This window comes from Aeromicrobium tamlense (assembly GCF_013408555.1).
GTDB lineage: Bacteria > Actinomycetota > Actinomycetes > Propionibacteriales > Nocardioidaceae > Aeromicrobium > Aeromicrobium tamlense.
Map to the genome: position 1 here is coordinate 1,174,233 of NZ_JACBZN010000001.1, position 109,966 is coordinate 1,284,198.

Consider the following 109,966-nt stretch of genomic DNA (forward strand, 5'->3'; position numbering starts at 1 on the left):
GCCGAGCTGCTGACCGAGCAGGGCCTCACGCCCGATCAGGCCGAGGCGTGCCTGGCGCTGGCCGAGATCGTCACCACCGACACGTCGTTCGTGCAGCGCGTGCGCGACCTCGGCGTCGAGCACCCGATGCTCGACGAGGGGCTCACCGAGCTCGAGGCCGTGGTCGCGGGCTGCGCCACCGTCGAGGGCGTCACCGTCACGGCCGACCTGCGCATCGCGCGCGGCCTCGACTACTACACCGGCACCGTGTTCGAGACCCGCGTGGCCGAGCACCCGGCGCTGGGCTCGATCTGCTCGGGCGGCCGCTACGACCAGCTGGCCAGCGACGGCAAGCGCACGTACCCCGGCGTCGGCCTGTCGATCGGCGTCTCGCGCCTGCTGTCCACGCTCACGACGAGCGGCATCACGTCCTCGCGCTCGGTGCCGTCGGCGGTCCTCGTGGCCGTCAACGACGAGGACTCCCGACCCGGCAGCGATGCGATCGCGCAGCGCCTGCGCGCCCGCGGCATCGCGTGCGAGGTGGCCCCGGCCGCCCAGAAGTTCGGCAAGCAGATCCGCTTCGCCGAGCGCCGCGGCATCCCGTTCGTCTGGTTCGTCACCGAGGATGGCGACCAGGTGAAGGACATCCGAACCGGTGAGCAGGTGTCGGCCGATCCCGACGCCTGGACGCCCCCCGAGACCGACCTGCGACCGCAGGTGACCCACAAGGAGACGACAGCGTGATCCGCACCCATGACGCCGGAACCCTGACGGCCGCGAACATCGGCGAGAGCGTCACGCTCGCCGGGTGGGTCGCCCGTCGCCGCGACCACGGCGGCGTCGCCTTCATCGACCTGCGCGAGGCCAGTGGCGTCGCCCAGGTCGTCGTCCGCGAGGACGTCGCCCACCAGCTGCGCAGCGAGTTCTGCCTCAAGGTCACCGGCACGGTCCAGCGCCGTCCCGAGGGCAACGAGAACCCCGCGATCGCCACGGGCGAGATCGAGGTCATCGCCGACGACGTCGAGATCCTGTCGCGCTCCGAGCCGCTGCCGTTCCCGATCGACGAGCACGTGGAAGTGGGCGAGGAGGCGCGGCTCAAGCATCGCTACCTCGACCTGCGCCGGCCCGCCCCGGCCCACGCGATGCGGCTGCGCTCGAAGGTCAACACGGCCGCCCGCGCCGTGCTGGAGCGCCACGACTTCGTCGAGGTCGAGACGCCCACGCTGACCCGCTCCACACCCGAGGGCGCGCGCGACTTCCTCGTTCCGGCGCGCCTGCGTCCCGGCTCCTGGTACGCGCTGCCCCAGAGCCCCCAGCTGTTCAAGCAGCTGCTCATGGTGGGCGGGCTCGAGCGGTACTACCAGATCGCGCGCTGCTACCGCGACGAGGACTTCCGCGCCGACCGCCAGCCCGAGTTCACCCAGCTGGACATCGAGATGAGCTTCGTCGACCCCGACGACGTCATGGCGCTGGCCGAGGAGATCTACGTCGCGCTGTGGAAGCTGATCGACGTCGACCTGCCGACGCCGTTCCCGCGGATCACGTACGCCGACGCGATGAGCAAGTACGGCTCGGACAAGCCCGACCTGCGCTTCAACCTCGAGCTCGTCGAGCTGACCGACTACTTCAAGGACACGCCGTTCCGCGTCTTCCAGGCGCCGTACGTCGGCGCGGTCGTGCACCCGGGCGGCGCCTCGCAGGCCCGCCGCACGCTCGACGGCTGGCAGGAGTGGGCCAAGCAGCGCGGCGCCCGCGGGCTCGCCTACGTGCTGGTCCAGGAGGACGGCACGCTCGGCGGACCGGTGGCCAAGAACCTGTCCGAGACCGAGCGCGAGGGCCTCGTCGAGGCCGTCGGTGCGAAGCCCGGCGACGCGGTCTACTTCTCGGCAGGCCCGGTCAAGAGCTCGCGCCAGCTGCTCGGTGCCGCGCGCATCGAGATCGCGAAGCGCGAGAACCTCATCGACGAGTCGGCGTGGGCCTTCGCGTTCGTCGTCGACTGGCCGATGTTCGAGGCCGTCAGCGAGCTCGACTCCGGCGACGTCGCCGTCGGTGGCGGCGAGTGGACCGCGGTGCACCACGCGTTCACCGCGCCCCAGGACCCGGAGACACTGGCCACGCCGGGCGACTCGCTCGCGCAGGCCTACGACATCGTCTGCAACGGCAACGAGGTCGGCGGCGGCTCGATCCGCATCCACCGCGAGGACGTCCAGAAGCGCGTCTTCGAGATCATGGGCATCGGCGCCGAGGAGGCCCAGGAGAAGTTCGGCTTCCTGCTGGAGGCGTTCAAGTACGGCGCCCCGCCGCACGGCGGCATCGCGTTCGGCTGGGACCGCACGGTCGCGCTGCTCGCCGGGGCCGACTCGATCCGTGAGGTCATCGCGTTCCCGAAGTCCGGCGGCGGCTACGACCCGCTGACCGCGGCGCCCGCGCCGATCACGCCCGAGCAGCGTGCCGAGGCCGGTGTCGACGCCGAGCCCGAGGCGGACGACGAGAACGCCGACGAGGCGTGAGCTCCGTCGGCGAGAAGGCCACCTACGTCGAGTACCTGGCCCAGTACCGCCAGACGCTGCTGCGCAAGTGCGAGGACCTCTCGCCCGAGCAGCTCGCGCTGCGCAGCGTGCCGCCCAGCACGCTGTCGCTGCTCGGCCTCGTCCGTCACATGGCGTACGTCGAGCACACCTGGTTCGTGCGCGTCGGTCAGCAGTCGTCGGAGGCACCGCTGTTCCTGAAGGAGCAGGACAGCGACGCGGACTTCAACGACGCGGTCGGCACGCAGGAGTGCGTCGACGAGGCCTTCGCCGCGCTGCGCACCCAGGTGGAGCGGGCCGAGCAGTGGCTCGATGGCATCGACGAGGCCGACTTCGGCCGCGAGCTGCCCCATCACCGCTCCGGCACGGTCGAGATCCGCGACCTGCTGGTCCACATGATCGAGGAGTACGCGCGCCACTGCGGTCACGCCGACCTGCTGCGCGAGTGCATCGACGGTCGCACGGGAGAGTAGGCGCCACGCGGGAGTGACGCCGTAGGCTCGTGGGGTGACCGACGGACTCTTCGACCTTCCCGAGGCGCCCGACACGAGCCGGCGCGACTCCAGCGGCACGCTCGCCGGCAACGCCCACTCCAGCGCGCCGCTCGCGGTGCGGATGCGGCCGCAGTCGCTGGACGAGCTGGTGGGCCAGCAGCACCTTCTCGCGCCGGGCTCGCCGCTGCGCCGGATGATCGAGGGCAGCGCTCCGCTGACCGTGCTGCTGTGGGGGCCTCCCGGCACCGGCAAGACCACGCTCGCCAGCCTCATCAGCCACCAGACCGATCGACGCTTCGTGGAGGTCTCGGCGGTCAGCGCCGGCGTGAAGGAGGTCCGCGAGGTCATCGCGGGCGCCCGTCAGGCGCTGTCGCGCGGCAAGGAGACCGTCCTCTTCGTCGACGAGGTCCACCGCTTCAGCAAGGCCCAGCAGGACGCGCTGCTTCCCGGGGTCGAGAACCGCTGGGTCAGCCTCGTCGCGGCCACCACCGAGAACCCGCACTTCAGCGTCATCTCGCCGCTGCTGAGCCGCTCGCTGCTGCTCACCCTCCAGCCGCTGACCGACGACGACATCACGGTGCTGGTGGACCGCGCGATCGAGGACGAGCGCGGCTACGGCGGCGCGATCTCGATCAGCCAGGAGGCGCGGGAGCACCTCGTACGGCTGGCCGGCGGCGACGGCCGCCGCGTGCTGACCTACCTCGAGGCCGCGGCCGGTGCCGCCGCCGACCAGGGCCACGAGGAGATCACCCTCGACGACGCCGCGCTCGCGGTGGACAAGGCCGCCGTCCGCTACGACCGCCAGGGCGACCAGCACTACGACGTGACGAGCGCATTCATCAAGTCGATCCGCGGCTCCGACGTGGACGCCGCGCTGCACTACCTGGCGCGGATGATCGAGGCGGGGGAGGACCCGCGGTTCATCGCCCGCCGCCTGATGATCCATGCCAGCGAGGACATCGGCATGGCCGACCCCACCGCGCTGCCGCTGGCCACCGCGACGGCGCAGGCGGTCGCGATGATCGGCTTCCCCGAGGCCCGCATCCCGCTCGCGCAGGCCGTGATCCACCTGGCCACGGCGCCGAAGTCGAACTCGGTCATCCGCGCGATCGACGCGGCGATGGCCGACGTGCGGGCCGGCAAGGTGGGCGCCGTCCCGCCCGCACTGCGCGACGCGCACTACTCCGGCGCCAAGAAGCTGGGCCACGGGCACGACTACGTCTACGCCCACGACGACCCGCGCGGCGTCGTGTCGCAGCAGTACGCGCCCGACGACGTCGACGGCTCCGACTACTACCGGCCGGGGCCCCACGGCGCGGAAGGAGCGATCGCGGAGCGGCTCGCCCGAATCCGCGCGATCGTCCGAGACCGGTAACCTCGTTCCCATGTCCGTGCAGCTCGCGATGCTCGTCGCCACCGCCGTCCTGGCGGTCGTCGCGGTGGCCGCGGCCGTGGTCGCGGTGCGCGCGCTGCGCCAGGCGAAGGCGCTGGCCGACCGAGAGCCGGCGAGCGTGGGCGAGCCGGTGAGCACGGTGCTCGAGCCGGTCCTGGTGACCGAGCCCAAGGGCGAGGGCGAGCGCGAGCCGGAGCTCGAGGTCGTGCGCGTCGTCGAGGGCCGCGTGATCGTGCAGCCCACCCACGACCAGGTCGTGTCGGCGTCGATGACGCGTCCTGCCGTCCGGCTGAACATCGTCGCGGCGGGCGTCGCGCACGCGCTGCGTCCCGAGAGCCGCGACCGGATCCTGGGCCTCATGCGCCGTGAGTACCGCGCCCGGAAGCGAGCTCGTCAGCGGGCCGCCCGTGCGGCGGCCCGCGCCACCAACGGACCGCCCCCACCGCCCGGCGGCCGGGGCTGGGTGGGCTCATGAGCGCCCGCCTCGCCTGGTTCGTCGCCGGCGCCGCGGCGGGCGTCTACTCCAGCGTCAAGGCCAAGCGGGCGGCCTACCGGCTGTCCATGCCCGGCCTGATCGACCAGGCGGCCGCGCTCGGCTCCGGCGTCCGTGCCTTCCGTGCCGAGATGGCCGAGGGCATGTCCGCCCAGGAGCAGCACCTGCGCCAGCACCTGCTCGACCACGAACCCCGGCTCGCCCTGACCGAGCCCACCGAACCCTCCGAACCTAAGGACCCCCACTGATGGAGACCGCTGAGATCCGGCGCCGATTCCTGAACCACTTCGAGAACGCCGGCCACACGGTCGTGCCCTCGGCGCCGCTGCTGTTCGACGACCCGAACCTGCTGTTCGTCAACGCCGGCATGGTGCCGTTCAAGCCGTACTTCCTCGGCCAGGAGACGCCGCCGTTCGACCGCGCCACGAGCGTGCAGAAGTGCGTGCGCACCCTCGACATCGAGGAGGTCGGCAAGACCACCCGCCACGGCACGTTCTTCCAGATGAACGGCAACTTCAGCTTCGGCGACTACTTCAAGGAAGGCGCCATCACGCTCGCGTGGGAGCTGATCACGAAGTCGGTCGACGACGGGGGCCTGGGCTTCGACCCGGAGAAGATCTGGGTCACGGTCCTGCACACCGACACCGAGGCGCGCGAGATCTGGAAGAGGGTCGCGGGCCTGCCCGACGAGCGCATCCAGAACCGCGGCCTGCTGGACAACTACTGGCACATGGGCGTCGAGGGACCGGGCGGCCCCTGCTCGGAGATCTACGTCGACCGCGGCCCCGAGTACGGCCCCGACGGCGGCCCCGAGGCCGACGAGGACCGCTTCCTGGAGATCTGGAACCTGGTCTTCATGCAGGAGGAGATCACCAACGTCACCGCGAAGGACCAGTTCGACGTCCTCCAGCCGCTGCCGAAGCAGAACATCGACACCGGCATGGGGCTGGAGCGCGTCGCGTACCTGCTGCAGGGCAAGGAGAACCTCTACGAGATCGACGAGGTCTTCCCGGTCATCGAGCGTGCCTCCGAGCTCACGGGCCGCACGTACGGCGCCGACCACACCGACGACGTGCGCTTCCGTGTGGTCGCCGACCACGTCCGCAGCAGCCTCATGCTGATCGGCGACGGCGTCACGCCCGGCAACGAGAGCCGCGGCTACGTGCTGCGCCGGCTCCTGCGCCGCGCGGTCCGCTCGATGCGCCTGCTCGGCTACGAGGACCCCGCGCTGCCCCAACTGCTCCCGGTGAGCATGGAGCGGATGAAGGCCTCCTACCCCGAGCTGGAGACCGACTTCGCGCGCATCAGCCAGATCGCGTACGCCGAGGAGGAGGCGTTCCGCCAGACCCTCGGCAAGGGCACGCAGATCTTCGACGTCGCCGCGGGCGAGACGAAGAGGTCCGGCGGCACGGTGCTGGGCGGCCAGCAGGCGTTCCAGCTGCACGACACGTACGGCTTCCCGATCGACCTGACCCTGGAGATGGCCGAGGAGCAGGGCCTCTCGGTCGACCAGGAGGGCTTCCGCTCGCTCATGGCCGAGCAGAAGGCGCGCGCGAAGGCGGACGCGAAGTCCAAGAAGGGCCTGCACGCCGACACCACGGTCTACCGCGAGACGATCGACGCGTTCGGCCCCACCGACTGGGTCGCGTACACGAACCTCATCACCGAGTCGAAGGTGCTGGCGCTGCTGTCCGGCGGCCAGTCGGTGCCGGTGCTGTCCGAGGGCCAGGTCGGCGAGGTCGTGCTCGACCGCACCGGCTTCTACGCCGAGTCCGGTGGCCAGAACGCCGACGCCGGCGTGCTGCGCTGGGACGGCGGCCGGGCCGAGGTGCTCGACGTCCAGCGCCCGATCCGTGGCCTCGTCGTGCACCAGGTGCGCGTGGTCGAGGGCGAGCTGACCACGGGCTTCGAACTGTCGGCCGAGGTCGACCACGAGTGGCGCGTGGGCGCCCGCCAGGCGCACTCGGGCACGCACGTCGTGCACGCGGCGCTGCGCGAGGTGCTCGGCCCCACGGCCCTGCAGTCCGGCTCGTACAACCGGCCGGGCTACCTGCGCCTCGACTTCGGCTGGGGCAGCGCGCTCGATCCCGAGCAGTTCCACCAGGTCGAGCAGGTCTCCAACCGGGCGCTGCGCGAGGACCTGCAGGTCTCGCAGCACTGGATGACGCTGCCCGAGGCGAAGGAGTTCGGCGCGCTCGCGCTGTTCGGTGAGACGTACGGCGAGGAGGTCCGCGTCATCGAGATCGGCGGCCCCTGGTCGCGCGAGCTCTGCGGCGGCACGCATGTCGAGCGCTCCAGCCAGATCGGCACCGTCGTGCTGACCTCGGACACCTCGGTGGGTGCCGGCAACCGCCGCATCGAGGCGCTCACCGGCATCGAGGGCTTCCAGTACCTCGCCCGCGAGCGCGACCTCGTGCTGCAGCTGACCGACGTGCTGAAGGCCAAGCCCGAGGACCTGCCGCACCGCGTGCAGGACCTCGTCTCGCGCCTGAAGGGCACCGAGAAGGAGCTCGAGAAGATCCGCACCGCGCAGCTCCAGGGCGCGGCGGGCGACGTGGCCAAGGCCGCCGAGGACATCGACGGCGTCGCGTTCGTCGGCCACCGTGCCGAGGGCGTCGGCGGCGGCGACGTGCGTCAGCTGGCGCTGGACATCCGTGGCCGCATCACGGATCGTCCCGCGGTCGTCGTGGTGATCGGCACGGCCGGTGACAAGCCGTCCGCCGTCGTCGCGCTCAACCCCGCGGCGATCGACCGCGGCCTGTCGGCGCAGCAGCTCATCGCGACGGTGGGCGAGCGGATCGGCGGTCGCGGTGGCGGCAAGGCCGACGTCGCCCAGGGCGGCGGCACCGACCTGGCCGGCATCGATCCCGCGTTCGCGGCCGTCCGGGACGCCCTGCGCGGATGATCGGGCACCGATGACCTGGCGCAGGGGCCGCCGGCTCGGCGTCGACGTCGGCGACGCCCGGATCGGGGTCGCGTCGTGCGACCCCGACGGGCTGATCGCCACGCCGATCGAGACGGTGCCCGCCGGACCGGCGGCGATCGGCCGTCTCGTCGCCCTCGCCGACGAGTACGAGGCGCTCGAGGTCGTCGTCGGGCTGCCTCTGGGCCTGTCCGGTCGCGAGGGGCCCGCCGCGGTCAAGGTGCGGGCCTTCGCGGCGGCACTCGCCACCGCGCTTCCGCGGGTTTCGGTACGGTTGATCGATGAACGACTCTCGACGGTGGCGGGCCAGGCCCAGCTGCACGCGAGTGGACGCACGACGAAATCGTCACGATCGGTCATCGACCAGGCAGCAGCCGTGGTGATTCTGCAGTCGGCCATCGACGCCGAGAAGATGCGCGGAACCGCGCCCGGCGAGCTGGTCGTGACGACGGAAGGAAACGACGCATGAGCGAGAGTGACGGCGGTCTGGAGATCCTGACCGGCGAGGAGGAGCCGAGACGCGCGCGTCCCGGCTCGCGTCGCAGGGAGGAGCCCCCGAAGAAGAAGTCGGGGATCAAGAACGTGATCGCCCTGCTCGCGGTCATCGCCATCCTCATCGGCGGGTACGTCGTCGTCACCAACGTCATGGACCGCATGGGCGGCGCCGAGGACTACTCGGGCCAGGGCACCGGCACGGCCGAGGTCACGATCCCGTCCGGCGCGAACGGCGTCCAGATCGCCCGCCTGCTCGCCGAGCAGGACGTCGTGAAGTCGTCCGAGGCGTTCTACCAGCTCAGCCTCACCGACGCGCGCGCCCAGAAGATCCAGCCGGGCACCTACACGCTGCGCCAGCAGATGTCGGCCGAGGCCGCGCTGACCGCGCTCGTCGACCCGTCGGCGCGCGTCCAGGCCAAGTTCACCGTGCCCGAGGGCGCCCGCGTGGGCCAGATCGTCGAGATCATCTCGAAGAACACCGAGCTGGAGGCCAAGGACCTCGAGGCGGCGCTCGACGACCCGTCGACGATCGGCCTGCCCGACTACGCGAACGGCAACCCCGAGGGCTACCTCTACCCCGAGACGTACTTCGTCGAGCCGGGCGACGACGCGAAGGCCGTGCTGACGCGCATGGTCCAGCAGACGCTCAAGGTCGCGAAGGACCTCGACATCGGCTCGCGCGCGCCCGCGCTCGGCCTCAACGGCGAAGAGGTCCTGACCGTCGCCAGCATCCTGGAGTACGAGGGCCAGAAGCCCGAGGACTACGCCAAGATCGCGCGCGTGCTCTACAACCGCATCGACCAGGGCATGCCCCTGCAGCTCGACTCCACCGTCTCGTACGTGAGCGAGCGCAAGGGCGACGTCTGGACCACGGCCGAGGAGCGCGCCAACCCGTCGCTCTACAACACGTACCAGCACGCGGGCCTGCCCCCGGGCCCGATCGGCTCGCCCGGCCAGGCCTCGATCGAGGCGGCGCTGAACCCGGCGGACGGCGACTGGCTGTACTTCTTCGCCAAGAAGGACGGCTCGGTCGTCTACAACCAGGACTTCGGCAAGCACACCTCGGACTGCCAGGCCGAGTACGGCGCCGGTTCGTGCGGCGGCTGACATGAGGTGTGCCGTCCTCGGCTCGCCGATCGCGCACTCCCTGTCACCGGCGATGCACCGCGCGGCCTACCGGGTGCTCGGCCTCGACTGGAGCTACGGCGCGTTCGACGTGCAGGAGGGTGAGCTCACCGAGTTCGTCTCGGAGCACCGTGACGGCTGGCGGGGCTACTCCGTCACCGCACCGCTCAAGCGCGAGGCCGCCGCGCTCGCGGCGCGCCGCGACGCCGTCGTCGAGGCGCTCGGCGTGGCGAACACGCTCGTGGCGGTCGACGGTGGCTGGGCCGCGTCGAACACCGACGTGCCCGGGGCGGCCAACGCCCTCCGCGAGGTCGGTGTCGGGTCGCTCGCGTCCGTGCGCATCGTCGGCGCGGGCGCGACGGCCGCCTCGGTCGCGCTCTCGTGCTCCCGGCTGGGAGCGCGCGAGGTCGAGCTGCGCGTTCGCGACACCGCGCGCGCCGCGGCCACGGCGAGCGTGATCGAGTCGCTGGGACTCGCGGTGTCGGTCGTGCCGCTGCACGTCGACGTGCTCGAGTCGGTCGACCTGTTGGTCTCCACGGTGCCCGGCGACGCCCTCGCGGGTCGCGAGCACGCGTTCATCGGCTCGGCCGCCGCGGTGTTCGACGTCGTCTACGACCCGTGGCCCACGGGCCTCATGCGCTCGGCCCAGGCCGAGGGCCTCCCGCTCGCCACCGGACTCGACCTGCTGGCTCACCAGGCGGTGCTCCAGGTCGACCTCATGACCGGGCGCACGGTCGAGCCGGGCGTCCTGGTGACGGCGGCCATGGAGGCGCTCGCCAGCCGTTAGGGTGCACCTCGTGCCCCTTCCCGTCGCCTCGGTCGTCGCGATCCTGCTGGCCGGACTGCTGGCCGCGCTCTCGCCCCGGATGCTGGCCCGGCTGCCCGAGCCGACCGGGGAGCCGGAGCCGGACATGCCGCCGAAGATCCCGTACGCCGAGCTCGCCGGCGCGCGCTGGCTCGGCCTGTGGCTCGCGCTGCCCGCGATGGTCCTCGCCGGGGTCGCCGCCGCGACGATCAGCGAGCCCGCGCTGCTGCCCGTGTGGGTGCCCATCGCCGCCGCGACGCCCGTGCTGGCGTGGGTGGACTGGAAGGTCCACCTCCTGCCGTACCTGATCGTCGCGCCGCTGTACGTCGTCACGTGGCTCCTGACCGGCCTCGGGGCGTTGCTGATGCGCGACGCCTCGGTGCTGCTGGGGGCGCTCATCGGCAACGTGCTGGTGTTCGGCTTCTACTTCGTCCTCGCCCTGATCGGGCCGATGGGCTACGGCGACGTGCGGCTGTCGGCGGTGGTGGGCGTGGGCCTCGGTCCGCTGGGTCTCGTGGCCACGTACTACGGCGTGTTCTTCGGTCTGTGCATCGGCGCCGTCGTCGGGCTGGTGCTCGTCCGCGGACGCCTCGGCCGGAACATCCCGATCGCGTTCGGTCCGTACCTGCTGCTCGGTGCGTTCGCCGCGGTGTGGGTCTGAGAGAATCGCCCCATGCTTCGTTGGTTGACCGCCGGTGAGTCACACGGCCCCGCACTCGTCGCGACCCTCGACGGCCTCCCGGCCGGTGTGGAGGTCACGAGCAAGGAGATCCAGGCGGCCCTCGCGCGCCGCCGCCTCGGCTACGGCCGCGGCGCCCGGATGGCCTTCGAGGCCGACGAGCTCGAGATCATCGGCGGCATCCGCCACGGGCGCACGCTCGGCAGCCCGATCGCGATGCGGATCGGCAACAGCGAGTGGCCCAAGTGGGAGCAGGTCATGGCGGCCGACCCGGTCGACCCCGAGACCCTCGCCGGTCTCAAGCGCAACGCCCCGCTGACGCGTCCGCGCCCCGGCCACGCCGACCTCGCGGGCATGCAGAAGTTCGACTTCGACGAGGCCCGCCCGATCCTCGAGCGCGCGAGCGCCCGCGAGACCGCGGCCCGCGTCGCGCTCGGCGAGATCGCCGCGCAGTTCATCGCGCAGACCACCGGCGCCCGCATCGTCAGCCACGTCGTCGAGCTGGGCACCGTGAAGGCGCCCGCCGGTGTGCTGCCGGGCCACGCCGACGTCGAGCGCCTCGACGCCGACCCGCTGCGCTGCTTCGACCCCGCCACGTCCGAGCTGATGGTGGCCGAGGTCGACGCCGCCCACAAGGACGGCGACACCCTCGGCGGCGTCGTCGAGGTCATCGTCGAGGGCCTGCCGCCGGGACTCGGCTCGCACACGCAGTGGGACCGCCGTCTCGACAGCCGCCTCGCGGCCGCGCTCATGGGCATCCAGGCCATCAAGGGCGTCGAGCTCGGCGACGGCTTCGAGCTGGCGCGCACGCGCGGCTCGCTGGCCCACGACGAGATCGTGCCGACGCCCGAGGGCATCCGGCGTGTCTCCGGCCGTGCCGGCGGCACCGAGGGCGGCATGACCACCGGTGAGCTGCTGCGCGTCCGCGCCGCGATGAAGCCCATCGCCACCGTCCCGCGTGCGCTGCGCACCGTCGACGTGCAGACCGGCGAGGAGACGCGAGCCCACCACCAGCGCTCCGACGTGTGCGCGGTCCCGGCCGCCGGCATCGTCGCCGAGGCCATGGTCGCGCTCGTCGTCGCCGACGCGCTGCTGGAGAAGTTCGGCGGCGACTCCGTCGGCGAGACCAGCCGCAACGTGCGCTCCTACCTCGACAACCTGAGCCACCGGTGACCGGCACCCGCCCGGTCGTCGTGGTCGTCGGTCCGCCCGGCGCCGGGAAGACCACGGTGGCCGGACTGCTGGCGGATCGACTCGGGGTGCAGGTCCGCGACACCGACCAGGACGTCGAGGCCGCCGAGGGCGAGAGCGTGCAGGACATCTTCGTCGGCCGTGGCGAGCCCGTCTTCCGCCGGCTCGAGGCCGCCGCGGTGGCCGAGGCGCTGCGCACGCACGACGGCGTGCTCGCACTGGGTGGGGGAGCGGTCATGGACGACGGCACCCGCGCGCTGCTGGCCGACCACGTCGTGGCCCACCTCGACGTGGGTCTGGCGCAGGCCGCCGCCCGCGTCGGCATGAACTCCGGCCGCCCGCTGCTGCTGGGCAACATCCGCGGGCAGCTCAAGGCCCTCATGGACTCGCGCCGCCCGCTCTACAACGAGGTCGCGACGTTCACCGTGGACACGAACGACCTCTCGCCCGACCAGGTCGTCGACCGCGTCCTCGCGGAGCTGGGCCGATGACCCGCCGCGTCGCGGTCGAGACCTCCCAGCCCTACGAGGTCGTGGTCGGGCACCACGTCATGGCCGAGCTCGAGACGCTCGTGCCCGACGACGCGCTGCGCGTCGCGATCGTCCACGCCGGACCCGTCGCCGGCGTCGCCGAGGGTCTCGCGCAGCACCTGCCCGGCCGCGAGGTGCTGCTGATCGAGGCGCCCGACGGCGAGCAGGCCAAGACCGTCGAGTTCCTGGCGCACTGCTGGGACCAGCTGGGCCTGCGGGGCTTCACCCGCTCCGACCTCGTGATCGGCGTCGGGGGAGGAGCCACCACCGACCTCGCCGGGTTCGTCGCGGCCAGCTGGCTGCGCGGCGTCCGGTTCGTCACGGTCCCCACGACCGTGCTCGGCATGGTCGACGCGGCCGTCGGCGGCAAGACCGGCATCAACGTCGCCGCCGGCAAGAACCTCGTGGGCGCGTTCCACGAGCCGATCGGCGTGCTGTGCGACCTCGCCACGCTCGCGGAGCTGCCCGAGCGTGAGCTGCGCGGGGGACTGGCCGAGGTCGTGAAGTGCGGCTTCATCGCCGACCCGTCCATCCTCACCGACGTCGAGGCCTCGCCCGAGCGGGCGCTCGACCCCACCGACGACCTCCTCGCCGACCTCGTCACCCGCGGCATCGCCGTGAAGGCGCGCACCGTCGCCGCCGACCTTCACGAGCGCGGCGCCGACGGCTCGATCGGCCGCGAGGCGCTCAACTACGGCCACACGCTCGGCCACGCGATCGAGCGGCACGAGCGGTACACCCTGCGCCACGGCGAGGCGATCAGCGTGGGCATGGTGTTCGTGGCCGAGCTCGCCCACCGCACCGGCCTGGTCGACGACGCGCTGCTGGCCCGTCACCGTGACACGCTGGGTCTCGTGGGCCTGCCGACCAGCTACGACGGAGCGACGTTCGAGGAGCTGCTCGCCGGGATGCGCCTCGACAAGAAGACGCGCGGCGACCAGCTGCGGTTCGTCGTGCTCGACGGCCTCGCGAGCCCGCGCATCCTCGCCGGTCCCGACGAGGACGTGCTCCGCGCCAGCTGGGAGGCCGTCCGTGGCTGACCCGAGCCGGCTCGAGCGCCTCCGCGGCCTGCTGGCCGAGGGCGGCCATGCCGCGATGTACGTCTCCGACCTGGTCAACCTGCGCTACCTGACCGGCTTCACGGGGTCGAACGGCGCCGCGCTGGTGCCCACCGAGGGCGAGCCGCTGTTCCTCACCGACGGGCGCTACCGCGACCAGGCCGCGGCCGAGCTCGACGCCGCCGGACTGGGGGACGTCGAGATCGTCATCACGCGCGACCTGATCGGGGTGGCCGCGGGCCGCGCACCGGCCGACCTCGTCGCCGAGACCCACCTGCTCGACGTCGACTCGTGGCAGCGGCTCGACCGTCCCGAGGCCTCCGGTCGGCTCGTGGAGCGGCTGCGCGAGGTCAAGGACGAGACCGAGGTCGCCGCGCTGCGTCGGGCCTGTGAGATCTCCTGCGAGGCACTCGAGGCCCTGCTGGTCGGTCCGCTCGTCGGCCGCACCGAGCGCGAGGTGGCCCGCGACCTCGAGTGGCGCATGCTCGAGCTCGGCGCCGAGGACAAGGCGTTCGACACGATCCTGGCCTCCGGCGAGCACACCGCGATCCCGCACCACTCGCCGACCGACCGTGAGCTGCGCGCCGGCGACCTGCTCAAGATCGACTTCGGCGCGCGGTTCGACGGCTACCACGCCGACTGCACCCGCACGGTCGTCCTCGGCCCCGCCGCCGACTGGCAGCGCGAGATCCACGCCGCCGTGCGCGAGTCCCAGGCGGCGGGTCTCGACCGCCTGCGACCGGACGTCCCGGTGGCCGACGCGAACACCGCGGCACGCGCGTCGCTGGAGGCCTCGGGCTGGATCGACGCCTTCACGACCGGTCTGGGCCACGGCGTCGGGCTGCAGATCCACGAGGACCCGTTCATCGGCTCCGCGCACCCCGGTAGACTGGTCAGCCGCACCGTCCTGACGATGGAGCCGGGGATCTACCTTCCGGGCCGTGGGGGCGTGCGCATCGAGGACACCGTCCTCGTCACCGACCCCGACCACGGCGGTGAGCCCGACGTGCTCACCGACCTCACCAAGGAACTCCTGGAGATCGACTGATGGCAACCACGAACGACCTCAAGAACGGCATGGTTCTCAAGATCGACGGAAAGCTGTTGGCCGTCACCGAGTTCCAGCACGTCAAGCCGGGCAAGGGCCCCGCCTTCGTCCGTACGAAGCTCAAGGACGTCGAGTCCGGCAAGACCCTCGACAAGACCTTCAACGCCGGCACCAAGGTCGAGACGGCCACGGTCGACAAGCGCGACATGCAGTACCTGTACAACGACGGCACCAACTACGTGTTCATGGACATCTCCACGTACGACCAGATCGAGGTCACGCCCGAGTCGATGGGCACCACGGTCGACTACCTGCTGGAGAACCAGAACGCCGTCGTCGCCACCAACGAGGGCCGCGTGCTCTACGTCGAGCTGCCGGCCTCGGTCGAGCTCGTCATCGAGCACACCGACCCGGGCCTGCAGGGCGACCGCTCCAGCGGCGGCACCAAGCCCGCCCGCCTGGAGACCGGCAAGGAGATCCAGGTGCCGCTGTTCATCGACTCCGGCGAGAAGGTCAAGGTCGACACGCGCGACGGCAGCTACCTCGGTCGTGTGAAGGCCTGATGGCTGCACGCACCAAGTACCGCAAGCGGGCCCTGGACATCCTCTTCGAGTCCGAGTCCCGCGGCCTGGCGGCCGACGGCACGCTGGCCGACCGCCTCGAGGTCAACGACCCGCCGGTGAATCCGTACACGGTCGGGCTCGTCGAGGGCGTCGCCGCGCACGCCGCGCAGATCGACGCCCTCCTCGAGGAGCACTCGCACGCGTGGTCGCTCGACCGGATGCCGGCCGTCGACCGCAACCTGCTGCGGATCGGCGTCTACGAGATCCTGTGGGCCGAGGACGTGCCCGATCCGGTGGCGATCAGCGAGGCCGTCGAGCTGGCCCGCGAGCTGTCCACCGACGAGTCGCCGAAGTTCATCAACGGCCTGCTGTCGAAGGTCGCCGAAGTGAAGCCGCAGGCGCTGCGCGCGGCCGAGCAGGCCTCAGCCGAAGAGCCCGTCGCCGACGGAGCCGCCGGGCCTGATGCCGCGGGGGATCGCGAAGACGGCTGAGCCGATGTGGCGGATGTACTCGTTGAGTGCATCCGTCGCGAGCGACCGCTGGATGTCGATGAACTGCTGCGGCGAGCGTCCGTAGGCCAGGAAGAACAGTCCCGCATTGAGCTGTCCGAGGTCGTTGTTGCCCTCGACGTAGTTGTAGCCGCGCCGCAGCAGGCGCGCCCCGCCGTTCTGGTCGGGGTGCGCCAGGCGCATGTGCGCGGTCATCGGGATCGCCGGACCGCCAGCCTGCGTGGAGACCACGTCGAAGTCGGGGTCGGTGAACTCGCGGCCGCCCGACAGGGGCGCGCCCTCGCCCTTGTCGCGACCGATGATCGCCTCCTGCTCCTCCAGCCGGACGCGGTCCCACGACTCGATGAGCATCGCGATCTTGCGGGCCACGAGGAACGAGCCGCCCGCCATCCACGGCTGGTCGGAGCCGTCGGACCACACCCACCGCTCGAGGTCGGCGGTGTCGGTGCCGAACACGTTCGCGGTGCCGTCCTTGAACCCGAAGAGGTTGCGCGGGGTGGCCTGCGCCTTCGTCGTGGTGGACGTGCGCCCGTAGCCCAGCTGGGTCCAGCGCACCTGCGCCCGTCCGAACGCGATGCGCGAGAGGTTGCGGATCGCGTGCACGGCGACCTGCGGGTCCTCGGCGCACGCCTGGATGCACAGGTCGCCGCCGCTGTAGCGGTCCTCCAGCAGGTCGAACGCGAACGACGGCAGCTCGACGAGCTCGCGCGGGCGCCGGTCGGCGAGACCGAAGCGGTCGTCGAAGAGACTGGGGCCGAAGCCGAACGTCACGGTCAGGGCGTGGGCCGAGAGGCCGAGCGCCTCGCCGGTGTCGTCCGGCGGCTTGTAGGGGCCACCGCCGGTGGCGCCCTCGGCCGTGACCTCCTCGCCGCGCGTCATCCGCGCGGCCGCGTCGGTCCAGTCGGCCAGCAGCGACCTCACGTCGTCGCGGTCGGCGGTGGACGTCAGGTCGAACGACGCGAAGTACAGGTGCTGCTGCACGGGCGTGGTGATGCCGGCCTGGTGCGGGCCGTGGAACGGCACCACACGGTCCTCGGTGGCCGGCGCGTCGTCGCGGGTGGCGCCGGCGGCGAACCCGCCGGTGACGCCCACGGCGCCCGCGGCGCCGATCAGCCCGAGGGCCGACCGGCGCGACAGCCGCGAGCCGGTCATGACGAGGAGACCCCGAGGACGGTGTGCGTGAGCTGCGACAGCGGCTCGCTCAGGGCGTTGAGCTGCGCGCCGAGCTCGTTGCGCTGCGGCTGCTCCACGGTGTCGTACGAGACGAAGCCCTTGTCGTAGTCGCCGTGCGTCTCGAGCAGCGCGAACATCGAGCCGAACTGCTCGTCGAGGTCGGTGACCAGCTGGGCACCGTCCTCGCCCTTGCTCTCGGCGATGTCGCGCACGGACGTGTAGGCCACCTTGGCGCCCTCGACGTTGGCGTAGAAGTCGTAGAGGTCGGTGTGACTGAACTCGTCCTCCTCGCCCGGGAGCTTGCCGTCGGGCGCGGCGACCTCGTCGAGCAGGCCGATGGCGCCGTTCGTGATGTCGCCGATCGAGAGCACGAAGTCGTCGGAGTGGACCTTGTCGTACAGCGCCTGGATGTCGGTGACGAGCTGCTCACCGAGCTCCTTCCGCGCGGCCGCGTCCAGCGGGGCGATCTTCTCGTCGGGGTAGTTCTTGCGAGCCTCGTCGAGCCACAGGTCCATCTCGATCCGGTGGAAGCCGGTGAACGGCAGGCCCTCGGCCTCGGCGCCGGGCTTGCGGTAGTCGATCTTCGGGTCGAGGTCGCCGAACTGCTCGGCCGTGGGCTCGATCCGCTCGTAGTTGATGCGGGTGATCGGGAAGAGCTCGCGCGCCTTCGCGTCGTCGCCGGAGGCGTAGGCGGCCACGAACTGCTCGACGTTGCCGACGAGCTCGCCGACCTGGTCCTTGGTGTACGCGGTGTAGGAGTCGACGGCCGCGTCGATGGCCTCCTGCTCGCCCTCGTCCACCGCGACGTCGTCGCCGGTGACCGTGAAGGCCGCGTTCCCGACGCCGTCGCCGACCATGCCGGGCTTGCACTCGGTGAAGTAGTCGCCGGGCTGCGCCTGCACCGTGAGGTTGCGCGAGGTGCCCGGGGCGATGTTCTCGACCTCGCCGATGATCCGCAGCTTGTCGCTGTCGAGCAGGTAGAACTCCGTGATCTTGTCGCCGTCGTTCGTCACCTCGAACGTGATGGTGCCGCTGGCGGCCTTCGCCGCCGAGACCTCGCAGCCATCGGCGGTGCTGGAGACCTCGATCGCGGCGTCGCCGGACTCGGAGTTCTTGACGCAGGCGCTCAGGCCGAGCGTCGCGGTGAGGGCGACGGCTAGCACGGTGGAGCGGGAGCGACGGTTCATGCACGGGTTCCTTCGTTCGAGGCGGCGCGGGCCGCACGGCGGGGTCGACCGACGACCCGCGCGTACGCGGTGCCGACGACGACGAGGTAGATCGCCCAGACGGCGATCTCGAGCTGGGTCATGTCCGGGGAGAACCCCACCGTGCCCTTGAGGAGGGCAGCGGGCAGACCCGTGGGGTCGATGGTGTCGCTGAGCTGGAACGCCCAGCCGGTGGTGCCGGTCCACGGACCGGGAAGCACCCCGGCCTCCTGGAGGTCGTGCACGCCGTAGGCGAGGATGCCGGCGGCGACGACGATCAGCAGTGCGCCGGTCCAGGTGAAGAACGTCCCGAGGTTGATCCGCACGATGCCGCGGTAGATCAGCCAGCCGATCGCCACGGCGGCGAGCAGGCCGAGGACGGCCCCGATCCAGGCCAGGGGAGCGTCACCGCTGGACCGGACGGCGCTCCAGAGGAACAGCGCGGTCTCCAGTCCCTCGCGGGCGACGGCGACGAAGCCGATCGCGACCAGTCCCCATCCGGGACCGTCGAGGCGCGCGTCGACCTGGTGCTCGAGCTCGCTCTTGAGACCGCGGGCCGTGCGGGCCATCCAGAAGATCATCCAGGTGACGAGCCCGACGGCGAGGATCGACAGGGTGCCGCCGATGATCTCCTGCGCCTCGAAGCTCAGCCCGTAGGTCCCGAAGGTCAGCAGGGCGCCGAGGCCGAGCGACAGCGCGACCGCGATCGCCACGCCGGCCCAGATGCGGGGCACCACGTCGTCGCGCCCGATCTTGCGGACGTAGGCGATGAGGATGCCGACGACGAGCGAGGCCTCGAGGCCCTCGCGCAGGCCGATCAGGAACGTTCCGAGCATGACTCACCTTCGGTTTCGTGCAGCCCGGCTTAGGGCAGCCTCAGCAAAGGTACTCCCATCCGCGCTCACCCTCGACGCACCCCGGGTGTAGCAAGGGTCACAGGACTCGGTAGCGCTCGTGGCGGCTCAGGGGCGCGTCGAGGTGGCGGTCGTGGAAGTGACCGTGGGACTTCATGTTGTGGTGTTTTCGACAGAGGCAGCGGAGGTTGGTTCCGCTGGTGGATCCGCCGGAGTCGTAGGCCTTCGCGTGGTCGAGGTCGGTCTCGTGGACGGGGGCTCGGCAGCCGGCGACTCGACAGGTGCCGTCGCGCCAGTGCAGTGCTTGGCGGAGTGATTCGGGTGGTCGGTAGGTGAGGACTTGGGTGTCGAGGACGTGTCCGAGGGGGTCGAGGACCAGCCGTCGGAGCACGGCGTGCTCGGAGGTGGCGAGCTCGCGGACCCATGCGGCGCCGACGGGCTCGCCGTCGAGGGTGAGGCCGGGGCCGTTGGTGTAGCCGAGCAGGTCGGTGGCGCTGATGCTGATGGCGATCTCGGCACGGAGGTCGCCGACGGTCCCGGTGTTGGAGGTCAGCCAGTCGGCGACGAGGTCGGCCTGCTTCTGGTCGCGGGTGCGGCGGTCGCGCTCACCCGTGACGGGGTCGATCGTCGGGATCGCGCGGGCGGCCTTGCGCAGCCGTTCGCCGATCGCGATCGCCAGCCCGGTGGGCAGCAGCGCGTTGAACCACGACGTGCCGTCGTCGTTGTGGGTGATCGAGACGCGTCGCTGCTCGACCGCACGGTCGGCCTCGGCCTGCGTCTCCTCGGGCTCGAGCCGTGCCCGCAGCCGACGCAGCCACGACCGCAGCTCGGCCAGCGTGTGAGTAGCCGCGTACTCCGGAGCCGAGTGCTCCAGCGCCGCCCACGCCTCACGCGTCTGGAGCCGCTCGGCCGTCGAGGCGATCGCGGACGTGCGGTCGGCGTCGATGTCACCGGACCGGAACGACTCCCACACCCCCGGCGCCCGCGTCTGCAGCGTGTCGGCCTCGTGGACCATGCCCCACACCTGGTGCTCGGTGGTCCGCAGCGCTCGCGCCAGGTCGAGTGTGACCTCACGCCGGGCCAGATCCTTCGACAGCGGGATGTCATCGACGCGGTCGATCTCGGCCACCCGCATCGCATGGTGGGAGACCACGAACTCCCACTCCTCGAACTCCGCGATCGCACGTGCGCGACGCACCGCGTCACCCGTGACCACCGCTCGGCTCAAGTCCATGAAGCCCAACCTAGTGGGTGCCACCGACAGATTCCGAACGTGAGGTCGAAGCGTCAGCTGGAGGCAGCCTCGGCGAGGGCGGCCACCGCGGCGCCAACGGCCCCAGGGTCGATCAGCTGGTGCAGGTGGGAGCCGTCGAGGCGCCGGACGGGCCAACCCGACGCGGCAGCGAGCTCGTACTCATCCGCGTAGGTGTCGCCGAAGGCGAGGTAGGCGGCCGGTCGCTCGGTCCAACGCTCGGGCACGGGGACGGTGCGCGTGAAGTAGGCGAGCGGCACCCGCGGCTGCTCGCGCTCGACGGCGGCTCGCGTGCCCGGGTCGGGGAAGAGGTGGTCGACGGCGGGCCACCACTGGGTCCAGGGCGGCAGCGTGCCGTCGGGGTCCTCGAGGTCGCGCAGGAAGCCGAGGAACGCCTGAGGGGCGAGCCGGGCCTCGGTCGCCGTGGGCTCGGGCAGTGCCGCGTCGACGTAGACGGTGCCCGTGACGGACAGGACGGTGCCCAGGTGTGCCGCGTACAGCCCCGCATTGCTGTGCGGGACGAGGACGACCGACCGGTCGCCGGCGGCCGCCCTCACGGACTCGACCACGCCCTCCGGCGTGCGCGGCCCGGACCCGAGGTCGACCGTGCTCGCCTCGTGCCCCTGCGCGAACAGCCAGTCCTCGACCGGTCGCCACGTGGCCGGGCCGAGCAGCGGACTGGGGACGAGCAGGAACACCGGGCTCACCGCCGCCGGGCGGGTGTCCTCGGCGGCAGCTCGTGGAGCCGGACGTCGCGCAGGGTCCCCGCGTCGGCGACCGCGGTCATGTACGTGCAGAACGGCTGGCGCCGGCGGTCGGTGGGGGACCCCGGGTTGAGCAGGCGCAGTCCCGACGCCGTCGTGGTGTCCCACGGGATGTGGCTGTGCCCGAAGACCAGCACGTCGGCGTCGGGGTACTCGGCACTGCAGCGCGCCTCGCGGCCCTTCGCGTCGCCGGTCTCGTGGACGACCGCGAACCGCATGCCCTCGATCTCGGAGTGGGCGACGAGCGGCAGCCGCTCGCGCAGGACGCCGTGGTCGTTGTTGCCGTACACCGCGAGCAGCCGCGCGGACCGGGCCTCGAGGGCGTCCAAGGTGTCCACGTCGACCCAGTCGCCCGCGTGAACGACGACGTCCGCCTCGTCGACGGCGGCCCAGACCTCGTCCGGCAGGTCCTTCGCGCGCTTGGGCAGGTGGGTGTCAGCGAGCAGGAGGAGTCGGGTGGCCATGGGGACAGTCAACCGTCTCACTCAGTCGAGCGCCGCCTCGATCTCGCGGCGGGCCGCGTCGTCGTAGCCGACCAGGAGGACGTGCTCGACGCCGAACGTGCCCGCGTGCACCGCACGGACGGCCGCTGCGACCGAGTCGGCCTTCGACCACCCGTAGACGCCGGCCCCGATGAGCGGGAACGCGACCTCACGGGCGCCGAGATCGTCGGCGACCTCCAGCGAGCGCCGGTAGCAGGACTCGAGCAGGGCGACGTCGGTCTGACCGGCATGGCGGTTCGGCCCGACGGTGTGGATGATCCAGCGCGCGGGCAGGTCACCCGCAGTGGTCCAGCCGGCGTCACCGGTCGCGAGACCAACGGGGAACCGGGCGACGCAGTCGGCCAGCACGGCGGGGCCGCCCGCGGCGTGGATCGCGCCGTCGACGCCGCCACCGCCGCGCATGGCGTTGTTCGCGGCGTTGACGATCGCGTCGACCTCCAGCGTCGTGATGTCGGCATGGATCGCGCTGAGCCGGGTCATGTGCCGATCGTAGGTCGAGAGCGCAGGAATAGCCCGACGCCGGAACGCCTTGAACCACCCGTGGACGCGAAGTGGACGACGCCCCTGCTGACCGCGGTCGCACCCGTCGCGTGGGGATCGACGTACTACGTCACCGGCGCCTTCCTCCCGCCCGATCGTCCGCTGTTCGGGGCCCTGATGCGGGCGCTCCCGGTCGGGCTGCTGCTGCTCGCGCTGCGGCCGACCCTGCCCAGCGGCTCGTGGTGGTGGCGCGCCCTGCTGCTCGGCACGCTCAACATCGGCGCGTTCTTCGCCCTGATCTTCGTGGCGGCCTACCGGCTGCCCAGCGGGCTGGCGGCGACGCTGACGGCCACGGCGCCCATCGCGATGATGCTCGTGGCGTGGCTGCTGATCGCCGAGCGCCCACGGCTCGCCTCGCTCGGTGCGGCCGTCCTCGGCATCGCCGGGGTCGCCCTGCTCGTCCTGAGGGCCGGCTTCGCGGTCGACATGGTCGGGGTCGCCGCCTCGCTCGGCGCCGTGGTGATGTCGTCGTTCGGCTACGTGCTGCTCAAGCGGTGGACCGCCCCGGTCGACCTGCTCACCCTCACGGCCTGGCAGCTCGTCGCCGGCGGCCTGCTCCTGCTGCCCGTCGCGCTCGTCGTGGAGGGGCCGCCGCCCGCGCTGGACGCGCCGGCCGTGCTGGGCTTCCTCTACATCGGCCTCGTGGCCACGGGCCTGGCGAACTACCTGTGGTTCCGGGGCCTGCAGCGGATGCCGGCCGCGTCGGTGTCGCTCATCGGCCTGCTGAACCCGGTGGCCGGCACGGTGCTGGGCGTGGCCCTGGCGCACGAGATCTTCGGCCCCGTGCAGGCGATCGGCATGCTGCTGGTGCTGGCGGGCGTGCTGCTGGGCCAGGCGCCCGTGCAGGACGCGCTCGGACGCCTGCTGCGGCGCCGCGAGCGGGTGCCGGTGCGCTGACTCACTCCTCGCGTTCGACCCAGGCCTGGTTGCCGGGCTCGATCACCTCGAGCTCGACCGTGCCGAAGTCGCCGAGGACGAACGTGACCGGCTCGTCGCGGTCGACGCCCTCGGGCAGGTCGAACGTCGACGTGGTCGGCACGTAGTCCATCGTCGCCGGGCGGCCCTCGACCGCGCTCACCTGCACCGTGACGGTCTGGCCCTCGGCACTGGCCTGGCGGACGATCGCGGGATTCGTGCTGCTGCCGTACGTCACCACGTGGATGCGTCCCTCCTCGCCGACGACGACGCCCGCGGGGGAGTCGAGTCGCTCCTCGACGCCGGACGGCACGCCGCGGCTCGGGGCCGGCGTCGCCGACGTCGGCGAGTCGGAGCCGGGGGAGTCGTCCTCGCCACCGCACGCCGTGAGGGCGAGGGCCACCACCGCCAGCACCGCGACTCGGGACAGGATGCGCATGGCGGCTCCTCGATCAGACCGGCAGCAGGCGGGTGACGAAGTGCGTCAGCTGATCGACGTTCGCGCACTCGTGCATGGGGACGATCTCAGCGTAGGCCAGCGCCTCGGAGTCGCCCAGACCCCACCGCGTGTGGTGCTCGGGATTGAGCCAGTAAGTCCGTCGCGACCGCATCGCGATCTCGTGCAGGGCGTCGAAGCGCGGGTTCTGGTTGTTGTTGCGCGCATCGCCCAGGATCAGCACCGCGGTGCGCGGGCCGACCGCGTCGAGGAAGAACTCCTGGAAGTCCAGGAAGGCTTCGCCGTAGTCGCTGCTCGTGTGCCACTTCGTGATCTTCGCCTCGGCGCGGATGCGCGGCTCGATCTCGGCGCCACCGGAGACCGCGCCGTCGCGGACGATCTCGGTGACCTCGGCCATGGCGTTGACGAAGGCGAAGACGCGGACCTTGCTGAACTGCGCGCTCAGTGCCTGCGTCAGCAGCATCGTGAAGTTGGAGAAGCCCGCGACCGAGCCCGAGACGTCGCACAGCAGGACGAGCTCGGGGCGGCTGGGACGCGGCTTCTCGAACACGGGTCGCATCGGGACGCCGCCGGTGCCCATCGCGCGGCGCAGCGTGCGGCGCATGTCGATCTTCCCGCGGCGGCGACGCCGGCGACGGGCGGACAGGCGCGTGGCCAGCACGCGCGCGAGGGGCTGCACCGAGCGGCGCAGCTCCTCGAGCTGCTGGCGGTTCGCGCTGAGGAAGTCCACGCGGTCGCGTGACGAGCGCACGGCGTGGCGGGCGACGAGCTCGCGGCCACGCAGCTCGGCGGAGCGACGCCGGGCCTCGGCCTGCACCATCTCGCGGAAGGCCTCGACGCCCTGACGGACCTCGTCGCGGGCGAGGCGGTCGGTGAACTGCGTGCCGAGGCCCTGCCCGCCCTGGCCCGAACCGCCACCGGGACGCATCGCCATGGCGGCGGCGATGAGCGTCTGGGGCTGGAGCCGGTCGATGGTCTGGTAGGCCGACCAGCCGGCGGTCTCGGTGCCGGGCTGGCCCACCTCGCCGAGCACGTCGACGGCGATCTCCGCGATCTGAGCCAGCGTGCGCGGGTCGCGGTCGAGCAGCGCCATGAGCAGCAGCTCGCGGATCTGCTGGACGTCGAGGTCCTCGTCGGCGTCGCGGGCGGCCTCGGGACGGCCCACGCCGATCGGGAAGAACAGGTCGAAGGTCTGGTCGAAGACGTCGCGCTGACCGCCGCGGCGCACGAGCGCAGCGGCGAGGCCCTCGCGGAGCAGATCGCGGTCGTCGAGGCCCAGCACGCGCATGACGTCGGCCGCGTCGATCGTCTCGCTGGGCCCGGCGTTGACGCCCTTGACGCGCAGCGCCTCGACGAACTCGACCAGCCGGGTGGCGACCTGGGTGCTCATGAGAGAACGGCGTCCAGGTCCAGCTTCGCGCGGGCCTTGTCGATGTCGTCGTTGTGCTTGAGCACGACGCCGAGGCTCTCCGAGACGACCTCGGAGGTCAGGGTGTCGGCGCCGAGGGCCACGAGGGTGCGCGCCCAGTCGAGCGTCTCGGAGACCGAGGGGGCCTTGCGCAGCGGCATCGCGCGCAGGGCGTTGACGACGCGGACCACCGAGTCGGCGAGCGCCTGGTCGAGGTCGGGCACCTTCAGGGCGACGATGTCGCGCTCCAGGTCGGCCGAGGGGAACTCGATGTGCAGGAACAGGCAGCGGCGGCGCAGCGCCTCGCTCAGCTCGCGGGTCGCGTTCGAGGTCAGCACCACGAAGGGGCGCTGGGTCGCCGTCACGGTGCCGAGCTCGGGGATCGTGATCTGGAAGTCGCCCAGGACCTCCAGCAGCAGACCCTCGATCTCGACGTCGGCCTTGTCGGTCTCGTCGATGAGCAGCACCGTGGGGCCCTCGTTGCGGATCGCCGAGAGCAGCGGGCGCGGCAGCAGGAACTCCTCGGAGAAGATGTCCGACTTCGCCTCGCTCCACGTCTCGTCCTGTCCGGCCGAGATGCGCAGCAGCTGCTTCGCGTGGTTCCACTCGTAGATCGCGCGCGACTCGTCGACGCCCTCGTAGCACTGGAGGCGGACGAGCTCGGCGCCGCAGGCCTGGGCGACCGCGCGCGAGAGCTCGGTCTTGCCGACGCCGGCGGGGCCCTCGACGAGCAGCGGCTTGCCCAGCTCGCTGGCGAGGAAGACGGTGGTGGCGACGGCGTCCGAGGCCAGGTAGCCGGCCGTGGCCAGGCGCGCCTTGACGTCGGCGACCGAGGAGAACGGCATGGTGCCCTTGTTGAACATGGATTCAACTCTACGCTGTCCGTATGGCCAGGACGGTAGTGAGGTACACGTCACACCACGACGTCGAGTCGGCGTTCGCTCGGGTGACCGATTGGGAGCGCCACCGCGTGCCCCTCACGACGATCACCACGCGGCCCGACGGCTTCACCGCCCGGACCGCGATCGGACCCGTCGGCTTCGACGACCCGATGGACGTGACGGCGTGGGAGCCGCCGCGCCGCGTCGACCTCGTGAAGCGGGGACGCGTCGTCCGGGGGAGGGCCTCGATCACCGTCGAGCCGCACGGCACGGGGTCGGTCGTCACGTGGGACGAGGACGTGAGCGTCATCGGCGTGCCGCGCCTCCTCGACCCGGTCACCCGGCGGCTGCTGGGCCTGATGGTCTCGACGGTCCTGCGGCGTCTGCTGGCCTGACTAGGCTGGACGCATGTCCGCCGCCGAGAACGAGGTCGTTGACCTCTGCCGTGACCTGATCCGGATCGACACGTCCAACTACGGTGACTCCTCGGGCCCGGGCGAGCGCGCCGCCGCCGAGTACGTCGCCGCCAGCCTCGCCGAGGTCGGCATCGAGTCGACCATCCTCGAGTCGGAGTCCGGACGCGCCTCGGTGCTGGCGCGGTGGGGCGACCAGACCTCCTCGCGCCCCGGGCTCGTGGTCCACGGCCACCTCGACGTGGTGCCGGCGCAGGCGTCGGACTGGTCGGTCGACCCGTTCGCCGCCGAGATCGTCGACGACTACGTCGTGGGCCGCGGCGCCGTGGACATGAAGGACTTCGACGCGATCCTGCTGGCCGTGGTGCGCGAGCGCCAGCGTGCCGGCCGCATCCCCGCCCGCCCGATCCTGCTGGTCTTCACGGCCGACGAGGAGGCCGGCGGACAGCTCGGCGCCCACTGGCTCGTGGCCGAGCACCCCGAGTGGTTCGAGGGCTGCACCGAGGCCGTCGGCGAGGTCGGCGGCTTCTCCACCGAGGTCGCCGGCAAGCGCCTCTACCTGCTGGAGTCGGGGGAGAAGGGCATCGCCTGGCTGCGCCTCACCGCCACCGGCACGGCCGGCCACGGCTCGATGGCCAACCCCGACAACGCGATCACCCACCTCGCCCGGGCGCTCGTCCGCATCGGCGAGCACGAGTGGCCCCTCGAGCCCGGCCCCTCGATGCGGCTGCTGCTGGACAAGGTGCGCGAGCTGAGCGGCACCGAGGGCACGCCCGACGAGCTCCTCGAGCACTTCGGCCCCGCCGTGCGGATGATCGGCTCCGGCCTGCGGAACTCGACCAACACGACGATGGCGCAGGCCGGGTACAAGCACAACGTCGTGCCGGGGGAGGCCGTCGCCTACGTCGACGGACGTCCGCTGCCCGGACACCACGAGACGTTCGTGTCGCGCGTGCAGGACATCGTCGGCGAGGGCGTCCGGGTCGAGCCGTACCACCAGGACATCCCGCTCGAGTACGGCTTCGAGGGCGACCTCGTCGACGCGATGACCGTGTCGCTGCTCAAGCACGACCCCGAGGCGCACGTCGCGCCCTTCCTCATGTCCGGTGGCACCGACGCGAAGGCGTGGCACAAGCTCGGCATGACGTCGTACGGGTTCGTGCCGCTGCGGCTCCCTGCCGACCTCGACTTCACCGCCCTGTTCCACGGCGTCGACGAGCGCGTGCCGGTCGACGCGCTGCAGTTCGGCACCCGGGTCTTCGACGAGTTCCTCGATCTGGCCTGACCCCGCATACCTCCGCAGGGGTGGGGTACTCCCTCGACGCAAGAGTCACAGTCGATCGAGTGGAGGTGGCCACCATGGCCCGAAAGTTGACGTTCCTCGTAGGTGCCGCGGCCGGATACGTCCTGGGCACGCGCTCGGGACGAGAGCGGTACGACCAGATCGTCCAGAAGGCGCAGAGCCTGTGGAAGGACCCGCGGGTCCAGGACGTGGCCGACAAGGCGCAGCACGCCGCCCAGGAGCACGTGCCGGGAATGGGCGGGAGCGACTCGGGCAGCGGCTCGAGCTCCGGCAGCAGCGGGTCCGGCTTCGGCGGCTCGGGCTCCGGCTCCGGCAGCACCGGGTCCAGCACCGGCGGCAGCAGCTTCGGCTCCGGCGCCGGCTCGACTCCGGGCGGCACCGGTACCTCCGGCACGGGCGGCTCGGGCACGACCGGCGGCGGGACCGGAGCCGGTGGGCGATGAGTCACCACGAGCCCGGTGGTGAGGCCTCGACGGGCGAGCTCATCTCGCGCCTGACCGACGATCTCAAGACGCTCGTCCGGGACGAGATGCGCCTCGCCCAGATCGAGGTCTCGAGCAAGGCCAAGCGGGCCGGCGTCGGCGCCGGCATCATCGGCGCCGGCGGCCTGATCGCGCTGTACGGCCTCGGCGCGCTGATCGCCGCGATCATCGCGGCACTGTCGCTCGCCATGGACGTCTGGATCGCCGCCCTGATCGTCGCGGTGGTGCTGTTCGTCATCGCCGGCGTCGCCGCCCTCATGGGCAAGAACCGCGTGCAGGAGGCCGGCGCCCCCGTGCCCCAGGCGACGGTGGAGAGCGTCAAGGCCGACGTCGACGCCGTCCGTCACGCCCGCGATCACTGAACCGGAGGAACCCATGACCGAACCCCACGAATCCGAAGTGCTGCGCGAGGACGTCGAGCGCACCCGTGAGCAGCTCGCCGACACCGTCGACGAGCTGGCCGCGAAGTTCGACGTCAAGTCCAGGGCGAAGGAGTCCGCGCACGAGTTCACCGAGTCCGCGAAGACGCAGGTCGTCGACTCCGACGGCAAGCCGCGCCCGGAGGTGCTGGCACTCGCCGGCGGCCTCCTGTCGCTGTACCTCGCGAGCCTGGTGCTCCGCTCGCTGCGCCGGCGCCGCTGATGGCATCCGAACCCGGTCAGGCGCACGGCCCCGACTCGCCGAAGGAGCTCAAGAAGCGGCCGTGGATGTACGTGTTCCGCAAGACCGCTCGGGAGTTCTCCGAGGACCAGGGGACCGACCTGGCGGCCGCGCTGACGTACTACTCGGTGCTGGCCCTGTTCCCCGGTCTGCTGGCCGTGCTGTCGCTCGTCGGCCTGACGGGCCGCAGCGCGGACACGGTCGACGCGATGCTCCAGGTGCTGCGAGACGTCGGGGCCTCCGGCGCCGCGGAGACGCTGGAGCCGACGCTGCGCCAGCTGGGTGAGAACCAGAACTCGGGTCTCGGGTTCGTCATCGGCCTCGCAGCGGCGCTGTGGTCGGCCTCGGCCTACGTCAACGCGTTCTCGCGGGGCATGAACCGCATCTACGAGATCGACGAGGGACGTCCGTTCTGGAAGCTTCGCCCGGTCATGCTGGTGCTGACGCTGGTGACGGTCCTGCTCACCGCGCTCGTGGGGCTGAGTCTCGTGCTCACCGGTCCCGCCGCGGAGGCGGTCGGCAACGCCCTCGGGATCGGCGAGACCGCCGTGACGGTCTGGAACATCGCCAAGTGGCCCGTGATGCTGTGCGTCGTGGTGCTCATCGTGGCGCTGCTCTACTACGTCACGCCGAACGTCAAGCAGCCCCGGTTCCGCTGGATCAGCGTGGGCGCCGTGGTCGCGATCGTGACGTGGCTGATCGCGTCGGCGCTGTTCGGCCTCTACGTGGCCAACTTCTCGAACTATGACCGCACGTACGGCTCCCTGGCCGGCGTCATCGTGTTCCTGCTGTGGCTGTGGATCACGAACCTCGCGCTGATCTTCGGCGCCGAGCTCGACGCCGAGCTCGAGCGGGGTCGTGAGCTGCAGGCCGGGCTGCCGGCCGAGGAGGAGATCCAGCTGCCTCCGCGCGACACCACGAAGATCGAGAAGGACCGCAAGAAGTACGAGGAGGACGTCCGTCGGGCCCGTGCGCTGCGGCGCAGCCGCGGCGAGACGGACGACGCCTGACCGTCAGACGGTGGCGCGCATCCGGATGACCTTGCGCCGCAGCCGCACCGTGCGGTGACCGGTGGGATCCTTGCGCAGGCGGTCGAGCTCCCAGCCCTGGAACTCGGCCGCCTGTGTCAGCCACTGGCACACGGCGTTGCGCGACTTGGTGCGCGAGATGGCGACGTCCCAGAACTCGTACTCGATCATCGGACTCCTTCGGACACGTCGCTCAGCGCGGCGACGATCTCGTGGGGCAGGTCGAGCAGCTCGGAGCCGAGGGACTCCTGGAGCTGGGCGGTGGTGCGGGCGCCGACGATCGCGGCGCCGACGTGCGGCTGGTCGCGCAGCCAGGCCAGCGCGACGTGGGAGATCGGCACGCCGAGTCCCTCGGCGGCTGCCGCGAGGGCATCGACCACACGGGCCTTGGACGGGGTCAGGTGAGGGGCGACGAACGCCTCCCAGCGGGCATCGGCCGCCCGCGAGTCGGAAGGGACGCCGCCGCGGTACTTCCCGGTGAGGACGCCGCGGCCCAGCGGCGACCAGGCGAGGAGGCTCAGGCCCGCGTGCTGCGCGGCCGGGACGACCTCGATCTCGGGCTCGCGTCGCAGCAGCGAGTACTCGACCTGGGTGCTGACCAGCGGCACGCCACCGCCGAGCCGGCTGAACGCGTGCTGGGCGGCCACGGTCTGCCAACCGGTGAAGTTGCTGATGCCGGCGTAGCGGACCTTGCCCGAGCGGATCGCCTGGTCGAGCGCGGCCATCGTCTCGTCGACGGGGACGGAGTCGTCCCAGCGGTGGACCTGCCACAGGTCGAGGTGGTCGGTGCCGAGGTCGGCGAGCGTCTGGTCCAGCTGGCGCAGCAGCGAGCGCAGGGAGCCGTCGGTGACGACGCGGCCGTCACGACGCGCGACCCCCGCCTTGCCGGCCAGCACGAGCTCGTCGCGGGCGCCGTGCTTGTCGAGCAGCGCGCCGATGACGCGCTCGCACGATCCGTCGCCGTAGATGGGGGCGGTGTCGAGAAGGGTGCCGCCGGAGTCGAGGAACAGCCTCAGCTGCTCGTCGGCCGCGTACTCGTCGACGGCCGCACCCCAGGACATGGTCCCGAGAGCGAGTCGCGACACCTGGAGACCGGAACCGCCGAGTCGACGCACCTGCATGCGGATGAGGTTAGTCGGTGGCCTGAACTTTGCTGTGTAGGCTCGCACGGTGGATCTGCTGCGCTCCGTCATCCTGGGCATCGTCCAGGGCCTGACCGAATTCCTCCCGATCTCGAGCAGCGCGCACCTGGCGATCGTGCCGCAGCTGCTCGGCTGGGAGGACCCCGGCGCCGCGTACACCGCGGTGGTCCAGATCGGCACCGAGCTGGCGGTCGTCCTCTACTTCTGGCGTGACATCTGGACCATCGGGTCCGGCTGGGTGAAGGGCCTGTTCAGCGCCGACGCCCGTCGCCAGTCCGAGTGGCGGATGGGCTGGTTCATCATCATCGGCTCGACGCCGATCGTGATCCTGGGCCTGCTGCTGGAGGACCTGATCGACAGCGAGTTCCGGAACCTGTGGTTCATCGGCGCGATGCTCATCGGCATGGGCCTCGTGCTCGGCCTCGCGGAGAAGCTGGGGCGCAAGACCAAGCCGATCGCCGACCTCTCCACGCGCGACGCGATCCTGCTCGGCTTCGCGCAGTCGTGCGCGCTGGTGCCGGGCGTGTCCCGCTCGGGCGCGACGATCTCGATGGGCCTGTTCCTGGGCTACGAGCGCCAGGCCGCCACCCGCTACGCGTTCCTGCTGGCGATCCCCGCCGTCGTGGGCGCCGGCGTCTACAAGCTCAAGGACATCCCGGGCGGTGAGAACGCCTACGGCACCGTGCCCACGCTCGTCGGCACGGCCGTCTCGTTCGTGGTCGGCCTCGCCGTGATCCACTGGCTGCTCAAGTACGTCAGCAACCATTCGTACAAGCCGTTCGTGATCTACCGCGTCGCCCTCGGCTCCCTCGTGCTCATCCTGCTCGCCGCCGGCGTCCTCACCGGGGCGGTCGCTGCCTGACGCCGCTGTGGGGCGCGGCCGGGACGAACGATGAGGCATTCGGGTATCGGAGCGGGGCCGAAGGCATCATCGTTCGTCAGCTGAGCGGGCCGACGGGTGATCTTGTGCCACCTGCGCCTGTATGTGGGCCTGAGCGCCACAAGATAGGCAGTGGGCGCGGTCATGGGACGAACAATGATGCATGTGGATACCGGAGCGGGGCCAAAGGCCTCATCGTTCGTCCCGCACGCCCGTCCCTGACGTCAGGCCGAGGCGATCAGCCAGTAGCCGACCAGCACCGCGAGGTAGAGCAGGCCGAGTGCGGCGCTCACGCCGACGATCCAGGGCCACGGCGACGGGTTCCGCGGTGTCGGCTGTTCCGGACGACCCGTCGCCGGGTACGGGGGCACGCCGAACCTGTCTTTCGTCCGTCCGTCCTCGTGGGCAGTCACGACGGGATCTCCGCTCGAACCCTCACAGCCAGCCCGACTTCTTGAATCGGCGGTAGACGTAGAAGCAGGCGGCGCCCATGGCGGCGAGGCAGATCGGGTAGCCGTAGGTCCAGGTGAGCTCGGGCATGTGCTCGAAGTTCATCCCGTAGATCCCGGCGACGGCCGTGGGGATGGCGAACAGCGTGGCGCCGGCGGTGAGCTTCCGCATGTCCTCGTTCTGCTGCACGCTCAGCTGGGCGAGGTGGGCGTTGAGCGCGTTGGTCAGCAGCGAGTCGATCGAGTCGATGGCGTCGAGGGCGCGCTGGAGGTGGTCGGCGATGTCGCGGAAGTACGGGCGCAGGTCCTCGGGGTCGGCCACCTGGGCGAAGCGCAGGATCGGGTCGCGCAGGGGAGCGACGGCGTGCCGGAACTCCAGCGTCTCGCGCTTGAGCCGGTAGATGCGGGCCGAGTCGCGGGTGCGGTCGGCCGAGAACACCGAGGTCTCGACCTCCTCGACGTCGGTCACGAGCTCGCCGGCGACGTCCTCGTAGCGGTCGACGATCGCGTCCACGACGGCGTGGACGGCCGCGATCGGGCCCTGCCTGAGCCGCTCGGGCACCCGTTCGGCGCGGTGGCGGGCCATCGACAGCTCGGGCCCACCGTGGCGCACCGTCAGGACGTAGTGCCGTCCGAGACAGATGTTGACCTCGCTGGTGGTGATGTCGTCGTCGCTGTACGAGACGATCCGCAGCGACAGGAACAGGTGGTCGCTGAACCGGTCCACACGCGGCCGCTGGTGGGGAGCGAGCGTGTCCTCGATCGCCAGCGGGTGCAGTCCGAGGGCGCCGCCGAGGCGCTCCATCTCCTCGTGCGTGGGGTCGCTGACGCCGATCCAGAGGAAGTCCTGACCGCTCAGGTCGGCCAGCGTGTCGTCGAGCGTCTCGGGGTCGCGGTCGGTCTCCTCGCGCACTCCGTCGAGATACACCGCGCAATCCATGATCACCTGCTCATTGTGGACTTCAGGGTCCCGATAGGCTCGACGACATGCAGAGTTGGTCCCGCCCGCCGATCCCACGACTCTCGGACTCCGGGCTCGGTACGGGACCGCAGCTCCACGTCCATGACACGGCCCGCCGCACGGTGGTCCCGTCGGCGCCCGACGGCGCCGCGCGCCTCTACGTCTGCGGCATCACGCCCTACGACGCCACGCACCTCGGGCACGCGAACACGTACCTCGCGTTCGACCTGCTGCAGCGCCAGTGGCTCGACCAAGGCCTTGAGGTCCACTACACGCAGAACGTCACCGACGTCGACGACCCGCTGCTCGAGCGCGCGAACGCCACGGGCATCGACTGGGTCCAGCTCGCCGAGCGCGAGACGCAGCTGTTCCGCGAGGACATGACGGCCCTGCGCATCCTGCCGCCCGAGCACTACATCGGCGCGGTCGAGTCGATCCCGCTCGTGATCGACCTCGTGCGCCGCCTGGAGAAGACCGGCGGCGTCTACAAGGTCGATGACGACCTGTACTTCGAGGTCCGCTCGTCGGGGACGTTCGGCGAGGTCTCGGGCTTCGACACCGAGACGATGCTGAGGATCTTCCCCGAGCGCGGCGGCGACCCCGACCGCGCCGGCAAGCGCGACCCGCTCGACTGCCTCCTGTGGCAGGCCGAGCGACCGGGCGAGCCCGCCTGGGACACCGAGCTCGGCCGCGGCCGTCCCGGCTGGCACATCGAGTGCGCCGCGATCGCCCTGCACCACCTGGGCACGGCGTTCGACGTGCAGGGCGGTGGCTCCGACCTGGTCTTCCCGCACCACGAGATGTCGGCCGCCGAGGCCGAGGCCGCCACGGGCGAGCCGTTCGCGCGCGCCTACGTCCACGCCGGCATGGTCGGCTACGAGGGCGAGAAGATGAGCAAGTCCAAGGGCAACCTGGTGCTCGTCTCGAAGCTGCGCGCCGAGGGTCACGACCCGATGGCGATCCGGCTCGCGCTGCTGGCGCACCACTACCGCGAGGACTGGGAGTGGTTCGCCGAAGCGATCGACGCCGCCGAGCAGCGCCTCGCCACGTGGCGCGCCGCGGCCGACCGCTCGACCGGTCCCTCGGGCGAGGAGCTCGTCGAGCGGCTGCGCGCGGCGCTCGCGAACGACCTCGACGCGCCGGCCGCCCTCGCGGCGGTCGACGAGTGGGCCGCCACGCAGGGCACCGACGTGGACGGACCGCGCACCGTGCGCGCCGCGGTCGACGCGCTGCTCGGCGTCGCGCTCTGACCGCCGGGGAGCGGTGAGTGCTCAACCTCAAGCACCCCTCATGAGGTTGACCAGTCACCGCCCACCTGCGGGAAGGGTTGACTGCTCACCGCTCACGAAGGGGACCGGGCGTCAGGAGTCCTCGGTGGGGCGCCGGCGCAGGTAGCGCTCGAACTCCCGCGCGATCGCGTCGCCGGAGGCCTCGGGCGGCTCGCCGGCGTCGCGCTCGTTCTCCAGGGTGCGGACGTACTCGAGCAGGTCCTCGTCCTGCTCCATGAGGTCGTCGGCGCCGCGCTGCCAGGCGTCGGACATCTCGCGCAGCACGCCCTGGGGGAGTCCGACGCCGATCGCGTCCTCGAGGGCGCCCAGCAGGCCCAGCGTGGCCTTGTAGCAGGGCGGCTCGGCCACGTAGTGCGGCACGGCGGCCCAGATGCCGGCGGTGGCCAGTCCCGCGCGGGCGGCGACGTCGCTGAGCACGGTGGTGATGCCGATGGGGCCGCTGTAGCGCGACTGGTCGAGGGAGAGCCGCTCCATCAGCACGGGGTCGTTCGTGGATCCGGTGACGGGCACGGGGCGCGTGTGCGGCGTGTCGGCCAGCAGGGCGCCGAGGGTGATCAGCTCGTGCACGCCGGCGGCCTGCGCGAGATCCACCACCGTGGCGCAGAACGCCTGCCAGCGGTAGTTCGGCTCGACCGCGCGCAGGAGCAGGACGTCGCGATCCTGGCGCGGCGGATGGGCCAGGTACAGCGTGGGGGTGGGCCACACGATGTCGCGCGTGCCGTTCTCCGAGGGCGCGATGACCGGGCGGACCGCCTGGAAGTCGTAGAACTCCTGCGGGTCGAGCTCGGCGAAGATCTCGGCGTCCCACTCCTCGAGGAGATGGTCGACGGTGCTCGTGGCGGCGTCCGCCGCATCGTTCCAGCCCTCGAAGGCGGCCACCATCCAGGGGTTCCTCAGGCGGGCGATGTCGGCGTCGGTCACGCCTTCAGCCTACTCATCCTCGGTTCGATAGCCGAGGTTCGGCGACAGCCACCGCTCGGCCTCCGCGATGGTCCAGCCCTTGCGCTCCGCGTAGTCCTGCACCTGGTCGCGCCCGATCCGGCCGAGCACGAAGTACTGCGACTGCGGGTGCGAGAAGTACAGACCGCTCACCGAGGCGCCCGGCCACATCGCCATGCTCTCGGTCAGCTCGATGCCCGTGCGCGCCTCGACGTCGAGCAGCTCCCAGATGGTGCGCTTCTCGGTGTGCTCGGGGCACGCGGGGTAGCCCGGCGCCGGACGGATGCCGTCGTACTTCTCCTTGATGAGCTCGGTGTTCGAGAGCTTCTCGTCGGGGGAGTAGCCCCACAGCTCGGTGCGCACCCGCTCGTGCAGGCGCTCGGCGAACGCCTCGGCCAGCCGGTCGGCCAGCGCCTCGACCATGATCGCGGAGTAGTCGTCGAGCTCGGCCTTGAACGCCGTGACGCGCTCGGTGCTGCCGAGTCCGGCGGTGACCGCGAAGGCGCCCACGTAGTCGGGCAGGCCCGTCTCGGCCGGCGCGACGAAGTCGGCCAGGGAGCGGTGCGGGACGCCGGGGCGGTGCTCGGTCTGCTGGCGCAGGTGGTGCAGGCGCGTGAGCTCGGTCGTGCGCGACTCGTCGGCGTAGACGATCGTGCTGTCGCCCTCACGGGCCGCGGGGAACAGACCGGCGATGCCGCGTGCGGTCAGCCAGTCCTCGGCGATGATGCGGTCGAGCATCTCGTTGGCGTCGTCGTAGAGCTTGCGCGCGGCCTCGCCGTGCGTCGGGGAATTGAGGATGTCGGGGAACGAGCCCTTCATCTCCCAGGCGTTGAAGAACGGCTGCCAGTCGATGTACTCGCGCAGCTCGCCCAGCGGGTACGGGCCGAACTCGTGGATGCCGGGCTTCGCCGGGACCGGAGGCGTGTAGGCCGACCAGTCGAGCGGCGTCTGGCCCTCGCGCGCGGCCTCGAGCGGCAGGATCGTGCGCGCGTCGCCGCGGTTGGCGTGGCGCTCGCGCAGCGCGTCGTAGTCGGTCTTGATGTCGGCCATGAGCTTCGGGCGCTGCTCGTCCGAGAGCAGGGCGGCCACGACCGGCACCGAGCGCGAGGCGTCCTTGACCCACACGACGGGGCCGGGGTACTTGCGGTCGACCTTGACGGCGGTGTGGGCGCGCGACGTGGTGGCGCCGCCGATCAGCAGCGGGATGTCGAAGTCCTGGCGCGCCATCTCGGCGGCGAAGCTCTCCATCTCGTCGAGCGACGGCGTGATGAGGCCGGACAGGCCGATGACGTCGGCGTCGTGCTCGCGCGCGGCGTCCAGGATCTTCTGCGCCGGCACCATGACGCCGAGGTCGATGACGTCGTAGTTGTTGCACTGCAGCACGACCCCGACGATGTTCTTGCCGATGTCGTGCACGTCGCCCTTGACCGTGGCCATGACGACGGTGCCGTTGCTGTTGCCCACGTCGTCGGGCGACTTCTCGGCCTCGATGAACGGGATGAGGTACGCGACGGCCTTCTTCATGACCCGCGCTGACTTCACGACCTGGGGCAGGAACATCTTGCCGGCGCCGAACAGGTCGCCGACGACGTTCATGCCGTCCATCAGTGGGCCCTCGATGACCTCGATCGGGCGGCCGCCGCGATCGGAGATCAGCTGGCGCAGCTCCTCGGTGTCGGACTCGACGTGGGCGTCGATGCCCTTCACGAGGGCGTGGGTGATGCGCTCGCCGACGGGCAGGTCGCGCCACTCCTCGGTGGCGGCCTCGGCCTTCTCGCCGTCGCCGGCGTAGTCCGAGGCGATCTCGAGGAGGCGCTCCGTGGCGTCGTCGCGGCGGTTGAGGACGACGTCCTCGATGCGGTCGCGCAGCTCGGTGGGCACGGTGTCGTAGGGCACGAGCGCGCCGGCGTTCACGATGCCCATGTCCATGCCCGCGCCGATGGCGTGGAAGAGGAAGACGGCGTGGATGGCCTCGCGCACGGGGTTGTTGCCGCGGAACGAGAACGAGACGTTGGAGACGCCGCCCGAGACGAGCGCGCCGGGCAGGTTCTGCTTGATCCAGCGGGTGGCCTCGATGAAGTCCAGGCCGTACTCGGCGTGCTCCTCGATGCCCGTGGCGACGGCAAAGACGTTCGGGTCGAAGATGATGTCCTCGGCCGGGAAGCCGACCTCCTCGGTCAGGATCCGGTAGGCGCGCTCGCTGATCTGCTTGCGGCGCTCGAGGTTGTCGGCCTGGCCGTCCTCGTCGAAGCCCATGACCACGACGGCCGCGCCGTACTTGCGGCACAGGCGCGCCTGCTCGACGAACTTCTCCTCGCCTTCCTTCAGGGAGATCGAGTTGACGATGCACTTGCCCTGGATGGCCTTGAGGCCGGTCTCGATGACCTCGAACTTGGACGAGTCGACCATGACCGGCACGCGGCTGATGTCGGGCTCGGCCGCGATCAGCTTGCAGAAGCGGTCCATCGCGGCGACGCCGTCGATCATGCCCTCGTCCATGTTGATGTCGATGACCTGCGCGCCGTTCTCTACCTGCTGCAGCGCCACCGCGAGGGCCGCCGGGTAGTCCTCGGCCTTGATGAGGTTGCGGAAGCGGGCCGATCCCGTGATGTTCGTGCGCTCGCCCACGTTGACGAACAGGGAGTCCTCGGTCACGGTGACGGGCTCGAGACCCGAGAGGCGCAGTGCCGGGGCGATCTCGGGCAGCTCGCGCGGGGGCAGGCCCTCGACGACCGAGGCGATGCGGCCGATGTGGGCCGGCGTCGTGCCGCAGCAGCCGCCGACCACGTTGAAGAAGCCGCTCTCGGCGAACTCGCGCAGGATCCCCGCGGTCTGGTCGGGCGACTCGTCGTACTCGCCGAAGGCGTTCGGCAGGCCCGCGTTGGGGTAGCAGGAGATGTGACAGTCGGCGATGCGCGAGAGCTCGGCGATGTAGGGGCGCATCTCGTCGGCGCCCAGGGCGCAGTTCAGGCCCACGAGCAGCGGGCGCACGTGGCGGACCGAGTGCCAGAAGGCCTCGACCGTCTGACCCGAGAGCGTGCGGCCCGACGCGTCGGTGATCGTGCCGGAGATGACGACGGGCCAGCGGCGGCCGGTCTCCTCGAACAGCGTCTCGACGGCGAAGATCGCCGCCTTGGCGTTGAGGGTGTCGAAGATCGTCTCGATCATCAGCAGGTCGGCGCCGCCGTCGACCAGACCGCGCGCGGCGACGAGGTAGGCGTCGACGAGCTCGTCCCACGTGACGTTACGGGCGCCGGGGTCGTTGACGTCGGGGGAGATCGAGGCGGTGCGCGTGGTCGGGCCGAGCGCGCCGGCGACGTAGCGCGGGTGCTCGGGCGTGCCCACGGCGTCCGCGGCCTCGCGGGCGAGCCGCGCGGCGGCGTAGTTCAGCTCGTACGCGAGGTCGACCATGTCGTAGTCGCGCAGCGAGATCGCGTTCGCGTTGAACGTGTTCGTCTCGATGATGTCGGCGCCGGCCTCGAGGTACTCGCGGTGGATGCTCGCGATGATCTCGGGCTGGGTCAGCGTCAGGAGGTCGTTGTTGCCCTGGACGTCGCACGACCACTGCGCGAAGCGCTCGCCGCGGTAGCCGGCCTCGTCGGGCCGGTCGCGCTGGATGGCGGTGCCCATGGCGCCGTCGAGCACGAGGATCCGTCGCGCCATCGCCTCGGTGAGAGCGGCGGTGGCGTCGGGACGGAACTGCGGGACGAACTCGGTCATGGGTGAAGAATCCTCGGGGCATCGGCGAACGGATGCTGGGAACCTTCAGCCGGCGGCGGGCTCGCCTGGGCCTCGGGAAGGTTCCGAACGATGACGTTCACTCTACGGTAGTTCCCGGCCGGTAACCGGGAGCCGCCGCAGAGTGGAACGCCACGTTCGGAGGCGGGCGAACCCGCCCTCGTGTCAGTGCGCGGCGGGCTCGACGACCTCGGCCGTCTCGGTCTTCGTGCTCCGCACGAACAGCGCCACGACGACCGCGATCGCGGAGATCGCGCCGCCGTAGAACAGGGCGGCGTGGACGCCCGCGGCGGTGGCGTCGACGACCGATGCGCCGGCGTCCAGCTCGGCCACCGAGTGGCGCGTCATCACCGTCACGAACAGCGCGGTGCCGGCGGCGCCCGCGACCTGCTGCAGCGTCGAGACGGTGGCGCTGCCGTGGGAGTACAGGTGGTGCGGCAGTGAGCCGAGCGCCGAGGTGAGCAGCGGCGTGAACATCAGCGCGAGGCCGACGCTCATCGCGACGTGCACCGCGACGACGAGGCCCTGCGACGTGTCCGTGTCGAACATCGACATCGACCAGAGGGCGGCCGAGGTGATCGCGGCGCCCGGGGCGACCAGCGGGCGGGGGCCGTGCTGGTCGAACAGGCGGCCGACGAACGGCGCCAGCAGGCCCATGACCAGACCGCCGGGCAGCAGCACGAGCCCCGTGTCGAGCGTGCTGAGGCCGAGCACGGACTGGAGGTAGATCGGCAGCAGGATCAGCGTGCCGAACAGCGCCATCATGCTGACGGCGACGAGGACGACCGCGATCGAGAAGCTGCGATGTGCGAAGGTGCGCAGGTCCAGCAGGGCCCGCTCGCGCAGCGACAGCTGGCGCAGCACGAACACGACGAGCGCCAGGGCGCCCACCGCGATCGGGATCCACGGCGACACGGGCACCTCGCCCGCGGCGGCCTCGCCGATGCTGCTGAGGCCGTAGATGAGGCCGCCGAACGCGAGGGCCGAGAGGACCACCGAGGGCACGTCGATGGGCACGTCGACCGGCTCGGTCACGTTCCGCACCCACGCCGCGCCCAGGACGAGCGCGACGAGCGCGATGGGGAGCACGAGCCAGAACATCCAGCGCCAGTCGAGCTGGTCGAGGACGAGGCCCGAGATCGTCGGGCCGATCGCGGGCGCGACGGAGATGACGATCGAGACCGTGCCCATCATGCGACCGCGGCGGTCGGCCGGCACCAGGTTGAGGATCGTCGTGATCAGCAGCGGCATCATCAGCGCGGTGCCGACGGCCTGGACCGCGCGAGCGGCCACGAGCACGCCGAAGGTGGGCGCCAACGCCGCGAGCAGCGTGCCGGCGGTGAACGAGATCATCGCCGCCATGAAGACCCGGCGCAGCGGGAAGCGCGTCAGCAGGAAGCCGGTGATCGGGATGACCACGGCCATGGTCAGCAGGAACGCCGTGGTCAGCCACTGCGCCGTCGTCGCCTGGACGTCGAACTCGCGCATCAGCTCGGGCAGCGCGACGCTCATGATCGTCTCGTTGAGGATCACGACGAAGGCCGAGCCGACCAGCAGCGCGATGAGGCGGCCGGAGTGGTCGGTGCTCGAGGTGGGCGGTGCCGAGGTGGCAGTGGTGGTCACAGTGCTCCTGTGCGGTCGTGCGGTGGGGGACGGGTCGCCCGAGGCGACAGTGGTCCTGAACGCGCCGCCGCGCGTCCTTGTTCCCATCCGTCACAGCCGTGACATGACTCACGCGGCGACGTACCCTCGCTGGAGGAGTCCGACAGGTCCGGGGGGATCGAGCATGCGGGGATGGGCAGCGGCCGTGGTGGCCGTCATGACGATGGTGCTGGCGGCGACGGCGATGCAGCCGGCGGTGGCCGAGGCACCCGCGACGCAGGTGACCGGCCGGATCGTCGACGATCTCGACCGCCCGGTGAAGGGCATGAAGGTCCGGCTCACGCCAGCCGGCGGCGGTGCCGCGATCGACCTGGTGACGTCGGCGACCGGCGAGTTCAGCACGACCGCCGCGGCGCCCGGCCAGTACACCTTGGTCGCGGAGGAGTACTTCACCGACAGCTTCTACTGGGAGCCGAACCCCGTGAAGTACACCTGGGTCGACCCCGTCACGGTGACGGTGCAGGAGGGCACGGCCTCGCTCGGCACGTTCGAGGTGGCTCGAGGCAGCACGGTGCGCGCCACCGTCACGACGCCATCCGGCCACCGTCTGCCGCGCTACCTCGTGGAGGCGAAGGGAGCGACCAGCCCGGTGTTCGGCGAGCGCTACTCGTTCACGGACGCCCGCGGCATCCTGACGCTGCGCGGCCTGCCGACCGGTACGTGGCCGTTGACGGGCCGGCAGGACTTCTCGGACAACATCCCGAAGGTGACGTTCCCGTCGCTGGTCAGGATCTCGAAGCCCGGCGAGGTCGTCCGCAACGTCAAGCTGGTGACCAAGGTGCACTGGTCGACGTTCCTGCGCGACCGCGGGTACGTGAGGAACGGAGTGCCGCTCGCGGGGCCCGGTGAGGTGCGGTTCGGGGTCCGGATCGGCAACACCTACCGCACGCGCGCCGAGTTCGACCTGTGGCGCGACAAGCCGCTGCGCCTCTCGCTCTACCGCGACGGGAAGCGCATCAAGTTCCTCTACGTGAAGCTCGGGAAGTCGAAGATCTACACGATCAAGCAGCCGAAGGGGACGCACACGTACAAGTGGATCTGGGGCGGCGATCAGGACACGTTCCGCATCGCGTCGAAGCCGCTCACGCTCACGGTGCGCTGAGGCTCCTTCGGAGCATTGTCGGGGCCGCACCGGCGGCGTACCTTGCGAAGATGGGCGCAGGTTCCCCGACGAGCCCGGACGCGCAGTTCCACGCCGGCATCGCGGAGGTCTACCAGCGGCTCCTCGTGCCGATGATCTTCGAGGAGCCGGCGGAGCACCTCGCCCGCGTCGTGGCGGAGACCACCCCGTCCGACATCCTCGAGACCGCCGCCGGCACCGGAGTGCTCACGAGGGCGCTGGCGCACAGCTGTCCGGACGCCCGCCTCACCGCCACCGATCTGAGCGAGTCGATGCTCGACACGGCGAGAGGGCAGGACGCGGGCGACGTCCGGTGGCGGCAGGCCGATGCGCTCGACCTTCCGTACGGCGACGAGGAATTCGACGTCGTCGTGTGCCAGTTCGGCGTCATGTTCCTGCCCGATCGCGTGCGGGGGCTCCGCGAGGCCCGGCGGGTGCTGCGTCCCGGCGGCACCCTCGCCTACACGGTCTGGGACCGCATCGAGACCAGCGAGGTCCCGTGGGTCGTCCACTCCGCCCTCGTCACGGCGACCCCGCACGAGCCGCTGGACTTCATGAGCCGCCTGCCGCACGGCTACTTCCACGTCCCGCACCTGCGCGACGACCTGGAGGAGGCCGGGATGCCGGACGCCACGATCAGGTCCCTCGCCGGGACGAGCCGCACCACGGCGGCCGAGGCCGCGGAGGCCTTCTGCCACGGCACGCCGCTGCGGCTGGCGATCGAGCGGCACTCGACCATGGAGCTCGAGGAGGCGACACGGATCGCCGAGGACGCCCTGAGGCGTCACTTCGGACCCGATCCGATCGAGGCCCCCACCCGCTGGATCGAGGTCGTCGCCCGCCGACCCGCCTGACGAGGCTCAGGCGGTCGGAGCCAGCACGGCGGCGCGGCGGTCGTCCCGCTCGCGGCGCCACGCCCTGGCGGCGACGGTGCCGGTGGCGCCGACCGCGGCCAGGACCAGCAGGGCGTCGAGCCAGCTGGGGAGGCCGCCGAGGGCCGCGATGATCGTGACCCCGTTGACCAGGATGACCATGCCGCCGACCATCGTGCCCATCGGCGCGTGGGGGAGTCGGCCGGCGAGACGTGCCGCGATGGGAGCCATGACGGCACCGCCGAGCGCGAGACCGAGGACGGGCAGCCACGGGATCCCGTGCTGCGCGGCGCCGGTGAGGAAGCCGAACGAGACGGAGACGGCGACGAGGAACTCGGCGGCGTTGACGGTTCCCACCACCTGGCGCGGCTCGTGGCGGGTGACGGTCATCAGGCTGGGGGTGACGACCGGACCCCAGCCACCGCCCCCGGTCGCGTCGACGAAGCCGCCGAGCAGGCCGATGGGGGAGAGCCAGCGCGCAGTGTGGCCGTTCCTCGGCGTCGGGATCAGCCGGATCCCGAGGCCGAACCGGGCGAAGATCACGAAGCCGAAGAAGAGCAGCAGCCCCGACATCCAGCCCTTCGCCGAGGCGAGGCTGATGGTGGTGAGCACGACGGCGCCCAGGAACCCGCCCACCGCGCCCGGCAGCGCGACGCGCACCAGGACCGCGGTGTCGATGTTGCCTTCACGCCAGTGCGAGAGCCCGCTGATCAGCGTCGTCGGCAGCTTCGCGGCGTGGGTGGCGGCGCTCGCCGTGACGGGCGCGACGCCCATTAACAGCAGCACGGTGGCCGACGTGACGCCGAAGCCCATGCCCAGGGTGCCGTCGACGAGCTGAGCCAGTCCGCCCGCCAGCGCGAAGGCCACGACGATCCCCATGTCACCTCGCTCCGACGTCCGTAGTGGTCAAACACGAGTAGATTAGGTGACTTTGAGCTCAAGGCGAGGGGTGTCCGGAACGTGGGACGCCCGCTCGGGAGCGTGCCCTCCGGCACGCGCCGGGGCCCCGCGTGAGACGTTGGTCGTGAGTGCCCCCTCTCGAGAGAGTGACCATGAACGCGCCTTCGCACCTCCCGGCCGCCGTCCTGTGGGACATGGACGGCACGATCGTCGACACCGAGCCGCTGTGGATCGGCGGCGAGTACGAGCTCGCGGCGCAGCACGACGCGGTCTGGACCGAGGAGGACGCGCTGTCCCTCGTGGGCAGCGACCTGCGGGAGGCCGCCGTCTACATCAAGCGCCGCATCGGCTCGGACATGGAGCCCGAGGAGATCACGGCCTGGCTCGGCAACAAGGTCGCCGTGGGCCTGCGCGAGAAGCAGGACTGGCGCCCCGGGGCGGTCGAGCTGATCACGGCACTGCGCGAGGCCGGTGTGCCGCAGGCGCTCGTCACCATGTCGTACGACTACATCGCGGAGCCGGTGGTGGAGATCCTCGGGTTCGACGCCGTCGTCACGGGCGACGCGGTCACGCACGGCAAGCCCCACCCCGAGCCCTACCTGCGCGCGGCGGAGCTGCTGGGCGTGCAGGCCGCCGACTGCGTGGCGATCGAGGACTCCCGCACGGGAGCGGCGTCCGCGAACGCCGCCGGATGCCACGTGGTGGCGGTCCCGCACGCGGTCAACGTGCCCGAGGCGCCGCGACGCACGATCATCACGAGCCTCACCCACCTCACCGTCGAGGACCTCGGGCGCCTCGCCGCTCTCTGACGCCGGAACTCGCGCTGCGCCACCGCCCCCAGAAGGCGAGCCGCCCGCGACGACGCCAGTACGTTGTACCCATGAGTGGCGGTTGGCGCATCGCGCGCATCGCGGGCGCGGACATCGTCGTGCGTCCCTCCCTGCTGGTGATGGGCGTCATCCTGGTGATCGTCTTCGCGCCGCAGTTCGAGTCGCTCGGTGCGGGCCCCGACCCGTACCTGACCGCGATCGTCTTCGTCCTGAGCCTGTACGTCTCGGTGCTGCTGCACGAGCTGGCGCACCTCGCCGCCGCTCTCTGGTTCGGCATGCGGGTGTCCGCGGTCGAGCTGCACCTGCTCGGCGGCGAGACCCGGATCGAGGGGGACTCGCGTCACCCCTGGCAGGAGCTCGTCACCTCGATCGTCGGACCGCTGAGCTCGTTCGTGCTCGGCATCGCGGCGCTGTGGGGCGCGACCGCGACGACGGGCGCGAGCCACTCGGTGCTGTGGTCGGTCGGCTTCATCAACCTGCTGATCGCCGTCTTCAACATGCTGCCCGGCCTGCCGCTCGACGGGGGCCGCGTGCTGCGCGCCCTCATCTGGGCGGTCACCGGCAGCGAGGCCAAGGGCGTGCGCGTCGCCGGCTGGATCGGCCGCGTCGCCGCCCTCGTCCTGGTCGCCTTCGCCGTCCCGATGATGTTCGGCGACGACACGTTCGCGATCGGCCGGGCCCTGCTGCTGCTGGCCGTCGCCCTCTTCCTCTGGCAGGGCGCGTCCTACGCCCTCAAGCAGGGCGTCGCGCTCGCCCGGATCGGTGCGCTGAGGGCCGAGAGGCTCATGCGTCCCGAGCCGCCGCCGACCGGCGCGGTGCCGATCTCGGTCGACCTCAAGGGCCGCGACCTGCTGGTCGCGATGGCGGAGAATCCCTCGAACGCGTACGCGCTGGTCGACGACCGGGGCACGGTCGTGGGGACCCTCTTCGCCTCCACCGTCGACCGCGCCTATCGTGAAGCCGGATGAACCACCAACGCACCGGCCCCTTCGTCGAGGGTGAGTGGATCCGACTCTCCGACCCCAAGGGCCGCAAACACAACATCCAGCTCGTCGCCGGCAAGGAGTTCAGCACCAAGAAGGGGCAGATCCGCCACGACGACATCATCGGCCGCCCCGAGGGCATCGTGGTCGAGACGTCGCTGGAGTTCCCGTACCAGGTGTTCCGCCCGCTGCTGTTCGAATACGTCGTCTCGATGCCGCGCGGCGCCGCGATCATCTACCCCAAGGACGCGGCCCAGATCCTCGTCCAGGCCGACATCTTCCCCGGCGCGCGCGTGATCGAGGCCGGCGCCGGATCGGGCAGCCTCAGCTCCTACCTGCTGCGCGCCATCGGGCCCGAGGGACACCTCGAGTCGCACGAGCTGCGCGAGGAGTTCGCCGAGACCGCCCGCAAGAACGTCGAGCAGGCGCTCGGCGGCGTTCCGGACACCTGGACCCTCACGGTCGGCGACCTCCGCGACGCGGCGGACGGCCCCGAGGTCGACCGCATCATCCTCGACATGGTCGATCCGTGGACCTGCATCCCGCTGGCACTCGAGCGCCTCGTGCCCGGCGGCATCGTGTGCGGCTACGTCGCCACCACCACGCAGCTGTCGCGCTTCGTCGAGTCGCTGCGCGAGTCGGCCGGCTTCACCGAGCCCCATGCGTGGGAGACGCTCGTGCGCGACTGGCACCTCGAGGGCCTGGCCGTGCGTCCGAACCACAAGATGAACGGGCACACGGCGTTCCTCGTCACCGCGCGGCGCCTGGCACCCGGCCAGAAGCCGATGCCGAAGACGCGGCGCCCCGCTCCCGGCGCCTACGGCCCCGACTACGTGGGACCGCGTCCGGCCGACGTGTGAGGCTCAGCCGAGGTCGGTCACGAGCGACTGCACCTCGAGCACCGGCACCGTGACCGTGTCGCTGGACTCCATCGTCAGCAGCTCGTCGTTGCCTGCCGGCACCGCGAACGGCGCGCCGTCCAGCTCGAAGCGGATGTCGTAGAGGATCCGCATCGTGGCGACGTGCGAGCCGCTGCGGCGGAACGTCATCGAGCAGGCGTCCGACCGGGTCGTGACCACCGGACAGCTGATCGACTGCCCGGCGGCGCTCACGGTCATCTCACGCGGCTCGGCGATCGCCACGAGGCCGAGCGCCTCCGAGCCCACGATCGGGTTCGACGAGGCGCCCTCGGCCCACCACCACGTGTCGAGGTTGACCAGCGTGCGAGTCGGCGGGTTGTGGACGGGGGTCACGTCCGGGAGGACGATCCGGCCGTACGCGGCCAGCAGGCGGTCGCGCACCGAGACGGTCTCGAACTCGGTGTCCCAGTACCAGTTGCGGTACTCGGTGCCGTCGGGCCCGATGCAGCCGACGTAGATGACGTGGTCGGCGTCGTCGGGCTTGTCCGAGATCGAGTCGCCGCGCTCGCGGATCTCCTCGACGTCCTGGTAGACCGCGGGATCGTTCATGAAGCAGGCGCGATCGCCCATGCAGAAGTCGTCGTAGACGTCCTGGTAGGTGCACGAAGGGGTCGCGTTCCCGCCGCCGCCCCCGCCACCGCCGGAGTCGCCGCCGCCACCTTCCGACCACTGGATGCAGCCGTAGGTCGCCGAGCCGTCGGGCTGCTGGATGAGGCCCTCCTTCAGGCACACGCGGTCCGCGGCGGCGGGGGAGGCCATGAGGAACCCGCCCACGAGCACGAGGGTCAGGAGGGCGCCGAGGCGGCGTGCGAGGGCGGTCATGCGCCGCAGTCCTTCGCGGGCAGCTGGCTCTGGTCGATCGGCTCGGCGACGAGCCAGCGGTCGTCGACGCGGACCACCTTCATGCCGCGGGGACCCCAGCCGTTCTCGGGGTACTGGACCTCCTGGCCCTTCGGCTTGAAGCCCCAGCCGTCCTCGTTCTCGCAGACCACGAGCGTGGCGCTGTCGCCGGACAGGTCGACGACCTCGGGGTCCTTGACCTCGGACTGACCCACGCGGACGAGTCCGGACTCGGCGTACTGCCGCGCGAGCGCGCGCTCCTTCTCGATCCGGACGGGCGCGACGGTGGCCTCGTAGGCGTCCTCCGGCACCGTGCCCGAGTTCTCGATCGTGCGCTTCTCCTCGAGGAAGGCCGTGTACGCGGCGGCGACGGCGATCTCCTCGTCGTCGACCGTGGGGGAGGCCGAGGCCGACGCACTGGGACGCGGACCCGCCGGGTCGTCGTCGCCACCGCAGCCGCCCAGTCCCAGGCTCAGCGTCAGGGCGCACGTCAGCGTCAGGAGAGTCCCTCGAGTCATGGCCCACATCGTAGTCAGGACACGCCGTGGGAGCCTGCCCGTGCACCGCGCAACACGATCGCAACACATCCGGCGCGAGATGGACTGGTGAGGACGTGCTCGGCGGGTAGGGTCGTAGCAATCCCTCCAGGAGGTGTCACATGACCGGTAGCGAGTACACCGACAGGTACGCCGAGGCCCGCCTCGCCGACGCCGAGGCGCGCCTGGCCAGCACGGCCGCGCAGAACGAGCGCCTGACCTCCACCCTGCGGGAGGCGCGCGACCAGATCGTCGCGCTCAAGGAGGAGGTCGACCGCCTCGCCCAGCCGCCCACGGGCTTCGGCACGTTCCTGCAGCGCAACGAGGACGACTCGGTCGACGTCATGACCGGCGGCCGCAAGCTGCGGGTGAACGTCAGCCCCGCCGTCGACAAGGACGCGCTGCGCAAGGGCCAGGAGGTCATCCTCAACGAGGCCATGAACGTGGTCGCGGCGTTGGCGTTCGAGCAGATCGGCGAGGTCGTGATGCTCAAGGAGCTCATGCCCGACGGCGAGCGCGCCCTCGTCCTCGGCAACGCCGACGAGGAGAAGGTCGTCCGGCTGGCCGACACCCTCGCTCAGGAGCGCCTGCGCGCGGGCGACTCCCTGCTGCTCGACAGCCGCGCCGGCTACGTCTACGAGCGCATCCCGAAGTCCGAGGTCGAGGAGCTGGTCCTCGAGGAGGTCCCGGACATCGACTACACCAGCATCGGCGGCCTGGGCAACCAGGTGGAGATCATCAAGGACGCCGTCGAGCTGCCCTACCTGTACCCCGAGGTGTTCGTCGAGCACGAGCTCAAGCCGCCGAAGGGCATCCTGCTCTACGGCCCGCCCGGCTGCGGCAAGACGATGATCGCCAAGGCGGTCGCGGCGAGCCTGGCCAAGAAGGTCAGCGAGCGCACGGGGGAGGAGGGTCGCTCCTACTTCCTCAACATCAAGGGTCCCGAACTGCTGAACAAGTACGTCGGCGAGACCGAGCGCCACATCCGCCTGGTCTTCCAGCGGGCGCGCGAGAAGGCCGGCGAGGGCACGCCCGTCATCGTCTTCTTCGACGAGATGGACTCGCTGTTCCGCACCCGCGGCTCGGGCGTCTCGTCCGACGTCGAGAACACGATCGTCCCCCAGCTGCTCAGCGAGATCGACGGCGTCGAGGGACTGGAGAACGTGCTGGTCATCGGCGCCTCGAACCGCGAGGACATGATCGACCCGGCGATCCTGCGACCCGGTCGCCTCGACGTGAAGATCAAGATCGAGCGCCCCGACGCCGAGGCCGCACGCGACATCTTCAGCAAGTACTTGACCACGACGCTGCCGCTGCACGAGGACGACCTGCGCGAGTGGAACGGCGACCGTGAGGCGTGCGTGCACGGGATGATCCAGCGCACCGTCGAGCGGATGTACACCGAGAGCGAGGAGAACCAGTTCCTCGAGGTCACCTACGCCGGCGGCGACAAGGAGATCCTGTACTTCAAGGACTTCAACTCGGGCGCGATGATCCAGAACATCGTCGACCGCGCGAAGAAGATGGCGATCAAGGACTTCCTCGACCACCGCAGCAAGGGCCTCCGGGTCCAGCACATGCTGCAGGCGTGCGTCGACGAGTTCAAGGAGAACGAGGACCTGCCCAACACCACCAACCCCGACGACTGGGCGCGGATCTCGGGCAAGAAGGGCGAGCGGATCGTCTTCATCCGCACGCTCATCACGGGCAAGGGCGGCAACGAGCCGGGTCGGTCGATCGACACGGTCGCGAACACGGGACAGTACCTCTGACACTCGAACTGCGCGTGGTCCGCTACGACCACCCGGACGCCGTGAAGCTCACCGAGCTGGTCCAGGCCGAGTACGTCCGGCGCTACGCCAGCGAGGTGGGCGACTCCTCGCCGATGCACCCTGAGGAGTTCGACCACCCCAACGGGATCTTCTTCATCGGCTACGTCGACGAGGTGCCGGTCGCCATGGGCGGCTGGCGCCGCGGCGGCCCGGCGGGCGACACCGACGGCGAGATCAAGCGCATGTTCGTGCTCGACTCCCACCGCGGACAGGGCCTCTCGCGCCAGGTGCTGGAGGAGCTCGAGCGCAGCGCCGCCCGCCAGGGGATCCGCCGCCTCGTCCTCGAGACCGGCACCGAGCAGCCCGAGGCCATCGCGCTCTACCGCTCGGCCGGCTACGGCGACGTGCCACCCTTCGGCTACTACGCCGAGTACGACGACTCCGTCCACCTCGGCAAGGTCCTCTGACCGGTCCCCGGCCACATCTCGCGCGCCGGACGGCGCGCGCGTAGCCCGGGCGGGGCTCGCGTGACGACGTAGGCTGGCCAGCGTGAGCGTCCGACGAGTCCAGGGGTCCGAGGTCGAGTACGGCATCGCCGTGCAGGGCCAGCCCCAGGCGAACCCGATGGTGGCCGCGACCCACGTGGTCAACTCGTATGCGGCCGCGAACGGCCTCACGCGCCGCGCCCGCTGGGACTACGAGGAGGAGAGCCCGCTGCGCGACGCGCGTGGCTTCGACCTCGGCCGTGACGCGGCCGATCCCTCCCAGCTCACCGACGAGGACATGGGCCTGGCCAACATCATCCTGACGAACGGCGCCCGCCTGTACGTCGACCACGCCCACCCCGAGTACTCCAGCCCCGAGGTCACCAGCCCCCTCGACGTCGTGCGCTGGGAGAAGGCCGGCGAGCTCGTGATGCTGCGCGGTGCCCGGCTGGCGGCACGGGTGCCCGGCGTCGCGCCGATCATGCTCTACAAGAACAACGTCGACAACAAGGGCGCCGCGTACGGCTCGCACGAGAACTACCTCATGCGTCGCGACGTGCCGTTCCTGTCGATCGTGCGCCAGCTGACGCCGTTCTTCGTCGGCCGCCAGATCATCACCGGCGCGGGCCGCGTCGGCCAGCACCAGGACGGCAGCGTCCACGCGTTCCAGATCAGCCAGCGCTCGGACTACTTCGAGGTCGAGGTCGGTCTCGAGACCACGCTGAAGCGACCGATCATCAACACGCGCGACGAGCCGCACGCCGACCCGAAGAAGTACCGGCGCCTGCACGTCATCATCGGCGACGCGAACCTGTCGGAGACCTCCATCTACCTCAAGCACGGCACCACGTCGCTCGTGCTGGCGATGATCGAGGCCGACGCGCTGCCCGAGCCGCTCGAGCTGGCCGAGCCCGTCCGCGCGCTGCACCAGATCTCGTACGACCCCACCCTGCGCACCACCGTGCAGCTGGCCGACGGGCGCAGCATCACCGCGCTGGAGCTGCAGGAGCACTACCTCGAGCACGCCCGCAAGTTCGTCGAGAGCCAGGGCGACGACGACCCGCAGACGCTCGACGTGCTGGACACGTGGGAGTCGGTGGTCACCCGCCTCGCGGACGACCCGATGAGCCTGGTCCGCGAGCTCGACTGGGTGGCGAAGCTTGCGCTGCTGGAGCAGTACCGCGAGCGCGACGGCCTCGACTGGGACCACGCGAAGCTGCACCTGGTCGACCTGCAGTACCACGACATCCGCCCCGAGCGCGGGCTCTACCACCGGCTGGTGGCCGCCGGGCGCATGGAGCGGCTGCTCGAGGACGCCGCGATCGAGGAGGCGGTCACCGAGCCGCCGCGCGACACCCGGGCCTACTTCCGCGGCCGCTGCCTGCAGCGGTTCTCCGCCGACATCGCCGCGGCGTCGTGGGACTCGGTGATCTTCGACCTGCCCGGACACGACTCGCTCCAGCGCGTGCCGACGATGGAGCCGCTCAAGGGCACCGCCGAGCACGTCGACGGACTGTTCCAGCGCGTCGGGAGCGCCGCAGAACTCTTCCGGGCCATCACGGGCCGCTAGTGGATAGGGTGGAGACATGGCCGAGCAACAGCAGAGGACGACGCGCAAGAGCGACGTCGACGAAGAGCAGGTCGAGACCACCGAGGTCGATGCCGAGCGCAAGGAGAAGCTCGACGACGACGTCGACTCCATCCTCGACGAGATCGACGACGTCCTCGAGGAGAACGCCGAGGAGTTCGTGCGCAGCTTCGTCCAGAAGGGCGGGCAGTGATGCTCGATGGAGGCTTCCGCGCCGTCGGATCCTCCTCGTTCGCCGAGTTCCTCGCCACCCAGGCTCCTGACCTGCTCCCGAGCGCCCCGGTCGGCACCGTGTCCGGCCTCGACGTGACCCACGGGACCACGATCGTCGCCGCCACGTTCGACGGCGGCGTCGTGATGGGCGGAGACCGCCGCGCCACGATGGGCAACGTCATCGCGCAGCGCGACATCCAGAAGGTCTTCCCGACCGACGAGTTCAGCTGCGTCGGCATCGCCGGCACCGCGGGCATCGCCGTGGAGATGACGCGACTGTTCCAGGTCGAGCTCGAGCACTACGAGAAGATCGAGGGCACCACGCTCTCCACCGACGGCAAGGCCAACCGGCTCGCGACGCTGATCCGCGGCAACCTCGGCATGGCCATGCAGGGACTCGCCGTGGTGCCGCTGTTCGCCGCCTACGATCTCGAGGCCGAGCAGGGCCGCATCTTCGCGTTCGACGTCACCGGCAACAAGAACGAGGAGCGCACCTTCCACTCGGTGGGCTCGGGCTCCACGTTCGCGCGCGGCTCGCTCAAGAAGCTCTACCGCTCCGGCATGACCGAGACCGATGCCGTCACGGCGGTCGTCCAGGCGCTGTACGACGCCGCCGACGACGACACCGCCACGGGCGGCCCCGACCTGACGCGCCGGATCTTCCCGCTCATCTCGGTGATCACCGCCGACGGCTACCGCGCGTGGGACGAGTCCAGGACCGCCGCGATCGCCGACTTGGTGATCGGCGGGCGCATGCAGTCGCCCGACGGCCCGTCCGCCCCGCTGACCTAGGAGCGCCATGACCACCCCCTTCTACGTCTCGCCCGAGCAGCTGATGAAGGACCGGGCGGACTTCGCCCGCAAGGGCATCGCCCGGGGCCGCAGCGTCGCGGTCGTCCGCTACGCCGACGGCATCGTCTTCGTCGCCGAGAACCCCTCGCGTGCGCTGCACAAGATCAGCGAGATCTACGACCGCATCGGCTTCGCCGCCGTGGGTCGTTACAACGAGTTCGAGAACCTGCGCATCGCCGGCGTCCGCCTGGCCGACATGCGCGGCTACTCCTACGACCGCAGCGACGTCACCGGCCGCGGCCTGGCCAACGCGTACGCGCAGACGCTGGGCACGATCTTCTCCAGCGGCGGAGAGAAGCCCTACGAGGTCGAGATCTTCGTCGCCGAGGTCGGCTCGAAGCCCTCCGCCGACCAGATCTACCGCCTGACCTACGACGGCTCGGTCGCCGACGTGCCGGGCTACGGCGTGATGGGCGGCCAGAGCGACAAGGTCGAGGAGTACCTCAGCACGCACTACCAGGCCGACCTGCCGCTGGCGGAGGCCCTGCGTCTGGCCCGCACGGCCCTGGGCAACGACGCCGAGCCCGCGCGCACGATCGCCCCGGCCGACCTCGAGGTCGCGGTGCTCGACCGCACCCGCAGCCAGCCGCGCAAGTTCAAGCGGCTCGGTCTGGCGCAGGTCGCCGAGCTCCTCGGCTGATCCTCTCGCAGCTGCACGCGAGGAGCGGGCGGATGGGCCAGGCCCACCCGCCCGCTCGTCTGCGTCACGGCACGGTCGGAGGAGTGATCCTCAGCAGTGCCGCCAGATTGCCCTTGAAGGCCTTCTCCACCTTCACGCCGGTGCCGAACCCGACCCCGTCGTCCGCGGGGTTGCCGGATCCGAGCGGCGTCACCAGGCCCACGTCCGTGCCGTAGAGGTCGGTGCGCGGGTTGCCGTTCTCGTCCACCACGCGGGTGCTGTAGGGCGCGTTGCCCACCGAGGGGACCACGGTCGAGGCGTCGGCGTCGCGGTAGAAGAGGCTGTCGCCCCGCACCTCGATGCCCGGGTACCAGCCGCGGTCGTCGGTGAACGACCGCACTGCCCGCTGCGCCCCGAAGCGGTTGCACGCCTCGCCGGTGAAGTCCGGCTTCGTCGTGCACTCGCGGAAGGCGTACGTGCCGAAGAGGTTGAACGCCGCGTTCGACGACTGCGGCCTCGACGGCAGGTTCTTCAGCGTGCTGGTGTCGTTGGCCGCGTTCGCCCCGGTCCGCCGGAGCGGGTCGAAGTGGCTGTCGACGATCAGCAGGCCGCCCTTGGCGCCCTCACTCGGCAGGGACGTGAGGTTGTTGAGGACGTGGTTGGCATCGCCGTACGACGTGTCGCGGTACCAGACCAGCGCGCCGGGCGCGTTGTAGCGGATCTTCTCGACCTTCCACGCACCGTCCTCGCCGAGCTTCTGGTACGTCGTGTCGTAGGCGTACTTCAGGCCCTTGTCGAAGCCGTCGAGGTTGCGCCACTCCACCAGGTAGTACTGGGCGTTCGACGTGGTGCCGCTGTCGATGACCCAGCCGGCGCCGCGGGCCTCGCCCGCCACCCACGAGTCGATCGTCGCGGTCCAGCCGTTGGCCCCGCCCTCGACGTCATCGGTGAACGTGGTCGCCCCGCCGCCGGTGACCGAGAAGTCGTCGGCGAACCAGCCGCGCTCGGTGAACGCCGCGTCGGTGGACTGCATCAGCCTGACCTGGATCGTCTGGCCGGCCCAGGCGCTCAGGTCGACGTAGTCGTGGCGCCAGCCGCCGGAGGTCCCCGTCAGGCCGTACCGCCGGTTGCCGAACGTGGCCAGGTTGCCGTTCGGGTCGGGGTAGTCGTCCGGGGTCGTGACCTCGGTGCCACTCTCGTCGTAGACCCTCTGCGGGGTCCACGTGGCGCCGCCGTCGGTCGAGACCTCGACGAAGCCGAAGTCCCAGTCCTGCTCGATGACGTAGTTGTTCCACATCCAGAACCGCGCGTCGGCCGCGTCGGGCACCTCGATCGAGCGGGACAGCGAGTTCATCGCCCAGTTCTGGTCGTTGTTGCCCCACCACATGTTCTCGCCGCTGTGCGGCTCGGCCCGGGTGACGACCTTGTCCGGCAGGTTGATCTTGATGCCGTCCTCGGTGCCCTTCGGCGTGCGGCTGGTCTGGCCCACCTTGACCATGCGCGACCGGTCGCCCGGATTGATCTCGAGCGGGTCGGCCCAGCCCAGCACCCACTTGTCCCAGATGCCCATGTGCGTCGGCATCGACTGGAAGATGGGGCCGGAGTGCGAGCCGGACGACATGAGGTCCCAGAAGTCGACGTCGGAGTCGCCGCCGCTGGCCGTGTCGTAGAGGTCCGGCAGGCCGAGGTCGTGCCCGTACTCGTGGGCGAAGACGCCGACGCCGGAGTCCTCGGGCTGCACGATGTAGTTCGACAGCCGCAGGTTCGTCCCCGGCACGGGGGCCCCGCCGGCCACGGCCGACGAGTGCGCCCAGATCGCGTACGGGCCCTCGGCGCCGCCGCCACCGGACTTGTCCTCGCCGGCGTGCACGAGGACCACGTGGTCGATGATGCCGTCGGGCTCGAGGAGGTTGCCGTCACCGTCGACGTCGCCCTGGTCCTCCAGGTCGTAGTCGGCCCACGGGAAGTTCGGCTGCGCCTCCGCCAGCGCCGCGACCGCGTCGATCGGCAGCTGGCCGGGGCCGAGCGGGTTGTCCGGGTGGCCCTGCATGTCCTGGACGGCGCCGTAGACCCACTCGCCGTTCTCGTCCTGGTGGCAGACCGTGGCGCCGTAGTAGGCCTCGGAGTGGTCCACGGTCACCCACGGGGTGGCGGTGCCGCCCACGGTGTAGGCGCCCTTGGACATCTCCTCGTACATGTTCTTCATCGTGTACCCGGAGATGTCGATGCCGCGCCGGCCGTCGGGACCGCGCAGGTCCGGGCGGACGCGCTGGGTGATGCCCTTCTTGGAGTAGAGCATCGCGTTGTAGTGCGCCGGCGAGAAGTCCTTGACCCACATCGAGTTGTTGTCGGGCAGGTCGCTGTTCGCCGGGTTCGGGATCTGGTTGTGCGTCGGCCCGTTCTGCACGGTGCCGGGCACGCACGTCTCGGCGCCGTAGCCATCGGGGACGTACTGGCCGGTGAAGTCGTCGTTCGCCTGCTCGTTGAACTCCACGAGGATCGTCAGCAGGCGCGCCTGCTGCGTGGACCTGGCCTTCTTGAACCGCTGGTCGCGCACCTCCTTGGGGCTCTTCCCGGTGCGCAGCGACTCGGCCTCCACGCGCGCCAGCTGGCGCGCCGCGACCGGGTTGCCCTGGCTGTGCTTGCGGTCGACCTGCTTCGCGCGCTCGAGCATGCGCTGCTGCTGCTGGGCCTTGCCCTTCGCGACGCGCCTGCCGTTGACGCGCAGCGCCTGGTCGGTGCCGGACGACTCCTCCGCGCGGGGTGCGACGTAGTTGATGTAGCCCGGCAGCGGCCGGGCGGCCGCATCGCCGGCCGGCGGGGGAGCGGCCCCCGCCGTGGTGCCCGAGCCGAGCGCGAGCCCGGTCGCCGTCAATGCCAGCGTCGACGCGCCGATGAGCCAGAGCCCAGCCGCGCGACGAGTTCGATGAGTGGTCATGCTGCTCCTCCCCGACCGGACCCAGGTCCGGTGTCCGTGCCCCCGTGGACGGACTCTTGCCATCCTGCGCCTCCGGCCGCCGGTTGGGAAGTCCCCCATGTGAGACGGGTCACACGCGCGTCACGGATCGGGACGGCCCGTCGAGATGCCGTGCGCGTGCGGCATGCGGGTCTAGGCTGGCGGCATGGACCGGCGGATCTTCGGGATCGAGAACGAGTACGGCGTCACCTGCTCGTTCCACGGACAGCGCCGCCTGTCGCCCGACGAGGTCGCCCGCTACCTGTTCCGACGCGTCGTCTCGTGGGGCCGCAGCAGCAACGTGTTCCTGCGCAACGGCGCCCGGCTCTACCTCGACGTGGGCAGCCACCCCGAGTACGCCACGCCCGAGTGCGACGACATCGTCGACCTCGTCACCCACGACAGGGCGGGGGAGCGGATCCTCGAGGGCCTCATGCTCGACGCGCAGCAGCGCCTCGCGGAGGACGGCGTCGAGGGCGACATCTACCTGTTCAAGAACAACACCGACTCCGCCGGCAACTCCTACGGCTGCCACGAGAACTACCTCGTCAGCCGCGGCGGCGAGTTCAGCCGGCTGGCCGACGTCCTGATCCCGTTCCTGGTCTCGCGCCAGATCATCTGCGGCGCGGGCAAGGTCCAGCAGACCCCGCGCGGCACGGTCTTCAGCGTCAGCCAGCGCGCCGAGCACATCTGGGAGGGCGTCTCGAGCGCCACGACACGCTCGCGCCCGATCATCAACACGCGCGACGAGCCGCACGCCGACGCCGAGCGCTTCCGCCGGCTGCACGTCATCGTGGGCGACTCGAACATGAGCGAGACCACGACGATGCTCAAGGTCGCCACCACCGACCTGGTGCTGCGGATGATCGAGAGCGGCGTCACGATGCGCGACCTCACGCTCGAGAACCCGATCCGGGCGATCCGCGAGATCTCGCACGACATGACCGGCCGCCGCAAGGTCCAGCTGGCCAACGGCCGCGAGCTGTCCGCGCTGGAGATCCAGGCCGAGTACTTCGCCAAGGCTGCCGAGTACATCGACCGGAACGGCCTCCACTCGCCCACGATCGATCGCACGATGGACCTGTGGGAGCGCACGCTCAAGGCCGTCGAGAGCGAGGACCTCACCCTCGTCGAGCGCGAGATCGACTGGGTCATCAAGTACCGGCTGCTCGACCGCTACCGCACGCAGCGCGGCCTCTCGTGGGCCGATCCGCGGATCGCGCAGCTCGACCTGGCCTACCACGACATCCGCCGCGACCGCGGCCTGTTCTACCTGCTCGAGAGCAAGGGGTCGGTCGCGCGCGTCACGAAGGACCTCGACGTCTTCACGGCCAAGTCGGTGCCGCCGCAGACCACGCGCGCGCGGCTGCGCGGCGACTTCATCGCCCGGGCGCAGGAGCGCCGGCGCGACTTCACGGTCGACTGGGTCCACCTGAAGCTGAACGACCAGGCCCAGCGCACGGTCCTGTGCAAGGACCCGTTCCGGTCGCAGGACGACCGGGTGCAGCGCCTCATCGACTCGATGTGATCTCTCAGTCGATCCTTGGGATCAGCCGTTAGTGTGGCCACGGCATCGATCCCCAGGAGGAACATCACCGTGCGTCGTACTGCTCTCGTGGTCGCCATGGCCACTGCATCCCTCGTCCTCGCCGGCTGCGGCGGGGGCAACGACCTCGACGGGATCGAGGTCTCCAAGGGCAGTACCCCGAAGGTGAAGGTCGAGGCCGACTACACCACCGAGAAGACCGAGTCGCGTGTCGTCTCCGAGGGTGGCGGCGACGAGGTCGCCGACGGTGACACCATCAAGATCAACTACATCGCGATCAACGGCCGCACCGGCAAGGAGTTCGACAACTCCTACGAGAACGAGTCGCCGATGACGCTCACGCTCAACGAGAAGACGGCGCTGCCGGGCTTCTACAAGGGTCTCGTCGGCCAGGACATCGGCTCGCGCGTGCTGGTGTCAGTGCCCGCCAAGGACGGCGTCTCGCTGCTGCAGAGCGCGGAGTCGCTGGGCCTGGAGAAGGACGACACGATGGTCTTCCTGTTCGACCTCGTCTCCAAGGTGCCCACCGAGGCCAGCGGCACGGCGCAGAAGGCCCCGGCCACGCTGCCCAAGCTGACCTACGACAAGGACAAGCACCCCGAGAAGTTCGCCAAGACGAAGAAGACGGCGGACGAGGTCAGCAAGTCCAGCTCCGCCGTCCTCATCAAGGGCAAGGGCGAGAAGGTCGAGAAGGGCGCCGTCCTCAGCGTCCAGTACGTCGGCCAGCAGTACCCCGACGGCGAGGTGTTCGACGCCTCCTGGGCCACCGGCCCGCGTCAGATCTCGATCGCCGAGGGCTCGGCCATCCCGTGCTGGAGCGACCAGATCCCCGGTCACACGCTCGGCAGCCGCATCGTGGTCACGTGCTCGTCCGAGGACGCGTACGGCAAGGACGCCAAGAAGAACGGCCAGCCCGACGGGCCGCTGATCTTCGCGGTCGACCTGCTCGACGCCAGCTAGTCTGTCGCTCATGGCCCAGCGGAAGACCGAACGGTTGATGAACCTCGTCTTCACCCTCTTGGCCACCAGCCAGTACCTGACGAAGGAGCAGATCCGCTCCTCCATCGCGGAGTACCGCGAGGACACCGACGTGGCGTTCGAGCGCAAGTTCGAGCGCGACAAGCAGGAGCTGCGCGACCTCGGCCTCGAGATCGAGACGGGCACGTTCGACGCGCTCGGCGGCGTCACCGGCTACCGGCTGCTGCGCGCGGAGGTGGAGCTGCCCCAGATCGACCTCACGGTCGAGGAGGCCGCCGTGATCGGACTGGCGGGCCAGCTGTGGGACCACGCCGGCATGGCCGCCGAGTCCACCACGGCGCTGGCGAAGCTCAAGGCGATCGGCAACGACTTCGACCCCTCGGTGCTGCGCATGACCGAGGCGCGGCTGCGCGCCGAGGAGCCCGCCTTCGACGCAGTCTTCGACGCCACGGGTCGCCGGATGCCGATCGCGTTCGAGTACCGCCGTCCCGGGGGTGAGACCTCGGTGCGCCACCTCGAGCCGTGGAGCATGACCTCGTTCCGTGAGCACTGGTACGTCGGCGGCTTCGACCGTGACCGCGACGGTCCGCGCCTGTTCCGGCTCTCGCGCATCGTCGGCGACGTGAAGCCCGACGGCGAGCCGGGGGAGTACGAGGTCCCCGACGAGGTCAACATGAAGAAGGTCGCGCGCGCCCTCCAGCCGCCGGTCCCCGACGAGTCCGCGGTCCTGCGGGTCACCGCGGGTCGCGGCCAGTCGCTGCGCCGTCACGCCGTGCGCATCGACCGGATCGACGAGGCCACCGACGAGGTCGAGGTCGCGTTCGCCGTCGTGGCGGACCTCGCCGCCGAGATCGCGTCCTACGGACCCGACGCCGTCGTCGTGTCGCCGCCCGCGCTGCGCGACGCCGTGATCGACCGGCTGCGCGCCGTCGCGGAGGTGCACGCATGAACCCGTCCCTGAAGCAGGTCGTGCGGATGCTGGCGATGGTCCCGTACCTGCAGAGCAACCAGGGCATCCCGCTGGCCGACCTCGCCCGCGAGTTCAAGATCAAGCCGGCCCAGGCCCAGCGTGAGCTGGAGATCATGATGCTCACCGGCTGGGGCGAGTACCACGGCGAGCTCATCGACTTCGACGTCACGGCGCTGCAGGACGAGGGCGTGGTCTACATCCGCGACGCCGAGTTCATGGCGCGGCCGCTGCGCATCTCGCGCAGCGAGGCCGCCGCGCTGATGGTGGCGCTGCGCACCCTGCGCCAGTCCGCCGCCGGCGACCAGGCCGCCGTGATCGACTCGGCGCTGGCCAAGCTCGGCGAGGCCGCCGGGACGCCCGTGGACACGCCCGTCGACGTCCTGCTGCCCGACGTCGACCCGGCCGTCCAGACGGCCCTGGCCGAGGCGCTCGCGGGCAAGCGACAGCTCCACATGGTCTACGCCACCGAGACGCGCGACGAGCAGACCGAACGAGTCGTCGACCCGCACCGCGCGTTCACGCAGGACGGTCACCGCTACCTCTCGGCCTGGTGCCACAAGGTCGAGGCCGACCGCCTCTTCCGCGTCGACCGGATCGTCGCGGCCACGGTCCTCGAGGCACCGGTGACCACCGACGCCGACGAGCGCACGCGGCTGGAGGACCTGTTCCCGCAGGGCCCCGACACGCCCTCGGTGCTCGTGGAGATCGCGCCCGACGCGGAGTGGCTGTTCGACCAGTACCGGATGGACGTGGTCGAGGAGCGGCCCGACGGATCGGTCCGGGCCCGCCTGTTCGGCAGCGATCCCACGTGGCTGCGGCGTGTCGTGATGCGGGCCGGCGGACGGATGCGCGTGGTCGAGCCGGGTGGCGTCGCGGACGACGTGAGGGGCTCCGCCCGGTCAGCACTGGCCGCGTACGATGAAGGAAGTCCCGACCAAGGAGTTTGACCATGCCCAACCTCGGCGCCACCGAGATCCTCATCATCCTGGGGATCGTGATTCTGTTGTTCGGCGGTCGCAAGCTCCCCGAACTCGCCCGCGGCTCCGGCCGTGCGCTGCGCATCTTCAAGTCCGAGCTGCGTGAGAGCGAGCAGGAGGAGAAGCAGGCCGGCGACGCGCCTCGCTCCATCGAGCGCACCACCGACCCGGCCGCCACCGACCGCCGCGACGACCCCACCCGCTGACCCGGGTGGCCCTCGGATTCGGTCGGGCCGGGCGCAAGCCCGGCCCCGGCGGCGAGATGCCGCTGATGGACCACCTGGCCGAGCTGCGCTCGCGCCTCATGAAGGCGCTCGCCGCGATCGTCCTCGGCGTCGTGGTCGCCTGGTACTTCTATCCCGAGATCCTCGACTGGCTCACCGCCCCGTACGAGCAGGTCCGTCCCGCCCTCGAGCAGGAGGGGATCGACACCGAGCTCGTTGTCACCGGCATCGGTGGCGCGTTCCAGTTCCAGCTCAAGACCAGCGTCGTCGCCGGTCTCGTGCTGTCGAGCCCGATCTGGATGTGGCAGATCTGGGCGTTCGTCCTGCCGGCGCTGCACCGCCACGAGAAGCGGGCCGCGCTGCTGCTGACCGCCACCTGCGTGCCGCTGTTCCTCGGCGGCGCCTGGATCGGCTACTGGACGTTCCCGAAGGCCATCGAGCTCCTCGTCGGCTTCGCGCCCGAGGGCTGGACCAACCTGCTGAACGGCGCCGACTACCTGAGCTTCGCCACCCGGATGATCCTGCTGTTCGGCGTGGGCGCGCAGATCCCCGTCGTGGTGGTGATCCTCAACCGCATGGGCGCGGTCAGCGGCGCCCAGCTGATCCACGCCCGGCCGTGGATCATCGTCGGCATCTTCTTCTTCGCGGCCATCGCGACGCCCACCGTGGACCCCGTGACGTTCCTGTTCCTGGCCATCCCGATGAGCTTCCTGTACTTCATCTCGGAGATCATCGCGCGCGTCACGGACCGCAAGCGGGGGCGGACGGCGCGGTCGCTCGACGACGACGAGGCGTCGACACTGGACGCTCCGAGGGGCCTCGACGACTGAGCCTCCGTAGGCTGGAGGCATGTCCACCCCGGCCGAGCAGTACGCCCGATTCCGCAAGGACCAGAAGCACCCGCACGTCGCGGCCTTCCGAGACCTCTACCCGTTCGGGCTGGACGACTTCCAGGTGCGCGCCTGCGAGGCGCTCGAGGACGGCCACGGCGTGCTCGTCGCGGCCCCCACCGGGTCGGGCAAGACCCTCGTCGGCGAGTTCGCGGTGCACCTGTCGCTGGCCACGGGCCGCAAGTGCTTCTACACCACGCCGATCAAGGCGCTGTCGAACCAGAAGTTCAGCGACTTCGCGGACCGGTACGGCCCCGAGAACGTCGGCCTGCTGACCGGTGACAACACGATCAACGGCGAGGCGCCGATCGTCGTCATGACGACCGAGGTCCTGCGCAACATGATCTACGCGGGCTCCTCCACGCTGAACAACCTCGGGCACGTGGTGATGGACGAGGTGCACTACCTCGCCGACCGCTTCCGCGGTGCGGTCTGGGAGGAGGTCATCATCGGCCTCCCGCCGTCGGTCTCGATCGTGTCGCTGTCGGCCACCGTGTCCAACGTCGAGGAGTTCGGCGCCTGGCTGCACGAGGTGCGCGGCGCGACCGAGACGATCGTGGAGGAGCGCCGGCCCGTGCCCCTGCACCAGCACGTGCTCGTCGGCCGCAAGATGTTCGACCTGTTCGAGCCGAACTCGACCGAGGTCAACCACACGCTGGAGCAGATGGCCCGCGACGACGCCCAGTGGAACCGTGCCTTCGCCAAGAACCGCTCGCGGCGCCCCGCGAAGGGCGGCAAGCGTCCCCGCAGCCGCCACCGCACGCCCGACCGCATCGACATCGTCCTCAAGCTGGAGTCCGAGGGCATGCTGCCGGCCATCGTCTTCATCTTCAGCCGGGCGGGCTGCGCCGCCGCCGTGGAGCAGTGCCTGGCGGCCCGCTTGATCCTGACCACGCAGGAGGAGCGCGAGGCGATCCACGAGCACGTCGACGCCGCGTGCGCGCACCTGCCGGACGACGACCTGGCCGTGCTGGGCTTCCACGAGTTCCGCGAGGGCATCGGCCGCGGCATCGCGGCGCACCACGCCGGCATGCTGCCCACGTTCAAGGAGTGCGTCGAGGACCTCTTCAGCGCCGGGCTCGTGAAGGTGGTCTTCGCCACCGAGACGCTGGCTCTCGGCATCAACATGCCGGCCCGCTCGGTCGTCGTCGACCGCCTCACGAAGTGGAACGGCGAGAACCACGTCGACGTCACGCCGGGGGAGTACACCCAGCTCACCGGCCGCGCCGGCCGCCGCGGGATCGACGTCGAGGGTCACGGCGTCGTGCTGTGGCAGCCGGGACTGGACGCGCGGCACGTCGCCGGCCTGGCCTCCACGCGCACGTATCCGCTGAACTCGTCGTTCCGTCCGTCGTACAACATGGCGGTCAACCTCGTGCACCAGGTGGGACGCGAGCGCGCCCGCGAGCTGCTGGAGCAGTCGTTCGCGCAGTTCCAGGCCGACCGCGCCGTGGTGGGTCTCGCCCGCAAGGTCCGCAAGGCCGACGAGGCGATCGAGGGCTACCGCGAGTCCGTGCACTGCGAGCTCGGCGACTTCATGGAGTACATGCGGCTGCGTCGCCGGCTCAGCGACCTCGAGTCGGCCGGCTCCAAGTCCCGCCGTGCCGCGAAGCGCGAGGAGGCGCTCGAGTCGCTCACCCGGCTCAAGCGCGGCGACGTCATCAATGTGCCTGCCGGGAAGTTCTCCGGACTCGCCGTCGTGCTCGATCCCGACACCGGCAACCGCGAGGGCCCACGCCCGATGGTGCTGACCGCCAACCGTCACGCCCGGCGGCTGGCCGTCGTGGACTTCCCGACGCCGGTCGACTCGCTCATGCAGATGCGCATCCCCAAGTCGTTCAATCCCCGCGACGCGCAGTCGCGGCGCGACCTGGCCTCCTCGCTGCGGAACCGCGCCGGCCACCTGACGGAGTACCCGACGGCCTACCGCGACGGACCGACCGCGGAGGATCCGCGGATCACCGAGCTGCGGCGCGAGCTGCGCGACCACCCCTGCCATGCGTGTCCCGACCGGGAGTCGCACGCACGGTGGGCCGAGCGCGCGTTCAAGCTCGAGCGCGAGACCGACAGCATGCGACGCCGCGTGGAGCAGCGCACCAACACCGTCGCCCGCCAGTTCGACCGCGTGTGCGAGGTGCTGGACACGCTCGGGTACCTCGACGGCGACGAGGTCACGCCCGAGGGCCGCCACCTCCAGCGGATCTACGGCGAGTCCGACCTCGTGGTGAGCGAGTCGCTGCGCCACGACGTGTGGGGCGGACTGTCCCCGTCGGAGTTCGCGGCCGTCGCCAGCGGCCTCACCTACGAGGCCCGCAACTCCGACGAGGCGCCACCGGCGCGGTTCCCGACGAAGGCGGTGGCCCAGGCGGCCGAGTCGATGGGCCTGCTGTGGCTCCAGCTCGACCAGCTGGAGCGCGACCACCGGCTGTCGTTCCTGCGCAAGCCCGACTTCGGCTTCGCGTACGCGGTCTGGATGTGGTGCGAGGGCACGAGCCTCGACCTCGTGCTCGGCTCGGCCGACATGGCCGCGGGCGACTTCGTGCGCGCCATGAAGCAGCTGATCGACACGGTCGCGCAGATCGCCGACGCCGCCGGTGCCGGCCCGCTGCGCGACACCGCGCGCGCGGCGCTCGACGAGCTGCGGACGGGCGTGGTGGCCTACTCCAGCGTCACGTCGTGACGGACTGGAGCAGCCGGTCGACGGGACCCGCGACGTTCCACTGCTCGCCGAACGCGCGCAGGGCGGGCTCGTCGATCACCCCGGTCACGGGGTCGGCCAGGTCGAGGTCGGGGCGCACGGTGACCACGCGCACCGCCGCGTCGATGTACTCCGAGCTGTCCAGCAGCGACTGGCGGATCCGCGGCCGCAGCGAGGACGACGGATCGGCCGCCGCGGCCCGGATGCCGTCGAGGTCGGCGTACTCGTTCAGCAGCGTCGCGGCGGTCTTGTCGCCGATGCCCGGGACGCCCGGCAGGCCGTCCGACGCGTCGCCGCGCATCACGGCGAAGTCGACGTACTGGTGCGGCTCGATCCCGTACTTCTCGCGCACCCACGCCGCGTCCACCACGTCGTGCTTGCTGACGCCCCGTGCCGTGTAGAGCACGCGGACGTCGCGCTCGTCGTCGACCAGCTGGAACAGGTCGCGGTCGCCGGTGACGACGTCGATGCCGGTCTCCCAGCGGTGGACCAGCGTGCCGATCACGTCGTCGGCCTCTGCCTCCGGGGCGCCCACCACGGTGGCGCCGGCGAGGGTCAGCGCCTCGGCGATGAGCGGCACCTGGTGCGAGAGCAGGTCGGGCGTCTCCTCGGTGCCCGCCTCGGGATCGGCGAGCCGGTGCGTCTTGTAGGTGTCGAGCAGCTCGACGCGCCACGCCGGACGCCAGTCGTCGTCCCACGCCGCGACGACGGCGGCGGGCTCGTAGCGGTCCTGGAGCGTGGCGAGGAAGTCGAGGATGCCGCGCACGGCGTTCACGGGGCGGCCGTCGGCGGCCTTGATCGAGTCGGGAACGCCGTAGAAGGCGCGGAAGTACAGGCTGGCGGTGTCGAGCAGGAGCAGTCGCGAAGAGCTCATGGGGTGGGTTCGCCCTCCTGGGCGTCTCGGGATCGTTGCTGCTCACGATAGGCCCGGCGCTGCTCCTCGGCCCGCTCGCGCAGGCTCCTCAGGAACGCCTCGTCGGCCTCGGGGTCGGCCGGGACGTGGCGACCGGGACGGTCGTACTCGGGGAAGCGCGAGGCCGCGACCGAGGCCGAGGTGTTGCCCTTGTAGGGCAGGTCGCGCGTGGTCGTGGCGGGCCGTCCGACGGCCAGCCAGGCGAGCGATCCGACGAGCGGGAGCAGGATCACGACGATGAGCCACAGGGTCTTGGGCAGATGCCGCACGGCGTACTCGTCGGAGGTGATGACGTCGACGAGGCAGAAGACCCAGAGGGCGAGAACGATCAGGCTCCCGACCGACCCGAAGAGGAACATGCACGCATGATGGCACGCTCGGGGCGGTGCGGGAGCCTGATCGACTCAGTTGTCAGCGGGTCTTGAGGTGACCGTGCTGGTGGTGGACGTGCGCCTTCCCCTTCGCCTGGGCCTTGCCCCGGGCGGCCTTGCGACTGCCGTCGGGGTAGAGGCCCTTCTTGGAGAACGTCAGGGTGGCCACCGCGAAGGCCGCGGCGTCGCCCATCTCGTGCAGGGCCTTGACGCTGAGGTTCGTCATGTCGTCGCAGGCCTGGTGGTAGCACGGGTCGTACGCCACGCCGGCCGTGCCGCCGTACAGCGCCACCTGCTCGGGCGTCTTCACGCCCTCGGCGCCGGTGAACAGGCCGCCGGCCGGGATGCCGACCTCGATGAACGGACCGTAGTCCGAGCGGCCGTCGAAGGCCGTCGGCTCACTGGCCAGTCCCTGGCTGTCGAACCAGTCCGTGAAGACCTGCTCGATCTCGCCCGAGCCGGCGGGACCGGGGTCACCGTCGGAGCCGTCACCGTCGTACACGAACCGCGCGTAGTTCGGCGAGCCGATCATGTCGAAGTTCAGGTTGGCGTAGATCCGCGACAGCTCGTCCTCGGACAGGTTGGCCACGTAGTGCTCCGAGCCGAGCAGGCTCAGCTCCTCCGCGCCCCAGAAGGCGAAGCGGACCGGGCGCTGGAGGTTCTTGTAGAGCCCCGTGCTGCTCAGCTGCCGGGCGATCTCGAGGATGCCGGCCGAGCCGGACCCGTTGTCGTTGATGCCGGGACCCTCGGGAACGCTGTCGAGGTGGGCGCCCACGACGACGACCTGGTCCTTGTTCTTGATCTTCTTGAGCTCGGACGCCGGAACGTCCGCGAGCACGTTGTAGGTCGTGCGCTCGAGGTCGGACTCGACGTCGGTGGTCAGCGTGCCCGTGGGCGTGCCGGCCGCGACGAACTCCGCGCCCTGCTCGTAGCTGATGCCCGACACCGGCACGGACTTCGGGGCGCCGAGCGTGCCGGCGACCACATCGGTGCGTCCGGGCTGGCCCTCGTTGAAGACGAGCACCGCGTCGTAGCCGGCGGCCACGGCGTTGTCGACCTTCACGGCGAAGTCGCAGGTGCCGCGCTGGACGAGCGCGATCGCGTCCTCGGCGGGCGCCGGGGCGAAGTCGGCCGCCTCACAGCCGGAGTTGCTGCTCCCGGCCTCGGGACCCGGCGGGATCTGGACGTCGTTCGTGGGGATGATCGGGCCCGTGACGCTGCCGCTCGCGGAGTACGTGAACACCGCGTTCTCGATCTCCTCGCCGCCGACGGTGAGCGTGGCGGGAGTGAGCTCCTGGAAGAACGGGAACGTGAACTCCTGGACCGTGACCTTGTACCCGGACTTCTTGAGCTCGCGCGCCACGTACTCGACCGAGGCGTCGTAGCCGGGGAGGCCGGACGCCCGGTTCCCGCCGTTCGCGTTCGCGATGGCCTGGAACTGGCGCAGATGCTTCAGGATGCCGTTGACGGTGACCGCCTTGGTCAGCTTGGTGGCCTGACCCTTCGGTGCCGTCGGGCCGGACTTCGCGACTGCGGGTGACGCGGTGACGAGTCCAGCGGTGAGGATTGCCGCCGATGCGGCGATGACTGCCTTCTTCATGGATCCCCCGATCCGTTGGGTGGTGCAGATAGTGCCTACGGTCACACAGGTTCGTCGGGAGCGCCAGATAGCCTTTCGCTGTGACTGAACGCCTCGACCGCGCCCGACTCCTCGCCGGACAGAACGGCATCGACGCCCTTCTCGTGACCCCGGGGGCCGACCTGCGCTACCTGACCGGCTACGCCGCCAAGCCCCTGGAACGGCTGACGTGTCTCGTCGTGACCCAGCGGGGATCGCACCTCGTCGTGCCCGGCCTCGAGCGTGCCGCGGCCGAGGCCGCGGGGGTGACGATGCCCATCGTCACGTGGTCCGAGCTCGACGACCCGTTCGCGCTCGTCGCCGAGCTGATCGGCAGCGCCTCGGTGGTGGCGGTCGACGACCAGATGTGGGCGTCACGGGTGTTCGCGCTGCAGGAGGCCATGCCCGAGGCCGGCTTCGTGCTCGGCGGTCAGCTCGTGTCGGCGCTGCGCACGGTGAAGGAGCCCGCGGAGGTCGACGCCCTGCGCGACGCCGGCGCGGCGATCGACCGCGTGCACGCGCGCATGGGGGAGTGGCTGCGTCCCGGCCGCACCGAGCGCGAGGTCGGCGCCGACATCGCCCGCGCGATCGTCGAGGAGGGCCACGAGCAGGTCGACTTCGTGATCGTCGGCTCCGGGCCCAACGGCGCCTCGCCGCACCACGAGGTCTCCGACCGGGTCATCGGCGCGGGCGAGCCGGTCGTCGTCGACATCGGCGGCACCAACGCCGCGGGCTACTGCTCGGACTCCACCCGCAACTACGTCGCCGGCGGCGAGCCCGACCCGGGCTACCTGGCGATGCTCGAGGTCCTGCAGCGCGCCCAGCAGGCCCAGCTCGAGTACGCCAGGCCGGGCGTCACGGCCGAGTCCGTCGACGCGGTCGGCCGCCGGATCATCGCCGACGCCGGCTACGGCGACCGCTTCATCCACCGCACCGGTCACGGCATCGGCCAGGAGACGCACGAGGAGCCCTACATCGTCGAGGGCAACGACCTCGAGCTCGAGCCGGGCATGGCGTTCTCGATCGAGCCGGGAATCTACGTCGAGGGCCAGTGGGGAGCCCGCATCGAGGACATCGTCGTGTGCACCGAGGATGGCGTCGAGGTCCTCAACAACACGCCGCGTCATCTCGTCCGGCTGTGAGACAGGTCCTCGCGGCGGCGCTGCTCGGCGTCGTCTCCGCGGCCGCGTTCGAGCCGCTCGCCCTGCCGGGCGTCATGCTGCTGGCCGTCGCGGGCTACCTCTTCGTCGTCCGCACGCTGCGTGACGCGCCCGTCCGACGGGTGCTGCTCGTGGGACTCGTCTTCGGGCTCGCGTTCATGGGCCCGCTCATCTGGTGGATGAACGCGGTCGACCCGTGGGCATGGGTGGCGCTCGTCGCGATCGAGGCCCTGCTGATCTCGCTGATCACGTGGGTGCTGCGGGCCGCCGTCCAAGCTTCCTGGTGGCCCCTGTGGGCGGCCGCGGTCTGGATCGCGGGCGAGCAGCTCCGCGGCAGCTTCCCCCTCACCGGGTTCCCGTGGGGACGGCTGGCGCACACCGCGATCGACGCCCGCTTCGAGGGCTGGGTGCGCCTGGTCGCGCTGCCCGCGACCTCGTTCCTCATGGCGCTCACGGCGGGCCTGCTGGTCGTGGCGGTCACGCAGCGCCGCGTGCTCGTGCTGGCCGTCGCCGTCGCGATCCCGTCGATCGGGCTGCTGCTGCCGGTCGGCATCGCCGACGGGGGAGCGACGAGGACCGTCGCCGTGGTCCAGGGCAACACCCCGGGTCCGTTCCTGCAGTGGCCCCGGGCCGAGATCTTCCGCCTCCACGTGGCCGAGACCGAGCGGATCGACCGGCCGGTCGACGCCGTGATCTGGCCCGAGAACGGCTCCGATCTCGACGTGCTGAACAACGCGTACGCGCGCGACGAGGTCACCCGGCTCTCGCGTGAGGTCGGCGCGCCGATCCTCGTGGGGGCGATCCTCGACGGTCCCAGCCCCGACACCGCGTACAACGCGTCGGTCCTGGTCGACGAGAACGGGCCGAAGCAGGACGTCTACCTCAAGCAGTACCCCGTGCCGTACGGCGAGTACGTGCCGTTCCGCGAGCAGCTCGGCTCGCTCGTGCCGCGGTTCGACCGCGACATCCCGCGCGACATCCTGGCCGGCGACGAGCCCGGCGCGATGACCCTCGACGGGCTGACGATCGGCCTGACGATCTGCTGGGACATCGCGTACGACGGCGCGGTGCACGGTGCGGTCGATCTCGGCGCCGAGATGCTCGCCGTGCAGACCAGCAACGCCAGCTTCATGGACTTCGGCCAGGGCGTGCAGCCGCAGCAGCAGTGGGCGATCTCGCGGCTGCGGGCCATCGAGACCGGGCGGTGGGTCGCGGTCGCGTCCACCAACGGCATCTCGGGGATCGTGGACCCGGAGGGGCACGTCGTGGGTCGCGCCCCGGAGAAGGAGCCCGCCACCGTCATCGCCGACGTGCAGGCGGCCGAGGGCACCACGCCCGCCACGCGCTACGGATCGTGGTGGACCATGGTGATCTACGTCATGTCCGTGGCAGGATGGGTCCTCGGTAAACGCCAGTTACGAAGGAGCGGCCGTGAAGACGCTGGTCATCATCCCGACCTACAACGAGGCTGACAACGTCGGCTGGATCACCGACAGCGTCCTGACGGAGCAGCCCGAGGTCGAGATCCTCGTCGCGGACGACAACTCGCCCGACGGCACGGGCGACATCGCCGACAAGCTGGCCGAGGCCGACCCGCGCATCCACGTCCTGCACCGCGAGGGCAAGGAGGGCCTCGGCGCCGCCTACAAGGCCGGCTTCGCCTGGGGTCTCGAGCGCGACTACGACGTGCTCGTGGAGATGGACGCCGACGGATCGCACCGGCCGGAGGACCTCGGGCGGCTGCTCGACTCGGCGCGTGCCGGCGTCCCGCTGACGCTCGGCTCGCGCTGGGTGCCCGGCGGCTCGGTCGTCAACTGGCCCAAGCGGCGCGAGGCGCTGTCGCGCGGGGCGTCGCTGTACGCCCGGCTCATGCTGAACCTCGGCGTCAAGGACGCCACCGCCGGCTTTCGCGCCTTCCGTCGCGAGACGCTCGAGGCGATCGATCTTGCGGCCGTCGAGTCGCAGGGCTACTGCTTCCAGATCGACATGACCCGGCAGACCCGCCTGGCGGGGCTCGAGGTGGCCGAGGTGCCCGTCACCTTCGTCGAGCGGGTGCACGGTCAGTCGAAGATGAGCCTCGACATCGTGAAAGAGGCCCTCACACGGGTGACCGTGTGGGGCCTCTTGCGGATGAATCCGTTCAGGCGCTGACGGACTTCTTCCGGGACTTGCTCTTGCGGTGCAGGTGCGGCGGGCCGATCTCGCCACCGCGCAGCATCTCCAGCCGCTCGGTGAGGATCTCCTCGAGCTCCTCCTCGGAGCGACGCTCCAGGAGCATGTCCCAGTGCGTGCGCACCGGCTTCTCCTCCTTGGCGTCCGGCTCGGCGCCGCCGACGCGGCGTCCCATCTGGCCGGTCTTCGGGTCTTCCCACTCGGCCGGAACCTCAGCCTCGTCCGACATCGTCACCGTGAACGTGTGGCCGTCGGCGCACACGTATTCGATCTGCTGACGCGGTGCCATCTCGACTCCGCGCTCGTCCTCGAAGCTCTGGGCTCCCAGCCGCGCTCCGCGCAAGGCTCGTTCTGCCATGGTCGGTCCCCCTTCTGGTGGTGTCCGTCCATTCCAACGTACGACAGATCCGTGAGATTCCCCTGAGAGCGACCTTTCAGCCCTCGGCGCTGTGACGACGCGCACGGTCCTCGACGTGCGCCGGCACGCGCAGGAGCAGCAGCAGGCCGAAGCCCAGAACCACCATGATCCCGGCGATTCCCCAGCGGTCGGTCTCGGTGTCGAGCAGGAGGTTGCCGGCCCAGATGCTGATGGCGAAGAACAGGGGCGCCATGAACGACACGGCGCGGCCGGTCATGGCGTAGAGGCCGAAGTTCTGTCCCTCGCGGCCGGGCGTGGTGATGCGCGTGAGGTAGGTGCGCGAGGCCGACTGGGCGGGCCCGACGAACAGGCACAGGCCCAGGCCGAAGATCCAGAACATCCGCGGCCCGTCGACGAACAGCAGCACGAGGCCGCAGACCAGCATCGAGGCGAGCGAGAACACGATCACGGCACGCGGGCCGATCCTGTCGTCGTAGCGGCCGGCCAGCAGGGCGCCGGCGGCCGAGATCACGTTGGCGGCGACGCCGAACAGGATCACGTCGTCCTCGCGGATGGAGTAGACCGAGACGGCCAGGACGGCGCCGTAGGCGAAGACGCCGGCGAGCCCGTCGCGGAAGAACGCACTCGCGATGAGGAACTTCAGGGTGTCGCGGTCCTCGCGCCACATCGTGGTGACGTCGTTCCAGATGCCGCGGTACGAGTCGGCGATGCTGACCTTCGGGGCGTCCGCGTTGGCCGTGGCCGGAAGCTCGGGGACCTTCAGGAACAGCGGGATCGCGAAGACCAGGAACCAGACGGCCGCCAGCAGCGCGATGAGGCGGATGTTCATCCCGTTCTCGGACGGAACGCCGAGGAAGCCGCGGGTGTCACCGTCGCCGGCCACGAAGCCGAAGTAGCAGATCAGCAGCAGCACGATGCCGCCGAAGTAGCCCATCGCCCAGCCGAAGCCGGACACGCGGCCGACGTCGTCGGGCGTGGAGACCTGGCGCAGCATCGCGAAGTACGGGACCTGGGTGAGCTCGAAGATCACCGAGCCGGCGGCCATCAGGGTGAGGCCGAGCCACAGGAAGTGCCAGTCGTTCTCGACGAAGAACAGCGACGCCGTGATGACGACGACCGCCATCGTGAGCCAGAACAGGCTCTTCTTGCGGGCACCGCCCGCGTCGGTGCGGCGGCCGAGCGCCGGCGCGATGATCGCGATGAGCACGGCTCCGGCCGCGCTCGACAGGCCCAGCCACGTGCTGGCGCGGAACGGCCCGGGGACGTCGTCGCCGACGCCCTCGACGAGGTAGACCGAGAAGATGAAGGTGACGATGACGGCGTTGAACGCCGCGGAGCCCCAGTCCCACAGCCCCCACGCGACCACGCGGCCGCGGTCGCGGCGGGTGGCGACGACCTCCTCGCTCATGGGGCCTCCGTCCACTGGCCGCGCTCCTGCAGCACCTGCTTGAGCAGGTCGGTGCGGTCGGTCATGATCCCGTCGACGCCGAGCTCGGCGAGACGATGCATCTCGGCGGGCTCGTCGACGGTCCAGACGTGCACGTGCTTGCCGGCGCGGTGGGCCCGCCGCAGGAAGCGCGGCGTCATGACGCGGGCGCGGCCGTGCCGGACGGGCACCTGGAAGATCAGCGGGGCCGCCGGGACGCGACCGGTCAGCACCATCTGGGCGACCTCGCGGGACGAGGCCGAGGTGACCACCCGGGGGAGTCGAGCGCGCATCCGGACGAGCCGCGCGTGCGAGAAGGAGGCCAGGCAGATCCGGTCGAGGATGCCGAGCCGCTCCACGAGGTCGGTCGTGGCGTCGACCGAGTCGTCGGCCTTCACGTCGATGTTCCAGCGCGCCTCGGGCAAGGCCTCGACGAGCGTCTGGAGCCGCACGATCGGCTCACGGTCGCCGAGCAGCGCCCGATCGATCTCGGCCGAGTCCAGGTCGGCGATCGCGGTGTCGCGGCCCAGCAGCCGGTCGAGCTTGGCGTCGTGGCACGCGTACACGACGCCGTCGCGGCTGCAGCGCACGTCGGTCTCCATGTACCGGTAGCCCAGCTCGTAGGCATGGGTGAACGCGGCGAGCGAGTTCTCGATCCCGAGGTTGGCCTCGACGGTGGCGCCACCGCGGTGCGCGAACGCGATCGGCGGGGCGGGCTCGAGGTACGGCGGTGTCCTCACGCGACCAACCTAGGCCACCGCGAACGGGCGGTGGCGCAGGTCGGTCGAACGCGTCAGATGTCGCGGAACGTCTCGATCTCGGCGCCGAGCGCGTTGAGGCGCAGGGCCAGGTCCTCGTAGCCGCGGTTGATGACGTAGACGCTGCGCAGCACCGACGTGCCCTTCGCCGCGAGCATCGCGATGAGGATGACCACGGCGGGCCGCAGCGCGGGCGGGCAGACCAGCTCGGCGCCGCTCCAGTGCGTGGGGCCCTCGATCAGGACGCGGTGCGGGTCGAGCAGCTTGACCTGCGCGCCGAGCTTGTTGAGCTCGGTGAGGTAGATCGCGCGGTTCTCGTAGACCCAGTCGTGCAGCATCGTCTGGCCCTCGGCCTGCGCCGCGATGACGGCGAAGAACGGCAGGTTGTCGATGTTGAGTCCGGGGAACGGCATCGGGTGGATCTTGTCGATCGGCGCTCGCAGCGTTGACGGGTGCGTCGTGATGTCGACCAGGCGCGTGTGGCCGTTCTCGGCGAGGTACTCCTCGGAGCGCTCGTAGCGGAAGCCCATCTCCTCGAGCAGCGCGAGCTCGATCTCCATGAACTCGATCGGGACGCGGCGCACGGTGATCTGCGAGCTGGTGACGATGGCGGCGGTGATGAGGCTCATCGCCTCGATCGGGTCCTCGCTGGGCGCGTAGTCGACGTCGCCGCGGATGTCCTGCTTGCCGGTGACGCGCAGCGTGGTGGTGCCGATGCCCTCGATCCGGACGCCGAGGCGCTCCAGGAAGAAGCACAGGTCCTGGACCATGTAGTTCGGGCTGGCGTTGCGGATGACCGTGACGCCGTCGTGGCGGGCGGCGGCCAGCAGGGCGTTCTCGGTGACGGTGTCGCCGCGCTCGGTCAGCACGATGGGGCGCTCGGGAGCGACGCCGCGGGCGGCGGAGGCGTGGTAGCTGCCGTCGGTGGCGACGACCTTGAGGCCGAAGGGACGCAGGGCCGTCATGTGCGGCTCGACGGTGCGGGTGCCGAGGTCGCAGCCGCCGGCGTAGGGCAGGTCGAAGGTGTCGACGCGGTGCATGAGGGGGCCGAGGAACATGATGATGCTGCGGGTGCGGCGGGCGGCCTCGGCGTCCATCTTCGCCAGGTCGAGGCGCTCGGGGACGACGAGCTCGAGGTCGTTCTGCTCGTTGAGCCACGTGGTGCGGACGCCGATCGACTCCAGCACCTCGAGCAGGCGGTTGACCTCCTCGATGCGGGCGACCTTGCGCAGCACGGTGGTGCCGGTGTTCAGCAGCGCGGCGCACAGCAGCGCGACCCCGGCGTTCTTGCTGGACTTGACGTCGATGCTGCCCGAGAGCGTGGTGCCGCCCTTGACGCGCAGGTGGCTCGGGCCGGCCGCGGGGGCCACGCTCACGAGCTCGGAGTCGAGGGCCGATCCGATCCGCGCGAGGGTGTCCAGCGTGAGGTTCTGCTGGCCCTTCTCGATGCGGTTGATGGCGCTCTGGCTGGTCTTGAGCTCGGTGGCCAGCTGGGCCTGGGTGAGGCCGGAGTGCTGACGCGCGTCGCGGATCAGGGTGCCGATCCGGGCGAGGTAGGAGTCGCTCTGGGTCATGAACTCCAGCGTATATCAGTTGTGAGATAAAGCCAGTCTGCGCCCTGTGAGTGTCGCCACCGTCGAGCCCGCCTCGCGATCAGAGGGCGAGGACGCCGTCCTGGGGGAGTCGCTGGAGGTCGTCGACGCCGCCGTGGCCCTCCACGTGGGTCCAGTAGATCCCGTACGCGACCTCGGAGATCGTGCAGTCGTGGATCGGGAACGCGGTGCGCGGCGCGACGGCCTGCACGAACTCCACGGTCTCGCTGACCTTCGCCCACGGGGCGGAGAGCGGGAGCGCGAGGATGTCGACGCCGTCCGGCCGGTACTCGTAGGTGTCGCCGGGGTGGAACAGCGTGGGCTCGCCGTCGGCGGTGACGAGGACGCCGACGTTGCCGACGCGGGGGAGCGCCGGGAGGATCTCGGCGTGACGCGAGCCGACGCCGGTCACGGTCAGCCCTCCGACCTCGAACGTCAGGTCCGGGCCGGTGCGCTCCCAGTTGTCGAGGGTGGCCGCCGTCTCGGGCTCGGCCAGCAGCCGGGCGCCGGGGTTGGCCTCGACGAGCGAGCCGATCCGGTCGCGGTCGAGGTGGTCGGCGTGCTGGTGGGTCACGACGATCGCGTCGAGGCCGGTGAGGGCGAAGGTGGCGGGCGCGCTGAACGCGCCCGGATCGATCAGGATGCGGGTCCCGGCGGCCTCGACGAGGACGGCGGCGTGCCCGAAGCGGGTGACCTCCATGGTCGTCATCGTGCCACGATGGGCGCATGGACCACGAGCGCGAGATCCTCACCTGGGACACCTACGGCGTGGCGGTCCGCGAGCTCGCCCAGGCCGTGGCCGACTCGGGCTTCGAGCCCGACATCGTGCTCGGCATCGCCCGCGGCGGCCTGATCCCCGCCGGATCGGTCGCGTACGCGCTGGACTGCAAGCACCTCTTCACGATGAACGTCGAGTTCTACACGGGCGTCGGCACGACGCGCGACGAGCCCACCCTGCTGCCGCCGTTCCTCGACCTCGCCGAGCTCGACGACCTGTCGGTGCTCGTCGTGGACGACGTCGCCGACAGCGGCAAGACGCTCGAGCTCGTGGTCCGGGTGTGCTCCGAGCACGCCGGCGCGGTGCGCTCGGCGGTCATCTACGAGAAGCCCCGCACGCTGCTGACGCCCGACTACGCGTGGCGCCGCACCGACCAGTGGATCAACTTCCCCTGGTCCAGCGAGCCCGTCATCACGCCGCGCACCGGCGTCGTGGACGCCTGAGGCCCGCGGTGTCGGCCCCCGACGTGTCGCGGACGATGCGCGACGTGGCCTCGAGGATGGCCGTGTCCGGCGCCGTCTGGGCCACCGTCCGCGGCCCGCGTCAACAGGTGGAGATCGGCTCCGCGCGGCCGCTGGGCCCCGACACCATCTTCCGGATCGCCTCGATCACCAAGCCGATCGTCGCGGTCCTCGCGCTGCGACTCGTCGACGAGGGCCTGCTCGAGCTCGACGCCCCGATGGACCGGTGGCTGCCCGAGTTCGCCGACCGCCGCGTGCTCCGCACCCGCGGTGGGCCGCTCGACGACACCGTGCCCGCCGCTCGACCGACCACGCTGCGCGACGTCCTGGCGATGGGCTCTGGGCTGGGCTGGGACATGACGGCGGGACCGGACGATCCGCTGCTGGGCGAGTACCAGCGACTCGAGCTGGCCTCGGCGTGGCAGCCACCCGTGCTGCGACCCGACCGGTGGGCCGAGCTCGCGGGCTCTCTGCCGATGGCGCACCAGCCGGGGGAGGGCTGGCTCTACCAGTTCTCCTACGACGTGCTGGCGGTGCTGATCGAGCGGGCGACGCGCCGCCGCCTCGACGTCGTGCTGCGCGAGAAGGTGCTGGACCCCCTCGACATGCACGACACCGGCTACACGGTGGAGCTCACCGAGGTCGACCGCGTGCCGTCCTCGTGGTTCCCGAACCGGCGGGGCGAGTTCGTCGAGGTCGCCCCGTGGGGCGACCCGCGCCTGATGAACGTGCCCGTCTTCCGCTCGGGCGCCACGGGCCTGCTCTCGACGGCGGCCGACCTGGCGCGATTCGTGCAGATGCTGCTGCGCGGTGGACGCGGTCCGCGCGGTCCCGTGATCTCGGCGAGCTCGTTCGCCGCCCTCACCACCGACGCGGTGGGCGAGGCCGCCTCGGCGATGGCTCACGAGTTCCTGGAGCCGAACCGCACCTGGGGCCTGGGCGTCGGCATCGACCTCGACGCGCGCCACCCGGGCTCGCACCCCGGCCGCTTCGGCTGGGACGGCGGCACGGGAACCAGCCTGTGGGTCGACCCCGTGTCGGGCGTCGGTGGCGTCCTGCTGACGCGCCAGGGGATGGGCTCGCCGGAGCCGCCGGAGCACCTCGACGCCTTCTGGGACGCCGTCCACGCGTGACACGCCGGGGCCGGTTCGAACGCACGTTCGGTGAATCGGCGTAACGTGGGGCCATGTGGTTCCAAGGCTCACTGCTCGACGGTGACGCAGGCGTCCGTGTCGGCCCGCTCGACCGCGTGCAGCGTCACGAGCTGTCGCACGGGGCGTGGGTCGACACGCTGCCCGGCTGGGTGAGCGGCTCGGACGAGCTGTTCGAGACCCTGCGCACCGAGGTGCCGTGGCGCGAGGAGCGCCGCGAGATGTACGAGCGCGTCGTCGACGTGCCGCGGCTGCTGTGCTTCTACGGCCCTCGTCGTCCGCTGCCGCACCCCGCCCTGGAGGAGGCGCGCGACGCGCTGTCGGCGCACTACGCGGCCGAGCTCGGCGAGCCGTTCGTCACCGCGGGCCTGTGCTACTACCGTGACGGCAACGACTCGGTGGCCTGGCACGGCGACCGCATCGGCCGCAGCCGCACCGAGGACACGATGGTCGCGATCCTGTCGCTGGGCGCCGAGCGGCGGCTGAGCCTGAGGCCGGCCGGTGGTGGCCCGCAGACCGGCTTCAGCCTCGGGCACGGCGACCTCTCGGTCATGGGCGGCAGCTGCCAGCGCACGTGGGAGCACGCGATCCTCAAGACCGCGCGCCCGGTCGGTCCCAGGATCAGCGTGCAGTTCCGCGTCGCCGGCGTTCTCTGACCAGCTCCAGGGCATCGGTCGACCACAGCGCCCAGATCACGAGCACGGGCTGGAAGAACAGCCGGATCAGCCGAGCGCGGTCGCTGTTCAGCGTGAACGCGTCGACGCCGTTGACGTACTGCGAGACGTTCCCGGGAAACACCGCGACGAAGAAGGCCGCGGCGACGAGGCCGATCACACGGCGGTGACGCGGGATCGCCATGAGGGCCGCGCCGAGGGCGATCTCGACGATGCCCGACACCACCACGACGAGGTCCTCGTCGAGCGGGATGCTGTTCGGCACCTGCGCGTCGAACTCGTCGCGGGCGAACGTCAGGTGACCGACGCCCGCGAACGCGAGCACGGCGCCGAGCAGGAGGCGGGCGATCGTCTTCATGGCCACGACGCTAGGTCAGTCGCCGGCGATCCGCTCGTAGAGCACGTGGTCGTGCCAGGTCCCGGCGAGCCGCAGGTAGTCGCGCGCGACGCCGAACCGCGTGAAGCCGTTCTTCTCCAGCACGCGCTGGCTGGAGACGTTGTCGACGCGGGTGCCGGCCTCGATCCGGTGCAGTCCGAGGCGCACGAAGGCGAGCTGGACGATCTCGTCCACGGCCGTGCTGGCCAGGCCGCGGCCCTGGTGCGCCTCGTCGACGTAGTAGCCGAGGACGCCCTTCATCGACGGGCCGCGGACGATCTCGTTGAGGTTGATCCGGCCGACCACGGAGTCGTCGGGGCCGAGGATCACTCGCGGGAAGGAGACGCCCTCCTCGTAGCGGCGCAGCGCGTCCTGGATGATCGCGCGCTGGCCCTTGGTGGTGAAGTAGACCTCCGGCCGCCTCGGCTCGAGGCCGGCCCAGGCCTCGCGGTTGCGGCGCAGGACCCCCGCCAGGGCGTCCGCGTCGGTCGTGGCGACGAGACGGGTGACGGCCATGGCGTCAGTCTGGCAGGCGCGGCACCCGGGGGAGAGGATCTTGACCGGCATCACATATCGTGTTTCGATAACATCGAGAAACGATATGGAACGGAGCTCCCATGAAGGCACCTCTCGGCACCGCCACCCGCTCGGACCAGTGGCTCGTCATCGTCCTGTCCGCCATCGTGAGCGTGGCCACGGTCGTGACCGCCGCGCGGCGGGTCGTGGAGATCCTCCCGAACCAGGACGTTCCCGTGGAGGTGCAGTTCGACCCGACCACCCAGCCGATCACGATCGAGGGCGTCGGGACGGTCTCGGCCGAGATCGACCGCGCCACCGTGACGGTCCCGGACCTGCCGATCGTGAGCTGGCTGGCGGCCCTCGCCGGCGTCATCGTGCCCGCGCTGGCGATCGTGGCGATCATGGTCTGCGTCGCCTGGCTGTGCCGTCACCTGATGACCGGGGAGTTCTTCAGCCGGACCAACACGCGGCTGCTGACGTCGATCTCGATGCTGATCCTCGTCGGCTGGGTGGCCGACCTCGTGGGGAGGACGTTCGCCGGCAACTCCGCGCTGGCCCGTCTCGCCGAGGACGGCGAGGGATTCGCGCTGTCGACGACCTTGCCCCTGCAGTACCTGTTCGTCGCGATCGTCGTGGGCTGCATCGCCGCCGCGTTCCACGCGGGGGAGCGGATGCAGCGCGACGCCGAGGGGCTGGTCTGATGCCGCCGGAGGACGACGAGCACCGGGTGCACTGCCGGCTCGACGAGCTGCTCGCCGCGCGGGGGATGACGCTCACGCGGCTGGCCGAGATCGTCGGCGTCACCGTGGTGAACCTGTCGGTGCTGAAGAACGACCGCGCTCGGGCGATCCGCTTCACGACGCTCACGGCGATCTGCGACGCGCTCGACTGCGAGGTGGGCGACCTGCTCGTGGTGTCGGAATGATTCGCGGCGCGAGGCGTTGACGCAGACATGAAGAACATCGGCTTCCTGTCCTTCGGGCACTGGTCCGACTCGCCGCAGTCGGCCACGCGGAGCGCGTCGGACACGCTGCTGCAGTCCATCGACCTCGCGGTGGCGGCCGAGGAGCTGGGAGCCGACGGCGCCTACTTCCGCGTGCACCACTTCGCCCGCCAGCTGGCCTCGCCGTTCCCGCTGCTGGCCGCCGTCGGCGCGCGCACGTCACGCATCGAGATCGGCACCGGCGTGATCGACATGCGGTACGAGAACCCCCTCTCCTTCGCCGAGAACGCCGCGGCGGCCGACCTCATCTCCGGCGGCAGGCTGCAGCTGGGGATCAGCCGCGGATCACCGGAGCAGGTCATCTCCGGCTACCGCTACTTCGGGTTCGAGCCGCCCGAGGGCATGAGCGACGCCGACATGGCCCGAGGCCACACGCAGGTGCTGCTGGAGGTGCTCAAGGGCGAGGGCTTCGCCGAGCCGAACCCGAGGCCGATGTTCCCGAACCCGCCGGGCAAGCTGCGCATCGAGCCCCACTCCGAGGGTCTGCGCGACCGCATCTGGTGGGGTGCCGGCTCGCGCGCCACCGCCGAGTGGACCGCGGAGCAGGGGATGAACCTCATGAGCTCGACGCTGCTGACCGAGGACACCGGTGTGCCGTTCCATCAGCTGCAGGCCGAGCAGATCCAGCGCTTCCGCGATGCGTGGAAGGAGGCCGGCCACGAGCGCGAGCCGCGCGTGTCGGTGAGCCGCAGCATCTTCCCGATCGTCTCCGACCTCGACCGCGCCTACTTCGGCCACGAGTCGCGCAGCACCGACCAGGTGGGCTTCCTCGAGGGTGGCTCGGCGCGGTTCGGTCGCACCTACGCCGCCGAGCCCGACGTGCTGGCCCAGGAGCTCGCCGAGGACGAGGCGGTCGCGGCGGCGGACACCCTGCTGCTCACGGTGCCGAACCAGCTGGGCGTCGACTACAACGCCCACGTCCTCGAGAGCCTGCTGACCCACGTCGCGCCCGCGCTGGGCTGGCGCTGATCGCGGGCGCGGTCGATGCTGGGCTCATGAGCACGCTCGACGTCCCGACGATCATCGCCGCGGGCCTGGACGACTGGCGCCCCCTCGTCCACAGCCTGCACACCCGGTACCGCACGGGGGACTTCGCCACGGGCCTGGAGTTCGTCGTCGACATCGGTGCGGCGGCGGAGGCCGCGAACCACCACCCCGACGTGAAGCTGACCTACACGCACGTGGACATCCAGCTGCTCAGCCACGACTCGGGCGGCATCACCGAGCGCGACCTCGAGCTCGCTCGCACCATCAGCGACCTCGCGGCCGAGCGGTCGCTCGAGGCCGACCCGAGCCGCCTGACCACGGTGGAGATCGCCCTGAACGCCGTGGACAAGGACGCCATCGGCCCCTTCTGGGCCGCGGTGCTGACCGGCGACCCGGGGGCCTACGCGACCGACGAGGTCACCGACCCCACGGGGCAGGTGCCGCTGCTGTGGTTCCAGCCGACCGAGTCGCGCACCGAGGTTCCGCCGATGTGCTTCCACCTCGACGTCTGGATCCCGGTGGGCCAGCTACCCGCCCGGATCGAGGCCGGGGTCGCCGCCGGCGGCCGGATCTTCGACGACTCGGAGTCGCCGTCGTTCGTGGTGCTGGAGGACGCCGAGGGCAACAAGGCCTGCCTCTGCACCGTCATGGATCGCGACTGACCGACTTCAGGAGGGGGAGAGCTCGGCGGCGCGCTGCTCGAGCCAGGCCCGCTCCAGCTCGTTCCCCGCGAGCTCGGCGGCCGCGAGGAACTCGCCCCGCGCCTCGGCCGTGCGCCCGAGCCGCCTGAGCACGTCGGCGCGCGTGCTGGCCACGAGGTGGCTGCGGCCGAGTCCGCCGTCCGCGGCGATGCGGTCGATCTCCTCCAGTGCCGGCTCGAGTCCGTCCTCGGTCATCGACAGGGCCGCGGCGCGGTTGAGCCGCACGACCGGACCCGGGACGAGCGCGGACAGCGCGTCGTAGAGGACGAGGATCCGCTCCCAGTCCGTGCGATCGAACGACGGGGCGGTGGCGTGACAGGCGGCGATGGAGGCCTGGAGGGCGTACGGGCCGCGACCGCGACCGAGGGCGTCCACCCGCTCCAGCGCCGTGAGTCCTCGCGCGATCTGGCCGCGGTCCCACAGTCGCCGGTCCTGGTCGGCCAGGGTGACCGGCTCGCCGCGACGGTCGGTGCGTGCCGCAAACCGCGAGGACTGCAGCTCCATGAGCGCGACCAGCCCGTGCACCTCGGGCTCGCGGGGGAGCAGGCGCGCCAGGACGCGACCGAGCCGCAGCGCCTCGTGCGCGAGGTCGCGGCGCACCCACCGGTCGCCGCCGCTGGGGGCGTAGCCCTCGGTGAAGAGCAGGTAGGTGACGGTGAGGACGGCGGCGAGTCGCGTCGCCCACTCGGTGTGGTCGGGGACCTCGAACGGGACGTGCGCCTCGGCGAGGGTGCGCTTCGCGCGGACGATCCGCTGCTGGACCGCGGGCACCGAGGTGACCAGCAGTCGGGCGATCTCGGTCGTGGAGAGACCGGCGACCACGCGCAGCGTGAGGGACACCTGCGCCTCGCGCGCCAGCACGGGGTGACAGGCGGTGAAGACCAGTCGCAGCAGGTCGTCCTCGATCGGCTCCCACGCCAGGTCGTCCTCCTGCTCGAGCCGGTGGGCGATCGTCCGATGCCGCTCGTCGAGGGCCTCGCGCCGGCGCCAGCCGTCGATCGCGCGGCGCTTCGCCACCGTGGTCAGCCACGCCCCCGCGTTGCGGGGAACGCCCGACTCGGGCCACACCCGCAGCGCCTCGGCGACCGCGTCCTGGGCGAGGTCCTCGGCCTCGGACAGGTCGCCCGTCATGCGGGCGAGCGTCGCCACGACCCGCGGACCCTCGATGCGCCAGACGGCATCGAGGGTCGCGGTCAGGTCGTCCATCAGACGGTGCCGAGCTGCTCGCGCCAGCCGGCCTCCTTCTGCACGTACTCGTTGTCGGCGTAGTCCTCGAAGTCGGACTCGTCGGTGATCCGGCGCACCTCGAGCTTCGAGCCCGGGCCCAGCGGGCAGCGCTTGGCCCACTCGACCGCCTCCTCGCGCGAGGCCACCTGCAGCACCCAGAAGCCGTTGAACAGCTCGTGGGTCTCGCCGTAGGGCCCGTCGGTGACGATCGGCTCCTCGGCCGAGAAGTCGACGACGAAGCCCTCCGACGGATCGGTCAGGCCGTCGCCGCCCGCCATCACGCCGGCGTCCATGAGCGCCTCGTTGTAGGCGCCCATCCGGTTGATGATCTCCTCGAAGTCGACCTCCTTCGAGGCGGCCAGCGCCTCGTCGGTGGTGCGCATGATGAGCATGTACTTCTTCATGATCAGGTCCTCTCGGGTGGGCGCCTCGTGCGCCCTCACCATGACGTCGAACGGGACGGGAGCGGATCGACAGCCCCCGCGAAGTTTTTCTCACCGAGCCGAAGTGTCAGTGGTTCCGACCACGCTAGTGCCGGCGCTATCGTTCGAGAACCATCTGGGGAGGAACTTCCGCGTGAGCCATCCGGCCGACAGCCATGACCTGATCCGCGTGCACGGAGCCCGTGTCAACAACCTCAAGGACGTCAGCGTCGAGCTGCCCAAGCGGCGGCTCACGGTGTTCACCGGCGTCTCGGGGTCGGGCAAGAGCTCGCTCGTGTTCGGCACGATCGCCGCCGAGTCGCAGCGGCTCATCAACGAGACGTACAGCTCCTTCGTGCAGGGCTTCATGCCCACGATGGCGCGGCCCGAGGTCGACGTCCTGGACGGCCTCACCACCGCGATCCTCGTCGACCAGGAGCGGATGGGCGCCGACCCGCGCTCGACCGTCGGCACCGCCACGGACGCCAACGCCATGCTGCGCATCCTGTTCAGCCGGCTGGGCGAGCCGCACGTCGGCTCACCCCAGGCCTTCTCCTTCAACGTGGCGTCGATCAGCGGCGCCGGCGCGGTCTCGTTCGAGACGGGCGGGCGCACGGTCAAGGAGCGCCGCGAGTTCTCGGTCACCGGCGGCATGTGCCCGCGGTGCGAGGGCAGGGGAGCGGTGTCCGACTTCGACCTCACCGCCCTCTACGACGAGACGAAGTCCCTCGAGGACGGCGCCCTCACGATCCCGGGCTACTCGATGGACGGCTGGTACGGCCGGATCTTCCGCAACGGCGACTTCTTCCCGGCCGACAAGCCGATCAAGGACTTCACGAAGAAGCAGCTCGACGCACTGCTCTACAAGGAGCCCACCAAGATCAAGGTCGACGGGATCAACATCACCTACGAGGGGATCGTCCCGAAGATCCAGAAGTCGATGCTGTCCAAGGACCGCGAGGCGATGCAGCCGCACATCCGCGCCTTCGTCGACCGGGCCATCACGTTCCAGACCTGTCCCGAGTGCGACGGCACGCGGCTCAACGAGGGCGCACGGTCCTCGAAGATCAAGGGCATCTCCATCGCCGACGCCTGCGCCATGCAGATCACCGACCTCGCCGCGTGGGTGCGCGACCTCGACGAGCCGTCCGTGGCCCCGCTGCTGGCCGTGCTCGCGCAGACGCTCGAGTCCTTCGTGGACATCGGCCTGGGCTACCTGTCGCTCGACCGGCCGGCGGGCACGCTCTCGGGCGGCGAGGCGCAGCGCACGAAGATGATCCGCCACCTCGGCTCCTCGCTCACCGACGTCACGTACGTCTTCGACGAGCCCACGGTCGGCCTGCACCCGCACGACATCGACCGGATGAACGGTCTGCTGCTGCAGCTGCGCGACAAGGGCAACACCGTGCTCGTCGTCGAGCACAAGCCCGAGGCCATCGCGATCGCCGACCACGTCGTCGACCTCGGACCCCGCGCCGGAAGCGGCGGCGGGCAGATCATGTTCGAGGGCACGGTCGAGGGCCTGCGCGCCAGCGACACGATCACCGGCCGCCACCTCGACGACCGCGCCTCGATCAAGGACGCCGTGCGCACGCCCACGGGTCGGCTCGAGGTCCGCGGAGCCGACGCGCACAACCTGCAGGACGTCGACGTCGACATCCCCCTCGGGGTCCTCGTCGTCGTCACCGGCGTCGCCGGCTCGGGCAAGAGCTCGCTGATCCACGGGTCCGTCGCGAGGAACAACGACGTCGTCGCGATCGACCAAGGTGCGATCCGCGGCTCGCGGCGCAGCAACCCGGCCACCTACACCGGTCTGCTCGACCCCATCCGCAAGGCCTTCGCGAAGGAGAACGGGGTCAAGCCCGCGCTGTTCTCGGCCAACTCCGAGGGCGCCTGCCCCAACTGCAACGGTGTCGGCGTCGTCTTCACCGATCTCGGCATCCTCGCCACGATGGAGTCGCCCTGCGAGGTCTGCGAGGGACGCCGCTTCGCCGACGCGGTGCTCGAGTACGAGCTCGGCGAGCGCGACATCAGCGAGGTGCTCGCGATGCCCGTGGCTGAGGCGCACGCGTTCTTCGGCAAGGAGGGTGTCAACGTCGCGGCCGCCGCGAAGATCCTGGCGCGGCTGGAGGACGTCGGCCTGGGCTACCTGACGCTCGGCCAGCCGCTGTCCACCCTGTCCGGAGGCGAGCGCCAGCGCATCAAGCTGGCCACGCACATGGGGGAGAAGGGCGGCACCTACGTCCTCGACGAGCCCACCTCCGGCCTGCACCTGGCCGACGTCGAGCAGCTGCTCGGCCTGCTCGACCGTCTGGTCGACTCGGGGAAGTCGGTCATCGTGATCGAGCACCACCAGGCCGTCATGGCACACGCCGACTGGATCATCGACCTCGGGCCCGGCGCGGGTCACGACGGCGGCCGGATCGTCTTCGAGGGCACCCCGGCCGACCTCGTGGCCGCGAAGTCGACGCTCACAGGGGAGCACCTCGCCGCCTACGTCGGCTCCTGAGCGGCGGCGCAGGGGAGTGGTGGGCCCTCCGGGGCGGATGTGACGTGACCTACACTCAGCGCATGATGACCGCCGTGGCCACCCGGTCCGGCGTCCGTCGTGCCACCGGCTTCGTCGTCGTCCTGGTGGCCCTGACGATCTTCATGATCGGCGCGAGTGCCCCGTCGCCGTTCTATCCCGTGCTGCAGGAGCGGATCGGGTTCTCGTCCGCCGCGATGACGCTGATCTTCGCCGTCTACGCGTTGTCGATGCTGGCCACGCTGCTGGTCGCGGGATCGCTCTCGGACCATCTCGGTCGCCGGCCGGTCATCGCGCTCGGCCTGCTCGTGCTCGCGGGCAGCATGGTCGCGTTCTGGCACGCCGAGAGCGTGGCGGTGCTGATCGTCGCCCGGGTCGTGCAGGGGTTCGGCGCCGGGCTGCTGATGCCGTCGATGTCCGCGGCGATCGTGGACCTCGAGCCGCCGAGCCGTCCGGGCAGCGGCGCGATCGCGAACTCCGTCACGCCCTTCGCCGGACTGGCGGCGGGCGGGCTCGTCTCCGGACTGGCGCTCGACCACGCCGGGGCCGAGCCGCTGACGGCCGTGTTCGGCTCGCTGGCGGTGCTGCTCGTCGTCATGGCGGTGGTCGTGTGGGCGGCGCCGGAGACCTCCACGCGCCGTCCGGGCGCACTGGCGTCGCTGCGGCCCCGGATCGGCGTCCCGCCGCAGGCGCGTGCCGCCTTCTACCGCGCCGTGCCCGCGGTGATCGCCGGCTGGGCCACGAGCGGCTTCTACCTGTCGCTCGGCGCGCCGCTGATCGCGCAGGAGCTCGGGGGAGAGAGCCACGTGGCCCAGGGTCTCGTGGTGACCACGCTCAACGGCGCCGGCGCGGTGATGTGCTTCGTCGCGCGTCGCTGGAGCAGCCGCCGGATCACCCTCTACGGCACCACCACCCTCGCCGTCGGCACCGCGCTGACGCTGGTCGCGCTCGCCGCGGACAGCCTCCCGTGGTTCCTGGCGGCCACCGTGTTCGCGGGCACGGGATTCGGCGCGGCCTTCATGGGCATCATGCGCTCGATCACCCCGCTCGCGCCGCCCGAGCGCCGGGGCGAGCTCTTCGCCGCCGTGTTCGTCGCGAGCTACGTCGCGTTCGGCATCCCGGCCGTCATCGCCGGCTTCGCCGTCGGCTGGATCGGACTGTCGCAGACCGCGCTGGTCTACGGGGCGGTCGTGGTGGTGCTCGCCGGACTGGCCGCCGTGCTCCGCCTGCGCTCCGAGGACTGACGCGGCCTCACTCGGCGATGACGAGCTCGTCGGTGGTGCGCGTCATCGCCACGTAGCGATCGACCGCCGCCGCCACGTCGTCACCCCAGTCCGCCGGATCGACCAGCACCACGAGGTCGAACTCGAGACCCTTCGTGAGCACGGGTGGGAGGGAGCGGACGCGATCCGTCGCGGAGCGGCCCGGGTCGCCGATGACGCAGACCGTCCCTTCCTCGTGCTCGGACAGCCAGCGGTCGACGACCGCGTCGACCTCCGTGACCGGGACGCGACGCACGGGGCGCCCGCTGGCGCGGACGGAGTCCGGGACGTTCGCTCCCGGGATCGCCGCGCGGATCAGCGGCCGCGCCTCGGCCATCACCTCACGAGGCGTCCGGTAGTTGACCGAGAGCGCGGCCTCGCGCACCGTCCCGACGCCCACGCGGGCGAGCCGCTCGGACCACGACTCCGGGAAGCCGCGGCGAGCCTGGGCGCGGTCGCCGACGACCGTGAGACTGCGCGAGGGGCATCGCCGGACGAGCATGGCCCACTGGGCATCGGTGAGCTCCTGCGCCTCGTCGACCACGACGTGGGCGAACGGTCCGGCCAGGACGTCGACCTCGCGACTCGGGACCGCGTCCTCGTCGACGAGCGCGTCGCGCAGGCCCTCCTGGCGCAGGGAGGTCCACAGTCCCTCACCGTCGTCGTGCTCCATGGCCGCGAGCAGGTCGTCGACGACGCGGTCCATCCCGGCTCGTTGCTCGGTGACGGTGGTGATGCGCTCGCGTGCCCGGCGCTCGTGCGACGGGTCACCGAGTCGATGCCGCGCCGCGTCCAGCAGGGGCAGGTCGGCGTCCGTCCAGCCCGCCGACTCCTCACGGCGCAGCAGTCCGACCTCGTCGGGCGTGAGCGAGGGTGCGCACCGACGGAGGTACGCCGGAACGGCCCACAGGTCCGCGACGACGTCGGTGGGCTCGAGGATCACCCACGACCGCTCGAGTGCGTCGACCACGTGCTCGGTCTGCTGCAGCACGGCTCTGACGTCGTCCGGATCGACGTCGTCGGCCAGACGGTCGCGGGCGATCTCGGCCAGCGCCTCCCACACCAGCGACCGTGCCTCGTTGTGCGGCACGTGGGGGCCGGGCGCCGCGAACGCCTCGGCCCAGTCGCGTGCCGTGAGCACCACGTCGCCCCACGGGGTCTCGACCTCGCTGTCGATCGTCGGCGGCTCCTCGTACACCGCGACCGCCGCGTCGACCGCGTGCACCAGGGTCAGGCTCGCCTTGAGCGCGGCCACCCTGGGGTCGGTCTCCCGACGTGCCTCGCCGGCCTCGGGCACGAGGTCGTCCGGCGTGCACGTGAGGACGCCGTCCTCGCCCAGGCTCGGCAGGACGTCGGCCACGTAGGCCAGGTACGGGTGGTGCGGGCCGACGAAGAGGATGCTGCCGTGACCGGGCGCGAGCCTCGGGTCGGTGTGAAGGAGGTAGGCGGCACGGTGCAGCGCCACCACGGTCTTCCCGGTGCCGGGTCCGCCGTCGACGACGAGCGCTCCGCGACTGTCCGCCCGGATGATCGCGTCCTGGTCGGCTGCGATCGTGCCGAGGACGTCGCGCATCGCGGTGGTCCTGCGGCCCGCCAATCCCGCCAGGAAGGCGGAGTCGTCGTCCAGGGCGAGGCCGTCCGTCGGTGCGGTGGGGGAGAGGACCTCGTCCCAGAAGTCGACGACCCGACCGTCCGCCCAGCGGTAGCGCCGTCGACTGCTCACGCCGAGGGGTTGCGCGACCGTCCCGGCGAAGAACGGTGCGGCCGCGGGGGAGCGCCAGTCCACGAGCAGCCGGCCCCCGCGTCCGTCGGACAGCCCCAGCCGGCCGATGTACGTGATCGTCCCGTCCTCGCCGACGATCCGTCCCAGGCACAGGTCGAGGCCGTACCGCCGCAGGAGCCGCAGGCGTGACTCCAGCCGGTGGACGTCCTGGTCGCGGTCCAGGGCTCGCTGGCCGGATCCCGCCGGACGCCGCCGTGCTTCGGCGAGGTCCGCGGCGGCGTGGCGCCGGGCCTCGTCCAGGCGGGCCGCGACCAGACGGAGATGGCGCTCGTCCTGCTGGACCAGAGCGGGGTGGGACGTGTCGGCGAGGTGCGGGCGGAGAGCGAATATGACTGCCATGGCGGACGATTCTGGACCCGCCCGGGGGGCTTGTGGCAAGCCCCCATCCGCGATATACGTTGAAGAGGGAAGGGCGATCGCCCTTCCCTTCGTCATGCCCCTCCAGACAGGACGCCTCGCTCGTGGCCGTGATCCTCATGTGCGGACCGTCGGGGTCCGGGAAGTCCACCGTCGCGAGGCGCCTGGAGGAGTCGGGCTGGACGCGGCTGTGCTTCGACGTCGAGACGTGGCGGCACGACGTCACCTCGCTCCCGGCACCGCGCGAGCTGCTGGCGCAGATCGAGTCGGAGCTGCTCGGTCGCCTCGCGTCCACGGTCAACGCGGGGGAGGACGTGGTGCTCGACTACTCCTTCGCCACGCGCGGGCTGCGGGATCGGTACCGTGCCGTGGTCGCGGACCTCGGCGTGACGGCCGAGACCGTGTACCTCCCGGTCGATCGTGACGTCGCGCTCGAGCGTGTGCGGGGGCGACACGACGAGGGACCCGACGACTACTGGCTCGACGACGCCACGGTGCTCGCGCACGTGGACGGGTTCGAGCCGCCCACCTTCGCCGAGCACCCGCTGCGGGTGATCGACGGCGACGTCACCGTCCGCCACGCAGGTGCCGGCGACGTCGGCGCGCTGATGGAGTTCTGGGAGGGCTCGGCTGAGAACGCCGCCCGCCCGCAGGACTCGGCGGCCTTGGTCGAGGCCCTCGTCGGGCGCGACCCCGCCGCGATCCTGGTCGCGGTGCTGCAGGGGCGGATTGTGGGATCGGTGATCGCCGGCTGGGACGGCTGGCGAGCGCACCTCTACCGGCTGGCCGTGGCTCCCGAGGCGCGGGGGCGAGGGCTCGCCCGGCGACTGCTCGGGCACGCCGAGGACCGGCTCCGGTCCCTCGGCGCCACGCGGTTCGACGCGATGGTCCTCGACGACAACGAGGCCGGAGCGGCGCTGTGGCGGTCCGCCGAGTACGCGCCGCAAGGGGAGTGGAGCCGGTGGGTCAAGCCCGCCTGATCAGCGACCCGAGAGCACGCAGAACTCGTTCCCGTCCGGGTCGCGCATGACGACCCAGCTGACCTGACCCTGACCGATGTCCGTGCGGGTCGCGCCGAGCGCCTCGAGCCGGGCGACCTCCTCGGCCTGGTCGCCACGCGGCCGCAGGTCGAAGTGCCAGCGGTTCTTGGCGGGCTTCTCGATCAGGGGAGGACCGCCCCAGGTCACCTTCGTGCCCCCGTGCGGCGACTGGATCGCGGTCTCCTCGTCCTGGTCCCACACGAGCGGCCAGTCGAGCGCCTGCTGCCAGAACAGGCCGACCTCACGCGTGCCGTCGCACGAGAGCGCGCCGATCGTGCCGCAGCCCGCCAGGAACCTGTTGCCGGGCTCGATGACGCAGAACTCGTTGCCCTCCGGGTCCTGCAGGACGACGTGCTCGGCGTCGGCCCCCTGACCGACGTCGAGGTGACTCGCGCCGAGCTCGAGCGCCCGTGCCACGGTGGCCTCCTGCGCGTCGGCGGACTCGCTGGTGAGGTCGAAGTGCATCCGGTTGGGGAGCGTCTTGGGATGCCGTGTCGGCTCGATGTCGATCGCGAAGCCGGCGCCGTCGACTGCCGCGAGCGTGATGACGCCGTCGTCGTCCGTGCCGGTGATCTCACGGTCCAGCAGCGCGCTCCAGAACCGGGCGAGGCGCTCAGGATCGTTCGCGTCGATGACCAGGGCTTCCCATTGGCTGCTCATCCACCCACGCTAGTACGCATGAGTGCCCACAGCGTCGTCGTCGGACTGCCGATCGCGGACCGCCGCACGTCACGTGACTTCTACCGCGACGTCCTGGGGCTCGAGGCCCCGGGCGAGCCCGCCGAGGACGGGGTGCCCGAGCCGCTGCAGCTCCGCCTGTCGGACGGCCTCAGCGTGATGCTGGTGCCGACGGGCGGCTTCGGCTGGGCGATCGGCGGGCGAGCGCTGACGCCCGCGGGACACCACGAGTGCGTCCTCACGCTGGCCGCGTCGTCGACGGCCGAGGTGGACGCGCTGCTGGAGCGTGCCCGTGCCGCCGGCGCGGAGATCGTCGTCGAGGCGGGACAGCAGCCGTGGGGCTACACGGGCACGTTCGCCGATCCCGACGGCCACCTGTGGTCCGCGACGACCGCGTGAGGCATCATCGGCCGGTGGGCTGCACCGAGGAACCGTGGACGTCGGTCGAGGGTGCCTCCCACGACCTGAGTCTGGTCCGGGTGCCGCGCGACGTGCTGCGGGCGCTGGGATGCGGTGACCTCGAGTCGGCCGAGCGGCTGTCCGGCATCAAACTCACGACGTACATCGGAGGTCCGGACTGCCGCTGGCTGTGGGCGCTGCGTGCCGATCAGATCGCGCGGACGCCCGCCGATCACGTCTGGGTCACGCGGCTGGTGGTCGACCAGCGCACCGGCGCCGTCGTCGGCCTGGCGGGCTTCCACGGCGCGCCGGACGAGCGCGGCATGGTCGAGCTCGGGTACCGGATCGATCCGGACCGTCGACGCCTCGGCCACGCACGGGCGGCACTGGAGATCATCCTGGACGTCGCCCGAGGCGATCCACGCGTCGCCGTCGTGCGCGCCACCGTCAGCCCGGACAACCGGCCGTCGCGTGCGCTGCTCGACCAGTACGGCTTCGTCGAGGTCGGCGAGCAGTGGGACGAGGAGGACGGCCTCGAGACGATCCTGGAGATCCCGGCCTGACGCCCCTCTCGGCCCGCCTGCGCCATTGTCCGATAATGCACATTATGTCAATTACGTACGACGGGCGCGCCGAGAGGGGCTCCCCTGAGCCCCGATGCCTCACCGTGCTCGCGTGTACTCCTCGATGACGAGCCCGGAGCCGAATCGCCGCGTGTCCACGAGCTCGAACGGCAGGATCGACGCCTCGGTCGAGCCGAACAGCCCGATGCCGGCGCCCAGGACGATCGGATACCGCTTGAGGATCAGGCGGTCGATCTCCGGCAGCAGCGATCCGGCCAGCTCGCCACCGCCGCACAGGTAGATGCCCAGGCCGTCCTCCTGCTTGAGCTCGCGCACGGTCGCCACGGCGTCGGCCGTGTAGGTGACGCCGTCCGGAGCCGGGTCGCCCGATCGGGTCGCCACGAACTCGCGCAGGTGGGCGTACGGCCGCTCGACGCCCTCGTCGAGAGCGATGCGGTAGCTCCTGCTCCCCTGGATCACCGTGTCGAACCGCGTCCGTGGCGGCTCGATGCCGAGCCCGTCCAGGAACTGCGTCGGCACGGCGTCCGCGAAGTCGCTGGTCAGGACCGCGGCATGGTCGCCCGTGACGGGAAAGGCGCCGAACGCACCGTCGGGCTCCGCGATGAGACCGTCGATCGAGACGGCGACGTAGTAGACGAGCTCGCGCATGACCTTCTCCATTCACTACAGATGTTGTGATCGGGAACGTATCACGACAGATGTCGTGATTGCGATACCCTGCTGCCATGGTCCGCAATCCCGAGCGCCGCGTCCGGCTCGCCGACGCCGCCGTGCGCGTCCTCGCTCGGCAGGGCTCCCGAGGCCTCACCCACCGGGCGATCGACGACGAGGCCGGCGTCCCGAAGGGCACGGCCTCGAACTACTTCTCCTCGCGTGAGGAGATCATCGACGCGATCCTCGCGCGCATCGGCGAGCGGCTCACCCCGGACCCCGCCGTGCATGCCGAGCTCGCGCGGCGCTCCCCCGGTGTCGACCTCTTCACCGACTACCTGCGCGACATCGTGCATCGGCTGACGTCCGACCCGGACTCCACGATCGCCCTGTTCGAGCTGCGCCTGGAGGCCACGCGCCGGCCGCACGTCGCCGCGGCGCTCGCCGAGTGGCGACGGGGAGGACTGGCCGCCGACGTCGAGTTCAACGCGTCGATGGGACTGCCCGGCGACGCCGCGGACATCGCCCTGTTCCACTACGCGATCGACGGCCTGGTGCTCGACCGGCTGACCGTCCCGCTCGACGAGCAGGCTGACGTCGACGCCCTCGTCGCGACGCTCGTTCGGCGGATCCTCGGCGACTAGTGGGAGCCTGCCTTCCCTCCCCTGTCCTCGCCGGGCCGGGTGGTCGCGAACGCCCTAGGCTCGGCCTCATGGCGACACGTTCGGCGAAGTCCGCGGCACGCGCGGTCGACGACCATCCGGCTCTCGACCAGGTGGCCCGCATCGGCCTGGTCGCGTTCGGCGTGGTCCACCTGGTGATGGGCTGGCTGGCCATCCGGCTCGCGTTCGGCGACAGCGGCGGCGAGGCGGACAGCGGCGGTGCGGTCCGCGAGCTCGCGCAGCAGCCGTTCGGCGGTCCCATCGTGTGGGCCGTCGGCATCGGCATGGTGATGCTCGCGGTCTGGCAGGCCATCGAGGCCGCCGTCGGCCACCGCCGCGACGACGGCGCGAAGCGCCTCCGGAAGCGGCTGATCAGCCTGGGCAAGGTCATCCTCTACGGCGCGATCGCCGCGACGGCGTTCAAGGTGGTCACCGGCTCGAGCTCCTCCGGTCGGGACGGGACGACGTCTTTCAGCGCCGAGCTCATGGACCTGCCCGGTGGCCAGGTGCTGGTCGGCCTGGTGGCCCTCGGCATCGCCGCCGTGGGCGTCTACCTGGTCTACAAGGGCCTCACCGAGCGCTTCCTCAAGGACATCGAGGTCGGGGGCGCCAGCGGACGCGTGGGCTCGGCCTACGTGTGGCTCGGCAAGGTCGGCTACGTCGCCAAGGGTGCCGCGGTCCTCGGCGTCGCCGCGCTCTTCGGCTATGCGGCGGTCACCCACGAGCCCGACAAGTCCGGCGGCATCGACGAGGCGCTGCGCACCGTGCTGGACCAGCCCTTCGGTCCCGTCCTCACGGGGTTGGTGGGCGCCGGCTTCGTGGCCTTCGGGCTGTTCTGCTTCGCCTGGGCCCGCCACATCAACCGTTGATCCGGGCCGAACCGGCCGAACGTCGAACACCCGTTCTACAGTGGTCCCATGGGTCACAACCGGAGGTACGGCGACCGCCTGTCGGCGCTGGATCCCCCGGCCGTGACTCCCCCGCCGCGCATCCGGCCGCAGCACGTGTGGGTCAACCTCTCCACCGTGCAGCACGCCCCGGCGGTCTACCCGGGCGTGCTGGTCGAGTGGCGGCCGGTCGTGAAGGGCTGGGAGGCGCTGTGCACCTGGGCCTCGCCCGACGGCGTCGTGCACACCGGATGGCTGCCCGCGGCGCGCCTCAAACCGGCCTCCGGGTGACGGATCCTGGTGTGAGGATCCGTCCCCGGGGAGCGGTCAGCGGCGAACGAGGCGACCCGGGCCGCCCTCGCTGAGTGAGCCCTCGACGTCGGCGCCGCGCCAGACGAGCAGGTGGCCGACACCGCGCTCGCGGACGCTGCCGTCGATCTCGGCGGCGCGGTAGACGCGGACGTGGCCGCGGTGCAGCTCGGTGACCGTGCCGTCCACGTCACCACTGACGGTGAGGTTGCCGTGGTCGCGCTCGACGATGTTGCCGTCCACCGAGCCGGAGCGCGTGACGGTGACCGAGCCGCGACCCAGCTGGCGGACGTTGCCGTCCACGTCGCCGCGGATCACGATGTTGCCGTGGCGGACGGTGACGTTGCCGTCGACATCGCCGTTGATGACGAGGTTCCCCTTGCGGATCGTGATGTTGCCGTCGATCTCGCGCCCCTTCTTCACCGTGTAGTCACCCGTGCGGTTGATGGTGCGGTCGCGGTCGTCATCGTCGTCCGCATGCGCCGCCGCGGGCAGGCCTGCCAGCAGGACGCCGCCGACCAGGGCGAGGGCGAGAGGCTTGGTCTTCATCGTGCGCTCCTTCGTTCGGTTCGTGGTGTCCCCCATCGTGGCGAGCCGAGGTGAGCCCGAGGTGAACGCACCATGAGACGGCTCTCATGTTCGGACCCATCCGCTCGGCCGTCGGCGACGAACCCCTCCCATGAATCGCCACGAAGCCGCCCGCGGCGCCCTCGCCGGACTCGTCTCGGCCCTCGCCGGACTCGCCGCCGGGCACTTGGTGGGCGCGATCGTCGCACCGGCCGCCTCGCCCGTCCTGGCCGTCGGCAGCGCCGTGATCGACCGGACCCCCACGGCGCTCAAGCAGGCCGCCATCGAGCGGCTGGGGACGGCTGACAAGCCGGTCCTGCTGGGGACGGTGCTCGTCGCGACGCTGCTCCTGGCCGCGGTCGGGGGCGTCCTGGCGCGGCGCTCCCTCCCCGTGGGCGCCGCGGTCGTGGTGCTGCTCGTCGCGGCGGCCGGCTGGGCGGCGCTCGCCCGGCCCGCCGCGCGGCCGATCGACGTGCTCCCCGCCCTGGCGACGGGCGTCGCGGCACTCGCGGCCCTGCGCTGGCTGACCCCTCAGGACGAGGAGCCCGTGGACGGACCCGGACGGCGGCGACTGCTCGTGCGCTCGGGCGTGATCGTCGGCGCCGCGCTCGTCGCAGGGACCGCCGGCCAGTGGCTCGTGGCCCGGGCCCGCGACGTCACGAACATCGCGCTCCCCCGTGCCCTGCGCCCGCTCCCGCCGCTGCCGCGCGGCCTGGAGGCGACCTACCGTGGGATCACGCCGTTCCAGACCGATCGCGACGACTTCTACCGCGTGGACATCAACCTGACGACCCCCGTCGTGGACCACGAGAGCTGGACGCTGCGGATCGACGGGATGGTCGACCGGCCCTACGAGCTGACCTTCGACGAGCTGCTCGCCCTCCCGCTGATCGAGTGCGACATCACGCTGACCTGCGTCTCGAACGAGGTCGGCGGGCCGTACGTGGGTGCCGGCCGCTGGCTGGGCGTCCGGGTCTCGGACCTGCTCGAGCGCGCGGGCGTGCGCTCGGGCGCCGACCAGATCCTGAGCACCGCCGTCGACGGCTTCACCATCAGCACGCCCCTGGCCGCCGCTCAGGACGGCCGCGACATGATCGTCGCCGTCGCGCTGAACGGTGAGCCGCTCCCCCGTGACCACGGCTTCCCCGCCCGCCTCGTGACGCCCGGCCTGTACGGCTACGTCGGCGCCACGAAGTGGCTGACGAGGCTCACCCTCACCACCTACGAGGAGCGCGAGGCGTACTGGACCAAGCGCGACTGGGCCATCGACGGCCCGATCAAGATCTCCTCGCGCATCGACACGCCCGCTGCGCTGAAGGAGGTCCAGGCCGGCCGGATCGTCGTGGGCGGCGTCGCCTGGGCGCAGGGCCGCGGTGTCGCGGCAGTCGAGGTGAGCGTCGACGACGGCGACTGGCAGCGGGCCGAGTTCGGCCCCGACGGCGGCGTCGACTACTGGCGCCAGTGGTACCTGCTGTGGGACGCCGAGCCGGGCCGTCACACACTCACGGTGCGGGCCCAGGCCTCCGACGGCGAGTACCAGACCGAGGAGCGCGCGACGCCTTTTCCCGACGGTTCCAGTGGTCTGCAGCAGATTGTGGTGCGCGTCACATGATTCGACCCATCCGCACGGCCGACCGCGCCGAATCACTGTCAACTTCGTCACCGACCCGAGAGGCACGATCATGAACCGCTTGCTCCCCCGCCGTACCGCCGCCGCAGCCGCCGCCGTCGTCATGTGCTTCGGACTGGCCGCCTGTGGCAGCGACAGTGGCGACGACGACTCGATGAGCAGCAACAGCGAGTCCAGCCCCTCCGCCTCGGCCTCCGAGGACATGATGGACGAGGCCAGCGGCCCGTTCGGCCCCGGCTGCGCCGGCGTGCCGACCGAGGGCGAGGGCTCCGTCGAGGGCATGGCCGACGACCCGGTCGCCACGGCCGCCTCGAACAACCCGCTGCTGACCACGCTGGTCAAGGCCGTCACGGCCGCCGACCTCGTGGACACCCTCAACAGCGCCGAGGCCCTCACCGTCTTCGCGCCCACCGACGACGCCTTCGCCAAGATCCCGGCCGACGACCTGAACGCCCTGCTGGCCGACAAGGACCAGCTGACGAAGGTGCTGACGCACCACGTCGTCGAGGGCAAGATGACGCCGGACCAGCTCGCCGGCGAGCACGAGACGCTCGCAGGTGACACGATCACCGTGGAAGGGTCGGGCGAGGAGTTCACGGTCGGCGACGCCGCCGTCGTCTGCGGCAACGTCGACACCGCGAACGCCAAGGTCTACGTCATCGACTCCGTGCTGATGCCCTGACCCCGTGAACGATTGAGGCCACTGTCGTGAACCACCTGCATGCCGTGCCCTCGGGCGGCGAGGACTCGCCGCCCGAGGCCCTCGGCGACACGCTGAGGCGCTGCGGACGCGGCGACGAGGCCGCGTTCGCCACGCTCTACGACCAGACGTCGGCGCGCATCCACGGCCTCGTCCGGCGGATCGTCCGCGATCGGGCGCAGAGCGAGGAGGTCACCCAAGAGGTCTTCCTCGAGGTGTGGCGGCAGGCGGCGCGGTTCGATCCCGCCAAGGGATCGGCCCTGAGCTGGCTCATGACGATCGCCCACCGCCGTGCGGTCGACCGGGTGCGCAGCGCCGAGGCCGCGACGGCACGCGACACCCAGCACGTCCTGCGGGACGTCACGGTGGAGCATGATTCGACGAGTGAGACGGTCGAGGCCCGGTTGGACGCCCAGCGCGTCCGCCGGGCCCTGGCCGGCCTCACCGAGACGCAGAGGGAGGCCATCGACCTGGCCTACTTCCGCGGTTGTACGCACACCGAGGTCGCCTCGATGCTGGACGTGCCGGTAGGCACGGCCAAGTCCCGCATCCGCGACGGCCTCATCCGACTCCGGGACACGATGGGAGCAGACCGATGAGTGACGTGCATGCCCTCTCCGGCGCCTACGCTCTCGACGCCGTCACGGATGCCGAGCGCGAGAGCTTCGAGCGACACCTGGCCGGCTGCGAGGCCTGCCAGGAAGAGGTCGCCAGCCTGCGCGAGACGGCGGCGATCATGTCCGACCTGAGCGCCGAGGAGCCACCTCCGGCGCTGCGTGCGTCGGTGCTGGCCTCGATCAGGGAGGTCCGCCAGCTGCCGCCCCAGCCCGTCGCTGTCCCCCGACGCCGCCGCTTCGACCCGCGCACCCTGCTGGTCGCCGCCGCGTCCGCCGTGGTGCTCGCCGGCGGGATCGGCCTCGCGGCCACCCAGCCGTGGAAGGACGACACGGCCTCGCAGACGCTGACGGCCGCCGACCGGGTCCTGCAGGACCCGCAGGCCGAGCGCGTGACGCAGACCTTCGACGACGGCGCCCGCGCCACCGTGGTGCGGTCGTCCGCCGAGCGCAAGGCGGTCATCGTCACGCACGACATGCCCGACGCCCCCGAGGGCCACTCCTACGTGATCTGGCTGCAGCAGGGCGACGAGATGGTCAACGCGGGCACGATGCCGCAGGGCCCGGACAACACCCTCCTGCTCGAGGGCGACGCCAGCACGGCGTCGGCCGCGGGCGTGACGGTGGAGACCGAGCCGGACGCGCAGGCGCCCACCACCGATCCGATCGCGCTGTTCGCGTTCTGAGCCGGCATCGGCCATGCTCGGCTCGTGTACGAGTTCGAGGCCACGGTGTGGCGCTGGCGCGAGGACGGGACCTGGCACTTCCTCACGCTGCCCGAGGACGTCACCGACGACATCGACGACCGCACCCCGCAGAAGGCGGGGTTCGGCTCGGTGAGGGTCGAGGTCACGATCGGCTCCAGCACGTGGAGCACTTCGGTGTTCCCGAGCAAGGAGCTCGGCTCGTTCATCCTGCCGGTGAAGAAGGCCGTCCGCGTGGCCGAGGGCTGCGAGGAGGGCGATCGAGTCCGGGTGCGCCTCGCCGTCCAGCCGTAGGCTGGAACCGTGAACGACATCATCACCGACAAGCGCGGGCGGCCGTTCCAGACCGTCTTCGGCTGGATCATCGCGATCGCCACGGCCGGCTACATGCTGCCGTGGGCCATCGCCGCGACGCGCGGGAAGTCCAACACCGGCGCGATCTTCTGGCTCAACCTGCTGCTCGGCTGGACCGTCGTCGGCTGGATCATCGCGCTGGTGATGGCGTGCACGTCGCACCAGGTGCTGGGGATCAGGAACCCCCGCTGAGCCGATGAGCGACGACGCCCGCCGCCGCGCCGCCCGGTACCGACTGGAACCGGACGCCGCTTCCACGGGCGACGAGGCCGAGGAGGCGACTCCCCGCGCCCGCCGGCCCGAGGACCAGGCGCTGTGGGTCGACCATCAGGTCCGCGCCGCGATCGCCCGTGGCGAGTTCGACGACCTCCCGCTCGCCGGCAAGCCGCTGCCGCACATCGACACCGCCGCCGACCCCGACTGGTGGCTGCGCCAGTTCATCGAGCGCGAGAACATCACGGGGGTCCTGCCCGAGGCGCTCCAGCTCCGCAAGGACGACGCGGTGCTGCCCGACGTGCTCGACGGCCTCAGGTCCGAGCGCGTCGTGCGCGAGGCCGTGGCGGAGTTCAACCGCCGGATCGTCGCGGCCCGCCGCCAGCTCCAGGGCGGTCCCCCGGTGGTCACGCCGCTGCGCGACATCGAGGTCGAGGTCGCCGCGTGGCACGAGCGTCGGGCCGCCCGCGCCCGACGGCTGGCCGAGGCCGGACCGGCGGACGCCGCGCCTCCGGGTGCTATTCGAAGGGCGTGGGATCGCCTGCGCCGACGCGGGTGACCTCGGCGTAGCCCTCGGAGAGGTCGACCACGGTGGTGGGCTCGGCGATGATCTCCTCGCCGGAGTCCACGATCGCGTCCACGCGGTCGCCGAGCTCCTCGCCGATCTGCCACGCCTGCGTCATCGGCTCGGTCTCGCCGGGCAGGATCAGCGTGGACGACAGGATCGGCTCGCCGAGCTCCTCGACGAGGGCCCGCACGATCCTGTGCGTGGAGATGCGCACGCCCACGGTCTTCTTCTTGGCCTGCAGGAGGCGCTTGGGGACCTCGGGCGTGCCGGGGAGGATGAAGGTGTAGGGGCCGGGTGTCGCGGCCTTCACGGCGCGGAAGACGGCGTTGTCCACGTGGACGAACTGCCCCAGCTGGGCGAAGTCGCGGCACACCAGCGTGAAGTGGTGCTTGTCGTCGAGGCCGCGGATGTCGCGGATGCGGGCGATGGCGTCGGCGTTGCCGACCTGGGCTCCGAGCGCGTAGCCCGAATCGGTGGGATAAGCAATCAACCCGCCTCCCCGCAACAGCGCGACCGTCTGATCGACGGTGCGCTGCTGCGGGTCGACGGGATGAATGTCGAAGTAGCGAACCATGCTCGCCACCCTAGGCGCAGTCTCTTACGTGAAGAGGCTGACGCCGCCCGGCCCGACCAGCAGGGCGATGACGATGAGCACGGCGCCCATCACGAAGTCGCGCTGGACGAGGCGGATGATGCCGAAGATTCCGATGATCACTGCAGCAATCCACAAGATGGTGTCCCACATGGGGTGACTCCCTTCGTTCGGTTCGACTCCACCCTGCCGCTACTTCGCGATGTTCGCATTCTGGACGGCGTGGAAGTTTCCGCGCGCCCGAACGTAATGTCAAGGGGGTGAGCACTTTGAGCTTGGCAGAACGGCGAGAACGCCAGCTGGCCCACGACCGGGAGCGTCGCGATCATCTCGCGGCGCGGCCGGTCCGAGAGCCCCGTTCGCGCGAAGAGCTGAAGGCCCTGGCGGCCTCGGCGGCCAACCGGTTCTCCGACGGACAGACCGACGAGCTGCTCGCGTGGGTGGCCCAGGAGTTCGGTCACCTGACCGCCGTCGCGTGCTCGATGGCCGACGCCGTCCTGCCCCACGTCGTGGCGCGCCACCTCCCCTGGGTGGACACGCTCTTCCTCGAGACCGGCTACCACTTCGCCGAGACCGTGGGCACGCGTGACGCGGTCGAGTCGTCGATGCAGCTGACGATCGTCGACGTGAAGCCGCGCCAGAGCGTGGCCGAGCAGGACGCGCAGTACGGCGAGCGCCTCTACGAGCGCGATCCCGCGCTGTGCTGCCAGCTGCGCAAGGTCGAGCCGCTCACCGAGACGCTCGGCGGCTACGAGGCCTGGATCACCGGCGTGCGGCGCGACGACAGCCCGTTGCGTGCCGACACGCCGTTCGTCACGTGGGACGAGAAGAACGGGCTGGTGAAGATCAACCCGCTCGCGGACTGGACCTTCGACCAGCTCATCGACTACGCGAACGAGCACGACGTGATCCTCAACCCGCTGCTGAACGACGGCTACCCGTCGATCGGCTGCGCGCCGTGCACGCGCCGCGTCGCCCCGGGCGAGGATCCCCGGGCCGGCCGCTGGGCCGGGCTCGACAAGTCGGAGTGCGGCCTGCACACGTGAGCACCTTCCCCCTCGGACTGCGCCTCGAAGGTCGCCGCGTGGTCGTCGTCGGCGGTGGTCACGTCGCCACGCGCCGGGCCTTCGCCCTGCTCGAGGCGGGCGCCGACGTGCACGTCGTCTCCCCCGCCGTCTCGGACTCCCTCACCTCGGCCATCGGCCGCGGCTCGATCACGTGGCACGAGCGCCCCTACCGCACGGGTGACCTCGACGGGGCGTGGCTCGTGCAGACGGCCACCGACGTCCCGCCGGTCGACGATCTCGTCGCGCACGACGCGGAGGCCGGCCAGATCTTCTGCCTGAAGGGCGGCGACCCCGAGCGCGCCACGGCGTGGACCCCGGCGGTCGCGCGCGTGGACGACGTCACGATCGCCGTCAGCGGTGGCGGCGACGCCGGCCGGGCCTCCGCCCTGCGCGACGCCGTGGCCACCGCGCTGCAGACGGGCGACCTGCCGCTGCGCCACCGCACCCATGCGCGCGGGCTCGTCGCCCTCGTCGGCGGCGGTCCGGGCGACCCAGGCCTCCTCACGGCGCGCGGACGCCGGCTGCTGGCCGAGGCCGACGTCGTCGTGTTCGACCGGCTGGCGCCCCAGTCGGTGCTCGCCGAGCTCGCGCCCGACGTCGAGGTCATCGACGTCGGCAAGCAGCCCGATCACCACCCGATCCCCCAGGAGCAGATCAACGCGCTGCTCGTCGAGCGGGCGCAGCAGGGCAAGGTGGTGGTCCGCCTCAAGGGCGGCGACCCCTACGTGTTCGGTCGCGGTGGCGAGGAGCTGCTGGCCTGCCGCGAGGCGGGCGTCGAGGTCGAGGTCGTCCCGGGCGTCACGTCGGCCATCGCCGTCGCGGCCAACGCGGGCATCCCCGTCACCCACCGTGGCGTCGCGCGTGGCTTCTCGGTCATCACGGGCCACGAGGAGCTGGGCGAGCTCCCGCGCCGTGGCGACCACACGCTCGTGATGCTCATGGGCGTCAAGCGCCTGCGCAGCACCGCCGAGGAGCTCATCGCAGCCGGTCACGACCCGCACACGCCCGCGGCCGTGATCGAGCGCGGCTTCGCGCCCGACCAGCGCACGACGATCGCCACGCTCGGCACGATCGCCGACGCCGCCGCGCACGCGAAGGCGCCGGCGATCACGGTGATCGGCGACGTGGTCAGCCTCGCTGCCGCAACCACCGGTTCAGCCGCCGCTCCCCCGACCTCATGACGAGGTCGTGCGCCAGCTCGAACAGCGGGCGCAGAAGACGCTCCGAGCGGCGCATCCACGGTGCCGTGGCGTCCACGTGCCAGTCGATCGTCAGGTCGGTCCGGCCCGGGCTCCCCGCCGCGAAGTCCAGCGCGGCCGAGCCCTCCAGGTCGCCGCGCGAGCGGAAGCGCATCGACGTGGTCGGCTGCAGGTCGAGGTCGTACACCGTGAAGCGCAGCCGGTAGCCGAAGGCGCTGCGGGCGACGAGGTCGATCTCCTCGCCGTGGTGCCCCGTGACCGTGACGGCGTTCCACCACGGCAGCGGGTCGTCCTGCTCGAGGAACTGCTCGAGCGTGCGCCACAGGCGGTCCGGGGGCTCCGCGACGTCCCACACCGAGCGGAACTCGTACGCTCTGTCGCTCATCGCGCCACCGCCCGAGGTGAAGCAGAGTAGGTCGGTCGCGCGACTCGTCCTGTTGAATGGCTCGCTCGCTGGCGCTCGCTCATGGACCCGTGTCGCTACCGCGATCCCGGCCGGAGCCGGGTTTGAATGGGATCAGCCCCGGGCGGTATGAGCGCACGGGGCTCTCACGTGCTCCGGGTCCGGCGCAGCCACCACAGGCCGACGAACGGCAGCACGAGCGGCACGTAGCCGTAGCCGGCGCCGAAGCCCGACCACACCGTCTCGTCGGGGAACAGCGCGCCGTCGAGGATGCTCAGCAGTCCGACGCCCAGGACGCCCACGAGCTCGAAGCCGATCGCGGCGCCCGCGACGCGGCGGTTGCCGGTGGCCAGCGCCCACGTGGCGATGCCGTAGACGACGCCGGCGAGCGCGGACAGGGCATAGGCGACCGGGGCCTCGTCGGCCTTCGTCACGAGCTGGTAGACCGAGCGCGCCGTGGCCGCGACGGTGAAGACGGCGTAGACCGCCACGAGGGCGCGTCCGAAGCCGTGCTGGGTGTCGGTGTGGTGCTCAGCCATGTCCCTGCCAGATCTGGTGCGTCCGGATCAGCATGACCGACACCGTGAACAGCGCCACGGCCACCACGCCGGTGCCCCACCGGGTCTTGTCGCCGATCCCCCACAGCACGGATGCCGGCGGGATGAGGACGGTGGTGACCAGGTACGACAGGTACAGCCCCTTCTCGAGGTCGCGGTCGGTGCCGGCGACGGCCACGATCCCCCACACGAGGACGACGACGAGGAGCACCTCGACGACCGCGATCGCGTAGAACAGCGGGTTGCTGAAGCGGAACGACTTCGCCGTGTGCCACCCCGCGAACACGGCGGCGGCGAGGGCGGCGGCGGAGGTCAGGTAGACCAGGGCGTCAGGCATGTCAGTCGAGAGTCTTTCACGCTGGCAGGATGGTCCGGTGAGCACCCCGGTCGTCCTGATCTCCCCCGCGATGGCGGTCCCCTCGTCGTTCTACGGCCCGCTCGTGGCCGCGTTCGAGGAGCGGGGGTGGACCGCCCGGGCACTGCCGCGGCGCGGCTTCGAGCGCGACCTGCCGCGGGCCTCGCGCCGGCACGACTGGTCGTACGCCGACGAGATCGCCGACACGCAGGCCGCGATCGACGCCGCCCGCGAGGAGCACCCGGGCCGACCCGTCGTGCTGTTCGGCCACAGCCTCGGCGGCCAGCTCGGCGGCGCGATCCAGATCGGCCCGCGTCCGGCCGACGGTCTCGTGCTGGTGGGCGTCTCGCTCCCCCACTACCGGCACTACCCGCGCATCGGCCTGCCGCTGGCCGCGATGGCGCTCAGCATGCCGCTGGTGGGCCTCGTGCGCGGTCACGTGCCGAAGCCGTGGTTCGGCGGCCCGGGCGCGCGCACGCTGATGAACGAGTGGGCGCACGTCGTGCGCACCGGACGCCCGCCGTACCCCGTGCAGCGCCGCATGACGCTGCCCACGCTGGCCGTGCACCTCGAGGGCGACGGCTTCTCGATCGCCGCCGCGTCGGAGCGCTTCGAGCGCACGCTGGTCGAGCCCGCGGCACTGACGCGCTGGGAGTACACCCGCGACGTCGTGCCGGAGGGAGGCTCGACCCACCACGTGCTGTGGGCCAAGCACCCCCGTCCGGTCGTCGATCAGGTCGTGCGGTGGTGGACCGATCAGGCGAACGCCTCCACCGGCGGGCAGGAGCAGACCAGGTTCCGGTCGCCGTAGGCGTTGTCGATGCGCCCCACCGGTGGCCAGTACTTGTCCTGCGTGCTGCCGGCGGGGAACACGCCCTCGGCCACGGGGTACGGGTGGGTCCAGTCGACCAGCTCGTGCGCGGCATGGGGCGCGCTGGTGAGCGGGTTGTCCTTCTCGTCGTACTCCCCCGCCGCGACGCGGTCGATCTCCGAGCGGATAGCCAGCATCGCCTCGCAGAAGCGGTCGAGCTCGGCGAGGTCCTCGGACTCGGTGGGCTCGACCATGAGCGTGCCGGCCACCGGGAAGCTCATCGTCGGGGCGTGGAAGCCGTAGTCGATGAGGCGCTTGGCGACGTCGTCGATCGACAGGCCCGCGGTCTTGGTGATCTCGCGCAGGTCGAGGATGCACTCGTGCGCCACGAGGCCGTGGTCGCCCGCGTAGAGCACGGGGAACGCGTCGCCGAGGCGAGCGGCGACGTAGTTGGCCGCGAGCACGGCCACGGACGTGGCGTCCGTGAGGCCGTCGGCGCCCATCATGGCCACGTACGCGAACGGGATCGGCAGGATGCCGGCCGAGCCGTACGGGGCGGCGCTGATCGTGCCAGCGGACTGCCGGCGCTCGGCGTCGGGGTGGAACGGGTGCTTCGGCAGGAACGGCACCAGGTGCTCGCCGACCGCGACCGGGCCGACGCCCGGGCCGCCACCGCCGTGCGGGATGCAGAACGTCTTGTGCAGGTTGAGGTGCGAGACGTCGCCGCCGAACTCGCCGGGGCGGGCGTGGCCGAGCAGCGCGTTGAGGTTGGCGCCGTCGACGTACACCTGGCCGCCGTGCTCGTGCACGATGTCGCACAGCTCGCTGATGCCGTGCTCGTAGACGCCGTGGGTGGACGGGTAGGTCACCATGATCGCCGCGAGGTCGTCGGCGTGGGCCTCGCACTGGGCACGCAGGTCGTCGAGGTCGACCTCGCCGCCGTCGGTGGCCTTGACGATCACGACGCGCATGCCGGCCATGACCGCCGAGGCCGCGTTCGTGCCGTGGGCGGAGCTGGGGATGAGGCAGACGTCGCGCGCCTCTTCGCCGCGGCTGCGGTGGTACTCGCGGATCGCCAGCAGGCCCGCGAACTCGCCCTGTGAGCCGGCGTTGGGCTGCACGGAGACGGCCGCGTATCCGGTGACCTTCGCGAGCCAGGACTCGAGCGTCTCGACGAGCTCGATCATGCCGGCGGCGTCCTGTGCCGGCACGAACGGGTGCAGGTCGGCGAAGCCGGGCCAGCTGATGGGCTCCATCTCGGTGGTGGAGTTGAGCTTCATCGTGCAGCTGCCGAGCGGGATCATGCCGCGGTCGAGGGCGTAGTCGCGGTCGCTCAGCCGGCGCAGGTAGCGCAGCATCTGGGTCTCGCTGCGGTGCTCGACGAAGACCGGGTGCGTGAGGATCTCGTCCTCGCGCAGCCACGCCGGCTCGAGGGAGGCGTCCCCCGCATCGGGCAGGTCGCCCGCGCCGAACGCCGCCAGCACGGCGGCGAGGTGGGCGTCGGTGGTGGGCTCGGACACCGCGATGCCGACGCGGTCGTCGTCGAAGCGCCACAGGTGGATCTGGGACTCGCGCGCGGCGGCGACGACCTCGGCGGCCCGGCCCGGCACGACCGCCGTCACGGTGTCGAAGAAGCGGTCCGAGGCCACCTGGATGCCGGCGGCCCGCAGGCCGGCGGCGAGCCGCGTGGCGCGCTGATTGACCTCGGTCGCGATCGCGCGCAGGCCCTCGGCGCCGTGGTAGACGGCGTACATCGCGGCGACGACCGCCAGCAGCACCTGCGCGGTGCAGATGTTCGACGTCGCCTTCTCCCGGCGGATGTGCTGCTCGCGGGTCTGCAGCGCGAGGCGGTACGCGGGTCGACCGGCGGAGTCGACCGAGACGCCGACGAGGCGACCCGGCAGGTGCCGCTCGAGACCCGCGCGCACGGCCATGAACCCGGCGTGGGGGCCGCCGTAGAACATCGGGACGCCGAAGCGCTGGGTCGAGCCCACGACGACGTCCGCTCCGAGGCTGCCGGGCGACGTCAGCAGCACCTGGGCGAGCGGGTCGGTGACGACGACGGCCAGGGCGTTCGCCGCCTTGACCTCGTCGATGACCGGAGCGAGGTCGATGACGGTCCCGTCGGCGCGCTGGTAGGCGATGATCACGCCGCTGAACTCGCCCTCGGGCAGTCCCTGGCGCAGGTCGGCCTCGACGAGCGGCAGGCCCACGGCCTCGGCGCGCGTGTGCAGCACGGCGAGCGTCTGCGGCAGCAGGCCGTCGTCGACGACCACGGGCAGGTCCGTGCGCTTGCGGTCGGCGCGGCGCACGAGGGTCAGCGCCTCGGCGGCCGCGGTGCCCTCGTCGAGCAGCGAGGCGTTCGCGGTGGGCAGGCCCGCGAGGTCCTCGACCATCGTCTGGAACGCGAGCAGAGCCTCGAGGCGGCCCTGCGAGATCTCGGGCTGGTACGGCGTGTAGGCCGTGTACCAGGCGGGGTCCTCCAGCACGTTGCGCCGGATGACGGCGGGCGTCGTGGTCGGGTGGTAGCCCAGACCGATCATCGAGACGCCCGGGGTGTTGCGGTCGGCCAGCTCACGCAGTCGAGCGGTGGCCTCGGTCTCGCTCGCCGCGGGCGGGAGGCCGTCGAGGGCCGAGCGGATGCCGGACGGCACGGCGGCCTGCATCAGCGCGTCGAGGCTGTCGTACCCGAGCCGCTGCAGCATCGCTGCCTGGTCGGACGCGCGCGGACCGATGTGACGGTCGACGAAGCGGGTGGCGGGAAGGCGGTCGGACTGCGGCATCAGGGGTTGCGACATCAAGGGTCTCCGAGGGCTCGACTACAGGGCCCTCCCCCTCTGTCGTCATGCCCGGCAGGACACGCCTTCAGAGTCGCCTGTGACGTACGGTCCGGTGGCCTGAGAGGTTCCGGGGAGGAATTGCCCCTTCGGCGCCCTGACGGGACTCTCCCGCACGGTTCAAACGGCACCGCCAGCCTACCTCGACCGACGTCGGGGCGTGCGGTGCGTCCGTCAGTTGGCCTTGCGGGCGCGACGCTGGGAGAGCTCGTCGCCGGCGACGGGGACGTCGGCCTCGGCGCGCTCGGTGGGCAGCTCGTGGAGCGTGCCCTCGATCTCCTTCCAGACACCGCCGATGGCGATGCCGAAGACGCCCTGGCCGCCCTGGAGGAGGTCGATGACCTCGGTGGCCGAGCGGCACTCGTAGACGGAGGCGCCGTCGCTCATGAGCGTGACCTGCGTGAGGTCCTCGGTGCCGCGCTCGCGCAGGTGGTCGATCGCGGTGCGGATCTGCTGCAGCGAGACGCCGGCGTCGAGCAGGCGCTTGATGATCTTGAGCAGCAGGATGTCCTTGAAGGAGTACAGCCGCGCGGTGCCCGAGCCGGTGGCCGAGCGGACCGTGGGCTCGACCAGGCCGGTGCGGGCCCAGTAGTCGAGCTGGCGGTACGTGATGCCCGCGGCGTTGCAGGCCGTGGGACCGCGGAACCCCGTGTCCTGGGGCAGGGGGGCCAGGTCGTCGTCGAACAACAGACCCTGGGCGCTGGCCTGGGCCTGCGCCTCTGCTGCCTCGTCACGAGGTTCGATCATGGTCACGCCTTCCTGGCTGCCGACTGGTGGAGCCGGCCTCCCACAACAAGAGAACCACACGACTGTGGTCTTGCGTACCCTCAAGTTAGACGTGAGGGTCTCTCGACGCACGTACCGACGGGCGTGTCGGCGCGTTTAAAGTTTGAAGTTCGACTTCAAGGTTTCTCGAAGTCCTCGGGGTCCACGTGGTCGAGGAACTCGCGGAACTTCTCGACCTCCTCGTCCTCGTCGGGCGTCTGGGCGAACCCGGCGACGTCCAGCACGTCCTCCTCGCACACCACGCGCACGCCCGTGCGCAGCGCCAGCGCGATCGAGTCGGACGGTCGCGCGTCGACGACCGCTCCCGAGGCGAACTTCAGCTCGGCGAAGAAGACGCCCTCGCGGACGTCGACGATGCGGACCTCCTCCAGCTCGTCGCCCAGGCCCTCGATGATCGAGGCCATGAGCGCGTGCGTGGGCGGCCGCGGCGACTCGACGCCCTGCTGGGCGAAGGCGATGGCTGAGGCCTCGATCGCCCCCACCCAGATCGGCAGGTAGCGGGTGCCCTCGCGCTCGCGCAGCAGCACCAGCGGCTGGTTGGTGGGCATCTCCACCCGGACTCCGACGATCTCGAGCTCGCGCACGACGATCCTCCCGGTCAGGCGCGCAGGCCGGCGCGCACGAGCACCGTGTGCAGCCGGACGCTCAGTGCGGCGAGCTCGGCGAGGCCGGCCGCGGCACCCGCCTGCTGGCGCGTGGACGGCGGCACGACCTGGTCGAGCAGGCCGACCTCGCGGTCGGCGGCGCTGCGGAACCCGCGCAGGTGGCGGGGCTCGAGACCGAGCTCGGCCAGCTGGCCCACGAGCGACGCGACGACGAGGTCGTCGGTGTCGTAGTAGCGCTGGTTCGGGCGGCGACGGATCAGCTCGAACTCCTCGATCTGGTCGAGGGTGGCGTCGTCGATCCCGGCGGCGTCGACGAGCTCGTCACGCGTCATCCGCGTGGCGCCGGCGCCCTCGGTGATCGACTGGGCCGTGGGCGAGCCGTCGGCGGCCAGCGTGACCTGGGGCACGCGCAGCGTGGCGCGCAGCTCAGTGTCGGGGACCTCGCCCGAGTCCATCTGGTCGAGGACCTGACGGATGTGGCTCAGCGGCCAGTAGCGGTCCTTCTGCATGCGCAGGACGAACCGCAGCCGCTCGACGTCGCCGTAGCTGAACTTGCGGTACCCCGACGGCGTGCGGCGCGGCTCGACCAGGCCCTGCTCGTCGTAGTACCGGATGCGGCTCTGCGAGATGTCCGGAAACTCCTCGGAGAGCTCGGCGATGACCTGGGAGATGCCGAGCAGCGGTTCGCGCCCGGCCTCGGAGGCGGTCACTGACCACCTTCGGAGGCGACCGTGCCGGGGAAGTAGATGAGGCGGTACTTGCCCAGCTGGACCTCGTCGCCGCCGGACAGCGGGATGTCGCCGTCGATGCGGTCGCGGTTGACGTAGGTGCCGTTGAGGCTGCCCAGGTCGGTGACCACGTAGCCGCTGCCGCGACGCGAGAAGGTCGCGTGACGGCGCGAGACGCTGATGTCGTCGAGGAAGATGTCGCTGGAGGGATGGCGCCCGGCCGACACGACGTCCTGGTCGAGCAGGAACCGCGAGCCCGCGTCGGGACCGCGCTGCACCAGCAGCATCGCATTGCCGACCGGCAGGTTCTCGACGGCGAACACGTCGCCCTCGGACATCTCCTCGGTGTCGGCGTCGATGACCGGGATG

The 109,966-nt window shown here is 71.2% G+C and carries 119 protein-coding genes and 1 riboswitch (2 of these 120 only partly in view); of the genes, 72 read left to right on the top strand and 47 right to left on the bottom strand.

What is annotated here, in order from left to right; translation table 11 throughout:
* The 17 genes in view from hisS to nusB are tightly spaced (at most 34 nt apart) and all read left to right on the top strand, a layout consistent with a single transcriptional unit that may run on beyond the window.
* On the top strand, window positions 1-723 hold the 3' portion of the coding sequence (hisS, locus tag BJ975_RS05895; protein ID WP_179424253.1) for a histidine--tRNA ligase. Its footprint begins 600 nt before the window's first position; 723 of the gene's 1,323 nt are visible here — the last part of the coding sequence; the start codon falls outside the window, past its left edge; it ends in the stop codon at window positions 721-723.
* Window positions 720-2,489, top strand: a complete 1,770-nt coding sequence (gene aspS, locus BJ975_RS05900) for an aspartate--tRNA ligase (protein ID WP_179424254.1) — start codon at window positions 720-722, stop codon at window positions 2,487-2,489. The genes hisS and aspS overlap by 4 nt, the downstream gene beginning before the upstream one ends.
* Window positions 2,486-2,980 carry a DinB family protein gene (locus BJ975_RS05905; RefSeq protein ID WP_179424255.1) on the top strand — a complete coding sequence of 165 codons (495 nt, stop codon included), beginning with the start codon at window positions 2,486-2,488 and terminating at the stop codon, window positions 2,978-2,980. The genes aspS and BJ975_RS05905 overlap by 4 nt, the downstream gene beginning before the upstream one ends.
* Window positions 2,981-3,014: 34 nt before the next feature.
* Window positions 3,015-4,376, top strand: a complete 1,362-nt coding sequence (locus tag BJ975_RS05910; protein ID WP_269302368.1) for a replication-associated recombination protein A — start codon at window positions 3,015-3,017, stop codon at window positions 4,374-4,376.
* Between the two features lie 10 nt (window positions 4,377-4,386).
* Complete coding sequence (locus tag BJ975_RS05915) at window positions 4,387-4,869, top strand: hypothetical protein (RefSeq protein WP_179424256.1); 483 nt, start codon at window positions 4,387-4,389, stop codon at window positions 4,867-4,869.
* On the top strand, window positions 4,866-5,135 hold the full coding sequence (locus tag BJ975_RS05920) for a DUF6167 family protein (RefSeq protein WP_179424257.1): 270 nt from the start codon (window positions 4,866-4,868) through the stop codon (window positions 5,133-5,135). The genes BJ975_RS05915 and BJ975_RS05920 overlap by 4 nt, the downstream gene beginning before the upstream one ends.
* Window positions 5,135-7,792, top strand: coding sequence for an alanine--tRNA ligase (alaS, locus tag BJ975_RS05925; RefSeq protein ID WP_179424258.1), 2,658 nt, complete (start codon window positions 5,135-5,137; stop codon window positions 7,790-7,792). The genes BJ975_RS05920 and alaS overlap by 1 nt, the downstream gene beginning before the upstream one ends.
* Window positions 7,793-7,802: 10 nt before the next feature.
* Window positions 7,803-8,279, top strand: coding sequence for a Holliday junction resolvase RuvX (gene ruvX / locus BJ975_RS05930; protein ID WP_179424259.1), 477 nt, complete (start codon window positions 7,803-7,805; stop codon window positions 8,277-8,279).
* Window positions 8,276-9,412: an endolytic transglycosylase MltG gene (mltG, locus tag BJ975_RS05935; protein ID WP_179424260.1), complete on the top strand. Its 1,137-nt coding sequence runs from the start codon at window positions 8,276-8,278 to the stop codon at window positions 9,410-9,412. The genes ruvX and mltG overlap by 4 nt, the downstream gene beginning before the upstream one ends.
* A 1-nt stretch (window position 9,413) precedes the next feature.
* Window positions 9,414-10,217 carry a shikimate dehydrogenase gene (locus BJ975_RS05940; RefSeq protein ID WP_179424261.1) on the top strand — a complete coding sequence of 268 codons (804 nt, stop codon included), beginning with the start codon at window positions 9,414-9,416 and terminating at the stop codon, window positions 10,215-10,217.
* Window positions 10,218-10,227: 10 nt separating this feature from the next.
* A complete protein-coding gene (locus BJ975_RS05945) occupies window positions 10,228-10,896 on the top strand; it encodes a prepilin peptidase (RefSeq protein WP_179424262.1) in 669 nt (222 codons plus the stop codon).
* A 12-nt stretch (window positions 10,897-10,908) separates the two neighbouring features.
* A complete protein-coding gene (aroC, locus tag BJ975_RS05950) occupies window positions 10,909-12,087 on the top strand; it encodes a chorismate synthase (protein WP_179424263.1) in 1,179 nt (392 codons plus the stop codon).
* Entirely contained in the window at window positions 12,084-12,596 is a 513-nt protein-coding gene (locus tag BJ975_RS05955) for a shikimate kinase (protein WP_179424264.1), read from the top strand. The genes aroC and BJ975_RS05955 overlap by 4 nt, the downstream gene beginning before the upstream one ends.
* Window positions 12,593-13,675 carry a 3-dehydroquinate synthase gene (aroB, locus tag BJ975_RS05960; RefSeq protein WP_179424265.1) on the top strand — a complete coding sequence of 361 codons (1,083 nt, stop codon included), beginning with the start codon at window positions 12,593-12,595 and terminating at the stop codon, window positions 13,673-13,675. Before BJ975_RS05955 ends, aroB begins: the two co-directional genes overlap by 4 nt.
* Window positions 13,668-14,741 (top strand): M24 family metallopeptidase, encoded by a 1,074-nt coding sequence (locus BJ975_RS17090; protein WP_179424266.1) that lies wholly within the window; start codon window positions 13,668-13,670, stop codon window positions 14,739-14,741. The genes aroB and BJ975_RS17090 overlap by 8 nt, the downstream gene beginning before the upstream one ends.
* Entirely contained in the window at window positions 14,738-15,304 is a 567-nt protein-coding gene (gene efp / locus BJ975_RS05970; protein WP_425545978.1) for an elongation factor P, read from the top strand. Before BJ975_RS17090 ends, efp begins: the two co-directional genes overlap by 4 nt.
* Window positions 15,304-15,795, top strand: a complete 492-nt coding sequence (nusB, locus tag BJ975_RS05975; protein ID WP_179424268.1) for a transcription antitermination factor NusB — start codon at window positions 15,304-15,306, stop codon at window positions 15,793-15,795. Before efp ends, nusB begins: the two co-directional genes overlap by 1 nt.
* On the opposite strand, the gene efeB is transcribed toward nusB, so the two are convergent.
* From efeB to BJ975_RS06010, 7 genes are all read right to left on the bottom strand, one after another.
* Entirely contained in the window at window positions 15,727-16,965 is a 1,239-nt protein-coding gene (efeB, locus tag BJ975_RS05980) for an iron uptake transporter deferrochelatase/peroxidase subunit (protein WP_179424269.1), read from the bottom strand. The two genes, nusB and efeB, sit on opposite strands and share 69 nt — an antisense overlap.
* Complete coding sequence (gene efeO, locus BJ975_RS05985; RefSeq protein WP_179424270.1) at window positions 16,962-18,173, bottom strand: iron uptake system protein EfeO; 1,212 nt, start codon at window positions 18,171-18,173, stop codon at window positions 16,962-16,964. The genes efeB and efeO overlap by 4 nt, the downstream gene beginning before the upstream one ends.
* Window positions 18,170-19,027: an iron uptake transporter permease EfeU gene (efeU, locus tag BJ975_RS05990; protein ID WP_179424271.1), complete on the bottom strand. Its 858-nt coding sequence runs from the start codon at window positions 19,025-19,027 to the stop codon at window positions 18,170-18,172. The genes efeO and efeU overlap by 4 nt, the downstream gene beginning before the upstream one ends.
* 97 nt (window positions 19,028-19,124) lie before the next feature.
* On the bottom strand, window positions 19,125-20,279 hold the full coding sequence (locus BJ975_RS05995; protein ID WP_179424272.1) for an HNH endonuclease signature motif containing protein: 1,155 nt from the start codon (window positions 20,277-20,279) through the stop codon (window positions 19,125-19,127).
* A gap of 53 nt (window positions 20,280-20,332) precedes the next feature.
* On the bottom strand, window positions 20,333-20,995 hold the full coding sequence (locus tag BJ975_RS06000; protein ID WP_179424273.1) for a hypothetical protein: 663 nt from the start codon (window positions 20,993-20,995) through the stop codon (window positions 20,333-20,335).
* 5 nt (window positions 20,996-21,000) lie between these two features.
* Window positions 21,001-21,525, bottom strand: coding sequence for a metallophosphoesterase family protein (locus BJ975_RS06005; RefSeq protein WP_179424274.1), 525 nt, complete (start codon window positions 21,523-21,525; stop codon window positions 21,001-21,003).
* Between the two features lie 21 nt (window positions 21,526-21,546).
* On the bottom strand, window positions 21,547-22,044 hold the full coding sequence (locus BJ975_RS06010) for a macro domain-containing protein (RefSeq protein WP_179424275.1): 498 nt from the start codon (window positions 22,042-22,044) through the stop codon (window positions 21,547-21,549).
* A gap of 60 nt (window positions 22,045-22,104) precedes the next feature.
* Here BJ975_RS06010 and BJ975_RS06015 point away from each other — a divergent pair, with 60 nt between their 5' ends.
* Window positions 22,105-23,001 (top strand): EamA family transporter, encoded by an 897-nt coding sequence (locus tag BJ975_RS06015; RefSeq protein ID WP_317628285.1) that lies wholly within the window; start codon window positions 22,105-22,107, stop codon window positions 22,999-23,001.
* Between the two features lies 1 nt (window position 23,002).
* Here the strand turns inward: BJ975_RS06015 and BJ975_RS06020 are convergent, their stop codons facing one another.
* Genes BJ975_RS06020 through BJ975_RS06030 form a run of 3 tightly spaced genes read right to left on the bottom strand, consistent with a single transcriptional unit; the run spans window position 23,003 to window position 25,747 of the window.
* Window positions 23,003-23,458, bottom strand: a complete 456-nt coding sequence (locus BJ975_RS06020; protein WP_179424277.1) for a hypothetical protein — start codon at window positions 23,456-23,458, stop codon at window positions 23,003-23,005.
* 13 nt (window positions 23,459-23,471) lie between these two features.
* Window positions 23,472-24,866: a VWA domain-containing protein gene (locus BJ975_RS06025; RefSeq protein WP_179424278.1), complete on the bottom strand. Its 1,395-nt coding sequence runs from the start codon at window positions 24,864-24,866 to the stop codon at window positions 23,472-23,474.
* Window positions 24,863-25,747: an AAA family ATPase gene (locus tag BJ975_RS06030; RefSeq protein WP_218845746.1), complete on the bottom strand. Its 885-nt coding sequence runs from the start codon at window positions 25,745-25,747 to the stop codon at window positions 24,863-24,865. The genes BJ975_RS06025 and BJ975_RS06030 overlap by 4 nt, the downstream gene beginning before the upstream one ends.
* 23 nt (window positions 25,748-25,770) lie before the next feature.
* On the opposite strand from BJ975_RS06030, the gene BJ975_RS06035 reads away from it, so the two are divergent.
* The 6 genes from BJ975_RS06035 (at window position 25,771) to BJ975_RS06060 (ending at window position 29,633) form a co-directional block, all read left to right on the top strand.
* Entirely contained in the window at window positions 25,771-26,160 is a 390-nt protein-coding gene (locus tag BJ975_RS06035) for an SRPBCC family protein (RefSeq protein WP_179424279.1), read from the top strand.
* Window positions 26,161-26,173: 13 nt separating this feature from the next.
* Complete coding sequence (locus tag BJ975_RS06040; RefSeq protein ID WP_179424280.1) at window positions 26,174-27,463, top strand: M20/M25/M40 family metallo-hydrolase; 1,290 nt, start codon at window positions 26,174-26,176, stop codon at window positions 27,461-27,463.
* A gap of 74 nt (window positions 27,464-27,537) precedes the next feature.
* On the top strand, window positions 27,538-27,924 hold the full coding sequence (locus BJ975_RS06045; RefSeq protein ID WP_179424281.1) for a YtxH domain-containing protein: 387 nt from the start codon (window positions 27,538-27,540) through the stop codon (window positions 27,922-27,924).
* Window positions 27,921-28,325, top strand: a complete 405-nt coding sequence (locus BJ975_RS06050) for a phage holin family protein (RefSeq protein ID WP_179424282.1) — start codon at window positions 27,921-27,923, stop codon at window positions 28,323-28,325. The genes BJ975_RS06045 and BJ975_RS06050 overlap by 4 nt, the downstream gene beginning before the upstream one ends.
* A 13-nt stretch (window positions 28,326-28,338) precedes the next feature.
* The gene (locus tag BJ975_RS06055) at window positions 28,339-28,605 is read left to right on the top strand and encodes a DUF3618 domain-containing protein (protein ID WP_179424283.1); all 267 of its coding nucleotides are present in this window, start codon (window positions 28,339-28,341) and stop codon (window positions 28,603-28,605) included.
* Window positions 28,605-29,633, top strand: a complete 1,029-nt coding sequence (locus BJ975_RS06060; RefSeq protein ID WP_179424284.1) for a YihY/virulence factor BrkB family protein — start codon at window positions 28,605-28,607, stop codon at window positions 29,631-29,633. The genes BJ975_RS06055 and BJ975_RS06060 overlap by 1 nt, the downstream gene beginning before the upstream one ends.
* Before the next feature lie 3 nt (window positions 29,634-29,636).
* Here the strand turns inward: BJ975_RS06060 and BJ975_RS06065 are convergent, their stop codons facing one another.
* Both BJ975_RS06065 and BJ975_RS06070 read right to left on the bottom strand, forming a co-directional pair.
* On the bottom strand, window positions 29,637-29,822 hold the full coding sequence (locus BJ975_RS06065; protein ID WP_179424285.1) for a DUF5703 family protein: 186 nt from the start codon (window positions 29,820-29,822) through the stop codon (window positions 29,637-29,639).
* The gene (locus BJ975_RS06070) at window positions 29,819-30,778 is read right to left on the bottom strand and encodes an aldo/keto reductase (protein ID WP_317628317.1); all 960 of its coding nucleotides are present in this window, start codon (window positions 30,776-30,778) and stop codon (window positions 29,819-29,821) included. The genes BJ975_RS06065 and BJ975_RS06070 overlap by 4 nt, the downstream gene beginning before the upstream one ends.
* 43 nt (window positions 30,779-30,821) lie before the next feature.
* Here BJ975_RS06070 and BJ975_RS06075 point away from each other — a divergent pair, with 43 nt between their 5' ends.
* On the top strand, window positions 30,822-31,655 hold the full coding sequence (locus BJ975_RS06075; protein WP_179424287.1) for an undecaprenyl-diphosphate phosphatase: 834 nt from the start codon (window positions 30,822-30,824) through the stop codon (window positions 31,653-31,655).
* Between the two features lie 242 nt (window positions 31,656-31,897).
* Here the strand turns inward: BJ975_RS06075 and BJ975_RS06080 are convergent, their stop codons facing one another.
* Window positions 31,898-32,044, bottom strand: coding sequence for a hypothetical protein (locus BJ975_RS06080; RefSeq protein WP_179424288.1), 147 nt, complete (start codon window positions 32,042-32,044; stop codon window positions 31,898-31,900).
* 64 nt (window positions 32,045-32,108) lie between these two features.
* Window positions 32,109-33,050, bottom strand: a complete 942-nt coding sequence (gene corA, locus BJ975_RS06085; RefSeq protein ID WP_317628286.1) for a magnesium/cobalt transporter CorA — start codon at window positions 33,048-33,050, stop codon at window positions 32,109-32,111.
* Window positions 33,051-33,109: 59 nt separating this feature from the next.
* Here corA and mshC point away from each other — a divergent pair, with 59 nt between their 5' ends.
* Window positions 33,110-34,333 (top strand): cysteine--1-D-myo-inosityl 2-amino-2-deoxy-alpha-D-glucopyranoside ligase, encoded by a 1,224-nt coding sequence (gene mshC, locus BJ975_RS06090; protein WP_179424290.1) that lies wholly within the window; start codon window positions 33,110-33,112, stop codon window positions 34,331-34,333.
* A 111-nt stretch (window positions 34,334-34,444) separates the two neighbouring features.
* On the opposite strand, the gene BJ975_RS06095 is transcribed toward mshC, so the two are convergent.
* From BJ975_RS06095 to BJ975_RS06105, 3 genes are all read right to left on the bottom strand, one after another.
* Window positions 34,445-35,293, bottom strand: coding sequence for a PAC2 family protein (locus BJ975_RS06095; protein WP_269302320.1), 849 nt, complete (start codon window positions 35,291-35,293; stop codon window positions 34,445-34,447).
* A gap of 9 nt (window positions 35,294-35,302) precedes the next feature.
* Entirely contained in the window at window positions 35,303-39,031 is a 3,729-nt protein-coding gene (gene metH / locus BJ975_RS06100; protein WP_179424291.1) for a methionine synthase, read from the bottom strand.
* A 183-nt stretch (window positions 39,032-39,214) separates the two neighbouring features.
* Window positions 39,215-40,672, bottom strand: a complete 1,458-nt coding sequence (locus BJ975_RS06105; protein ID WP_317628287.1) for an MDR family MFS transporter — start codon at window positions 40,670-40,672, stop codon at window positions 39,215-39,217.
* Window positions 40,673-40,835: 163 nt separating this feature from the next.
* On the opposite strand from BJ975_RS06105, the gene BJ975_RS06110 reads away from it, so the two are divergent.
* Both BJ975_RS06110 and BJ975_RS06115 read left to right on the top strand, forming a co-directional pair.
* On the top strand, window positions 40,836-41,813 hold the full coding sequence (locus BJ975_RS06110) for a carboxypeptidase-like regulatory domain-containing protein (RefSeq protein ID WP_179424293.1): 978 nt from the start codon (window positions 40,836-40,838) through the stop codon (window positions 41,811-41,813).
* 50 nt (window positions 41,814-41,863) lie between these two features.
* The gene (locus BJ975_RS06115; protein ID WP_179424294.1) at window positions 41,864-42,685 is read left to right on the top strand and encodes a class I SAM-dependent methyltransferase; all 822 of its coding nucleotides are present in this window, start codon (window positions 41,864-41,866) and stop codon (window positions 42,683-42,685) included.
* Window positions 42,686-42,691: 6 nt separating this feature from the next.
* Here the strand turns inward: BJ975_RS06115 and BJ975_RS06120 are convergent, their stop codons facing one another.
* A complete protein-coding gene (locus BJ975_RS06120) occupies window positions 42,692-43,582 on the bottom strand; it encodes a sulfite exporter TauE/SafE family protein (protein WP_179424295.1) in 891 nt (296 codons plus the stop codon).
* Window positions 43,583-43,755: 173 nt separating this feature from the next.
* On the opposite strand from BJ975_RS06120, the gene BJ975_RS06125 reads away from it, so the two are divergent.
* The 3 genes from BJ975_RS06125 (at window position 43,756) to BJ975_RS06135 (ending at window position 46,276) form a co-directional block, all read left to right on the top strand.
* Complete coding sequence (locus BJ975_RS06125) at window positions 43,756-44,412, top strand: HAD family hydrolase (RefSeq protein ID WP_179424296.1); 657 nt, start codon at window positions 43,756-43,758, stop codon at window positions 44,410-44,412.
* A 71-nt stretch (window positions 44,413-44,483) separates the two neighbouring features.
* Entirely contained in the window at window positions 44,484-45,401 is a 918-nt protein-coding gene (locus BJ975_RS06130) for a M50 family metallopeptidase (protein WP_179424297.1), read from the top strand.
* The gene (locus BJ975_RS06135; RefSeq protein ID WP_179424298.1) at window positions 45,398-46,276 is read left to right on the top strand and encodes a tRNA (adenine-N1)-methyltransferase; all 879 of its coding nucleotides are present in this window, start codon (window positions 45,398-45,400) and stop codon (window positions 46,274-46,276) included. The genes BJ975_RS06130 and BJ975_RS06135 overlap by 4 nt, the downstream gene beginning before the upstream one ends.
* A gap of 3 nt (window positions 46,277-46,279) precedes the next feature.
* On the opposite strand, the gene BJ975_RS06140 is transcribed toward BJ975_RS06135, so the two are convergent.
* Both BJ975_RS06140 and BJ975_RS06145 read right to left on the bottom strand, forming a co-directional pair.
* Window positions 46,280-47,158: a hypothetical protein gene (locus BJ975_RS06140; RefSeq protein WP_179424299.1), complete on the bottom strand. Its 879-nt coding sequence runs from the start codon at window positions 47,156-47,158 to the stop codon at window positions 46,280-46,282.
* Window positions 47,155-47,694, bottom strand: coding sequence for a hypothetical protein (locus tag BJ975_RS06145; RefSeq protein ID WP_179424300.1), 540 nt, complete (start codon window positions 47,692-47,694; stop codon window positions 47,155-47,157). The genes BJ975_RS06140 and BJ975_RS06145 overlap by 4 nt, the downstream gene beginning before the upstream one ends.
* 140 nt (window positions 47,695-47,834) lie before the next feature.
* On the opposite strand from BJ975_RS06145, the gene arc reads away from it, so the two are divergent.
* From arc to prcA, 6 genes are all read left to right on the top strand, one after another.
* Window positions 47,835-49,484 carry a proteasome ATPase gene (arc, locus tag BJ975_RS06150; RefSeq protein WP_179424301.1) on the top strand — a complete coding sequence of 550 codons (1,650 nt, stop codon included), beginning with the start codon at window positions 47,835-47,837 and terminating at the stop codon, window positions 49,482-49,484.
* 14 nt (window positions 49,485-49,498) lie between these two features.
* Window positions 49,499-49,951: a GNAT family N-acetyltransferase gene (locus BJ975_RS06155; protein WP_269302300.1), complete on the top strand. Its 453-nt coding sequence runs from the start codon at window positions 49,499-49,501 to the stop codon at window positions 49,949-49,951.
* Between the two features lie 82 nt (window positions 49,952-50,033).
* Window positions 50,034-51,539 (top strand): depupylase/deamidase Dop, encoded by a 1,506-nt coding sequence (dop, locus tag BJ975_RS06160; RefSeq protein WP_179424302.1) that lies wholly within the window; start codon window positions 50,034-50,036, stop codon window positions 51,537-51,539.
* Between the two features lie 16 nt (window positions 51,540-51,555).
* Window positions 51,556-51,750 (top strand): ubiquitin-like protein Pup, encoded by a 195-nt coding sequence (locus tag BJ975_RS06165; protein ID WP_179424303.1) that lies wholly within the window; start codon window positions 51,556-51,558, stop codon window positions 51,748-51,750.
* Window positions 51,750-52,562, top strand: coding sequence for a proteasome subunit beta (gene prcB / locus BJ975_RS06170; RefSeq protein ID WP_179428060.1), 813 nt, complete (start codon window positions 51,750-51,752; stop codon window positions 52,560-52,562). Before BJ975_RS06165 ends, prcB begins: the two co-directional genes overlap by 1 nt.
* A 7-nt stretch (window positions 52,563-52,569) precedes the next feature.
* Window positions 52,570-53,262 carry a proteasome subunit alpha gene (gene prcA / locus BJ975_RS06175; RefSeq protein WP_179424304.1) on the top strand — a complete coding sequence of 231 codons (693 nt, stop codon included), beginning with the start codon at window positions 52,570-52,572 and terminating at the stop codon, window positions 53,260-53,262.
* Window positions 53,263-53,326: 64 nt separating this feature from the next.
* Here the strand turns inward: prcA and BJ975_RS06180 are convergent, their stop codons facing one another.
* Complete coding sequence (locus BJ975_RS06180; protein WP_179424305.1) at window positions 53,327-56,179, bottom strand: immune inhibitor A domain-containing protein; 2,853 nt, start codon at window positions 56,177-56,179, stop codon at window positions 53,327-53,329.
* 184 nt (window positions 56,180-56,363) lie between these two features.
* Here BJ975_RS06180 and pafA point away from each other — a divergent pair, with 184 nt between their 5' ends.
* The 7 genes from pafA (at window position 56,364) to BJ975_RS06215 (ending at window position 64,462) form a co-directional block, all read left to right on the top strand.
* Entirely contained in the window at window positions 56,364-57,725 is a 1,362-nt protein-coding gene (pafA, locus tag BJ975_RS06185; RefSeq protein WP_179424306.1) for a Pup--protein ligase, read from the top strand.
* 96 nt (window positions 57,726-57,821) lie between these two features.
* Entirely contained in the window at window positions 57,822-58,703 is an 882-nt protein-coding gene (locus BJ975_RS06190) for an FKBP-type peptidyl-prolyl cis-trans isomerase (protein ID WP_179424307.1), read from the top strand.
* 10 nt (window positions 58,704-58,713) lie between these two features.
* Window positions 58,714-59,670 (top strand): helix-turn-helix transcriptional regulator, encoded by a 957-nt coding sequence (locus BJ975_RS06195; RefSeq protein WP_179424308.1) that lies wholly within the window; start codon window positions 58,714-58,716, stop codon window positions 59,668-59,670.
* Complete coding sequence (locus BJ975_RS06200) at window positions 59,667-60,638, top strand: helix-turn-helix transcriptional regulator (RefSeq protein ID WP_179424309.1); 972 nt, start codon at window positions 59,667-59,669, stop codon at window positions 60,636-60,638. The genes BJ975_RS06195 and BJ975_RS06200 overlap by 4 nt, the downstream gene beginning before the upstream one ends.
* Before the next feature lie 2 nt (window positions 60,639-60,640).
* A complete protein-coding gene (tatA, locus tag BJ975_RS06205; protein WP_179424310.1) occupies window positions 60,641-60,874 on the top strand; it encodes a twin-arginine translocase TatA/TatE family subunit in 234 nt (77 codons plus the stop codon).
* 5 nt (window positions 60,875-60,879) lie between these two features.
* The gene (gene tatC / locus BJ975_RS06210) at window positions 60,880-61,722 is read left to right on the top strand and encodes a twin-arginine translocase subunit TatC (RefSeq protein WP_269302291.1); all 843 of its coding nucleotides are present in this window, start codon (window positions 60,880-60,882) and stop codon (window positions 61,720-61,722) included.
* 19 nt (window positions 61,723-61,741) lie between these two features.
* Window positions 61,742-64,462, top strand: coding sequence for a DEAD/DEAH box helicase (locus BJ975_RS06215; protein ID WP_179424311.1), 2,721 nt, complete (start codon window positions 61,742-61,744; stop codon window positions 64,460-64,462).
* Here the strand turns inward: BJ975_RS06215 and BJ975_RS06220 are convergent.
* Genes BJ975_RS06220 through BJ975_RS06230 form a run of 3 tightly spaced genes read right to left on the bottom strand, consistent with a single transcriptional unit; the run spans window position 64,452 to window position 67,364 of the window.
* Window positions 64,452-65,354, bottom strand: a complete 903-nt coding sequence (locus BJ975_RS06220; RefSeq protein ID WP_179424312.1) for a 5'-3' exonuclease — start codon at window positions 65,352-65,354, stop codon at window positions 64,452-64,454. The two genes, BJ975_RS06215 and BJ975_RS06220, sit on opposite strands and share 11 nt — an antisense overlap.
* Window positions 65,351-65,752, bottom strand: coding sequence for a PLD nuclease N-terminal domain-containing protein (locus BJ975_RS06225; RefSeq protein WP_179424313.1), 402 nt, complete (start codon window positions 65,750-65,752; stop codon window positions 65,351-65,353). Before BJ975_RS06225 ends, BJ975_RS06220 begins: the two co-directional genes overlap by 4 nt.
* 52 nt (window positions 65,753-65,804) lie before the next feature.
* Window positions 65,805-67,364, bottom strand: coding sequence for a M20/M25/M40 family metallo-hydrolase (locus BJ975_RS06230; protein ID WP_179424314.1), 1,560 nt, complete (start codon window positions 67,362-67,364; stop codon window positions 65,805-65,807).
* Between the two features lie 80 nt (window positions 67,365-67,444).
* On the opposite strand from BJ975_RS06230, the gene BJ975_RS17095 reads away from it, so the two are divergent.
* Genes BJ975_RS17095 through BJ975_RS06245 form a run of 3 tightly spaced genes read left to right on the top strand, consistent with a single transcriptional unit; the run spans window position 67,445 to window position 70,693 of the window.
* Window positions 67,445-68,524, top strand: a complete 1,080-nt coding sequence (locus BJ975_RS17095; RefSeq protein ID WP_179424315.1) for a M24 family metallopeptidase — start codon at window positions 67,445-67,447, stop codon at window positions 68,522-68,524.
* The gene (gene lnt, locus BJ975_RS06240; RefSeq protein WP_179424316.1) at window positions 68,521-70,014 is read left to right on the top strand and encodes an apolipoprotein N-acyltransferase; all 1,494 of its coding nucleotides are present in this window, start codon (window positions 68,521-68,523) and stop codon (window positions 70,012-70,014) included. Before BJ975_RS17095 ends, lnt begins: the two co-directional genes overlap by 4 nt.
* The gene (locus BJ975_RS06245; RefSeq protein ID WP_317628289.1) at window positions 69,974-70,693 is read left to right on the top strand and encodes a polyprenol monophosphomannose synthase; all 720 of its coding nucleotides are present in this window, start codon (window positions 69,974-69,976) and stop codon (window positions 70,691-70,693) included. Before lnt ends, BJ975_RS06245 begins: the two co-directional genes overlap by 41 nt.
* Here BJ975_RS06245 and BJ975_RS06250 read toward each other — a convergent pair.
* The 5 genes from BJ975_RS06250 to BJ975_RS06270 form a co-directional block, all read right to left on the bottom strand.
* Window positions 70,683-71,072: an RNA polymerase-binding protein RbpA gene (locus BJ975_RS06250; protein ID WP_179424317.1), complete on the bottom strand. Its 390-nt coding sequence runs from the start codon at window positions 71,070-71,072 to the stop codon at window positions 70,683-70,685. The genes BJ975_RS06245 and BJ975_RS06250 overlap by 11 nt on opposite strands.
* Window positions 71,073-71,148: 76 nt before the next feature.
* Window positions 71,149-72,501 carry an MFS transporter gene (locus BJ975_RS06255; protein WP_179424318.1) on the bottom strand — a complete coding sequence of 451 codons (1,353 nt, stop codon included), beginning with the start codon at window positions 72,499-72,501 and terminating at the stop codon, window positions 71,149-71,151.
* Window positions 72,498-73,259 carry a glycerophosphodiester phosphodiesterase family protein gene (locus tag BJ975_RS06260; RefSeq protein ID WP_179424319.1) on the bottom strand — a complete coding sequence of 254 codons (762 nt, stop codon included), beginning with the start codon at window positions 73,257-73,259 and terminating at the stop codon, window positions 72,498-72,500. The genes BJ975_RS06255 and BJ975_RS06260 overlap by 4 nt, the downstream gene beginning before the upstream one ends.
* A gap of 53 nt (window positions 73,260-73,312) precedes the next feature.
* Window positions 73,313-74,851 (bottom strand): UDP-N-acetylglucosamine 1-carboxyvinyltransferase, encoded by a 1,539-nt coding sequence (locus tag BJ975_RS06265; RefSeq protein ID WP_179424320.1) that lies wholly within the window; start codon window positions 74,849-74,851, stop codon window positions 73,313-73,315.
* A gap of 79 nt (window positions 74,852-74,930) precedes the next feature.
* The gene (locus BJ975_RS06270; RefSeq protein WP_218845747.1) at window positions 74,931-75,578 is read right to left on the bottom strand and encodes an MBL fold metallo-hydrolase; all 648 of its coding nucleotides are present in this window, start codon (window positions 75,576-75,578) and stop codon (window positions 74,931-74,933) included.
* Between the two features lie 17 nt (window positions 75,579-75,595).
* On the opposite strand from BJ975_RS06270, the gene BJ975_RS06275 reads away from it, so the two are divergent.
* The 3 genes from BJ975_RS06275 to BJ975_RS06285 are packed head-to-tail and all read left to right on the top strand — an operon-like array spanning window position 75,596 to window position 77,915.
* Window positions 75,596-76,090: a phosphoribosyltransferase gene (locus BJ975_RS06275; protein ID WP_179424321.1), complete on the top strand. Its 495-nt coding sequence runs from the start codon at window positions 75,596-75,598 to the stop codon at window positions 76,088-76,090.
* Window positions 76,091-76,134: 44 nt separating this feature from the next.
* A complete protein-coding gene (locus tag BJ975_RS06280; protein WP_179424322.1) occupies window positions 76,135-77,241 on the top strand; it encodes a serine hydrolase domain-containing protein in 1,107 nt (368 codons plus the stop codon).
* A 53-nt stretch (window positions 77,242-77,294) separates the two neighbouring features.
* A complete protein-coding gene (locus BJ975_RS06285) occupies window positions 77,295-77,915 on the top strand; it encodes an alpha-ketoglutarate-dependent dioxygenase AlkB (protein WP_179424323.1) in 621 nt (206 codons plus the stop codon).
* On the opposite strand, the gene BJ975_RS06290 is transcribed toward BJ975_RS06285, so the two are convergent.
* Together BJ975_RS06290 and BJ975_RS06295 are read right to left on the bottom strand one after the other, a co-directional pair.
* Window positions 77,881-78,291, bottom strand: a complete 411-nt coding sequence (locus BJ975_RS06290; RefSeq protein ID WP_179424324.1) for a DoxX family protein — start codon at window positions 78,289-78,291, stop codon at window positions 77,881-77,883. The two genes, BJ975_RS06285 and BJ975_RS06290, sit on opposite strands and share 35 nt — an antisense overlap.
* A gap of 15 nt (window positions 78,292-78,306) precedes the next feature.
* Complete coding sequence (locus tag BJ975_RS06295; RefSeq protein WP_179424325.1) at window positions 78,307-78,825, bottom strand: GNAT family N-acetyltransferase; 519 nt, start codon at window positions 78,823-78,825, stop codon at window positions 78,307-78,309.
* A gap of 101 nt (window positions 78,826-78,926) precedes the next feature.
* Between BJ975_RS06295 and BJ975_RS06300 the strand changes: the two genes are divergently transcribed.
* From BJ975_RS06300 to BJ975_RS06315, 4 genes are read left to right on the top strand one after another with little or no spacing between them, the layout of a single operon-like run.
* On the top strand, window positions 78,927-79,529 hold the full coding sequence (locus BJ975_RS06300) for a DUF2975 domain-containing protein (protein WP_179424326.1): 603 nt from the start codon (window positions 78,927-78,929) through the stop codon (window positions 79,527-79,529).
* Window positions 79,529-79,753 carry a helix-turn-helix domain-containing protein gene (locus BJ975_RS06305; RefSeq protein WP_179424327.1) on the top strand — a complete coding sequence of 75 codons (225 nt, stop codon included), beginning with the start codon at window positions 79,529-79,531 and terminating at the stop codon, window positions 79,751-79,753. The genes BJ975_RS06300 and BJ975_RS06305 overlap by 1 nt, the downstream gene beginning before the upstream one ends.
* 27 nt (window positions 79,754-79,780) lie before the next feature.
* Window positions 79,781-80,800: an LLM class flavin-dependent oxidoreductase gene (locus BJ975_RS06310; RefSeq protein ID WP_179424328.1), complete on the top strand. Its 1,020-nt coding sequence runs from the start codon at window positions 79,781-79,783 to the stop codon at window positions 80,798-80,800.
* Window positions 80,801-80,826: 26 nt separating this feature from the next.
* On the top strand, window positions 80,827-81,480 hold the full coding sequence (locus BJ975_RS06315; protein ID WP_179424329.1) for a 4a-hydroxytetrahydrobiopterin dehydratase: 654 nt from the start codon (window positions 80,827-80,829) through the stop codon (window positions 81,478-81,480).
* Between the two features lie 6 nt (window positions 81,481-81,486).
* On the opposite strand, the gene BJ975_RS06320 is transcribed toward BJ975_RS06315, so the two are convergent.
* Together BJ975_RS06320 and BJ975_RS06325 are read right to left on the bottom strand one after the other, a co-directional pair.
* Window positions 81,487-82,725, bottom strand: a complete 1,239-nt coding sequence (locus tag BJ975_RS06320; RefSeq protein ID WP_179424330.1) for an RNA polymerase sigma factor — start codon at window positions 82,723-82,725, stop codon at window positions 81,487-81,489.
* Complete coding sequence (locus BJ975_RS06325) at window positions 82,725-83,150, bottom strand: YciI family protein (protein WP_179424331.1); 426 nt, start codon at window positions 83,148-83,150, stop codon at window positions 82,725-82,727. Before BJ975_RS06325 ends, BJ975_RS06320 begins: the two co-directional genes overlap by 1 nt.
* Window positions 83,151-83,322: 172 nt before the next feature.
* Between BJ975_RS06325 and BJ975_RS06330 the strand changes: the two genes are divergently transcribed.
* Complete coding sequence (locus BJ975_RS06330) at window positions 83,323-85,677, top strand: excinuclease ABC subunit UvrA (RefSeq protein ID WP_317628290.1); 2,355 nt, start codon at window positions 83,323-83,325, stop codon at window positions 85,675-85,677.
* Window positions 85,678-85,739: 62 nt separating this feature from the next.
* Window positions 85,740-86,939, top strand: coding sequence for an MFS transporter (locus tag BJ975_RS06335; RefSeq protein ID WP_179424332.1), 1,200 nt, complete (start codon window positions 85,740-85,742; stop codon window positions 86,937-86,939).
* 7 nt (window positions 86,940-86,946) lie between these two features.
* Here BJ975_RS06335 and helR read toward each other — a convergent pair whose 3' ends face one another.
* Window positions 86,947-89,079, bottom strand: coding sequence for an RNA polymerase recycling motor ATPase HelR (helR, locus tag BJ975_RS06340; protein ID WP_179424333.1), 2,133 nt, complete (start codon window positions 89,077-89,079; stop codon window positions 86,947-86,949).
* A gap of 122 nt (window positions 89,080-89,201) precedes the next feature.
* On the opposite strand from helR, the gene BJ975_RS06345 reads away from it, so the two are divergent.
* On the top strand, window positions 89,202-90,077 hold the full coding sequence (locus tag BJ975_RS06345) for a GNAT family N-acetyltransferase (RefSeq protein ID WP_218845748.1): 876 nt from the start codon (window positions 89,202-89,204) through the stop codon (window positions 90,075-90,077).
* Here BJ975_RS06345 and BJ975_RS06350 read toward each other — a convergent pair whose 3' ends face one another.
* On the bottom strand, window positions 90,078-90,797 hold the full coding sequence (locus tag BJ975_RS06350) for a VOC family protein (RefSeq protein WP_179424334.1): 720 nt from the start codon (window positions 90,795-90,797) through the stop codon (window positions 90,078-90,080). It abuts the gene before it with no gap.
* Window positions 90,798-90,815: 18 nt separating this feature from the next.
* Here BJ975_RS06350 and BJ975_RS06355 point away from each other — a divergent pair, with 18 nt between their 5' ends.
* Both BJ975_RS06355 and BJ975_RS16705 read left to right on the top strand, forming a co-directional pair.
* Window positions 90,816-91,214, top strand: a complete 399-nt coding sequence (locus BJ975_RS06355) for a VOC family protein (RefSeq protein WP_179424335.1) — start codon at window positions 90,816-90,818, stop codon at window positions 91,212-91,214.
* Window positions 91,215-91,228: 14 nt separating this feature from the next.
* A complete protein-coding gene (locus BJ975_RS16705) occupies window positions 91,229-91,777 on the top strand; it encodes a GNAT family N-acetyltransferase (protein WP_218845749.1) in 549 nt (182 codons plus the stop codon).
* Between the two features lie 99 nt (window positions 91,778-91,876).
* On the opposite strand, the gene BJ975_RS06365 is transcribed toward BJ975_RS16705, so the two are convergent.
* On the bottom strand, window positions 91,877-92,446 hold the full coding sequence (locus BJ975_RS06365) for a dihydrofolate reductase family protein (RefSeq protein WP_179424336.1): 570 nt from the start codon (window positions 92,444-92,446) through the stop codon (window positions 91,877-91,879).
* Between the two features lie 77 nt (window positions 92,447-92,523).
* Here BJ975_RS06365 and BJ975_RS06370 point away from each other — a divergent pair, with 77 nt between their 5' ends.
* The 3 genes from BJ975_RS06370 to BJ975_RS06380 all read left to right on the top strand — a co-directional run bounded on the left by BJ975_RS06370 (window position 92,524) and on the right by BJ975_RS06380 (window position 94,289).
* Window positions 92,524-93,093: a TetR/AcrR family transcriptional regulator gene (locus BJ975_RS06370; protein ID WP_179424337.1), complete on the top strand. Its 570-nt coding sequence runs from the start codon at window positions 92,524-92,526 to the stop codon at window positions 93,091-93,093.
* 68 nt (window positions 93,094-93,161) lie between these two features.
* Entirely contained in the window at window positions 93,162-93,980 is an 819-nt protein-coding gene (locus tag BJ975_RS06375) for a DUF1206 domain-containing protein (RefSeq protein ID WP_179424338.1), read from the top strand.
* A 48-nt stretch (window positions 93,981-94,028) separates the two neighbouring features.
* Window positions 94,029-94,289, top strand: a complete 261-nt coding sequence (locus BJ975_RS06380) for a hypothetical protein (protein WP_179424339.1) — start codon at window positions 94,029-94,031, stop codon at window positions 94,287-94,289.
* A gap of 36 nt (window positions 94,290-94,325) precedes the next feature.
* On the opposite strand, the gene BJ975_RS06385 is transcribed toward BJ975_RS06380, so the two are convergent.
* Window positions 94,326-94,856 carry a polymer-forming cytoskeletal protein gene (locus tag BJ975_RS06385; protein WP_179424340.1) on the bottom strand — a complete coding sequence of 177 codons (531 nt, stop codon included), beginning with the start codon at window positions 94,854-94,856 and terminating at the stop codon, window positions 94,326-94,328.
* Between the two features lie 130 nt (window positions 94,857-94,986).
* Between BJ975_RS06385 and BJ975_RS06390 the strand changes: the two genes are divergently transcribed.
* The 7 genes from BJ975_RS06390 (at window position 94,987) to BJ975_RS06420 (ending at window position 99,648) form a co-directional block, all read left to right on the top strand.
* Window positions 94,987-96,486, top strand: a complete 1,500-nt coding sequence (locus BJ975_RS06390; protein WP_179424341.1) for a molybdopterin-dependent oxidoreductase — start codon at window positions 94,987-94,989, stop codon at window positions 96,484-96,486.
* A 70-nt stretch (window positions 96,487-96,556) separates the two neighbouring features.
* Window positions 96,557-97,186, top strand: a complete 630-nt coding sequence (locus BJ975_RS06395) for a fasciclin domain-containing protein (RefSeq protein WP_179424342.1) — start codon at window positions 96,557-96,559, stop codon at window positions 97,184-97,186.
* Window positions 97,187-97,212: 26 nt separating this feature from the next.
* Window positions 97,213-97,803, top strand: coding sequence for an ECF RNA polymerase sigma factor SigK (sigK, locus tag BJ975_RS06400; RefSeq protein ID WP_179424343.1), 591 nt, complete (start codon window positions 97,213-97,215; stop codon window positions 97,801-97,803).
* Entirely contained in the window at window positions 97,800-98,504 is a 705-nt protein-coding gene (locus BJ975_RS06405; RefSeq protein ID WP_179424344.1) for an anti-sigma factor, read from the top strand. Before sigK ends, BJ975_RS06405 begins: the two co-directional genes overlap by 4 nt.
* 24 nt (window positions 98,505-98,528) lie before the next feature.
* A complete protein-coding gene (locus BJ975_RS06410) occupies window positions 98,529-98,816 on the top strand; it encodes a DUF1905 domain-containing protein (protein ID WP_269302236.1) in 288 nt (95 codons plus the stop codon).
* 9 nt (window positions 98,817-98,825) lie between these two features.
* The gene (locus BJ975_RS06415; RefSeq protein WP_218845750.1) at window positions 98,826-99,068 is read left to right on the top strand and encodes a superinfection immunity protein; all 243 of its coding nucleotides are present in this window, start codon (window positions 98,826-98,828) and stop codon (window positions 99,066-99,068) included.
* 4 nt (window positions 99,069-99,072) lie between these two features.
* Window positions 99,073-99,648: a DnaJ family domain-containing protein gene (locus tag BJ975_RS06420; protein ID WP_179424345.1), complete on the top strand. Its 576-nt coding sequence runs from the start codon at window positions 99,073-99,075 to the stop codon at window positions 99,646-99,648.
* Here the strand turns inward: BJ975_RS06420 and BJ975_RS06425 are convergent.
* Window positions 99,608-100,231, bottom strand: a complete 624-nt coding sequence (locus tag BJ975_RS06425) for an L-threonylcarbamoyladenylate synthase (RefSeq protein WP_179424346.1) — start codon at window positions 100,229-100,231, stop codon at window positions 99,608-99,610. The genes BJ975_RS06420 and BJ975_RS06425 overlap by 41 nt on opposite strands.
* A 24-nt stretch (window positions 100,232-100,255) precedes the next feature.
* A complete protein-coding gene (locus BJ975_RS06430; RefSeq protein WP_179424347.1) occupies window positions 100,256-100,402 on the bottom strand; it encodes a GPGG-motif small membrane protein in 147 nt (48 codons plus the stop codon).
* Window positions 100,403-100,509: 107 nt separating this feature from the next.
* On the opposite strand from BJ975_RS06430, the gene BJ975_RS06435 reads away from it, so the two are divergent.
* On the top strand, window positions 100,510-101,295 hold the full coding sequence (locus BJ975_RS06435; RefSeq protein ID WP_317628291.1) for a phosphoadenylyl-sulfate reductase: 786 nt from the start codon (window positions 100,510-100,512) through the stop codon (window positions 101,293-101,295).
* Window positions 101,292-102,497 (top strand): uroporphyrinogen-III C-methyltransferase, encoded by a 1,206-nt coding sequence (cobA, locus tag BJ975_RS06440; RefSeq protein WP_179424348.1) that lies wholly within the window; start codon window positions 101,292-101,294, stop codon window positions 102,495-102,497. The genes BJ975_RS06435 and cobA overlap by 4 nt, the downstream gene beginning before the upstream one ends.
* Here cobA and BJ975_RS06445 read toward each other — a convergent pair.
* The 3 genes from BJ975_RS06445 to BJ975_RS06455 all read right to left on the bottom strand — a co-directional run bounded on the left by BJ975_RS06445 (window position 102,445) and on the right by BJ975_RS06455 (window position 103,812).
* Window positions 102,445-102,900: an SRPBCC family protein gene (locus BJ975_RS06445; protein ID WP_179424349.1), complete on the bottom strand. Its 456-nt coding sequence runs from the start codon at window positions 102,898-102,900 to the stop codon at window positions 102,445-102,447. The genes cobA and BJ975_RS06445 overlap by 53 nt on opposite strands.
* Window positions 102,901-103,064: 164 nt before the next feature.
* Window positions 103,065-103,457, bottom strand: coding sequence for a hypothetical protein (locus tag BJ975_RS06450; protein WP_179424350.1), 393 nt, complete (start codon window positions 103,455-103,457; stop codon window positions 103,065-103,067).
* Complete coding sequence (locus BJ975_RS06455; protein WP_179424351.1) at window positions 103,450-103,812, bottom strand: hypothetical protein; 363 nt, start codon at window positions 103,810-103,812, stop codon at window positions 103,450-103,452. Before BJ975_RS06455 ends, BJ975_RS06450 begins: the two co-directional genes overlap by 8 nt.
* A gap of 37 nt (window positions 103,813-103,849) precedes the next feature.
* Here BJ975_RS06455 and BJ975_RS06460 point away from each other — a divergent pair, with 37 nt between their 5' ends.
* On the top strand, window positions 103,850-104,641 hold the full coding sequence (locus tag BJ975_RS06460; protein ID WP_317628292.1) for an alpha/beta fold hydrolase: 792 nt from the start codon (window positions 103,850-103,852) through the stop codon (window positions 104,639-104,641).
* Here the strand turns inward: BJ975_RS06460 and gcvP are convergent.
* From gcvP to BJ975_RS06485, 5 genes are all read right to left on the bottom strand, one after another.
* Entirely contained in the window at window positions 104,587-107,439 is a 2,853-nt protein-coding gene (gcvP, locus tag BJ975_RS06465; RefSeq protein ID WP_179424353.1) for an aminomethyl-transferring glycine dehydrogenase, read from the bottom strand. The two genes, BJ975_RS06460 and gcvP, sit on opposite strands and share 55 nt — an antisense overlap.
* Window positions 107,440-107,516: 77 nt before the next feature.
* A riboswitch (glycine riboswitch) is annotated at window positions 107,517-107,602 on the bottom strand.
* A 50-nt stretch (window positions 107,603-107,652) separates the two neighbouring features.
* Window positions 107,653-108,225, bottom strand: coding sequence for a MerR family transcriptional regulator (locus BJ975_RS06470; RefSeq protein WP_179424354.1), 573 nt, complete (start codon window positions 108,223-108,225; stop codon window positions 107,653-107,655).
* A gap of 155 nt (window positions 108,226-108,380) precedes the next feature.
* Window positions 108,381-108,848, bottom strand: a complete 468-nt coding sequence (locus BJ975_RS06475) for a bifunctional nuclease family protein (protein ID WP_179424355.1) — start codon at window positions 108,846-108,848, stop codon at window positions 108,381-108,383.
* Between the two features lie 14 nt (window positions 108,849-108,862).
* Complete coding sequence (gene ftsR, locus BJ975_RS06480) at window positions 108,863-109,579, bottom strand: transcriptional regulator FtsR (protein WP_179424356.1); 717 nt, start codon at window positions 109,577-109,579, stop codon at window positions 108,863-108,865.
* Window positions 109,576-109,966, bottom strand: partial view of an FHA domain-containing protein gene (locus tag BJ975_RS06485; RefSeq protein ID WP_395487500.1) — the 3' portion only. It continues 35 nt past the right edge of the window; the window shows 391 of its 426 coding nt (coding positions 36-426); its start codon lies beyond the right edge, outside the window; its stop codon occupies window positions 109,576-109,578. Before BJ975_RS06485 ends, ftsR begins: the two co-directional genes overlap by 4 nt.

Excerpts from the sequence above, each read along its gene's own strand:
- BJ975_RS05915 (WP_179424256.1), top strand. The coding sequence starts at position 4,387 with ATGTCCGTGCAGCTCGCGATGCTCGTCGCCACCGCCGTCCTGGCGGTC.
- BJ975_RS05920 (WP_179424257.1), top strand. The coding sequence starts at position 4,866 with ATGAGCGCCCGCCTCGCCTGGTTCGTCGCCGGCGCCGCGGCGGGCGTC.
- alaS (WP_179424258.1), top strand. The coding sequence starts at position 5,135 with ATGGAGACCGCTGAGATCCGGCGCCGATTCCTGAACCACTTCGAGAAC.
- ruvX (WP_179424259.1), top strand. The coding sequence starts at position 7,803 with ATGACCTGGCGCAGGGGCCGCCGGCTCGGCGTCGACGTCGGCGACGCC.
- mltG (WP_179424260.1), top strand. The coding sequence starts at position 8,276 with ATGAGCGAGAGTGACGGCGGTCTGGAGATCCTGACCGGCGAGGAGGAG.
- BJ975_RS05940 (WP_179424261.1), top strand. The coding sequence starts at position 9,414 with ATGAGGTGTGCCGTCCTCGGCTCGCCGATCGCGCACTCCCTGTCACCG.
- aroC (WP_179424263.1), top strand. The coding sequence starts at position 10,909 with ATGCTTCGTTGGTTGACCGCCGGTGAGTCACACGGCCCCGCACTCGTC.
- aroB (WP_179424265.1), top strand. The coding sequence starts at position 12,593 with ATGACCCGCCGCGTCGCGGTCGAGACCTCCCAGCCCTACGAGGTCGTG.
- nusB (WP_179424268.1), top strand. The coding sequence starts at position 15,304 with ATGGCTGCACGCACCAAGTACCGCAAGCGGGCCCTGGACATCCTCTTC.
- efeB (WP_179424269.1), bottom strand. The coding sequence starts at position 16,965 with ATGACCGGCTCGCGGCTGTCGCGCCGGTCGGCCCTCGGGCTGATCGGC.
- efeO (WP_179424270.1), bottom strand. The coding sequence starts at position 18,173 with ATGAACCGTCGCTCCCGCTCCACCGTGCTAGCCGTCGCCCTCACCGCG.
- efeU (WP_179424271.1), bottom strand. The coding sequence starts at position 19,027 with ATGCTCGGAACGTTCCTGATCGGCCTGCGCGAGGGCCTCGAGGCCTCG.
- BJ975_RS05995 (WP_179424272.1), bottom strand. The coding sequence starts at position 20,279 with ATGGACTTGAGCCGAGCGGTGGTCACGGGTGACGCGGTGCGTCGCGCA.
- BJ975_RS06005 (WP_179424274.1), bottom strand. The coding sequence starts at position 21,525 with ATGGCCACCCGACTCCTCCTGCTCGCTGACACCCACCTGCCCAAGCGC.
- BJ975_RS06010 (WP_179424275.1), bottom strand. The coding sequence starts at position 22,044 with ATGACCCGGCTCAGCGCGATCCATGCCGACATCACGACGCTGGAGGTC.
- BJ975_RS06020 (WP_179424277.1), bottom strand. The coding sequence starts at position 23,458 with ATGCGCATCCTGTCCCGAGTCGCGGTGCTGGCGGTGGTGGCCCTCGCC.
- BJ975_RS06025 (WP_179424278.1), bottom strand. The coding sequence starts at position 24,866 with ATGAGCACCCAGGTCGCCACCCGGCTGGTCGAGTTCGTCGAGGCGCTG.
- BJ975_RS06030 (WP_218845746.1), bottom strand. The coding sequence starts at position 25,747 with ATGTTCAACAAGGGCACCATGCCGTTCTCCTCGGTCGCCGACGTCAAG.
- BJ975_RS06035 (WP_179424279.1), top strand. The coding sequence starts at position 25,771 with ATGGCCAGGACGGTAGTGAGGTACACGTCACACCACGACGTCGAGTCG.
- BJ975_RS06040 (WP_179424280.1), top strand. The coding sequence starts at position 26,174 with ATGTCCGCCGCCGAGAACGAGGTCGTTGACCTCTGCCGTGACCTGATC.
- BJ975_RS06045 (WP_179424281.1), top strand. The coding sequence starts at position 27,538 with ATGGCCCGAAAGTTGACGTTCCTCGTAGGTGCCGCGGCCGGATACGTC.
- BJ975_RS06050 (WP_179424282.1), top strand. The coding sequence starts at position 27,921 with ATGAGTCACCACGAGCCCGGTGGTGAGGCCTCGACGGGCGAGCTCATC.
- BJ975_RS06055 (WP_179424283.1), top strand. The coding sequence starts at position 28,339 with ATGACCGAACCCCACGAATCCGAAGTGCTGCGCGAGGACGTCGAGCGC.
- BJ975_RS06060 (WP_179424284.1), top strand. The coding sequence starts at position 28,605 with ATGGCATCCGAACCCGGTCAGGCGCACGGCCCCGACTCGCCGAAGGAG.
- BJ975_RS06065 (WP_179424285.1), bottom strand. The coding sequence starts at position 29,822 with ATGATCGAGTACGAGTTCTGGGACGTCGCCATCTCGCGCACCAAGTCG.
- mshC (WP_179424290.1), top strand. The coding sequence starts at position 33,110 with ATGCAGAGTTGGTCCCGCCCGCCGATCCCACGACTCTCGGACTCCGGG.
- metH (WP_179424291.1), bottom strand. The coding sequence starts at position 39,031 with ATGACCGAGTTCGTCCCGCAGTTCCGTCCCGACGCCACCGCCGCTCTC.
- BJ975_RS06110 (WP_179424293.1), top strand. The coding sequence starts at position 40,836 with ATGCGGGGATGGGCAGCGGCCGTGGTGGCCGTCATGACGATGGTGCTG.
- BJ975_RS06115 (WP_179424294.1), top strand. The coding sequence starts at position 41,864 with ATGGGCGCAGGTTCCCCGACGAGCCCGGACGCGCAGTTCCACGCCGGC.
- BJ975_RS06120 (WP_179424295.1), bottom strand. The coding sequence starts at position 43,582 with ATGGGGATCGTCGTGGCCTTCGCGCTGGCGGGCGGACTGGCTCAGCTC.
- BJ975_RS06125 (WP_179424296.1), top strand. The coding sequence starts at position 43,756 with ATGAACGCGCCTTCGCACCTCCCGGCCGCCGTCCTGTGGGACATGGAC.
- BJ975_RS06130 (WP_179424297.1), top strand. The coding sequence starts at position 44,484 with ATGAGTGGCGGTTGGCGCATCGCGCGCATCGCGGGCGCGGACATCGTC.
- BJ975_RS06135 (WP_179424298.1), top strand. The coding sequence starts at position 45,398 with ATGAACCACCAACGCACCGGCCCCTTCGTCGAGGGTGAGTGGATCCGA.
- BJ975_RS06140 (WP_179424299.1), bottom strand. The coding sequence starts at position 47,158 with ATGACCGCCCTCGCACGCCGCCTCGGCGCCCTCCTGACCCTCGTGCTC.
- BJ975_RS06145 (WP_179424300.1), bottom strand. The coding sequence starts at position 47,694 with ATGACTCGAGGGACTCTCCTGACGCTGACGTGCGCCCTGACGCTGAGC.
- arc (WP_179424301.1), top strand. The coding sequence starts at position 47,835 with ATGACCGGTAGCGAGTACACCGACAGGTACGCCGAGGCCCGCCTCGCC.
- BJ975_RS06165 (WP_179424303.1), top strand. The coding sequence starts at position 51,556 with ATGGCCGAGCAACAGCAGAGGACGACGCGCAAGAGCGACGTCGACGAA.
- prcB (WP_179428060.1), top strand. The coding sequence starts at position 51,750 with ATGCTCGATGGAGGCTTCCGCGCCGTCGGATCCTCCTCGTTCGCCGAG.
- prcA (WP_179424304.1), top strand. The coding sequence starts at position 52,570 with ATGACCACCCCCTTCTACGTCTCGCCCGAGCAGCTGATGAAGGACCGG.
- BJ975_RS06180 (WP_179424305.1), bottom strand. The coding sequence starts at position 56,179 with ATGACCACTCATCGAACTCGTCGCGCGGCTGGGCTCTGGCTCATCGGC.
- pafA (WP_179424306.1), top strand. The coding sequence starts at position 56,364 with ATGGACCGGCGGATCTTCGGGATCGAGAACGAGTACGGCGTCACCTGC.
- BJ975_RS06190 (WP_179424307.1), top strand. The coding sequence starts at position 57,822 with ATGGCCACTGCATCCCTCGTCCTCGCCGGCTGCGGCGGGGGCAACGAC.
- BJ975_RS06195 (WP_179424308.1), top strand. The coding sequence starts at position 58,714 with ATGGCCCAGCGGAAGACCGAACGGTTGATGAACCTCGTCTTCACCCTC.
- BJ975_RS06200 (WP_179424309.1), top strand. The coding sequence starts at position 59,667 with ATGAACCCGTCCCTGAAGCAGGTCGTGCGGATGCTGGCGATGGTCCCG.
- tatA (WP_179424310.1), top strand. The coding sequence starts at position 60,641 with ATGCCCAACCTCGGCGCCACCGAGATCCTCATCATCCTGGGGATCGTG.
- BJ975_RS06215 (WP_179424311.1), top strand. The coding sequence starts at position 61,742 with ATGTCCACCCCGGCCGAGCAGTACGCCCGATTCCGCAAGGACCAGAAG.
- BJ975_RS06220 (WP_179424312.1), bottom strand. The coding sequence starts at position 65,354 with ATGAGCTCTTCGCGACTGCTCCTGCTCGACACCGCCAGCCTGTACTTC.
- BJ975_RS06225 (WP_179424313.1), bottom strand. The coding sequence starts at position 65,752 with ATGTTCCTCTTCGGGTCGGTCGGGAGCCTGATCGTTCTCGCCCTCTGG.
- BJ975_RS06230 (WP_179424314.1), bottom strand. The coding sequence starts at position 67,364 with ATGAAGAAGGCAGTCATCGCCGCATCGGCGGCAATCCTCACCGCTGGA.
- BJ975_RS06250 (WP_179424317.1), bottom strand. The coding sequence starts at position 71,072 with ATGGCAGAACGAGCCTTGCGCGGAGCGCGGCTGGGAGCCCAGAGCTTC.
- BJ975_RS06255 (WP_179424318.1), bottom strand. The coding sequence starts at position 72,501 with ATGAGCGAGGAGGTCGTCGCCACCCGCCGCGACCGCGGCCGCGTGGTC.
- BJ975_RS06265 (WP_179424320.1), bottom strand. The coding sequence starts at position 74,851 with ATGACCCAGAGCGACTCCTACCTCGCCCGGATCGGCACCCTGATCCGC.
- BJ975_RS06270 (WP_218845747.1), bottom strand. The coding sequence starts at position 75,578 with ATGACGACCATGGAGGTCACCCGCTTCGGGCACGCCGCCGTCCTCGTC.
- BJ975_RS06275 (WP_179424321.1), top strand. The coding sequence starts at position 75,596 with ATGGACCACGAGCGCGAGATCCTCACCTGGGACACCTACGGCGTGGCG.
- BJ975_RS06285 (WP_179424323.1), top strand. The coding sequence starts at position 77,295 with ATGTGGTTCCAAGGCTCACTGCTCGACGGTGACGCAGGCGTCCGTGTC.
- BJ975_RS06290 (WP_179424324.1), bottom strand. The coding sequence starts at position 78,291 with ATGAAGACGATCGCCCGCCTCCTGCTCGGCGCCGTGCTCGCGTTCGCG.
- BJ975_RS06295 (WP_179424325.1), bottom strand. The coding sequence starts at position 78,825 with ATGGCCGTCACCCGTCTCGTCGCCACGACCGACGCGGACGCCCTGGCG.
- BJ975_RS06300 (WP_179424326.1), top strand. The coding sequence starts at position 78,927 with ATGAAGGCACCTCTCGGCACCGCCACCCGCTCGGACCAGTGGCTCGTC.
- BJ975_RS06305 (WP_179424327.1), top strand. The coding sequence starts at position 79,529 with ATGCCGCCGGAGGACGACGAGCACCGGGTGCACTGCCGGCTCGACGAG.
- BJ975_RS06310 (WP_179424328.1), top strand. The coding sequence starts at position 79,781 with ATGAAGAACATCGGCTTCCTGTCCTTCGGGCACTGGTCCGACTCGCCG.
- BJ975_RS06315 (WP_179424329.1), top strand. The coding sequence starts at position 80,827 with ATGAGCACGCTCGACGTCCCGACGATCATCGCCGCGGGCCTGGACGAC.
- BJ975_RS06320 (WP_179424330.1), bottom strand. The coding sequence starts at position 82,725 with ATGGACGACCTGACCGCGACCCTCGATGCCGTCTGGCGCATCGAGGGT.
- BJ975_RS06325 (WP_179424331.1), bottom strand. The coding sequence starts at position 83,150 with ATGAAGAAGTACATGCTCATCATGCGCACCACCGACGAGGCGCTGGCC.
- BJ975_RS06335 (WP_179424332.1), top strand. The coding sequence starts at position 85,740 with ATGATGACCGCCGTGGCCACCCGGTCCGGCGTCCGTCGTGCCACCGGC.
- helR (WP_179424333.1), bottom strand. The coding sequence starts at position 89,079 with ATGGCAGTCATATTCGCTCTCCGCCCGCACCTCGCCGACACGTCCCAC.
- BJ975_RS06350 (WP_179424334.1), bottom strand. The coding sequence starts at position 90,797 with ATGAGCAGCCAATGGGAAGCCCTGGTCATCGACGCGAACGATCCTGAG.
- BJ975_RS06355 (WP_179424335.1), top strand. The coding sequence starts at position 90,816 with ATGAGTGCCCACAGCGTCGTCGTCGGACTGCCGATCGCGGACCGCCGC.
- BJ975_RS06365 (WP_179424336.1), bottom strand. The coding sequence starts at position 92,446 with ATGCGCGAGCTCGTCTACTACGTCGCCGTCTCGATCGACGGTCTCATC.
- BJ975_RS06370 (WP_179424337.1), top strand. The coding sequence starts at position 92,524 with ATGGTCCGCAATCCCGAGCGCCGCGTCCGGCTCGCCGACGCCGCCGTG.
- BJ975_RS06375 (WP_179424338.1), top strand. The coding sequence starts at position 93,162 with ATGGCGACACGTTCGGCGAAGTCCGCGGCACGCGCGGTCGACGACCAT.
- BJ975_RS06380 (WP_179424339.1), top strand. The coding sequence starts at position 94,029 with ATGGGTCACAACCGGAGGTACGGCGACCGCCTGTCGGCGCTGGATCCC.
- BJ975_RS06385 (WP_179424340.1), bottom strand. The coding sequence starts at position 94,856 with ATGAAGACCAAGCCTCTCGCCCTCGCCCTGGTCGGCGGCGTCCTGCTG.
- BJ975_RS06390 (WP_179424341.1), top strand. The coding sequence starts at position 94,987 with ATGAATCGCCACGAAGCCGCCCGCGGCGCCCTCGCCGGACTCGTCTCG.
- BJ975_RS06395 (WP_179424342.1), top strand. The coding sequence starts at position 96,557 with ATGAACCGCTTGCTCCCCCGCCGTACCGCCGCCGCAGCCGCCGCCGTC.
- BJ975_RS06405 (WP_179424344.1), top strand. The coding sequence starts at position 97,800 with ATGAGTGACGTGCATGCCCTCTCCGGCGCCTACGCTCTCGACGCCGTC.
- BJ975_RS06420 (WP_179424345.1), top strand. The coding sequence starts at position 99,073 with ATGAGCGACGACGCCCGCCGCCGCGCCGCCCGGTACCGACTGGAACCG.
- BJ975_RS06425 (WP_179424346.1), bottom strand. The coding sequence starts at position 100,231 with ATGGTTCGCTACTTCGACATTCATCCCGTCGACCCGCAGCAGCGCACC.
- BJ975_RS06430 (WP_179424347.1), bottom strand. The coding sequence starts at position 100,402 with ATGTGGGACACCATCTTGTGGATTGCTGCAGTGATCATCGGAATCTTC.
- BJ975_RS06445 (WP_179424349.1), bottom strand. The coding sequence starts at position 102,900 with ATGAGCGACAGAGCGTACGAGTTCCGCTCGGTGTGGGACGTCGCGGAG.
- BJ975_RS06450 (WP_179424350.1), bottom strand. The coding sequence starts at position 103,457 with ATGGCTGAGCACCACACCGACACCCAGCACGGCTTCGGACGCGCCCTC.
- BJ975_RS06455 (WP_179424351.1), bottom strand. The coding sequence starts at position 103,812 with ATGCCTGACGCCCTGGTCTACCTGACCTCCGCCGCCGCCCTCGCCGCC.
- gcvP (WP_179424353.1), bottom strand. The coding sequence starts at position 107,439 with ATGTCGCAACCCCTGATGCCGCAGTCCGACCGCCTTCCCGCCACCCGC.
- BJ975_RS06470 (WP_179424354.1), bottom strand. The coding sequence starts at position 108,225 with ATGATCGAACCTCGTGACGAGGCAGCAGAGGCGCAGGCCCAGGCCAGC.